The 114549-nt window shown below is 64.7% G+C and carries 104 protein-coding genes and 4 pseudogenes (2 of these 108 only partly in view); 72 read left to right on the top strand and 36 right to left on the bottom strand.

Annotated features, from left to right (window positions below):
• Positions 1 to 443, bottom strand: the 5' portion of a protein-coding gene (locus FJ979_RS17985; RefSeq protein ID WP_140582543.1) for an acyltransferase family protein. Its footprint begins 1519 nt before the window's first position; 443 of the gene's 1962 nt are visible here — the first part of the coding sequence; the start codon lies at positions 441 to 443; its stop codon lies beyond the left edge, outside the window.
• Between the two features lie 251 nt (positions 444 to 694).
• Between FJ979_RS17985 and FJ979_RS17980 the strand changes: the two genes are divergently transcribed.
• From FJ979_RS17980 to ugpC, 6 genes are all read left to right on the top strand, one after another.
• The gene (locus FJ979_RS17980; protein ID WP_140582540.1) at positions 695 to 1579 is read left to right on the top strand and encodes a dihydrodipicolinate synthase family protein; all 885 of its coding nucleotides are present in this window, start codon (positions 695 to 697) and stop codon (positions 1577 to 1579) included.
• Between the two features lie 20 nt (positions 1580 to 1599).
• Positions 1600 to 2259 carry a GntR family transcriptional regulator gene (locus tag FJ979_RS17975; RefSeq protein ID WP_140499104.1) on the top strand — a complete coding sequence of 220 codons (660 nt, stop codon included), beginning with the start codon at positions 1600 to 1602 and terminating at the stop codon, positions 2257 to 2259.
• Positions 2260 to 2322: 63 nt separating this feature from the next.
• Complete coding sequence (locus FJ979_RS17970; RefSeq protein WP_140582537.1) at positions 2323 to 3660, top strand: sugar ABC transporter substrate-binding protein; 1338 nt, start codon at positions 2323 to 2325, stop codon at positions 3658 to 3660.
• On the top strand, positions 3660 to 4682 hold the full coding sequence (locus tag FJ979_RS17965) for a sugar ABC transporter permease (RefSeq protein ID WP_224684787.1): 1023 nt from the start codon (positions 3660 to 3662) through the stop codon (positions 4680 to 4682). Before FJ979_RS17970 ends, FJ979_RS17965 begins: the two co-directional genes overlap by 1 nt.
• Positions 4683 to 5504: a carbohydrate ABC transporter permease gene (locus tag FJ979_RS17960; protein ID WP_140499101.1), complete on the top strand. Its 822-nt coding sequence runs from the start codon at positions 4683 to 4685 to the stop codon at positions 5502 to 5504.
• A gap of 34 nt (positions 5505 to 5538) precedes the next feature.
• Positions 5539 to 6603: a sn-glycerol-3-phosphate ABC transporter ATP-binding protein UgpC gene (gene ugpC, locus FJ979_RS17955; protein WP_140582534.1), complete on the top strand. Its 1065-nt coding sequence runs from the start codon at positions 5539 to 5541 to the stop codon at positions 6601 to 6603.
• Positions 6604 to 6668: 65 nt separating this feature from the next.
• Here the strand turns inward: ugpC and FJ979_RS17950 are convergent, their stop codons facing one another.
• Together FJ979_RS17950 and FJ979_RS17945 are read right to left on the bottom strand one after the other, a co-directional pair.
• Positions 6669 to 6974: a hypothetical protein gene (locus tag FJ979_RS17950; RefSeq protein WP_140499097.1), complete on the bottom strand. Its 306-nt coding sequence runs from the start codon at positions 6972 to 6974 to the stop codon at positions 6669 to 6671.
• Between the two features lie 220 nt (positions 6975 to 7194).
• On the bottom strand, positions 7195 to 7764 hold the full coding sequence (locus FJ979_RS17945; RefSeq protein WP_140559838.1) for a TetR/AcrR family transcriptional regulator: 570 nt from the start codon (positions 7762 to 7764) through the stop codon (positions 7195 to 7197).
• 104 nt (positions 7765 to 7868) lie between these two features.
• Here FJ979_RS17945 and FJ979_RS17940 point away from each other — a divergent pair.
• Together FJ979_RS17940 and FJ979_RS17935 are read left to right on the top strand one after the other, a co-directional pair.
• Positions 7869 to 8683, top strand: a pseudogene (locus FJ979_RS17940) (oxidoreductase).
• 96 nt (positions 8684 to 8779) lie between these two features.
• Positions 8780 to 9781: an NADP-dependent oxidoreductase gene (locus FJ979_RS17935; protein WP_140582693.1), complete on the top strand. Its 1002-nt coding sequence runs from the start codon at positions 8780 to 8782 to the stop codon at positions 9779 to 9781.
• 57 nt (positions 9782 to 9838) lie between these two features.
• Here the strand turns inward: FJ979_RS17935 and FJ979_RS17930 are convergent, their stop codons facing one another.
• The 3 genes from FJ979_RS17930 to FJ979_RS17920 form a co-directional block, all read right to left on the bottom strand.
• Positions 9839 to 10495, bottom strand: coding sequence for a GntR family transcriptional regulator (locus FJ979_RS17930; protein WP_140499090.1), 657 nt, complete (start codon positions 10493 to 10495; stop codon positions 9839 to 9841).
• Positions 10496 to 10726: 231 nt separating this feature from the next.
• Positions 10727 to 11758, bottom strand: a complete 1032-nt coding sequence (locus tag FJ979_RS17925) for a hydroxyacid dehydrogenase (RefSeq protein WP_140582532.1) — start codon at positions 11756 to 11758, stop codon at positions 10727 to 10729.
• Positions 11759 to 12076: 318 nt separating this feature from the next.
• Complete coding sequence (locus tag FJ979_RS17920) at positions 12077 to 13582, bottom strand: formyl transferase (protein WP_140582529.1); 1506 nt, start codon at positions 13580 to 13582, stop codon at positions 12077 to 12079.
• 265 nt (positions 13583 to 13847) lie between these two features.
• On the opposite strand from FJ979_RS17920, the gene FJ979_RS17915 reads away from it, so the two are divergent.
• Positions 13848 to 15980 carry an exopolysaccharide transport family protein gene (locus FJ979_RS17915; RefSeq protein ID WP_140582527.1) on the top strand — a complete coding sequence of 711 codons (2133 nt, stop codon included), beginning with the start codon at positions 13848 to 13850 and terminating at the stop codon, positions 15978 to 15980.
• 1 nt (position 15981) lies between these two features.
• Entirely contained in the window at positions 15982 to 17352 is a 1371-nt protein-coding gene (locus FJ979_RS17910) for a VpsF family polysaccharide biosynthesis protein (RefSeq protein ID WP_210241473.1), read from the top strand.
• 111 nt (positions 17353 to 17463) lie between these two features.
• Here the strand turns inward: FJ979_RS17910 and FJ979_RS17905 are convergent, their stop codons facing one another.
• A complete protein-coding gene (locus FJ979_RS17905; RefSeq protein ID WP_140521434.1) occupies positions 17464 to 18354 on the bottom strand; it encodes a LysR family transcriptional regulator in 891 nt (296 codons plus the stop codon).
• A 103-nt stretch (positions 18355 to 18457) separates the two neighbouring features.
• Between FJ979_RS17905 and FJ979_RS17900 the strand changes: the two genes are divergently transcribed.
• The gene (locus tag FJ979_RS17900; RefSeq protein WP_140556369.1) at positions 18458 to 19327 is read left to right on the top strand and encodes an NmrA/HSCARG family protein; all 870 of its coding nucleotides are present in this window, start codon (positions 18458 to 18460) and stop codon (positions 19325 to 19327) included.
• A 33-nt stretch (positions 19328 to 19360) separates the two neighbouring features.
• Here the strand turns inward: FJ979_RS17900 and FJ979_RS17895 are convergent, their stop codons facing one another.
• Positions 19361 to 20620, bottom strand: coding sequence for a cellulase family glycosylhydrolase (locus tag FJ979_RS17895; RefSeq protein ID WP_140582524.1), 1260 nt, complete (start codon positions 20618 to 20620; stop codon positions 19361 to 19363).
• Positions 20617 to 21777: a DUF1972 domain-containing protein gene (locus FJ979_RS17890; protein WP_140556373.1), complete on the bottom strand. Its 1161-nt coding sequence runs from the start codon at positions 21775 to 21777 to the stop codon at positions 20617 to 20619. The genes FJ979_RS17895 and FJ979_RS17890 overlap by 4 nt, the downstream gene beginning before the upstream one ends.
• A gap of 294 nt (positions 21778 to 22071) precedes the next feature.
• Between FJ979_RS17890 and FJ979_RS17885 the strand changes: the two genes are divergently transcribed.
• From FJ979_RS17885 to FJ979_RS17870, 4 genes are all read left to right on the top strand, one after another.
• On the top strand, positions 22072 to 23241 hold the full coding sequence (locus tag FJ979_RS17885) for a glycosyltransferase (protein WP_140516153.1): 1170 nt from the start codon (positions 22072 to 22074) through the stop codon (positions 23239 to 23241).
• Positions 23238 to 24539: a hypothetical protein gene (locus FJ979_RS17880; RefSeq protein WP_181181786.1), complete on the top strand. Its 1302-nt coding sequence runs from the start codon at positions 23238 to 23240 to the stop codon at positions 24537 to 24539. Before FJ979_RS17885 ends, FJ979_RS17880 begins: the two co-directional genes overlap by 4 nt.
• A gap of 480 nt (positions 24540 to 25019) precedes the next feature.
• Positions 25020 to 26231 (top strand): GNAT family N-acetyltransferase, encoded by a 1212-nt coding sequence (locus tag FJ979_RS17875; RefSeq protein ID WP_140582521.1) that lies wholly within the window; start codon positions 25020 to 25022, stop codon positions 26229 to 26231.
• 22 nt (positions 26232 to 26253) lie between these two features.
• Positions 26254 to 27072, top strand: coding sequence for a class I SAM-dependent methyltransferase (locus FJ979_RS17870; RefSeq protein WP_140559831.1), 819 nt, complete (start codon positions 26254 to 26256; stop codon positions 27070 to 27072).
• Between the two features lie 12 nt (positions 27073 to 27084).
• Here the strand turns inward: FJ979_RS17870 and FJ979_RS17865 are convergent, their stop codons facing one another.
• On the bottom strand, positions 27085 to 28272 hold the full coding sequence (locus FJ979_RS17865) for an ATP-grasp domain-containing protein (RefSeq protein WP_140582519.1): 1188 nt from the start codon (positions 28270 to 28272) through the stop codon (positions 27085 to 27087).
• Between the two features lie 107 nt (positions 28273 to 28379).
• Positions 28380 to 29645, bottom strand: a complete 1266-nt coding sequence (locus tag FJ979_RS17860; protein ID WP_140582516.1) for an NAD(P)/FAD-dependent oxidoreductase — start codon at positions 29643 to 29645, stop codon at positions 28380 to 28382.
• A 342-nt stretch (positions 29646 to 29987) separates the two neighbouring features.
• On the opposite strand from FJ979_RS17860, the gene FJ979_RS17855 reads away from it, so the two are divergent.
• From FJ979_RS17855 to FJ979_RS17830, 6 genes are all read left to right on the top strand, one after another.
• Positions 29988 to 30212 (top strand): hypothetical protein, encoded by a 225-nt coding sequence (locus tag FJ979_RS17855; RefSeq protein ID WP_140499061.1) that lies wholly within the window; start codon positions 29988 to 29990, stop codon positions 30210 to 30212.
• A 120-nt stretch (positions 30213 to 30332) separates the two neighbouring features.
• Positions 30333 to 32819, top strand: coding sequence for a DNA ligase D (ligD, locus tag FJ979_RS17850; RefSeq protein WP_140499059.1), 2487 nt, complete (start codon positions 30333 to 30335; stop codon positions 32817 to 32819).
• A gap of 225 nt (positions 32820 to 33044) precedes the next feature.
• A complete protein-coding gene (locus FJ979_RS17845; RefSeq protein WP_140521443.1) occupies positions 33045 to 33953 on the top strand; it encodes a Ku protein in 909 nt (302 codons plus the stop codon).
• Positions 33950 to 35071: a tetratricopeptide repeat protein gene (locus FJ979_RS17840; RefSeq protein ID WP_140582514.1), complete on the top strand. Its 1122-nt coding sequence runs from the start codon at positions 33950 to 33952 to the stop codon at positions 35069 to 35071. Before FJ979_RS17845 ends, FJ979_RS17840 begins: the two co-directional genes overlap by 4 nt.
• A gap of 214 nt (positions 35072 to 35285) precedes the next feature.
• Entirely contained in the window at positions 35286 to 35930 is a 645-nt protein-coding gene (locus FJ979_RS17835; protein WP_140521445.1) for an alpha/beta family hydrolase, read from the top strand.
• 7 nt (positions 35931 to 35937) lie between these two features.
• A complete protein-coding gene (locus FJ979_RS17830) occupies positions 35938 to 36708 on the top strand; it encodes an exodeoxyribonuclease III (protein WP_140499052.1) in 771 nt (256 codons plus the stop codon).
• Positions 36709 to 37122: 414 nt separating this feature from the next.
• On the opposite strand, the gene FJ979_RS17825 is transcribed toward FJ979_RS17830, so the two are convergent.
• A complete protein-coding gene (locus FJ979_RS17825) occupies positions 37123 to 37620 on the bottom strand; it encodes a hypothetical protein (RefSeq protein WP_140582511.1) in 498 nt (165 codons plus the stop codon).
• On the opposite strand from FJ979_RS17825, the gene FJ979_RS17820 reads away from it, so the two are divergent.
• The 4 genes from FJ979_RS17820 to FJ979_RS17805 are packed head-to-tail and all read left to right on the top strand — an operon-like array spanning position 37603 to position 41215.
• On the top strand, positions 37603 to 38373 hold the full coding sequence (locus FJ979_RS17820; protein WP_140582508.1) for a hypothetical protein: 771 nt from the start codon (positions 37603 to 37605) through the stop codon (positions 38371 to 38373). The genes FJ979_RS17825 and FJ979_RS17820 overlap by 18 nt on opposite strands.
• Complete coding sequence (locus FJ979_RS17815) at positions 38370 to 39191, top strand: hypothetical protein (RefSeq protein ID WP_140582505.1); 822 nt, start codon at positions 38370 to 38372, stop codon at positions 39189 to 39191. The genes FJ979_RS17820 and FJ979_RS17815 overlap by 4 nt, the downstream gene beginning before the upstream one ends.
• Positions 39188 to 40219: a hypothetical protein gene (locus tag FJ979_RS17810; RefSeq protein ID WP_140499046.1), complete on the top strand. Its 1032-nt coding sequence runs from the start codon at positions 39188 to 39190 to the stop codon at positions 40217 to 40219. Before FJ979_RS17815 ends, FJ979_RS17810 begins: the two co-directional genes overlap by 4 nt.
• Before the next feature lie 33 nt (positions 40220 to 40252).
• Complete coding sequence (locus tag FJ979_RS17805; protein ID WP_181168577.1) at positions 40253 to 41215, top strand: hypothetical protein; 963 nt, start codon at positions 40253 to 40255, stop codon at positions 41213 to 41215.
• Between the two features lie 154 nt (positions 41216 to 41369).
• On the opposite strand, the gene FJ979_RS17800 is transcribed toward FJ979_RS17805, so the two are convergent.
• Positions 41370 to 42110, bottom strand: a complete 741-nt coding sequence (locus tag FJ979_RS17800) for a sulfotransferase family protein (protein WP_140582500.1) — start codon at positions 42108 to 42110, stop codon at positions 41370 to 41372.
• A gap of 355 nt (positions 42111 to 42465) precedes the next feature.
• On the bottom strand, positions 42466 to 43332 hold the full coding sequence (yghU, locus tag FJ979_RS17795; RefSeq protein ID WP_140499040.1) for a glutathione-dependent disulfide-bond oxidoreductase: 867 nt from the start codon (positions 43330 to 43332) through the stop codon (positions 42466 to 42468).
• Between the two features lie 235 nt (positions 43333 to 43567).
• On the opposite strand from yghU, the gene FJ979_RS17790 reads away from it, so the two are divergent.
• Positions 43568 to 44473: a S1C family serine protease gene (locus FJ979_RS17790; protein ID WP_140582497.1), complete on the top strand. Its 906-nt coding sequence runs from the start codon at positions 43568 to 43570 to the stop codon at positions 44471 to 44473.
• A gap of 5 nt (positions 44474 to 44478) precedes the next feature.
• On the opposite strand, the gene FJ979_RS17785 is transcribed toward FJ979_RS17790, so the two are convergent.
• Complete coding sequence (locus tag FJ979_RS17785) at positions 44479 to 44760, bottom strand: hypothetical protein (protein ID WP_140582494.1); 282 nt, start codon at positions 44758 to 44760, stop codon at positions 44479 to 44481.
• Positions 44761 to 45048: 288 nt separating this feature from the next.
• On the opposite strand from FJ979_RS17785, the gene FJ979_RS17780 reads away from it, so the two are divergent.
• Entirely contained in the window at positions 45049 to 46671 is a 1623-nt protein-coding gene (locus FJ979_RS17780) for an ABC-F family ATP-binding cassette domain-containing protein (RefSeq protein ID WP_140565326.1), read from the top strand.
• A gap of 36 nt (positions 46672 to 46707) precedes the next feature.
• On the opposite strand, the gene gcvA is transcribed toward FJ979_RS17780, so the two are convergent.
• Positions 46708 to 47592 carry a transcriptional regulator GcvA gene (gene gcvA / locus FJ979_RS17775; RefSeq protein WP_140499030.1) on the bottom strand — a complete coding sequence of 295 codons (885 nt, stop codon included), beginning with the start codon at positions 47590 to 47592 and terminating at the stop codon, positions 46708 to 46710.
• Positions 47593 to 47703: 111 nt separating this feature from the next.
• Here gcvA and FJ979_RS17770 point away from each other — a divergent pair, with 111 nt between their 5' ends.
• Both FJ979_RS17770 and FJ979_RS17765 read left to right on the top strand, forming a co-directional pair.
• Positions 47704 to 48189 (top strand): VOC family protein, encoded by a 486-nt coding sequence (locus FJ979_RS17770; RefSeq protein ID WP_140582491.1) that lies wholly within the window; start codon positions 47704 to 47706, stop codon positions 48187 to 48189.
• Positions 48190 to 48221: 32 nt separating this feature from the next.
• A complete protein-coding gene (locus FJ979_RS17765) occupies positions 48222 to 48953 on the top strand; it encodes an SDR family oxidoreductase (protein ID WP_140582489.1) in 732 nt (243 codons plus the stop codon).
• A gap of 24 nt (positions 48954 to 48977) precedes the next feature.
• On the opposite strand, the gene FJ979_RS17760 is transcribed toward FJ979_RS17765, so the two are convergent.
• Together FJ979_RS17760 and FJ979_RS17755 are read right to left on the bottom strand one after the other, a co-directional pair.
• Positions 48978 to 49523 carry a DUF1629 domain-containing protein gene (locus FJ979_RS17760; RefSeq protein ID WP_246679327.1) on the bottom strand — a complete coding sequence of 182 codons (546 nt, stop codon included), beginning with the start codon at positions 49521 to 49523 and terminating at the stop codon, positions 48978 to 48980.
• A gap of 72 nt (positions 49524 to 49595) precedes the next feature.
• Positions 49596 to 49949 carry a hypothetical protein gene (locus tag FJ979_RS17755; RefSeq protein WP_140556406.1) on the bottom strand — a complete coding sequence of 118 codons (354 nt, stop codon included), beginning with the start codon at positions 49947 to 49949 and terminating at the stop codon, positions 49596 to 49598.
• 122 nt (positions 49950 to 50071) lie between these two features.
• On the opposite strand from FJ979_RS17755, the gene FJ979_RS17750 reads away from it, so the two are divergent.
• The 16 genes and pseudogenes from FJ979_RS17750 to FJ979_RS17680 all read left to right on the top strand — a co-directional run bounded on the left by FJ979_RS17750 (position 50072) and on the right by FJ979_RS17680 (position 61272).
• A complete protein-coding gene (locus FJ979_RS17750; RefSeq protein WP_140582486.1) occupies positions 50072 to 51199 on the top strand; it encodes a KamA family radical SAM protein in 1128 nt (375 codons plus the stop codon).
• A gap of 94 nt (positions 51200 to 51293) precedes the next feature.
• Positions 51294 to 52361 (top strand): helix-turn-helix domain-containing protein, encoded by a 1068-nt coding sequence (locus FJ979_RS17745; protein ID WP_140559819.1) that lies wholly within the window; start codon positions 51294 to 51296, stop codon positions 52359 to 52361.
• Between the two features lie 327 nt (positions 52362 to 52688).
• Complete coding sequence (locus FJ979_RS17740; RefSeq protein ID WP_140516119.1) at positions 52689 to 53651, top strand: AraC family transcriptional regulator; 963 nt, start codon at positions 52689 to 52691, stop codon at positions 53649 to 53651.
• Positions 53652 to 53850: 199 nt separating this feature from the next.
• Positions 53851 to 54156, top strand: a complete 306-nt coding sequence (locus FJ979_RS17735; protein WP_140499015.1) for a hypothetical protein — start codon at positions 53851 to 53853, stop codon at positions 54154 to 54156.
• Positions 54157 to 54442: 286 nt separating this feature from the next.
• The gene (locus FJ979_RS17730; RefSeq protein WP_140582483.1) at positions 54443 to 54688 is read left to right on the top strand and encodes a DUF680 domain-containing protein; all 246 of its coding nucleotides are present in this window, start codon (positions 54443 to 54445) and stop codon (positions 54686 to 54688) included.
• Positions 54689 to 54795: 107 nt separating this feature from the next.
• Positions 54796 to 55767 (top strand): MBL fold metallo-hydrolase, encoded by a 972-nt coding sequence (locus FJ979_RS17725; protein ID WP_140499010.1) that lies wholly within the window; start codon positions 54796 to 54798, stop codon positions 55765 to 55767.
• Positions 55768 to 55798: 31 nt separating this feature from the next.
• A complete protein-coding gene (locus FJ979_RS17720; RefSeq protein ID WP_140582480.1) occupies positions 55799 to 56296 on the top strand; it encodes a tetratricopeptide repeat protein in 498 nt (165 codons plus the stop codon).
• Positions 56297 to 56494: 198 nt separating this feature from the next.
• On the top strand, positions 56495 to 57016 hold the full coding sequence (locus FJ979_RS17715) for a DoxX family protein (RefSeq protein ID WP_140582477.1): 522 nt from the start codon (positions 56495 to 56497) through the stop codon (positions 57014 to 57016).
• 111 nt (positions 57017 to 57127) lie between these two features.
• Positions 57128 to 57724 (top strand): BA14K family protein, encoded by a 597-nt coding sequence (locus FJ979_RS17710; RefSeq protein WP_140582474.1) that lies wholly within the window; start codon positions 57128 to 57130, stop codon positions 57722 to 57724.
• A gap of 277 nt (positions 57725 to 58001) precedes the next feature.
• On the top strand, positions 58002 to 58253 hold the full coding sequence (locus tag FJ979_RS17705) for a hypothetical protein (protein ID WP_140516109.1): 252 nt from the start codon (positions 58002 to 58004) through the stop codon (positions 58251 to 58253).
• Positions 58254 to 58452: 199 nt separating this feature from the next.
• Complete coding sequence (locus tag FJ979_RS17700) at positions 58453 to 58785, top strand: DUF2934 domain-containing protein (protein WP_140498999.1); 333 nt, start codon at positions 58453 to 58455, stop codon at positions 58783 to 58785.
• Entirely contained in the window at positions 58782 to 58931 is a 150-nt protein-coding gene (locus FJ979_RS17695; protein ID WP_127204769.1) for a hypothetical protein, read from the top strand. Before FJ979_RS17700 ends, FJ979_RS17695 begins: the two co-directional genes overlap by 4 nt.
• Positions 58932 to 59297: 366 nt before the next feature.
• Positions 59298 to 59624: pseudogene (locus FJ979_RS33360) on the top strand (sulfite oxidase); the annotation flags it as partial.
• A gap of 38 nt (positions 59625 to 59662) precedes the next feature.
• Positions 59663 to 60454, top strand: coding sequence for a molybdopterin-dependent oxidoreductase (locus tag FJ979_RS33355; protein WP_281406003.1), 792 nt, complete (start codon positions 59663 to 59665; stop codon positions 60452 to 60454).
• Positions 60455 to 60664: 210 nt separating this feature from the next.
• Positions 60665 to 60768 (top strand): annotated as a pseudogene (locus FJ979_RS33110) (PRC-barrel domain containing protein); the annotation flags it as partial.
• A gap of 156 nt (positions 60769 to 60924) precedes the next feature.
• Entirely contained in the window at positions 60925 to 61272 is a 348-nt protein-coding gene (locus FJ979_RS17680; RefSeq protein WP_140500147.1) for a hypothetical protein, read from the top strand.
• A gap of 189 nt (positions 61273 to 61461) precedes the next feature.
• Here the strand turns inward: FJ979_RS17680 and FJ979_RS17675 are convergent, their stop codons facing one another.
• Both FJ979_RS17675 and FJ979_RS17670 read right to left on the bottom strand, forming a co-directional pair.
• Positions 61462 to 63516: a TRAP transporter permease gene (locus FJ979_RS17675; protein ID WP_140582472.1), complete on the bottom strand. Its 2055-nt coding sequence runs from the start codon at positions 63514 to 63516 to the stop codon at positions 61462 to 61464.
• A gap of 85 nt (positions 63517 to 63601) precedes the next feature.
• Positions 63602 to 64591: a TAXI family TRAP transporter solute-binding subunit gene (locus FJ979_RS17670; protein WP_140500143.1), complete on the bottom strand. Its 990-nt coding sequence runs from the start codon at positions 64589 to 64591 to the stop codon at positions 63602 to 63604.
• Between the two features lie 337 nt (positions 64592 to 64928).
• On the opposite strand from FJ979_RS17670, the gene minC reads away from it, so the two are divergent.
• From minC to FJ979_RS17650, 4 genes are all read left to right on the top strand, one after another.
• On the top strand, positions 64929 to 65774 hold the full coding sequence (gene minC / locus FJ979_RS17665) for a septum site-determining protein MinC (protein ID WP_140582469.1): 846 nt from the start codon (positions 64929 to 64931) through the stop codon (positions 65772 to 65774).
• 173 nt (positions 65775 to 65947) lie between these two features.
• The gene (gene minD, locus FJ979_RS17660) at positions 65948 to 66763 is read left to right on the top strand and encodes a septum site-determining protein MinD (protein WP_140500139.1); all 816 of its coding nucleotides are present in this window, start codon (positions 65948 to 65950) and stop codon (positions 66761 to 66763) included.
• On the top strand, positions 66760 to 67032 hold the full coding sequence (gene minE / locus FJ979_RS17655; RefSeq protein ID WP_140500137.1) for a cell division topological specificity factor MinE: 273 nt from the start codon (positions 66760 to 66762) through the stop codon (positions 67030 to 67032). The genes minD and minE overlap by 4 nt, the downstream gene beginning before the upstream one ends.
• Positions 67033 to 67372: 340 nt before the next feature.
• On the top strand, positions 67373 to 68839 hold the full coding sequence (locus FJ979_RS17650; RefSeq protein ID WP_140582467.1) for a hypothetical protein: 1467 nt from the start codon (positions 67373 to 67375) through the stop codon (positions 68837 to 68839).
• A 167-nt stretch (positions 68840 to 69006) separates the two neighbouring features.
• Here FJ979_RS17650 and FJ979_RS17645 read toward each other — a convergent pair whose 3' ends face one another.
• Positions 69007 to 69543 carry a DUF6428 family protein gene (locus tag FJ979_RS17645; RefSeq protein ID WP_140582464.1) on the bottom strand — a complete coding sequence of 179 codons (537 nt, stop codon included), beginning with the start codon at positions 69541 to 69543 and terminating at the stop codon, positions 69007 to 69009.
• A 42-nt stretch (positions 69544 to 69585) separates the two neighbouring features.
• On the opposite strand from FJ979_RS17645, the gene FJ979_RS17640 reads away from it, so the two are divergent.
• The 4 genes from FJ979_RS17640 to FJ979_RS17625 all read left to right on the top strand — a co-directional run bounded on the left by FJ979_RS17640 (position 69586) and on the right by FJ979_RS17625 (position 72668).
• The gene (locus FJ979_RS17640) at positions 69586 to 69939 is read left to right on the top strand and encodes a metalloregulator ArsR/SmtB family transcription factor (protein WP_140500133.1); all 354 of its coding nucleotides are present in this window, start codon (positions 69586 to 69588) and stop codon (positions 69937 to 69939) included.
• Positions 69940 to 70024: 85 nt separating this feature from the next.
• Complete coding sequence (gene arsC / locus FJ979_RS17635) at positions 70025 to 70438, top strand: arsenate reductase (glutaredoxin) (RefSeq protein ID WP_140500131.1); 414 nt, start codon at positions 70025 to 70027, stop codon at positions 70436 to 70438.
• Positions 70419 to 71657, top strand: coding sequence for an arsenite efflux MFS transporter ArsK (gene arsK / locus FJ979_RS17630; RefSeq protein ID WP_140582461.1), 1239 nt, complete (start codon positions 70419 to 70421; stop codon positions 71655 to 71657). The genes arsC and arsK overlap by 20 nt, the downstream gene beginning before the upstream one ends.
• A 129-nt stretch (positions 71658 to 71786) precedes the next feature.
• Entirely contained in the window at positions 71787 to 72668 is an 882-nt protein-coding gene (locus tag FJ979_RS17625) for a DMT family transporter (RefSeq protein WP_140582458.1), read from the top strand.
• Between the two features lie 51 nt (positions 72669 to 72719).
• On the opposite strand, the gene FJ979_RS17620 is transcribed toward FJ979_RS17625, so the two are convergent.
• Together FJ979_RS17620 and FJ979_RS17615 are read right to left on the bottom strand one after the other, a co-directional pair.
• Complete coding sequence (locus FJ979_RS17620; RefSeq protein WP_181181785.1) at positions 72720 to 77729, bottom strand: autotransporter domain-containing protein; 5010 nt, start codon at positions 77727 to 77729, stop codon at positions 72720 to 72722.
• Positions 77730 to 77954: 225 nt separating this feature from the next.
• Positions 77955 to 78914, bottom strand: a complete 960-nt coding sequence (locus FJ979_RS17615) for an AraC family transcriptional regulator (RefSeq protein ID WP_140582452.1) — start codon at positions 78912 to 78914, stop codon at positions 77955 to 77957.
• Positions 78915 to 79200: 286 nt separating this feature from the next.
• Here FJ979_RS17615 and FJ979_RS17610 point away from each other — a divergent pair, with 286 nt between their 5' ends.
• The gene (locus FJ979_RS17610; RefSeq protein WP_224620083.1) at positions 79201 to 80250 is read left to right on the top strand and encodes a helix-turn-helix transcriptional regulator; all 1050 of its coding nucleotides are present in this window, start codon (positions 79201 to 79203) and stop codon (positions 80248 to 80250) included.
• Positions 80251 to 80403: 153 nt separating this feature from the next.
• Here the strand turns inward: FJ979_RS17610 and FJ979_RS17605 are convergent, their stop codons facing one another.
• From FJ979_RS17605 to FJ979_RS17595, 3 genes are read right to left on the bottom strand one after another with little or no spacing between them, the layout of a single operon-like run.
• The gene (locus FJ979_RS17605) at positions 80404 to 82701 is read right to left on the bottom strand and encodes a xanthine dehydrogenase family protein molybdopterin-binding subunit (RefSeq protein ID WP_140582446.1); all 2298 of its coding nucleotides are present in this window, start codon (positions 82699 to 82701) and stop codon (positions 80404 to 80406) included.
• On the bottom strand, positions 82698 to 83681 hold the full coding sequence (locus FJ979_RS17600; RefSeq protein WP_140582443.1) for a xanthine dehydrogenase family protein subunit M: 984 nt from the start codon (positions 83679 to 83681) through the stop codon (positions 82698 to 82700). Before FJ979_RS17600 ends, FJ979_RS17605 begins: the two co-directional genes overlap by 4 nt.
• Positions 83678 to 84157: a (2Fe-2S)-binding protein gene (locus tag FJ979_RS17595; RefSeq protein WP_140582440.1), complete on the bottom strand. Its 480-nt coding sequence runs from the start codon at positions 84155 to 84157 to the stop codon at positions 83678 to 83680. Before FJ979_RS17595 ends, FJ979_RS17600 begins: the two co-directional genes overlap by 4 nt.
• A 302-nt stretch (positions 84158 to 84459) precedes the next feature.
• On the opposite strand from FJ979_RS17595, the gene FJ979_RS17590 reads away from it, so the two are divergent.
• Both FJ979_RS17590 and FJ979_RS17585 read left to right on the top strand, forming a co-directional pair.
• The gene (locus tag FJ979_RS17590; protein WP_140500115.1) at positions 84460 to 85074 is read left to right on the top strand and encodes a TetR/AcrR family transcriptional regulator; all 615 of its coding nucleotides are present in this window, start codon (positions 84460 to 84462) and stop codon (positions 85072 to 85074) included.
• 57 nt (positions 85075 to 85131) lie between these two features.
• Positions 85132 to 86130 carry a bestrophin family ion channel gene (locus tag FJ979_RS17585; RefSeq protein WP_140556442.1) on the top strand — a complete coding sequence of 333 codons (999 nt, stop codon included), beginning with the start codon at positions 85132 to 85134 and terminating at the stop codon, positions 86128 to 86130.
• Between the two features lie 84 nt (positions 86131 to 86214).
• Here the strand turns inward: FJ979_RS17585 and FJ979_RS33350 are convergent, their stop codons facing one another.
• The 3 genes from FJ979_RS33350 to FJ979_RS17575 form a co-directional block, all read right to left on the bottom strand.
• Entirely contained in the window at positions 86215 to 86343 is a 129-nt protein-coding gene (locus FJ979_RS33350; protein WP_263486928.1) for a hypothetical protein, read from the bottom strand.
• A 32-nt stretch (positions 86344 to 86375) separates the two neighbouring features.
• Positions 86376 to 86696 (bottom strand): hypothetical protein, encoded by a 321-nt coding sequence (locus tag FJ979_RS17580; protein ID WP_140561118.1) that lies wholly within the window; start codon positions 86694 to 86696, stop codon positions 86376 to 86378.
• A gap of 120 nt (positions 86697 to 86816) precedes the next feature.
• Positions 86817 to 87569: a DUF899 domain-containing protein gene (locus FJ979_RS17575; RefSeq protein WP_140582437.1), complete on the bottom strand. Its 753-nt coding sequence runs from the start codon at positions 87567 to 87569 to the stop codon at positions 86817 to 86819.
• A gap of 107 nt (positions 87570 to 87676) precedes the next feature.
• On the opposite strand from FJ979_RS17575, the gene FJ979_RS17570 reads away from it, so the two are divergent.
• The 3 genes from FJ979_RS17570 (at position 87677) to FJ979_RS17560 (ending at position 90556) form a co-directional block, all read left to right on the top strand.
• Positions 87677 to 88897, top strand: a complete 1221-nt coding sequence (locus FJ979_RS17570; protein ID WP_140521470.1) for a helix-turn-helix domain-containing protein — start codon at positions 87677 to 87679, stop codon at positions 88895 to 88897.
• 35 nt (positions 88898 to 88932) lie between these two features.
• Positions 88933 to 89565: a glutamine cyclotransferase gene (locus FJ979_RS17565; RefSeq protein ID WP_140521471.1), complete on the top strand. Its 633-nt coding sequence runs from the start codon at positions 88933 to 88935 to the stop codon at positions 89563 to 89565.
• A 160-nt stretch (positions 89566 to 89725) separates the two neighbouring features.
• Positions 89726 to 90556, top strand: coding sequence for an aldo/keto reductase (locus tag FJ979_RS17560; protein ID WP_140582434.1), 831 nt, complete (start codon positions 89726 to 89728; stop codon positions 90554 to 90556).
• A 200-nt stretch (positions 90557 to 90756) separates the two neighbouring features.
• Here FJ979_RS17560 and FJ979_RS17550 read toward each other — a convergent pair.
• Together FJ979_RS17550 and FJ979_RS17545 are read right to left on the bottom strand one after the other, a co-directional pair.
• Positions 90757 to 91127 (bottom strand): annotated as a pseudogene (locus FJ979_RS17550) (endonuclease domain-containing protein).
• A gap of 249 nt (positions 91128 to 91376) precedes the next feature.
• On the bottom strand, positions 91377 to 91682 hold the full coding sequence (locus tag FJ979_RS17545) for a hypothetical protein (protein ID WP_140500102.1): 306 nt from the start codon (positions 91680 to 91682) through the stop codon (positions 91377 to 91379).
• A 221-nt stretch (positions 91683 to 91903) separates the two neighbouring features.
• Between FJ979_RS17545 and FJ979_RS17540 the strand changes: the two genes are divergently transcribed.
• From FJ979_RS17540 to FJ979_RS17485, 12 genes are all read left to right on the top strand, one after another.
• Positions 91904 to 92545 (top strand): glutathione S-transferase family protein, encoded by a 642-nt coding sequence (locus FJ979_RS17540; RefSeq protein WP_140582685.1) that lies wholly within the window; start codon positions 91904 to 91906, stop codon positions 92543 to 92545.
• Positions 92546 to 92799: 254 nt separating this feature from the next.
• Positions 92800 to 94344 carry an ATP-binding protein gene (locus tag FJ979_RS17535; protein ID WP_224619410.1) on the top strand — a complete coding sequence of 515 codons (1545 nt, stop codon included), beginning with the start codon at positions 92800 to 92802 and terminating at the stop codon, positions 94342 to 94344.
• A gap of 131 nt (positions 94345 to 94475) precedes the next feature.
• On the top strand, positions 94476 to 96248 hold the full coding sequence (locus tag FJ979_RS17530; RefSeq protein WP_246679326.1) for an N-6 DNA methylase: 1773 nt from the start codon (positions 94476 to 94478) through the stop codon (positions 96246 to 96248).
• Positions 96245 to 97336 (top strand): BsuBI/PstI family type II restriction endonuclease, encoded by a 1092-nt coding sequence (locus FJ979_RS17525; protein WP_140500097.1) that lies wholly within the window; start codon positions 96245 to 96247, stop codon positions 97334 to 97336. Before FJ979_RS17530 ends, FJ979_RS17525 begins: the two co-directional genes overlap by 4 nt.
• Positions 97337 to 97523: 187 nt before the next feature.
• Complete coding sequence (locus FJ979_RS17520) at positions 97524 to 97724, top strand: hypothetical protein (RefSeq protein ID WP_140500096.1); 201 nt, start codon at positions 97524 to 97526, stop codon at positions 97722 to 97724.
• 107 nt (positions 97725 to 97831) lie between these two features.
• Positions 97832 to 99022, top strand: coding sequence for an AraC family transcriptional regulator (locus FJ979_RS17515; protein WP_246679324.1), 1191 nt, complete (start codon positions 97832 to 97834; stop codon positions 99020 to 99022).
• A gap of 273 nt (positions 99023 to 99295) precedes the next feature.
• On the top strand, positions 99296 to 99715 hold the full coding sequence (locus FJ979_RS17510; protein WP_224519119.1) for an AraC family transcriptional regulator: 420 nt from the start codon (positions 99296 to 99298) through the stop codon (positions 99713 to 99715).
• Positions 99716 to 99911: 196 nt separating this feature from the next.
• Entirely contained in the window at positions 99912 to 104315 is a 4404-nt protein-coding gene (locus tag FJ979_RS17505) for a YadA-like family protein (RefSeq protein WP_140582430.1), read from the top strand.
• Between the two features lie 7 nt (positions 104316 to 104322).
• On the top strand, positions 104323 to 104910 hold the full coding sequence (locus tag FJ979_RS17500; RefSeq protein ID WP_140582427.1) for an invasion associated locus B family protein: 588 nt from the start codon (positions 104323 to 104325) through the stop codon (positions 104908 to 104910).
• 13 nt (positions 104911 to 104923) lie between these two features.
• Complete coding sequence (locus FJ979_RS17495; protein WP_140582424.1) at positions 104924 to 105610, top strand: hypothetical protein; 687 nt, start codon at positions 104924 to 104926, stop codon at positions 105608 to 105610.
• Positions 105611 to 105659: 49 nt separating this feature from the next.
• Positions 105660 to 106127, top strand: a complete 468-nt coding sequence (locus tag FJ979_RS17490) for a DUF4189 domain-containing protein (RefSeq protein ID WP_140558900.1) — start codon at positions 105660 to 105662, stop codon at positions 106125 to 106127.
• Positions 106128 to 106316: 189 nt separating this feature from the next.
• Positions 106317 to 106808 (top strand): invasion associated locus B family protein, encoded by a 492-nt coding sequence (locus tag FJ979_RS17485; RefSeq protein WP_224684818.1) that lies wholly within the window; start codon positions 106317 to 106319, stop codon positions 106806 to 106808.
• Positions 106809 to 106826: 18 nt separating this feature from the next.
• On the opposite strand, the gene FJ979_RS17480 is transcribed toward FJ979_RS17485, so the two are convergent.
• On the bottom strand, positions 106827 to 108812 hold the full coding sequence (locus tag FJ979_RS17480) for an ABC transporter ATP-binding protein/permease (RefSeq protein ID WP_140582421.1): 1986 nt from the start codon (positions 108810 to 108812) through the stop codon (positions 106827 to 106829).
• Between the two features lie 296 nt (positions 108813 to 109108).
• On the opposite strand from FJ979_RS17480, the gene FJ979_RS17475 reads away from it, so the two are divergent.
• Complete coding sequence (locus tag FJ979_RS17475; RefSeq protein WP_140582680.1) at positions 109109 to 109549, top strand: hypothetical protein; 441 nt, start codon at positions 109109 to 109111, stop codon at positions 109547 to 109549.
• Positions 109550 to 109597: 48 nt separating this feature from the next.
• Here the strand turns inward: FJ979_RS17475 and FJ979_RS17470 are convergent, their stop codons facing one another.
• From FJ979_RS17470 to FJ979_RS17455, 4 genes are all read right to left on the bottom strand, one after another.
• Positions 109598 to 110584: an ABC transporter permease gene (locus tag FJ979_RS17470; protein WP_140500083.1), complete on the bottom strand. Its 987-nt coding sequence runs from the start codon at positions 110582 to 110584 to the stop codon at positions 109598 to 109600.
• Between the two features lie 229 nt (positions 110585 to 110813).
• Positions 110814 to 111785: an ABC transporter permease gene (locus FJ979_RS17465; protein ID WP_140521484.1), complete on the bottom strand. Its 972-nt coding sequence runs from the start codon at positions 111783 to 111785 to the stop codon at positions 110814 to 110816.
• Positions 111782 to 113332: a sugar ABC transporter ATP-binding protein gene (locus FJ979_RS17460; RefSeq protein WP_140521485.1), complete on the bottom strand. Its 1551-nt coding sequence runs from the start codon at positions 113330 to 113332 to the stop codon at positions 111782 to 111784. Before FJ979_RS17460 ends, FJ979_RS17465 begins: the two co-directional genes overlap by 4 nt.
• A 278-nt stretch (positions 113333 to 113610) precedes the next feature.
• Positions 113611 to 114549 carry the 3' portion of an ABC transporter substrate-binding protein gene (locus tag FJ979_RS17455; protein WP_140582418.1) on the bottom strand. Its footprint extends 96 nt past the window's final position, so the window shows 939 of its 1035 coding nt (coding positions 97-1035); its start codon lies beyond the right edge, outside the window — the gene reads right to left on this strand; the stop codon is at positions 113611 to 113613.

Below are 114549 nucleotides of genomic sequence, written 5' to 3'. Positions count from 1 at the left end.
TAGAACTGCTCCTCCACCGATAGCGACCAGAAATGGATGAACGGGTTGTTGGCGGCGTCTGAAGCGAAATAGTCGAACGACCAGCGGATCAGCCACAGGTTGATCATATAGGCCGAGGCAAACATCGCCCCCTTCGAATAGAGCGCCTGTTCCTCCGGCGACAGGATGAAGGCGCCGGCCAGCAGCGTGGCCAGGATGACGAACAGCGAGGCCGGCAGCAACCGCCGGGCGCGGCGGGCATAGAAGCGCCACAGGTTCAGCCGGCCGCTCTCGCCGATCTCCTGCAAAAGGTGTCTTGTGATCAGATAACCGGAGATGACGAAGAAGATGTCGACGCCGGCAAAGCCGCCGGGCAGGGCTGTGAGGCCGAAATGATAGGCGACGACACCGGCTACCGCCAGTGCGCGCATTCCCTCGATATCGGGTCGGAACGATGCTGCCACGACAAATCCTTCGTGCAAGCCCAACCCGCGGCCATTGTCGGCCGGGGCGGATCGTATCGCAATGCAACAAATCTTTCGCAACGCAACATGGCAGGAAAAAGGAAAAACGGCACAAACGGGCCTGGGCATGGATAGCGCCTGCACCGGAACCATCACAACTTGCGTTTCCGTAAATTTGCATCCGCCCTATTTACGACTAACATGTTAGCGTGATAGCACTACCTGCGCACTGCTCTTTGGGAGACTCGCTGGTGACATCGCGTTTTGGTCTTTCGGTTGCCCTGGCCACGCCTTTCGATGCGTCGGGGCAAATCCTCATTCCACCCATGGTGACGTTGGCCCGGAGCTGCCTGGCACAGGGCTGCACCAGCGTGACGCTTTTCGGCACCACCGGGGAGGGCGCTTCGGTCGGCACCGGGGAGCGGCGGGCCGTCACCGAGGCGATGCTGGCGGCCGGCATCGCGCCGCATCAGCTTGTCGCAGGCGTGCTGGTCGATGCGGCCGAGGATGCAGCCGAGCAGGCTCGCCATGCCATGCAGCGCGGCGCCCGCAACATCCTCCTTGCCCCTCCCAGCTATTTCAAGAATATCGGCGACGATGGCCTTTTCGGCTGGTTTTCCGCTGTCTTTGCCGCTCTCGGTCCGCTGGCCCGCGGCGTGCTGCTCTACAACATCCCCTCGGTCACCACGGTGCAGCTTTCGCTGGGGCTGATCGGCCGGCTGCGCCAGGCGTTTCCGGACGTGGTCGCCGGCGTCAAGGATTCCGGCGGCGACTGGGCCTATAGCGAGGCGCTGCTCGGCGCCCATGGCGATCTGGTGATCCTGATCGGTGACGAGCGGCATCTGGCGCGGGCGGTCAGGATCGGTGGCCAGGGCGCCATTTCGGGCATGGCCAATTTCGCCGCCGGCGAGGTCCTCGCCATGGCGCAGACGGGGCATGACGATGCGCGGGTCGAGCGTTTCGTGCTCGAGTTGCTCAAGCACCCGGGCATTCCGGCGGTCAAGGTGATGGTGGCGCGCAAAACCGGCGACGAGCGCTGGCTGGCGGTGCGGCCGCCGCTCGAGCCGATCGCGGCGCCGGGGCGCCAGCAGCTTGGCGCTGCCTACGACACTCTTTTCGCGGCCGCGGCGGCCTGACGGGGAAGGGAAGCGCTGAAATGGCCAATGGCGGCGACCAGACAAATCTGCGGGAGCAGGCCTATGCCAGCTTCACGCGGCATTTGCTGGCACGCGACCTCAAGCCGGGCCAGTTCGTGTCGCAGCGCGAACTCGTCGCCTTCACCGGCCTGCCGCTTGGCGCCATCCGCGAGATCGTGCCGCGCCTGGAAGCCGAGGGGCTGCTGACGACGATCCCGCAGCGCGGCATGCAGATTGCGCACATCGACATCAGCCTGATCCGCGAGGCCTTCCAGTTCCGCCTGTTCATGGAGCGCGAGGCGGTGGCGCTGTTCACCGTCAGCGCCTCCGACGACGAACTCGCGCGCTTGCGCCGCGAGCATGAGGACATGCTGGCGCAGGCGCTGGCGCAGACCCCGACGCCGGAGATGGAGGCCAGGGCTCAGACCATCGACTGGGCCATGCACGATACTTTCATCGATGCGCTCGGCAACGAGATCATTGCCAAGGCCTATCTGGTCAATTCGGTGAAGATCCGCCTGATCCACCAGGAACGGTTCCGCATCGACGGGCGCGTGGTGCCGGTGATGCGCGAGCATCTGAGCGTGATCGAAGCCCTCGAAAGCCGCAATCCACAAAAGGCGGTCGAGGCGATCAGCCAGCATATCGACAATGCGCGCCGGCTGGCGCTCCATATCTGAGGAAGCAGGCCGCGCCGTGCCTGTCGCGGCGCAATCGACAACGACAGCAACCGGGAGGAAGAAATGCCGTCCAATCCATTCAACCCAACCAGAAGGCAGCTCCTTGCGGGCGCCGCCATGCTCGCCGGCGCCGGCTTTGCCGGTATCCGCCCGAGCCTTGCCGCCGGCGTCGACTGGAAGCGCTTCGCGGGCACGACGCTCGACGTCAATCTGGTGAAAAGCCCGCGCAGCGACACGCTGATCAAATATCTCGCCGAGTTCGAAGATCTGACGGGCATCAAGGTCAATGCCGAGGCGACGCCCGAGCAGCAGCAGCGCCAGAAGACGGTGATCGAGCTCAGCTCCGGCAAACCCAGCTTCGACGTCGTGCATCTGAGCTACCATGTGCAGAAGCGGCAGTTCGAGAAGGGCGGCTGGCTTGCCGACATATCGGGCTACCTTGCCGACCCGACGCTGACCGATCCGAGCCTGGTCGAAAAGGACTTTGCCGATGCCGGCATGCTGTTCGCCAAGGATGGCCAGGGCGTGCTGCGCTCGCTGCCGTTCTCGGTCGACTACTGGATAATCTACTGGAACAAGGAGCTGTTCGAGGCCAAGGGCCTCAAATACCCCGAAACCTTCGATCAGCTCGTTGCAGCCGCGGAGGCTCTGACCGACCCGTCCACCAACACCTACGGTTTCGTCGCGCGCGGCCTCAAGAACGCCAACACGCCGGTCTGGACCTCGCTGATGCTCGGCTACGACATGACGCCGCTCGACGACAAGGGCAAGCTGCGCACCACCGCGCCCGAGGCGGTAGAGGCCGCCGCCCTCTACCAGCGGCTGATGACCAAATCCGCGCCGCCCGGCGTCACCGGCTTCAACTGGGCCGAAGCGCAATCCGCCTTCCTGCAAGGCAAGATAGGCATGTGGTTCGACGGCGTCGGTTTCGCGCCGCCGATGGAAAATCCGGAGAAGTCGAGGGTGGTCGGCAAGGTCGGCTACGGCGTCATGCCCAAGGGCCCCAAGGCGCATGCCTCGGGTACGTTCGGCGACGGGCTCGGCGTGACAACGGCCAGCGAGAAGAAGGAAGCCGCCTACCTCTTCTGCCAATGGGCGGTGTCGGCCGGCATGGGCGCGCGGCTGCTGCAGGCGGGTGCCGGTGTGCCGTTCCGCAAATCGGTGCTGGAAGACCCAAAGGTGCGCGAGGGCGTGACCATGCCGGCGAGCTGGCTCGACGCCGTGGTCGGCTCCGGCAATGTCAGCCGGCTGGCGCTGCCGGTCATCATCCCGGTCACCGAGTTCCGCGATATCTATGGCGTGGCGCTCAGCAACCTGCTCGCCGGGGCCGACCCGGCGGAGGAACTGAAGAAGGCGACGGAACAGTTCCAGCCGGTCCTCGACAGGAGCGAGCAAGGCTGATGTCCGCAACTGCCCCAGAGCGCGCCGGGGCGACGACGAGTGGCGCCGGGGCGACGACGAGTGGCGCCGGGGCGACGACGGATCGCGCCGGGGCGACGACCGATCGTACCGGGGTGACGAAACAGGCAAGCGAAGGGGGCCGGCCCGTCAAGCTGGCTCCCAGCTACTGGCCCTTCGTCGTCCCCGCGCTGGTCGTCGTCGGCGCCGTCATCGTCTTTCCCTGGGCCTTCACGCTGTGGATGAGCGTCAACCGCTGGACGCTTGGCCAGTCGCGAAGCTTCGCGGGGATGGAGAACTATCTGCGACTGGTCGGCGATGGGCGGTTCTGGGAATCGCTCGCGCACACTTTGTCCTACACTTTCCTTTCGGTGGCCGCGCCGATGCTGCTCGGCACGGTCGCGGCGCTGATCTTCGATGCCCGGTTCCCGCTGCGCGGCGTGCTGCGCGGTATTTTCGTGATGCCGATGATGGCCACGCCCGTCGCCGTGGCGCTGGTCTGGACGATGATGTTCCATCCGCAACTCGGCGTGCTCAACTACCTTCTGTCGCTGGTCGGCATTCCGGCGCAGGAATGGATATTCAACGCCAGGACGGTCATCCCCTCGCTGGTCGCTGTCGAGACCTGGCAGTGGACGCCGCTGGTGATGCTGATCGTGCTGGGCGGGCTGGCCTCGGTGCCGCGCGAACCCTTCGAGAGCGCCGAGATCGACGGCGCCAATGCTTGGCAGCAGTTCCGGTACCTGACCTTGCCGATGATCGCGCCGTTCCTGATGATCGCGGTGATCATCCGCACGATCGACGCGCTGAAGAGCTTCGACATCATCTATGCGATGACCCAGGGTGGACCGGGCACGGCCTCCGAGACCATCAACATCTATCTCTACAACATCGCCTTCTCCTATTACGACGTCGGCTACGGCTCCGCCATGGCGGTGGTGTTCTTCGTTCTTATCGTAGCGCTGTCCTTCGTCCTGCTGATGCTGCGCCAGCGCAGCCGCTGGACCGACGCGGAGGGCAAATAGATGCGTTCGCGACTGCTCAACCGGATCGGCCTGTTCTTCGCCGCCCTGGTCTTCGTCTCGCCGGCGATCCTGTTCTTCCTCTGGATGATCTCGCTGTCCCTGAAATTCGAGATCGACAACGGCGCCTCGCCGCCGGTCTTCATCCCCGAGCACGTGGCCTGGTCGAACTATGCCAAGGTGTTCGAGGAGAACAATTTCCTGCTCTACTTCTGGAACTCGGTGCTGGTGACCGGCACGGCGACGCTCTTGGCGCTGCTGATCGGCGTGCCTGCCGGCTACGGCATAGCGCGGCTCAAGGCCGAACGGTCGGCGGTCGTCATCATGATCGCGCGCATGACGCCGGGGCTGTCCTATCTCATCCCGCTGTTCCTGCTGTTCCAGTGGGCGGGCATATTGGGCACGCTGTGGCCGCAGATCATCATCCATCTCGTGGTCACGGTGCCGATCGTGGTCTGGGTGATGATCGGCTATTTCGAAACCACGCCGATGGAGCTGGAGGAGGCCGCCAGCATGGACGGCGCCTCCTCATGGCAGGTGTTCCGGCTGGTCGCGTTGCCCATCGCCCGGCCAGGCATCGTGGTGGCCTTCATCCTGTCCATCATCTTCTCCTGGAACAATTTCGTCTTTGGCGTGGTGCTGGCCAGCCGCGAGACGCGGACCTTGCCGGTCGCGGTCTACAACATGCTCTCCTACGAGCAGGTGAGCTGGGGGCCGTTGGCCGCCGCCGCACTGGTGGTGACGCTGCCGGTGCTGGTGCTGACCATGTTCGCGCAAAGGCAGATCGTCGCCGGGCTGACCGCCGGCGCGGTCAAGGGCGGCTGAAGCCGACGACACTCTTTCCAGGTGAGGACATGAAATGGCAGCGGTGACCATCAACAATGTGCAGAAGGCATTCGGAGCGACCAGGATCATTCACGACGTCAGCGTCGACATCGCCGATGGCGAGTTCGTGATCCTGGTCGGACCTTCGGGCTGCGGAAAGTCGACGCTGCTGCGCATGATCGCGGGGCTGGAGACGATCTCGGCCGGCAGGATCGCCATCGGCGAGCGGGTCGTCAACGATCTCAGGGCGCGAGACCGCAACATCGCCATGGTGTTCCAGAACTACGCGCTCTACCCGCATATGACGGTAGCCGACAATATGGGTTTCGCGCTCAAGATCAAGAAAGCCGATCCGGCCGATACCGCCGGCCGCGTCAACAGGGCGGCGAGTATCCTCGGCCTGGAAAAGCTGCTCGACCGCTTCCCGCGCCAGCTTTCGGGCGGCCAGCGCCAGCGTGTCGCCATGGGGCGCGCCATCGTGCGCGACCCGCAAGTCTTCCTGTTCGACGAACCGCTCTCCAACTTGGACGCCAAGCTGCGCGTGCAGATGCGAGGCGAGATCAAGGCGCTGCACCAGCGGCTGGGCACCACCACCATCTATGTCACGCATGACCAGATCGAGGCCATGACCATGGCCGACAAGATCGTGGTGCTGCATGACGGCCTGGTCGAGCAGGTCGGCGCGCCGCTCGACCTCTACGACCAGCCGGCCAATCTCTTCGTCGCCGGCTTCATCGGTTCGCCCGCCATGAATTTCATTCGCGGCCGCATCGAGGAAGGCGTCTTCCGCAGCGCAGGCGGGCTGACCTTGCCGCTGCCGGCGCCGCTTGATCCGGCACAGGTCCCGGGCGGGGAGCTGGTCTACGGCATCCGCCCCGAACACATCCGCGCCAGCAGCCAAGGCATACCCGGCAGCGTCACGCTGCTGGAAGCCACCGGCTCGGAGATCTTCGCCAAGGTGGATTGCGGCGGCGAGGAGATAGACTGCCTTTTCCGCGAGCGGCTGGCGCTCAAGCAGGGCCAGCTGGTGCGCATCGAGGTCGACCGCGCCTGCGCGCATCTGTTCGACGCCGAAACCGGCCGGCGCGTCGGCGCATGACAACAGCCCCGCGGGACGGGGCTGTCTTCAGGGTGCGGGCTACAAAAGCCTGCTTCTAGGCCGGTCTATTTGCTGCCGCCATTCGCCTTGACGCTGCTGCAGAATTCTGGATGGCTGTTGGCGGCGTTGGCGTCCTTGGCCTCGTCGTCGCAGGCCGTCATCATCATCTTCTGGTCTTCCGGAGTGAGCGCTTTCCATGCCTTCGTGAACTCGTCGCTGCTGCGCATCTTCTTCATGCTGGAGTCGGTGTAGAAGGGCTGCATCTTGGCCGGGTCGTCGAGTGCCGACGTGCCCTTGTTAGCGGCGGCGAGGGCCGAGCCCGCGAGCATCGAAAGCGTCATCGCGCCGACGCAGATCATCTTGATGTTCATGATAGGATCCTTCCCTGTTGCTCTTCGACCGTCGAAGCAACGATCTTCAAAGAAACGGAAGGTTTGGAGGAAAGTTCCGGTTCGCCATGCCAGCTGAGGCCCGGTCTGAACAAATATATTGTTCAACGGCGGCGAAACTTTCCGCTTTTTTCTTCGTTTGGCTGCATCGTTAGATTTGCAGCGGGGGCACATCGCACGGGATAGCGCCTTCCTCTTCACCCTAGCGCGGCTGGACCAGAGTCCGCGCCGCCTCCGCTCCCGCCGTCAGCATGCGATCGGACAATTCGGTTCCCTCCACCGCGCGGGACAGTTGAAGGGCGCCGATGAGCGCCGCGAAAACGCCCAATGCAACGCCCTCCGGATCAGGGATTCCAGGCGGCAACTGCGCCGATAGCTGGCGCACCAGAGTCATTAATCGTTCGGTGTAGAGCGCGCGGGTCTCGGATGGCTGACGCGCGATTTCGGGCAACAGCGCCGCCGAAGCACAGCCGGTCTCCGGATGATCCCGGTGCTCGGGCGACAAATACATGGCGAGGGCCAGATCCAGCCCTCCCGAGGCCAACGCCTCCTGCAATTGCTGCGACTGAGCCTCCAGTGCCGCGACCATGCTCTCGCGGACGAGTTCGGCCTTGGATTGAAAGTGTGGATAGAAGGCGCCGTTCGTCATGCCGGCGTCGCTCATGATGCTTGCCAGTCCGGACGCGGCGATGCCGTCACCGCGAAACCGTTCGGCGGCGACCTCCATGATCCGGCTGCGTGATGCGTCCTTCCGGCCTTTTTCGTAGCGCATGGCGCTCCTTCCGCTTCCCTATTGCATTACACCCGTAATGTGATATTACGATCATAATTCAATCATCGCCGAGAGGCAAGACCTCTCGAGTTCGGAGTCACCAGATGAACCGGAATTCAGGAAAGACGGCGATCGTGACCGGCGCCTCCTCCGGCATCGGCCGCGCCAGCGCGGAGGCTTTGGCGCGGGCGGGTTTCACCGTCTTCGGCACCAGCCGCAAAATATCAGGCCAGGGCTCGGACGGGATATCGATGCTGGTTTGTGACGTGACCGATGACGCGTCGGTCGCAGCTCTGGTTTCAGATGTCCTCGCCAGGACCGGCCGGATAGACCTTCTGGTCAACAATGCCGGCGTCGGGCTGCTGGGGGCGCGGAGGAATCCTCGGTTTCCCAGTCCAAGGCCCTGTTCGATGTCAATCTGTTCGGCGTCATGCGGATGATCAACGCGGTGCTGCCGTCGATGCGGCGGCGCGGCGAGGGGCGCATCGTCAATATCGGCTCGATCCTGGGATTGGTCCCCGCGCCGTACTCGGCCCACTATTCCGCCGTCAAGCACGCGCTCGAAGGCTATTCGGAATCGCTCGACCACGAGGTTCGCGCTTTCAACATCCGGGTTTCGGTCATCGAACCTGCCTTCGTGCGCACCGTGTTCGACCAGAACGGGCTCGAGCCCGATTCCGTCATGAAGGAATACGATCAGGCCCGCGCCGGTATCGACGCATTGCTTCGCGACGTGATGCCGAAAGCAGACCCTCCGGAAGCGGTGGCGAATGTGGTACTCAGGGCCGCCACCGAGAAGCGTCAGCGCCGACGCTACACCGCCGGCAAGACAGCCCGCCTGGTCAGCACGCTGCGGCGGTTCGCGCCCGCCGCGACGTTCGACAAGACCTTGCGCAAGCAGTTCCGCCTGCCTGCCTGAACGGAACGTGCCAAGTCGGTGCCCGCACAAGCAGTTTCGCTGCCCCGAAAGCCCGGCCTGTCCGATATCGGGATTCATTTCAAGAAAGCGAATATGATGAAAGCCTTTGTCGTCGACAAATATCAGAAGAAGGGCGCCCTGCGGCTTGCAGAGATGCCTGAGCCGGAACCGCGCGACAACGACGTCTTGATCGAGGTCCACGCCGCTGGCGTAAACCTTCTCGATTCCAAACTCCGGGACGGCGAGTTCAAACTCATATTGCCTTACCGCCCGCCCTTCATCCTTGGCCACGACGTGGCCGGCATCGTCGTTAGCGTCGGGTCGAAAGTACGCAAATTCAAGACCGGCGACGAAGTCTATGCGCGGGCGCGCGACGGCCGGATCGGGACTTTCGCCGAGTTCATCGCCGTCGAAGAAGCCGACGTGGCCGTGAAGCCCGACAGTCTCAGCATGGAGGAGGCGGCCTCCATTCCGCTGGTCGGCCTGACGGCCTGGCAAGTGCTCGTCGACAGGGCAGGGCTGAAGAAAGGGCAGAGGGTGTTCATCCAGGCCGGCTCGGGCGGTGTGGGGACATTCGCCATCCAACTGGCAAAACATCTCGGCGCCACCGTGGCGACGACGGCCAGTGCCGCGAGCGCCGATCTGGTGAGACGTCTCGGAGCCGATGTCGTCATCGACTACAAGAAGGAGGACTTCGAGAAGGTCCTGCACGGCTACGACGTCGTCCTGAACAGCCAGGACGCCAAGACGCTCGAGAAATCCCTGCATGTGCTGAAGCCGGGTGGAAAGCTCATCTCCATCTCCGGTCCACCGGATCCCGAATTCGCTAGGGACAAAGGCCTCAACATTGTCCTGAAACTGGTCCTGCGCCTGCTGAGCCGCGGCATACGCGGCAGGGCCAGACGCGCCGGGGTCGGATATTCGTTCCTGTTCATGTGGGCGCAGGGCGATCAGCTGAACAGGATCACGTCACTTATCCAATCCGGCGTCATACACCCTGTCATGGATCAGGTATTCCCATTCGAAAAGACCAACGAGGCGCTGGCCTATGTCGAGACGGGGCGCGCCAAGGGCAAGGTGGTCGTGAGGGTGAGATAGAAGGCGCCGGCGCCGCTCGGCCTGTTATCAGTCTTGCGCCTTTTAGCCAGGGCGGTCTCAGCCGCTCTCGATCTCCTGGAGATAGAACGCCTTGCTAGGCTGCAAATGGTCGACGCAGAGCTGCGCCAGCACCCAATTGTCCCGGCGCTTCAGCGCCTCGATCATCATCGCGTGGTGCTGGCGCGAGATGTCGAGCTTTTCCCTGTCGGCCAGCGAGTTGGCCCGCACCGGCAGGCTGAGGCGCATGTAATGCTCGATCGAGGCCACCAGATAGGCATTGCCGCAGGCCGAGAACATGGTGAGATGGAAACGATCATTGGCCTCGTGGATGCCGCGCAGGTAGCCGCTCTCGACATGGTCGTTATAGATGCGGAGGATCTGCGTCAGCTCTTCGATCAGCGCATCGCTCGCCGGCAGGCGGATCATCAGCGCCGCCTGGCGCTGCAGCATCTCGCGCACCTCGTAGATCTGCCGTACCTCGTCGGGCGACAGCCGCCGCACCATGGCGCCCTTGTTGCGCTCGCGCGTGACGACGCCTAGCCTTTCGAGCTGATAGAGCGCCTGTCGAATGGTATGGCGCGACACCGGGAAGCGGGCGAGCAGCACGTCCTCGACCAGGCGCGCGCCGGGCGCCAGCCTGCCGAAGATGATGTCTTCCTCCAGCGCGTGGACGATATCGGCTTCCTTGCCGCCATAATCGATCGTGTTGAGCATCGCGCTCCGTCGCGTTTTCGACAGCCTCATGGCGAGGGCCGCTCTTGCCGCCTTGCCATGGCGAAAAAAGAGAACCGGACCGCTTGGCCGGCCGGACCGATTGGCCTTGAGCCCGCCAGCTGCGCCATTACCGCCGACGGTCCCTGCCGCTTGCCGAGCCCCAGATGGGCCGGGCGAGGGTCGTCGCTGGCCATGCTTTTGTCAAGCGACGCGAGGGACGTCGCCGCCCTGTCAGTTCCTGTCCACCGGCTTTGAGCGCATGCGCGAGACCGTTTCGCGCTCGGCGCGCTTGGAGCGCAGCGGCGGCAGGCCGCGGTCGATCAGGTCCATGTCCTCCAGCACCATGTCGCCCATGCGCTTGAAGGCGATGTCGAGCGCGCCGGCGCGGTGGGCCGAGCGCAGGAAGCCAGGCAAGGCGCGCACCGGGTGGTCCCGCGCCAGCGGCTCCTCGGGGAAGACGTCGCTGGCGGCGAGGATGTGGCCGCCCTTCACCGCCGCCATCAAAGCGGGGAAGTCGACCACGCCGGCGCGACTGAGCAGGATGAAGGCCGCGCCTTTGCGCATCCTGGCAAAGGCGTCGGCGCCGAGGAAGCCCTGGTTCTCGCTGGTCACCGAGGCGACGACGAAGACGAAGTCGCTGGCGGACAGCACCTCGTCCATCGAGGCCGGCTCGACGCCATTGTCGATCAGGATCGACGGCGGCAGCCAGGGATCGAAGACTTTTGTCCTGGTGCGGAAACCCGACAGCAGCCGGTTCAGCGCGCGGCCGAGATCGCCGAAGCCGATGATGCCGACATCGGCGCCTGACAACAGCCGCGCCGTCCGGTTGCCGTCGCCGCCCCACAATTCCTCGCCCTTGCGGAAGGCAAGGTCGGCATCGACGATGCCGCGGGCGAGGTTGAGCGCCATAGCAAGGCCGAGCTCGGCCACCGGCTCGGCGAAGACCAGGCCCGTTGTGACGACATGGATGCCGCGCGCGAACAGCGTTTCATAGGGCATGTTGTCGATGAGGTTGCTCTCGACATTGAAAATGCAGCGCAGCGCCTTCATCTTCTCCAGCGTCTCGGCCGCGATCGGCGGCTGGCCGACGATGTAGCGGGCCTCGGCCAGCACATCGGCCGGCAGTTTCGCCACGCCGTCCGGCGTCGTCTCGACGATGCGATATTTCGCCTTGAAGCGCGCCAGCTGCGGCGGCGTGAAGATGAGATCGAGCGTGCGCGGTTCGGGCGCGCTGATGACCAGCGGCAGGGCGCTGTCGGACATGGCGAATTCCTCCCGGCGCGATCGTCTGGCGCCCTTCTGGATGCAATCTATCCCGGATTAAACGACTTACAACATGCATACGGAGGAGGAAAATTTCGCGACAAGAAAGGCGGGATTGCGGCTGGGGCGAGGGGCCGTTCTTGCACAAGGCCCAAAAAAGGGAAAGGGAATGCGCTTCTGGCGCCGCAACCAACCACCGCTCCATACGTTGATCCATGCCGGACCGATTCCGGCTTACTCCAGAGCCTCACCCCGCCGGCCATGACTGGCGGGGGCTTTTTGCCGGAGGGCCGTATCGACCTTATGCGCAGGCCGTCGTCAGCGCCCGCCGCTCGTTTGCTTCCAGCGCGGCGCGATCGCGGAACCGTCGATGAATTCAAGGCCGCCCGCCTCGTTGAGCGTGTGCAGCTTGCGCCCGCTCCATAACGCGCCAGGCGTCAAGATGGTCTCGACAACCTGGCTCATGCCGTCCAAGTCCAGGTGAACAATGCGTGCGATGCCGAGCGCCGCGCCATAGCTCCTGCGGCAGTCCTGCACGGGGCGCAGCAATTGGCCCTCCCGTTCTACCATGCGGCCCGCCGGTCGCGCCGAGGCGATGTCGATCAGGACGGGGTTTTTGGGGTGCGGCGTCCACGGTCCGCGAAAGTCCGGCGCCGACCACAGATGCAGCGCGTCGGAAAAGGCGCCGCCGCCGTCCCTGACGGTGGCGAACAGCCACCATCGTCCGCCATGCTCGACCAGGGTGGCGTCGCTGGCGACGATGTCTGACAGCAGCGTCGCTTCCTTGACCCAGCCGCCAGGGAAGGCGGTGGCGCGGTAGAGGTCGACCGTGCGGTTGGCGCAGCTCTCCGGCACCATCCAGACTTCGCCGTCGCGCTCGAAGACGAACGGATAGGACAGGTGATAGGGCAGGTCGAGCACCGGTTCCGGGCGGCCGATCGGCCCCGACGGGCCGAACGGCACGGCGGAGATGATGGCCCGGCCCAAACGGTGGATATAGTCCTCGACGAACAGGGTCACCTTGCCCTGATGCAGGATCGGGAACGGGTCGGCGTAGAAGCGGCTGCCGTCGTCGGGAAGCACCTGCCAGCCCGTTGCCGGATGCGCCCGCAGGTCGAGCAGGTCCTGCCCCTGCGTTTGCCGCCAGCCGACCTTCCAGTGCGGGGCGTTGTAGCAGAGATGGTAGATCTTCTGGACGACGCGCCGCGCCAGCGCCTTGCCGGCCCTGACGCCAAGCTTGGCGGAGGACGGCAGGGCGGGCGCGGCATTGCCGTGCGCCGGCTCCGGCAGGACGGAGAGGGCGTGCCGCGCGGCGCCGGTCATCGCCGCCAGGATCAGGCTCGCGGTGCGCGCCAGCATATCCTGGAACGAGGCAAGCGCGATGCCGCCATATTCGGTGCCCAAGCGGCCTTCGGCGAGGTACGTACCGTTTTCCTCTATACGGGCGATCGGCGTTCGCCCATCGAGGATCAGCGCCAGCAGGGCTGCTTCGCCCGCCGCGCCGTCATAGGTCACGCGCCAGACGCGCGTTCCTTCGCGCTGCACGTCGCCGCAGAGGTCGATCACCAGATCGGGCGCTGCCGGCGGCCGCGCTTGATAGGGCGCCAGCGCCGAAAGCGGCAGGCGTTTCGCCAGCCCGTTCGCGGACAGGCCATGGATGGCCGTTTCCAGCTGAAACAGCGCCGCGGCGCTGGGTGGTATGCCGCCCTCGGCCGGCCTGAGATCGACAGAGACCTCGACATGCGCCAGCGCCGCCAGGCGCTCCAGCAGCGTCAGGTGAAAGGCACGCGGGCATTCGCTGTCCAGGCGCAGGCTCACCTGCATGTCGCATCCTCATCGTTGTGATGTTCGGTATTGGGCCGGTGTTTGGACGCGGGAAACGGCCGGACGGATGAAGCGTTGCCCCATTCCATGTCGTCTCCCCGTTGCCCGCGCCGTTCCAACACCCGTGCCTTTTCTAGGCAAACTCCGTGCCAGAAATCACAAGAGCTCTCAATATAATTAACAGTGTTTTAACAGTTGGAAGCATAGCTAAGACAAAGCCGCAATTTTATCTTTGCAGGCGCATGGAGTGTTGTCGGAGCGACCCTTGCAATCATCCCTGCTCTCGTTGCCGCGACAATACGCTCCGGAGGCGATGCACTACGCGCCGGAAGCGGTGCCGTCGGCGCCGTCCTACCCGGCCTCGACCGTCGAGCTGGGCGACGTGAAGCGCATATTGGTGCGCCGCCGTTCCCTTATCTTTGCCATCACCGCGCTGCTGACCCTCGGCGCCCTGCTCTATGGGCTTTTGACGCCGGCGCTCTACAGCTCGGCGGCGGAAATCATCATCGATCCGCAAGACCTGCAGGTGGTCAGCAACGACGTCAATCCGAGCCAGGTGCCGCCCGACGGCGGCATAACCCGTGTGGAAAGCCAGGTCAGCGTCGTCCAGTCGACGGGGGTGCTGCTCAGGGCCATCAAGGCGACCAACCTGACCGAGGATCCTGAATTCAACGGGCAGGGCATGCTGGGACGCTTACTCGGCGGATTGCTGGGTTCGGGGTCGGGCGAAGCCGACAAGACGGCCAAGACGCTCGATGCGTTGCGCGCACGCCTGGCGGTGCGGCGAGCGGACAAGGTGCTGGTCATCGAGGTGATCATCACCACCAGGAACGCCGAGAAGTCGGCGATGCTGGCCAATGCGATCGCGCAGGCCTATCTGGCGGATCAGGCGAGCTCACGCGCGCGGATGGCCAAGGACGCTTCGGACGCCATCGCCGCGCGGCTGGATGAGCAACGCAAGCGCGTCCAGCAGGCCGAGAATGCCGTCGAGGCCTACAGGTCCGCCAACAACATGGTAATGGCGGCGGGCAATCTGGTCAGCGACCAGGAACTGACCGAGCTGAATACGCAGCTTTCGGCGGCGCAAAGCCGCACCGCGGCGCTGAAGGCGCAGGTCGACCAGTTGCGCAGGTCGGGCGGGGCGCCGGACGCGACCTCGGAAGCGATGCGCTCCTCGGTGATTTCGAGCCTCAGGGCGCAGGAGGCGACGCTTGTCGACAAGGTATCGCAGTTCGGCACGGAACTTGGGCCACGCCATCCCTCGATGATTGCGGCGCAGCAGCAGCTGCGCGACACGCGTGCGCTGATCGGGCGCGAGCTCGGCCGCATCGGGGCGGCTGCCGAGACCGACTACGAGCGAGCGCTGGCCAACCAGCAGGCGCTGGAGGCCAAGGTCGCCGGCATGAAGACCAAGTCGCTCGATACGGACCAGGCTTCGGTCAAGCTGCGCGAGTTGCAGCGCGATCTCGAGGCCGTCCGCTCCGTCTATGCCAACTATCTGCAGCGTGTGCAGGAGACGCGCGAGCAGATCAACGTCGACAGCACCAATGCGCGGATCATCTCCAGCGCCATGCCGGCCCTGAAGAAGAGCTGGCCGCCGCTGTCGCTGCTTGTCCTGGGCGCGCTCTTCGGGGGCCTGGGGCTCGGCACCGGCCTGGCGCTGATCGCGGAATATTCCTCGCCCACGGTGCTTTCCAGCGCGCAGATGCAATCGGCCATCGACGCGCCGGTGCTTGGCGTGGTGCCGGCAAAATCGGGCAACACCCGTCGCTGGTGGCCTTTCGGCGCCGCGGCCGCCGCGGCCAGCCAGAAGACGGACGCGGTCGTCGGGCTGGCGCTGAGGCGCATGTTCTCGTCGGGCCGGCGTCCGCCGGACTGGCCGCTGGTGCCGTCCATACTAGTGACGTCGCCGCCCGAGGACGCCGCGCATCGCGGCAGGGTGGCGCGCTTGCTGGCCAATGCCGCGGCCGCCCGGGGCGGCCGTATCCTGTTCATCGATACCAATGCCGGCGGCGGCCAGAAAGATCAGCAGCCGGGCGTGCTCGACGTGCTTCGCGGTGAGTACGGCATCGAGGCGTTGAGCCAGTATACGCCCGGCAGCAATGTCGCGCTTTTGGGGAGGGGCCGGTCAAAGGCCGTCTTCCAGGAAGCGCAGGGCGTCTATTTTGCCCAGCAGATGTTGGTCCAGGCGGGCCGCCACTTCGAACTCGTCGTCATCGATGGCGGTGCGCTGGCCGACAATCTCAATGCCTCGCCGCTGGTAGCGATGGCCGACGAAATCCTGCTCGTCGCCACGCTGAACTCGACGCCGATGCGCGATGTCACGGCGGCCTCGCAGGCCATTTCCGTCATGGGGCGGTTGCCGACCGGCGCGTTGCTGGTCGACGAGGCGGCCTGACATGGCCGCCGTCCGGCCCGCCAGCCCGGCAGCCGGCTGGGCCGCGCCGGGTCAAGCCGCCGCCGCATCCCGCACCGGCAGTTCCATGGACTGGGTGACCCGCTTCGGCCTGGTCGTCACGGTGGCGGTGCTGTTCGCCGTTTCCGGCGGCATGCTATGGCTGGTGGGCTACAATTACGACGGCCTGCTCGGCAGTCCGGCCACCAAGATCCATCCGTCGACCTATCTCCTGGTGCTGGTGTTTGCCTGGCGTTCATGCACGTTCGGCAATCCGGTCGGCTATATGGCTGCCGTTGCCGACCGGCGGCCGGCCAGCGCGCTGATGTCGGTCATCTCGGTCGTGCTCCTGGTGGTGGTCGTCGTCAGGCATCGCCCGGGCATGGCGGGCATGGTCGATACGTTCGTGACGGCGGCGCTGCTGGTGCTGATGCTGGCCGAGGACGACGAACGGACCTTCGCGCGGCTGCAGACGGTCGTTCACGCGGTGATGTCGGCGAATGCGCTGCTGGCGCTGTTCGAGTTCGCGACCAAGACGCTGGTGTTTCCTTATCGGCTCGACGGCGAGGTGTTCACCGACCTGCGCTCGACCGCGCTTCAGGGCCATCCGCTGGCCAATGCCACGATCACCGCGGTCTATGTGCTGGCGCTGCTCTCCGGCTCACGGTCGCTGTCGATGCCGCTGCGGCTTTCGCTGATCGGCCTGCAAACCGCGGCGCTGGTCGCGTTCGGCGGACGTTCGGCGATGGTGATCACGCTCGCGCTCGGCGGCATCTATCTGCTTTTCAGGGGCGTGGCCTATCTGCGGCATGGACGCGTCAGCCTGCTGGGCGCGGCCCTTGCGGTCCTGCTCGCCACGCTGCTGCCGGTGGCGGTCGCCCTTCTCTTTTCCTACGGCTTCTTCGACGCGCTGCTGGAGCGCTTCGTTTCCGACAGCGGCAGCGCCAATGCCCGCGTCGAAATGTTCGACCTCTTCAAGAATCTGGGGCTGGGCGACCTGATCGTGGGGCCTGATATCGATCTGATCGAAAGCATGCGCCGCATCAACGGCCTGGAACAAGGCATCGAGAACCCGATCATACGCATGGTGCTCTATCAGGGCGCCTTCTTTACCCTGCTGATGCTGTTCGGCTTCGTGCTGTTCATGCATGAGGTGGCACGCCGCTGCCATCCCGGCATCTGGCTGCCCATGCTGGGCTGGCTGATCCTGCTCAACACCTCCGAGACCCTCGCCTCCAAGACGACGCTGTTGACCAAATTCGTGGTGCTGGCGCTGGTGCTGTACCGGCCGGCGCGGGCCGTGGCGCGGCAAGAGGCGCAAGCAGTGCGCGCAATTGGAGACGACCGGCGAAGAGCGCAGCCTCTCCGCCGTTAGCGGCTGATCCCCTGTGTTTCGCAAAGACGGATCGCATGTGACATGGGGCTCAGCCATGACGCCGGGAAAGCGCTTCTTAGGACTTTCCACGCCCGAAAGCGGGCACGGTCGTCACCTGCCAATATAGGCAGCCAGTTCGTCGGGCGTCCCGTTTGGGAAGGCCTGTTTTAGAAAGTCCATGAACGCCGACACTCGCGCGCTGAGCAGCCGTCGAGAGGGGTAGAGCGTCCATAGAGCGATCTCGGGGCCGTCGATCTCCCCCCAACTTACCAGTGTGCCGTCAGCCAGGTCGTGGCTCACCAACGAAATGGGAAGACGTGCCGCACCGACGCCGGCCCGCACCGCGTCCCGGACCATGATGAGCGTCGACAAGGCGACGACCGGCTCGATCCTGATCGTTGACCGGCCGCCTTGTGTCTTCACGTGCAATGTCTGCAGATCGCCTGCCCCGCGCGCAACGCCAGGAGCGGCGAGTCCACCGGTCGGGCGAGGAAGGTCGGGGCGAGCCACCACGACCAGGCGATCGCGCAGAAACGCCCGTCCGACCAGGCTTTCGTCGGGATCCGGATTGACCCGGATCACCAGGTCATAGCCTTCCTCGATCATGTCCACGGCCCGGTCCTCGGTCGTGACCTCCAGCCTCACCTCCGGATATTTGAGGGCAAACCCCGCGGCGATCCTTCCCATTGCGGTCTGAGAAAAATGCAAAGGCGCGCTGATCCGCAGCCTCCCCTTGGGTCTCTGACCGCCCGAGGCAATCGCCGAAGCGGTCTCGTCGAGTTCGGCGAGCAACGCTCCCGTCCGCTCGAAGAGCGCCCGTCCTTCTTCGGTGAGCTTGAGGTTACGCGCACCCCGTTCAAACAGGCGCAGATCAAGACTGCTTTCCAGTTCGCCAACGCGCCGGGACAGGGTTGCCTTGGGCCGGCCGGTGGCCCTTGCCGCTTTGCCGAAGCCGCCATGACGGGCAACGAGATTGAAATCGGCGAGGGCAAGGAGGTCCATGTGTGTTCCACCAGTGAGACGACGTGTCTAAAATTTCCGCCTGTTGGGCTGTTAGTGAGCCACACATATTGGAGCTGTCAAGCAATCCAACAGGAGAAATTTCATGACCATTCTCGTTACCGGCGCCACGGGCAACATTGGCCGCCAAGTCGTCGAACATCTCGTCAAGCGCGACGCAGATGTGCGTGCTCTCGTCCGCGATCCGTCGAAAGCCAACTTCCCGGCAGGCGTCTCCGTCGTGCAAGGCGACTTTCTCGATGTCGATTCGCTGCGGAAAGCCATGTCCGGAGTCTCTACTCTGTTCCTCTTGAACGCCGTGGTACCGGACGAATTCACCCAAGCTTTGGTCGCGCTCAACGTCGCCCGATCTGCCGGCATCGAGCGGATCGTCTATCTGTCGGTGGTCCACGCTGACGTCTATGTGAACGTACCCCATTTCGCGGGCAAGTTCGGCGTCGAGCGCATGATCGAGGAGATGGACTTCAAGGCTACGATCTTGCGCCCGGCCTACTTCATCCAGAACGATCTGATGATCGAAGACGTCATCACCGGCCACGGCACCTACCCAATGCCGATCGGCGCCAAGGGGCTCGCCATGATCGACGTGCGTGATATCGCCGAGATCGCCGCCCTCGAGTTGCTGCGCCGCGAACAGTCTTCCGAGCCGCTTGCGCTCGACCGAATCAACCTCGTCGGCCCGGAGACACTGACCGGGACGGATATCGCCGCAATCTGGTCAGAGGTGCTTGGCCGCCCGATCAACTACGGCGGCGACAATACCGAAGGCTTCGAGCAAAATCTCAAGCAGCTCTTGCCCGCCTGGATGGCCTACGACATGCGCCTGATGGGCGAGCGGTTCTTGACCAACGGGATGCTGCCTGAGGCCGGCGACGTCGAGCGCCTGACCGCCTTGCTCGGACGCCCACTGCGCCCATATCGCGACTTCGCCTCGGCGATCGCTGCCTCCGCTTGACGGAAGCAAGGACAAGCAACGGGGATAGGCCGTCTAGCCCGGCATCTCCAGCCCAAGCGCCTCGATCATCGCCGGGTCCAGGGCGCGCGTGGTGTCGTCCATCATGCCCATGCCGTCGAAGAGGGCCCAGAAGGCCCAGGCAAAGCCGAACGACTCTGCGCTTTGCCTGACGTCGGCGATGTAGCGGGCGCGGTCGGGATCGGGCGCGGCGACGTAGCGGGCGTCGGTGCGCAGCGCGCCGAACTCGCCCATGATGATGCGTTCGGGCGCGATGTCATGGCTATCCGCCCAATCGCGCGCCTGGCTAAGGTATCTGTCGATGAACCAGCGGCCGGGCTGGGCGTCAAAATAGACCTTCAGCACGCGCTCGGTTTCCGCGTAGGCGGCTTTCTTGTCCGCTTCGGAGGTTTCGGCGTCCTCGGCCATGCGCGCCCGCACCGAAGCTAGCGTCGCCTCGAGCGAACCGGCCGAGGCGGGCCACGGCACGTTGTTGAGCGAACGGTAGACGGGTTCGCTCATCCACGGCGCGCCCTGGTGGCTGAACAGGTAGGGCTCATAGAAGTGGAAGGTGAACAGGATCGGTTCGAAGCGCGAGAGCGGCGCCGGATCGAGCGCGGTCAGCCCGCTCACCATGGAGCCGCAGCCACCGGTCACGACCAGCGGCAGGGTAACGGACGATGCCCTGGCTTCGGTCAGGAGCGCGAACTGGACCTGCGACCAGACGTTGGACTCGCAGGATTGCTGCGGCTCGTTGACCGGCTCCAGCGCGACCTTGCCCGATGGAAACCGCGCCAGCCGGCCGGCAAGCTCGCCGATCAGCGTCCGATAGAGATCGAAGGCGGGCGCGGCAGTGCTGGAGACCATGCGGTGCGGATTCCAATAGTGGGTCGCGCTATTGGCCTGCACGTTGACGATGATGCCGAGGTCGGCGTCGAGGGCGGCGGTGACGGCCCGATCGAGCATCGCCAGCAAACGGCCGCGCGTGCCGGCATCGCCGGCCAGGAACGGGCCGGGATCGACCGGCAGGCGGATGAAATCGAGACCCGTCGCGCGCAGCCTGCGCAGATCGGCCGCCGTCGGGACCGGCCGCTGCTGGAATGGAGGCCAGTCGTAGTCGGTACGGGGTGCGGGGAATTCGCGCGTCAGCGAAAACCAGGGGAAGGCGTTGACGCCGCGCCGGAAGCGCCATTCGCCGGTGGCGGCCAGGCTGGACGACACGGGAGAAAGCGGCGCGAACAACGCCGCCGTGGACAGCGCCGCTCCGAGAACCCGCCGGCGCGACCACGTCGTCATGCGTGCGAGGGATGGTCGACCGGAACGGCCTCGCCGGCGACGACGCCGAGCAGCCGGAAGGCTTCATTCTCATAGGCCAGCAGCACGTCTTCCCAGCGGAAGGCTTCGCGGGCGCGCGCCCTGGCGGCCTCACCGCAACTCTCGACCAGGGCGTCGTCTTCGATGGCCCGATCGATCCGGCCGGCGCAAGTGCCGGTATCGGTGAAATAGAGGGCGGCGGCGCCCGCGGTCCACCTGTTGTAGGGATTGTCGTGGGCGATCACCATGTTGCCGGCCGCCAGCGCCTCGACCAATGACGGGTTGGTGCCGCCGACCGTGTGGCCATGCATATAGGCGCGCGCGTGGTACCGCAGCGCCTTCACGGTCGCCTGGTCATAGATGGCCCCGGGCAGGACCACCGAGCCGTTCGCGGCCTTGCGGATGGCGGCGTGATAGGGGATTTCATCCGAGAGCGTTCCAAGCACCACCAGCTTCATGTCGCGCTTTTTGCTGCAAAAGGCCTCGACGATCGGCAGGATGTTGTTGTCGGGCTCGATGCGTGCGATCGAGATCAGGTACTTTCCAGGTTCGAGCCCGAGCGCCCTGACCGGTGCCTCCGGCGCCGTCGTCACCGGATCGCCGCCATAGGGGATGGTGACGATCGCGCTGCGCGGCCGGCGTGTCGCCAAATGATCGGCGATGACAGGATGATCGGCGACGAGGCGATGCGAGGTCCAGGCGCCGATCCATTCGTTGAGCCAGAACCAGCTTCGCGCCGACAGGCCCCATTTGGGGCGGCGCCATTCGATGCCGTCCATGTTGGTCATGATCTTGCGCCGCATCAGCCTGAGCCAGGTCAGGAAAAGCGCGCCATTGTAACCCAGCACGAGGCACACGCCGGGCCGCCGCACGGCATCGCGCACGCATTGCCAGTCGAATTCCAGCGTCGCGCGCGGACCTTTCGAGGCGACCTGGATGTGGATGAGTTCGATGCCGCGCCAAGTTTCGCTGCGCACCCTGTGCTCGACACGCTCGACTTCGTCCTGGCAGTAAACGCCGACCCTCCAGCCGCGTCCGGCGAGGAAAAGCGCCAGCTTCTCGGCGAAGGTTTCAAAACCGCCGTGGGCCGCGGGTATGCCGCGCGTTCCCAGGATCAGGATGGAGGGCTTTGATGTCATGGCCGACGGGACTTTCCGGAATGTTCATTGCACCAGAACCCACCCTGCGACTTCCAGCCGGGCAAGAGTGGGAGCAACTGTCGCAGAACGTCGTAAAAAATTCTTACCAAACGCCGGAGTTGTTTCATTATCGGTCAACTTTCCGGGCGTATCTGTATCGAAACGAGGCGTTGCTGGGGTTCCTCGGCCTAACCGCCTGGGAAAGCGGACCGGGCATGATTCTTGCCCCTGGACTTCGGCAGCCATCCGCCTCGCGCGATGCTGGATGGGGTATGAACCTGGCGGGATATTAAGATGCGGATTGCCTGCGTTCATCAGGGCTACGAACTCTATGGCTCCGACCGAAGCTTCGCGGAAAGCGTCGCAGCCCTGCGCGCCGCGTTTCCGTCCGCCGACATCGAAGTCGTGCTGCCGCGCAGCGGGCCGATCGTGCAGATCCTCGAACCGCATGCCAGCCGGATCGTCTTCGAGCCGCTCTGGGTGTTGCGGCGCCAAGCCATCCTGCGCCTCGCGACCGTCGAGATGGCGCGCCTGCCGCTGGCCTTATGGCGGGCATGGCGACGTTTGAGGCAATGCGATCTGGTCTATGTCAACACCTCGATCGTGGCCGACTATGCGCTGGCCGCCCGCCTGCTGCCTCACAAGGCTGTCCTGCATATCCACGAGATCCCCGAAGGTTTCATGCGCACGATCCTGGTCGCCTTGATGCGCTGGAGCCATGCCGACCTGATCTTCAATTCACGCGCCACGCGCGCCGCTTTCGGCATTGCCGGACGTTCACGCACGCATGTGGTCTATAATGGCGTTGCCGGCCCGCCTGCGGTCGAGCCGATGCACTATGACGGCAGCCGGCCGTTGCGGGTGCTGCTGCTCGGCCGCATCAACAGGATCAAGGGCCAGGAGGTGCTGCTCGAGGCGGTCGCCTCGATGCCGCCGGAATTGCGCTCGCGCATAGAAGTGCGGCTGGTGGGCGGCGCTTTCGAAAGCACCGAGCGCGAACTGGCCTTGGCCGAGCTGGTGAACACCATGGGATTGGCCGATCGCGTCAGCGTGCTGCCGTTCATATCGGACCCCTCGCAACACTACCGCTGGGCCGACATCGTCACCGTTCCGTCGCGGCGCCCGGAATCGCTGGGCCGCGTCGCCATCGAGGCGATGGCCTATGGTCGGCCGCCACTGGTATCGGCGATCGGCGGGCTGGTCGAGGTGGTCAGCGACGGGGAGACCGGCTGGCATGTTCCGCCGAACAACGCCGCCGCCCTTGCCGCGAAATTGCAGGCGATCATCCTGCGGCCCGAGGCCTGGCGCGGTTTTATTGCCGCCGGCCGTGCGCGCTACGAGACAGTCTTCAGCGAACCGGTCGCAGCGGCCGCGATCGCGGCGATCGCCGCCGACAAGCTGAAAGTGACGATGGCGAGGCCGGGCAGGCCGGCAACCGCCCGCCAGGCGGAGACCCGGCCGTGAAATTCCCGGTCCATCTGCTGCGACGCCTCGTGCTGATGGTCGGCGGCGAGGCGATGCAGAGCGGCTTTCACTTTGCCCTCAACATCGCGCTGCTGCACATACTGTCGGCGCAAGGTTACGGTCTCTTCGCCATCGGCATGGTGCTGGGCGGCGTCGGCCTGTCGTACATCCGCTCGCTCACTGCCGTCCCCGCCTCGATATGGATGGGCAAGAGCACCAACAGTGCCGGCGTCGATGCCCATGACGTGGCCTTCGGAACAGCGGCTTTGGTAGTGTCGCTGCTGATGGCGGTCGGCACGGCGATCCTGATGCATCTGCTGGGCGATCCGAGCGGCATCGCCGCGGGCTGCTTCGTCGGCGCATGGTCGCTGCGCAGCCACATGCGCACGGCATTGTTCGCTCGGCGCCAGCAGGTGATCGTCTCCATCAGCGACGCCGCTTTCACGATCACCGGCATCATCCTGACCGGACTGACCATGTGGTTGGCGAAGGACGCGCTGCAAACCGTGTTCTATGCGCTTGCGGCCGCAAATCTACTCGGCATCGTCGTCCTGGTTCGGCTGGCGCGCCGCACACCTCGCATCAGCTTCCGCATGCCGACGCGCCGCCGCTATACAAGGCTCTGGCCGCAGCTGCGCTGGTCGGCGTTCAGCGCGACCACCACGAACATCCAGGGTCAATGCCTGGCCCTGCTGGTCGCGGGCATTGCCGGACCCGCCGCTTACGCACCGCTGGCGGCGGTCCTCGTGCTGTTTGCCCCACTACGCATCATCAGCCTTGCTCTCTTCAACATGACGCAGCCGGAGCTGGCGAAGCTGATGCGTAACAACGAAACAAGCCGTGTCTGGGCGCAAGCGAAGATCTGGTCGCTGGTCATGGGGATCGGTGGCCTCGTCTATGGATGTGCCATCCTATTCGTCCTGCCGATGATAAAATCCCAGGCCCTCCAGGATGCCTCGGTCGGATTCATCGGACTTTTCGTGATCGCGAATTTCATCCCGGTCATGCTTTATGTCATGCCTCGCATCATCCTTGAGGTCCTCGGTGATTTCCGGACCGTCGCGTTCATCACGACCGGTGGCGCAATAATCGGGCTGACGCTGATCGCAATCCTGCTGGCAATCGCGCCTCCGCCGTGGTCGCTGTTGGGTTCCGCGGTCTCCGAAATCTTCGTCCTTGCGGCGTCATGGTATTTCGCACGTCACCGCATATGGAACATCGAGCACCCGGACCAGCAGCGCGACAGCTGGTTGGGCGGGTGGCGGCGGTCGGTCCCGTTCGCCCCGGTAAAACGGTAGCAGAGACCGGTGGCAGGCGAGGCAGTGAGGGTGTAACGGACGCACGCGGCGGGAAGGCCCCGTTTGTCGTCGGCGTGGTCTCACGAATGGCCCCGACGTGGCACGACCGATCGGTGCAATTTCTGAGTGTCCATCAACGCACCGTTCATGCTTTGATGCTAGCGATCGACCTGAGCGCAAGTGCCCAACGTCTCACCGGGCCTCATGGCAGGTCGACGAGCTGGGCACGCGGGCAAAGGTTCGACTAGTTCGGCCATCGGCCGGTAGGCGAAAGCAACGAACATAATGGCGCCAAAGGTCTGGTCCTGACCGAACTTTGCCGTGGTTTACGATGCGGGGGTATCGCAAGCGCTGCCATTGGTCCGCAACCATGGCTTTCGTGCGCTCCAACGCACGGCTGCCCGGAGCGGTCCTGAGTTGGCGGGGTTTACACTGCTTGCGTGGACGATGTTTATGGCCGGCCGGGAGGACAGGAGAAGCATGTGGCAAGCCACGGGAACGGCTCCCAAGACGGATCTATCCGATGGGTTATTGTCCCCGACTGCCGCCAGCGCCGGTACAGCCGCGCGCTTCAAAGCCCGGCTGCACACCAGCCTCGACACTGTAAAGCCGCTCTGGCTGCGATTTCAGGCCGATGGCGTGTGCACCGCGCATCAGCATTATGCGTGGGTCGAGGGGATCGCCAAACGGCTGATGCCCAAAGGCGCGGAACTGCTTGTCGTCGAGGTCAACGACGCCGCCACGGGCGCGCCGGTCATGCTTTTGCCGCTGATGCGGCGCCGGGCGCTGGGCCACTCCGTGATCGAATGGTTGAGCTGCGGCGTCTGCGATTATTCGGCACCGCTGCTGGCGGATGATAGGGCTTGGACCAGGCAAGGCGCCGACGCCGCATGGGCGGCAGTCCGCGCCGTGCTGCCACCGGCGGATCGCATCCATATCTTGGGAATCCCGCAACAGATCCAACGAGTCGCCAATCCTCTGGCGCTGCTTTCGGCGGCGCACGATTCCCTCCAGATCACCTCCGGCCTAATCCTGCACGGCGAACCGGAAACGCTTATCAAGCGCATCTGCAGGCCCTCCTTCGCCAAGAGCTTTCACAAGCATTGCCGCCGCCTCGAAAAGCGCGGCGGCCTGAGCCTGGTCGAGGCCGACACGCCGGCGCTGACGGAAACGCTCTTTGACACGCTCCTTGAACTGCGACTGAAGCGGTTTCGCGAGCTCGGCCGTTTCGACCTTTTGACGCAGGAGCCCGTCGTCGACTTCTACCGAGATGCCGCGCTGCATGGCCTTTCCGACGGCTCGGTGCGCATCTTCGGATTGCGCGGAGGGGAAGCCTGGCTCGCCGTCATCTATGTACTGGTCAGGAAAGGCACGCTCCATACCCTGTTGCTTGGGATCGACCAGAATGCCATTGCCCCGCCGGGACTGACGACATTTGGCAAGCTGATGATGTGGGGGCGCGGGCACGGGTTCGACTATTTCGACCTTTCGGTCGGCAGCCAGGGCTATAAGGAGCACATCGGCGCCGCCAGTTCGGTGCTGGCGGAACTGTGCCAGTCGATGACACTGCGGGGATGGGGCGCCACCGCCTACATTTCGCTGCGCTGCCGGATCGAGCTTTTCATTCGCTCCAAACCGCGGCTGCTCAAGGCCGGCCAAGGCCTGGTGCGCGGCCTGCGCCGCTTGCGCTGACAGGCAACCGAGCTGATCCGCAATGAACCGTAAAACGTACAGCATCGATTTGCAGGACCGGTCGAGAGGACGCATCGCGAGGGCGCTGCGGTTCGTCCGGCAGCAAGGAATCCTCGAACCGTTCCGGCTCGTGCGACGGCATGGCCTTGGTGACAGCGGCCGCTTCGTCGCACGCAACATCCGCCATCTCGTTGCCGACCGGCTGGCGCGCCAGTGGGATCGCGACAATGGCGTCGACACGGCGGGTTCGATCCGGCTCGACGCGCTCGATGTCGTCGGACCGCACCGGGACCAGGGCAATGAATGCGTCTGCACGTCGCCCAGATCCTTCGCCTTCATCATGGACAGGCTGACGGACGATCTTGCAGACTACACCTTCATCGATATCGGTTCGGGCAAGTCGCGCACGCTCCTGCTGGCCTCGCACTACCCGTTCGCCGCGATTGTCGGTGTGGAGTTCGCGCGGGAGCTCGTCGCAATCGCCCGGCGCAACATCGAGCGATACAAGAGCCCGGCCCAGAAATGCCGCCAGATTGCAGTTATCGAAGCGGATGCCGCGACGTATGAGTTCCCGCCGACGCCGCTGCTGGTCTATTTCTACAATCCCTTTTCCAGGGACGTGTTCGAAATCGTGCTGGGCAATCTCATGTCGTCGCTGGAACGGCACCCGCGGCCCTGCCTCGTCGTTTACGGCAGTTCGAGCCACAGGGCCATCGAATGGGCGAAGCCCGCCATCCACGATGCCGGGTCTTTCCACCAACGCGTGACGCCGCCCATGCCGCGTTTCCTCGACGCGGTGCGGACCATCGATTACGCGATCTTCGACTACCGGCCATCATAAAGGGCGATTTTGTCAGGGCCGGCGGCCGGCCGGGTTCAGCAGCCGTTTCGTCAGCACCCGCCATGCCGTCAGCGGCAGTTCGATCAGCCCCGGCAGCAGATCGTTTGAGGCGAACGCCGCCCAGGATCGAACCGTCGCGAAGGAGTTGACATAGGCCGCGATGCCAAGCCTGCCGCCCAGCATCAGCGTCACGGATGAAACAGCGTCGCGGGCCAGATACATCCATGCCGTTCCCGGGCGAGCGGTAGCGGCTGCGGTGGCCCGGCCGTTCACTGTCTCCCACAGCATCGCGCCCAGGTCGACGCCGGCAGGCGCGCAAAGTCCGAACCACGACCAGGGGCGCGGATTGACGTCGAGAAGCTTGAGCGTGCCGTCGCGACAATCGTGCTTGAATTCGACCTCGACCAGGCCGCTATGGCCGATCGACGACAGCAATGTGCGCGCGGCAGCGACGGCGCGGGGCTCGTCGACGATCTCGACGAAGGTGCTGGTATAGCCGAAGTCGACCGGATACTGCCGCGAGCGGCGCGCGGTGAACTCCGCGATCGGCTTGCCCTCGTTCCAGAGCGCGGCGTAAGAGAATTGGCTTTCTCCCCCGCCCGGCACGCGCTCCTGCACGACGACGTTTTGGCCGCCGACCTGTTCGGCCGCGTCGCGATAGGCGGCAAGAAACGAGGCCCTGTCGTCGGCCTGGACGACCTTGGCCCTGGCGATGCGGGTGTTGCCGCCGCCCATGTGAGGCTTGAGAACGACCGGAAAAACCATGTCCAGGGATGAGGCCTGCGCCATGGATGCGATGTCATAGGTCCTTGGAATGGACAGCCGCAACTCGGTTGCCCGCCTGTAGAGGAGAGGCTTGTCGCAGACCCACTGCAACGCATCCCAGGAAGGCAGCAAGATCTTATAGATCGCCGACAGGGCGGCGAGGTTTTCCGAGACCAGGCGAACCTCTGGATCGGCGGCCGGGATCAGGAGGCATCCCTCCAGCCGGTGTTTAGGCGCCGCTTCCAGCAGAAACGGCAGTGCCCGCTCATCGTTTGGGCCGGGCCAGCGGATGGTGGCTCCGACAAATCGCGACCAGCCCGGCAGCGGCGAATCATTGGTGATGTAGGTGAGGGGCACTTTTTGCGCGCCGAGGCTGCGCGCCAGGGCAAGCGTGCCGTGCGCGCCCCCAAGAAACACTGCGCCTGACGTCGCCAAGCCTACATCCTCACATGCTGTCCGGCACGGCCGGTTGCCCAGCTCTTCCGCTTTGACAGGCGAGAGCCCCGCCTGATCGCGCTGATACATGGCGGGGCCCGCGATGCTCAACGCGGCTTCGGGCCGGCGGGAACCGAGGCTTCGCCCAGTCTCACGGTGGAGCGCCGTGCGTTCTGCCCCTTGCTTCTGGCAGTGCGTATGAAACGGGTGACGGCCTGCGCCGCATACGGGGTGGCGGCGGTGAAACGCATCAACGGGCCAAAACTCGCGACCGCGCTGGCGCCGACAAAATGCAGGCCGGGAATGTTCGATTCCAGTCCCGTGGAAAGGACAGGCGATCCGTCGCGGCAGGCGATCGCATCGAGGAAATCGGGGGCGAAGAGCCCGAGCTTGCCGATGTCTATGCGATAGCCGGTCGCGAGCAGGACGTGATCGTAAGCGGTCGAGCCGTTCTCGAACCGCAAGTCTAGTCCGGAGTTGCTGGCGGAGGCGCCGACGATCACGCGGCCGGCCTTGACCTTGATGCCGCCGAAGTCCGGCCGCAGCCAGCCTGACGCGCCGGCCCTGAGGCCACGCGCATTGACCCAGCGTCGCGCCGCCGCCGGCAAACCATGCACGAGACCCGGCGCCTCGATCAGCCAGGACAGCGGGAACGGGCCGACGCGCGAGGGCGACGCCAGGAGTTCCTCGGCGGCGCCGAGCACATTGCGGCCCCGGCTGCTGGACGGCGCGCCCAGCCAATGGATGTCGCCCCGGCAGACGAGTTCGACGTCGGCTCCCGCCTTTCTCAGCAGGACGGCGGATTCGCAGGCGCTCTGTCCGCGTCCGACAACGGCGACATGCTTGCCGGCAAAGGCTTCGAATCCAATGTGCGCGCTGGTGTGGCTGACCAGTTCGGAGGGCAGGCCGGTGAAGGCGGCGGGCACCAGTTCCTGGTTCTTCAGGCCCATGGCGACGACGACGCGGCCGGCGCGAACCGCATCGCCGTCGGCAAGGATCAGCCGGAATCCCGCATTGGTCCGTTCGACACGGCTCACCATGCGCGTGTCGAGATCCGGAACCGCCTGAGCCTGAACCCACATTCCATAGTCGACGAAATCTTGCCGCAGTAATGGCTCGCGCAATTGGACGCGCTGGCCGCTGGCGTAGGAATCGAGGGAGAGCGGGCCGTTCGGGTTGCCGATAAAGGTTGCGCGCCAGGGCGAGCGAAGCCGCATGCCCCGAGGCATGTTCTCGCGCCAAAAGCCCATCGGGCTGCCAAAGGCAAGCACGTCTACATCAGCTGCCCTGAGCGCCGTGGCGACGCCAAGTCCGAAAGGTCCGGCGCCGACAACAGCCACTTCACAGTCATTGCTTCGCACGGAAGCGGTCATGAACCTTGTTCTCCTGGATGGCCGCGCCATCCCCGCGCCGCTCTGACGCATTGGCGCCGCGGCCGGAGCCCGCCCTATTCCTAGGCGCGCCGAGGTTAACAATGCGGAAAGCAGAAGCGCCGAGCCGCCTCGGCGCATATGCCAAACAAGATGTCATATTGTTCCAGCCCACAGGTTCGCGGACATAATCGAGCCGATGCCGTCGGCTATGCTTGCGTCTTGCAGGGAAGCCGCCGCGGCGAGGAAATTGACACCCGCGCCGCTCTCCGCCATCCTTGGGGCCAGTCGCCGGACCGCGAAGAGCGGTCGAGTTCCGTGTCAGGGCGACCGAGGGCGAAGCGCATGTCCAGTGCCGTGAACAGCCAGAACTCCAAGCGTGCCGCGGTGCGCAAGGCGCTCGACCGCCACAAGGTCTACATCACCGCGCAGAGTTTTTCAGGCGGCACCTATAGGGCGCGCGTGCTGGTCGATGGCGAGGCCTACTGGGTCGACGAATTCCGCTTGAGCCAGCTGCGGCAGGGCCTGTCGCCCGCTGAGCTCGAACTGACGCCGGCGGCCGACGATTGAGCGTGGTGACTGGTTGGCAGCGACGTTTCGGCTAGTCACCCTGATACATGCCGCATCGGACCGTTCGAGCAGGCATGGCGCTCTGTTGTTGCAATTGGCTGGCTTGCGACGGTCGATGCCATGACGACGCCCTCCAAGCTCAAACCTTACCGCGCCAAGCGCGAATTCTCGAAGACGCCGGAACCGGCGGGTGGGTTGATCGCCGAGGAGGGCAACCGCTTCGTCGTCCACAAGCACCATGCCACGGCGGATCACTACGACCTGCGCCTTGAGGTCGGCGGCGTGCTGAAGAGCTGGGCGGTGCCGCGCGGACCTTCGCTCAATCCGGCCGACAAAAGGCTGGCGGTCGAGACCGAGGACCATCCGCTCGAATATATCGACTTCGAGGGCGTCATTCCCGAAGGCGAGTATGGCGGCGGGCCGATGATCGTCTGGGACACGGGCAGCTGGGCGCCGATGGAGGATGTCGAGAAGAGCTTGCGCACCGGCGCCTTCAAGTTCCGGCTGGCCGGGAAAAAGCTCAATGGCGGCTGGATGTTGACCAGGCTGAAGCCGAAGCCCGGCGAAGAGGAGGGCAAGAAGAATTGGCTTCTGTTTAAGGAGCGCGATCTCGCTTCCAATCCCACGCTCGACATCCTCGAAGAGCGGCCGGAGAGCGTGAAATCCGGCCGCCGTATCGAGGAGCTGGTGGCGCCGCCGCCGGCCAAGGCTGCGCCAAGGCCCGGCACGCTGAAGCCCGGCGCCTTGCCCGGCGCGGTCAAGGCCTCTCCCGCCGCCCGCATAGAGCCGCAGCTGGCGACACAGGTGCCGAAACCGCCGGGCGGTGACGATCCTGGCGACCGCACCGGCGAGTCCTGGCTGCATGAGATCAAGTTCGACGGCTACCGCACCATGGCGCATCTGACAGGTGGCGAGGTCAGGCTGATCACCCGCGGCGGCATCGACTGGACCAAGCGTTATGGCGATCTGCCGCATGCCTTCGCCAAGCTGCCGTGCCGGGAGGCCATCATCGACGGCGAGATCGTCGTGCTCGACGGCAAGGGCATTTCCCGCTTCGCGCTTCTGCAGGACGCGCTGGCGGAGGGCGCCGGCAGCAAGCTGCATTTCTACGCCTTCGATCTCCTGCATCTCGACGGCTGGGATTTGCGCAAGGCGCCGCTGGAAAGGCGCAAGGCGCTGCTGGCCGAACTGCTCGCCGGCCTGCGCGCCAACTCCGCGATCCAGTACAGCGATCACGTGGGCGGCGACGGGCAGGGGCTTTACGACCAGGCCTCGGAGCTTGGCCTGGAAGGCGTCGTCTCCAAGCGCGCAACCGCGACCTACCAGAGCGGCCGCACGAAGAGCTGGACCAAGACGAAGGCGCTGCAAACCGGCGATTTTGTCATCGCCGGCTACACCGTTTCGGATGCAGCCGAGGGGCTGGCGGCGCTTGGCCTTGCCGAATTCGAGGACGGCGAGCTTCACTATCGCGGCAAGGTCGGCACCGGCTTCGACGCCGAGACCGCGGCCGATCTTCTGGCCCGGCTGGAGCCGCTCACATCAGGCGCCATGGCGCCCGAAGGCGCGCCGCGCGAAATCATGCGCGAGATGCATTGGGTGAAGCCGCTGTTTTCAGCCCATATCCATTACGCCAACCGCACGGCGGACAATGCTCTGCGCCATGCGGTGTTTCGCGGCCTCAGGGATGTCGGCCTCTCGACGCCGGTTTCGGCCAAGCGCAAGCGGCTGATCGCGGAGGCTGACCTCGCCACGATCTGGGTAACCAACCCGACCAGGCGCCTGTTCGGCAAGACCGGGCCGACCAAACTCGACATCGCCGTCTACTACGCGCTGGTCGGAGATTTCATGCTGCCGCATATTCTAGGGCGTCCAGTGTCGCTGGTGCGCTGCCCGACCGGCCTGCCGAAGGACTGCTTCTTCCAGCGCCATGCCTTCACCGGCATGCCGCCTTCGGTTGCCACCTTCGAGGCGACCAATTCCGAGGGTGAGACCAAATCCTACCTCTCGGTCGAGGGCGCAAAGGGCTATCTGGCGCTGGCGCAGTTCGGCGTGGTCGAGTTCCACACCTGGGGTACGCATCGCACCAGCCTCGACAGGCCCGACCAGATCGTCTTCGATCTCGATCCGGGCGAAGGGATCTCCTGGCGCGAAGTGGTGGAGGCCGCGGTGCACATCAAGGGCGAACTGGAGAGGCTGGGGCTGGTCCCCTTCGCCAAAACCTCGGGCGGCAAGGGCATCCATATCACCGTGCCGGTGACCGCCAGGCAGAACTGGAAGACGCTGCACCAGGCGACCAGCGCTATTTCCACGCATCTGGCGGCAAGCGCGCCTGACACCTTCACCACCACAATGGGCAAGGACAACCGCAAGAAGCGCATCTTCATCGACTATCACCGCAACGCGCGCGGCCACACCTCCGCCGCACCCTATTCGCTGCGCGCCCGCACCAACCTGCCGGCCTCGACGCCGGTGAGCTGGGCGGATCTGGAGACGATCGACGCGCCGCAGGACCTGAACTATGCGTCGCTGCCGGGACTCTTGGAAACGTCGGGCGATCCGTGGGCTGAGATCGACGAGTTTGCTCGGGATTTGCCCACGTTCAAATAAATTGGTTTCCTCTCCCCCGCTTCGCGGGGGCGAGGAAACCCAAGTCCATCGACGCTTTTGACAATTTGAATTATTCTCTACTCGCGGCCCTTCCGGCGTCCTAAAACATTTCGTCAGGATTTGCCGGTAAGGTGCGGGGTCGGTGTAGGATTTGCGCAGCCTTGTTCGTCCTTCGGACGAAAGCGCTGCGAAAAGTTTCAGTGCATGGCCGCGTAGGAGTTCATCATGGCGCCCAGGGCAAGTTGGAAAGGTTACCTCAAGCTCAGTCTGGTGAGCTGTCCGGTGCGGCTATACCCCGCCACCAGCGCCAGCGAGCGCATCTCGTTCAACCAGTTGCACAAGAAGACTCACAACCGCATCAACATGAAGCCGGTCGATCCGGAACTCGGACTGGTCGAGCGTTCGGACCTGGTCAAGGGCTACGAGTACGAGGACAAGCAGTACATCATCATCGACGATAGCGACCTCGACGCGGTGCGCATCGAATCCAACCACACGATGAACATCGAGGCCTTCGTCGACGAGGACGAGGTCGACGTCATCTACCAGGACGCGCCCTATTACATGGCGCCGGACGGCGCGATGGCGGAGGAGACTTTCGCCGTGCTGCGCGAAGCCATGCGCAAATCCGGCAAGCTGGCGATCGCGCGGCTAGTCCTGTCCAGCCGCGAGCGCGTGGTGACGATCGGCGCGCGCGAAAACGGCATGTTCGTGTGCACGTTGAGGAACCCGAACGAAGTGCGCGGCACGGCTGAATATTTCGGCAATATCCCTGCCGGCAACCCGGATCCTGAAATGCTGCAACTCGCCGAAGCGCTGATCAAGCAGAAGGAAACCACCTTCGATCCGAAGAACTACGAGGATCGCTACGAGATCGCGCTGATGGCGATGATCCGCGAGAAGCTGAAGGGCCACAAGCCTATCATCGCGGCGGCACCCGAGCGCGGCAACGTCATCAATTTGATGGATGCGCTGAAGGCGAGCCTGTCGCAGTCGCAGTCGAAGCCGCCGGCCAAGTCGAAGAGCAAGGCCGACGAGAAGCCCGCCGCCAAGGCCAAGACGGCCGCGGGCGGCGCTGCTGAAAATCCGCTGAAAGCCAACCTGCTGAAGGCGGTCGGCAAGAGCAAGAAGTGACGGCACCAGCCGGCGCTATATTCGGCACGATCGGCGCGCTGGCGGCGTTTCCGCTCAGGCTGGCGGCGCGCGAGGTCGCGCGCCAGCATGGCGAACTCAGGCGCGGTGTCATCCGGCGCACCACGCATGTCGTGTTCGGTCGCGGTCTGCTGCTCAAGGCCGGGCTGGTCAAAGCCGGGCTCACGAAGACCGGCGATGTCGAGGTCGAACGCCGCGTCGCCGCCGAGCGCGGCGCCGGGCGCACATTGCTCAGCGAGAACGGTTTTCTGCGCCTGCTCGGACTGATGAAGGCGCCTGAGGCCTCCTCGCTGTCGCGGCAATCGCTGATCGATCAGTCGCAGCTATCCGGCGCCGACCTCGATCTCTTGTCGCTGTTCGATGCCTTCGAACATGACTCGGAACCCTATTCCTTCCGCGACCTGATCCTGGCGCGCAAATATGCCGGGCTGGTCGCCGGCGGCGCGACATGGGGCGCGATCGCGCGCTCGGTGCATCGTTCCGGCCCGGTGGCTTCGCTCACCGCCAAGTCGCTCGCGGTCGGCTCGGCATCCGGGCGGCCCGATGCGATCTATCTGGATGGCGGCGAGAGCGAGCTCGACGGGCAATTGCTGTTCGATCTCGGCGCCTCCGACGACGATCCGCTGGAAGAGCTGTTCGCCGAGGCCGAAGCGGCGGAGGAGGGCGGCGACCATGATGGTGCCGCCGCGCTCTACCGGCGCTGCCTTGCAATCGATCCAGGCGACGCGATCGCCGCCTTCAACCGCGCCAACTGCCTGCGCGCCGGCGGCCACCCGGCGGAAGCGGCCCATGACTATGCGCGCGCGATCAAGCTCGATCCGGCTTTCGTCGAGGCCTGGTTCAATCTCGCCGGGCTGATGAGCGAGGAGGGCAAGACGGCGTCGGCGCGAAGGCACTTGTGGAAGGCGATCGCGCTCGACGGCAATTACGCCGATCCGGTTTTCAATCTCGCCCGGCTCGAATTCGACGCCGGCAATTTGCTGGAAGCGCGGCGGCTGTGGGCGCGGTATCTGGAGCTCGACGCGGAGTCGGAGTGGGCTGGAGTTGCGGCCAAGGGCGTGCAGTTCGTGGACATGCAGCTGGCGAAATCGGCGGGGTAAAGCTCTCCCGTTTTGGGAGAAGGTGGATCGGCGCGCAGCGCCGAGACGGTTGAGGGGTGCGTGTCGGAATGAGGCGTTTGCGTTTCCTGGAACACCCGTGATCCGGCCGAGCTTCGCGAGACCACCCCCGGGGCGAGCCAACGGTCTCGCCCGCCCTTCGGGTCCCACAAGGGGAGAAGGGGTCACCAACGCCGAGCCACGGGAGCCCTATTCCATGACCACCTTCCTCTTCGACGGCGACGACACAGCTCCCGTCACCATCCTGCTCGCGCATGGCGCTGGCGCGTCGATGGATTCTCCTTCGATGACCGCCACCGCCAAGGCGCTGGCGGCAGTAGGCTTTCAGGTCGCGCGGTTCGAGTTCCACTATATGGCGTCCCGCCGCTATGGCCACCGCAAGCCGCCGCCGCGCGCCGAGACAGTGAACCCGGAATACATCAAGGCGATCGCCGACCTCAGGGCGAGGGGCGTGACCGGGACGTTGATCATCGGCGGCAAATCGATGGGCGGTCGCGTCGCCTCGATGGTGGCGGACGAGATGTTTGCCAGGGGCGAAATCTCGGGCCTGCTTTGCCTCGGCTATCCCTTCCACCCGCCCGGCAAGCCCGAGCAGTTGCGGACCAAGCATCTGGCCGGGTTGACGATACCGACGCTGATCTTCCAGGGCACGCGCGACGAGTTCGGCACGCCCGACGAGATTGCCGGCTATGGGCTCTCCGACAGCATCGAGGTCGTATGGTTGGAGGATGGCGATCACGATCTGAAGCCGCGCAAGAGCATCTCGGGGTTTTCGACCGCCGATCATCTGAAGACGCTGGCCGAAACGGTGAAGGCTTGGACGGGCAAGCTCGTCTCTTGACCCGCCGATGAAAATCGCCTCCTTCAACATCAATAACGTCAACAGCCGACTGAAGAATCTGCTGACCTGGCTGGCGGCGGCAAGACCCGATGTCGTCTGCCTGCAGGAGTTGAAGGCGCGCGATATGCAGTTTCCGCGCACTGCCCTAGCCGATGCCGGCTACGGCGCGGTGTGGAAGGGGGAGCCGACCTGGAACGGCGTCGCCATACTGGCGCGGGGCGCCGAGCCGGTGCTGACGCGCGATGTGCTGCCCGGCGACGATGCCGACAGGCAGAGCCGCTACATCGAGGCGGCGGTGAACGGAATCGTCATCGGCTGCCTGTACGCGCCGAACGGCAACCCGCAGCCGGGGCCGAAATTTCAGTACAAACTCGCCTGGCACGCACGGTTGGCGGCGCATGCCGAACAGTTGCTCGACACCGGTCTGCCGGTGGTGCTGGCGGGCGACTACAACATCGTGCCCGAGCCGCGCGATATCTATGCCACGCGCTCCTACGACGATAACGCGCTGGTACAGCCGGAAAGCCGGGCAGCCTTTGCGGCGCTCATCGAGCAAGGCTGGACGGACGCACTGCGCAAGGTGTACCCCAAAGAGACGCTCTACACCTTCTGGGATTACCGGCGGAACCGCTGGCCGCGCGATGCGGGCTTGCGGCTCGACCATATCCTCCTGTCGAAGAAGCTCGCCCGCAAGCTCAAGGCTGCCGGCATCGACCGCGACGTGCGCGGTGAGGACGGCGCCAGCGACCACGCGCCGGTGTGGGTGGAGTTGCGGTGAGGGGCGGCGTTTGGCGAAGCAGAATGCCCGCTCTCTTTTTCTCCGCCCTTCGGCGACAGCGACCATACAGTATACGGCGCAGAGTAAAATACGGCTCCCTAGCAGTAGACAGTCATTCTGATGGAATTGCCGTGCTTTTGCGTCCGCAAAAGCTCCACTTTCGATTGGGCGAAACTCGTTGAAGAATCCGAAGCTTACCGCTAGCCTCGGTACGGGTGGTCGGAAGAGTGTACGTGGGGTGGAATGTTCGGGTCACTGGAAAAGCTCAAGCAACGGCTATTGCGGCCGCCGCATGCCTATAGGCCGACGACAGAGTCATTCCCCGACATCGACGTCCAGCGCATTGCAACGGATATGCGGCTTGCGGAGAAAGGCGAGAAGCGGGGCAGCGAGAACCTGCCTCAAAGCGACGACCTACCTTACGATGCCGTTGAAAACGATGTCATCGAATTGGTCGGAGCCGCCCAGAAACAATCCCACGATCATCTGGAGAACCAACTTGCGGGGTTCAGGCAGCGTCTCATCGACCTCGACTTTGAATCGCGCTTTGCCAATATAAAAGCGGCATCCACGGCTGGTCTCTCCGACTTGAAAGCCGAATTGCAGATGGGGATCGATGATCTGCATGGGCTGCGGCGCGATCTGAAGGAGGCAGAGTCCTGGCATCGTGATTTCAAGGATCAGAACGGGCTTCGCCGGCCCTGCAAGAAGACCACGGCCATCGGTACCACGTTGAAATGGCTCTTTGTGGTGGCGCTGGTGATGGCAGAGCTCGTCATCAATGGCGAACTGCTTGCAAAGCGAAACGAGCTCGGGCTGGTCGGCGGCATCGTCGAGGCGCTGATCTTCGCGATTCTCAATGTCGGCGTCGCGCTGATGTTCGCCCTCTATGGCGTGCGCGAGATCGCGCATCGCTCGATTTTCCGTAAGTTTGTCGGCATTCTCGCCATCGCGGCCTATATCGGCGCAGCGATTGCCATCAATCTTGGTCTGGCGCATTACCGCGAGGTTGCCGGAACGATCGCGACCAATGGCGACGAGGTGATGCGACGCTTGCTAAGCGCGCCATTCGCGCTGAACGAATTTCGCTCCTGGATACTCTTCTTCCTCGGTGTGATGTTTTCACTCTTTGCCCTGATCGATGGGCTCAGCATGCGTGACACTTATCCAGGCTACGCCACGGTTGATCACCGGCTTGACGAGGCGCGGGCAAATTATCGAAACAAGCGGCAAGGCCTGATCGGCGAGCTTTCCGATGTTCGCAGTGGTTATGAGGACGAACTCGCCGATGCGCGCGCCGACCTCAGCAAGCAGCGGACAGAACACGATGCGATCGTGGCCCATCGCTCTCGGTTGGTTGGGCTGTTCGACGCCCACCAAGCTCAGCTTGAACGTGCGGCAAACAGCCTGTTCCGAATCTACAGGGACGCCAATATCGCTGTACGCACGACACCCGCGCCGGAGCGCTTTTCGCGGCCATACCAACTCGGCCGCATCGGCGTCCAGTATTTCCGCGACGGGGAATGGAACAGCGACGAATTGCAAGCTTCCATCAAGGATGCGCAAGGCGACCTCGACAAGATGCTGGTCGCCTTGGGTGAACAGTTCGAGGCTGCGTTGAAGCAGTATCGCGAACTGGATGTGCTGGTGCCTGAAGCCCAATGAGCGGTCGACGGTCCCGGCGCTCGCCTTCCCACCTTGTCAACTGGGGCTGGATTATTCTATTCGCGCTCGGCCTCATTGCCGCCGCGATAGGCTTTACCTACGTCTATGTCTCGGCGCGCTCGCAACTCGTCGAACTTGACGATCGGCTTTGCCCGGTCGTCGGAGCTGCGTCGCAAACCATCATCCTGATCGATACCACGGATGCAATCGCTGACGTCACCAAACTGAACATCCAGACCCTGCTGCGCGATACCGCCTCCGGCATCCAGCGCGGTGGCTTGCTCGAGATCAGGGCCCTTACATCAGCGGTACCCTATACGAAAGAACTCTTCTCGCTGTGCAACCCCGGCAATGGCGGCGACCTCAGTGCTTTCACCGGCAATGCGGCGCTGGCGCGAGAGCGTTGGCAAGCGGGATTCGGCCAGCCGCTGCTGGTTGCGCTTGAAAAAGCGGTCGAGGCAAACAAGGCCGACAGCTCGCCGATCATGGCCGGCATTCAGTCGATAGCCGTCAGCCATCTGGTCGCCCAGAAAACGCGTGCGGTCCCCTCGCGGCTGATTGTCGTTTCGGACATGTTCGAGAATACCGAATTCTTCTCTCACTACCGCGGCGCCACAGATTTCGATGCCTTCAAAAAGTCGCCCGCGGCAAACCGCTTCGCTACGGATCTCGCTGGCAGCGATGTGTCGATCTGGCTCATACGCCGGGCGAAGTCGCCCGTCGACAGCGTCGCGTCGATTGCATTCTGGCAGCAGTGGATTGATTACAATCACGGCGTTTTCAGCTCTGCCAAGTCGTTGCAAGGAGTTGAAGGGTGAGGCGGCCGCGCGTGGCCAGCCGGCAGTTGGACGCTGCGGCGCCACTGGTCTTTATCGTTTTTACCGGCCTGGGCGCCGCCTACATAGTCGTGGCCAAATCGCTTTCCGTGTCGGCATTCGTCGTTACCTTCGTGCCGATCGCGCTGATGATGGGCTACGCGGCGATGATCATGATCGCGCGCGGGCTCCGGCTGCGCGACGACCAAACCGGGGACAACTTCTACTATATGGGCTTCATCTTCACGCTCACCAGCCTCGCCGTTTCGCTTTACCAGTATGGAGGCGGTGGCGCAGTCGACGAGATCGTGCGCAATTTCGGCATCGCGGTTGCCTCCACCATCGCCGGCATTGCATTTCGCATCGTCTTCAATCAGCTCCGACGCGACCCCATGGAAGTGGAACGCGTGTCACGTCTCGAGCTCGCAGAAGCATCCCGCAAGGTGCGCCGGGAACTCGATGGCATCCTGAGCGAGATGAACCATTTCCAACGCTCCAACCAGCAGATGCTGCAAGAGGGCTATCACGAGATACGAACGCAAGTGGAAACCTCGGCGAAATCCCTGGTCCAGTCTCTGGACCTGCTCGCCAAGGAAGCTTCCGAGCACATCAGGGCATCCTCGCTGGCGATGCAGAGCGGAATAGACACCAAGGAGCTGCGGGGCGGCATCGACCAGACAGCCAAGGCAGTTCACGATATCAACGCCATCCTGACCAGCGCCAGCACGCAGATTGCGACCGCGACACAGATGATGGCCGACAAGCTCGCTGGCATGTCGACACCCGACAAGGTCATCGAGGTTCGGCTGGAGCCGGTCGTGGCCGGTTTGCAGCGGGCGATCGAAACCGCCATGAGCGATTTCTCTTCCCGTCTTGGCGATGTGGCGGAGCTTCGGCGCGGGCTGGAACAGTCCACGGCGGAAGCGCTTCGGGCCAGCGATGTGCTCGACAAACTTGCGGCGACATTTGAGGGTTATGATCGAGCGCCGACGCGGCAGGGTCTATTCAGACGGCTCTGGCGTGGCGGCTAAAGCGCGTTGCATGGTCAGTGTGGGACGATGCCGATGAAGATGCCTTCCTCGCTTATCGCCGAAGGGGAACGCGGCCATCGCCGAGGCGTGGTGCTTGGGCTCACAATGGCCGAGCTTCTCCTCCTTCTGCTTTTCTGCCTCCTTCTGGTCTCGGCCAGCATCGCACAGCGAAAGGATGAGAGGATCGCCGAGCTGCAGGCCTCCGCGAACCTGGACATCACGGTGAGCCAGCTTGCCGACATGCGTGCCGAACTGGCGCGCCTGCAGGCGCTGTTTCCAAAAGCGGCGCTTCCGTTGCCGCCAGCCAACTGGACCGAGCTCGTGGCGGCCAAAGCGGTGATCGACGGGCTTACGGAAAAGGGCATCGATGCCGCGCCGACGTCAGATCCGACGCTGCGGAAATTGCTGCTCGAAATCAGCGAAGCCAAAGCCGCCGACCCCCGTCTGCTGGACCGACTTGAAAAGACGCTCTCGGCCTCCAACGACAGGAGCGCGGACGCTGAATCGTCGATGCAGTGGCCGCCGATGATAACGTTGAGCGACGACGGCTATACATTTGAACGTGGCAGCGCTGCTCTCACCGACGCGTTCCGGGCTCGTTTGCAGACCAAGGTCACGGACGACGTTCTGTCTTTGCTGACACGCTACAAAGTCGATGTCGTCGAGATCGTCGGTCACACGGATGAGCAGAAAATCAATCCGGCCAAGCCGTCCAACCTCGATGCGGTTGCGATCTCGGCGATGAACGGAGCCAGCGCTATCAGCGATTTGACCCCGGCCGACAATGCGGGGCTGGGGCTCTCGCGCGCTATCGCGGTAGCGAACGCGCTGATCCAGACGGGACGGCTGGGCAGTGTGAAGATCATTCCGTTGTCAGCGGCACAGCTCGTAATGCCGGGAGACATTATCGCCGACGGCAGCCACGTTGGCGATGTTCGGGAACGCCGGCGTATCGAGATTCGGGTACGACGGTCCTCGGACGGCGGCACCAATTAACGCGGTGATCGCGCGATTCAGCCTGCTTGGCGGTATCGACAACGACGCCCTTGTTTTTGACCGCAGCGCTTTTTCGCAATCGCGTGGCCTGGGTCGCAAAGCCTTCGCGTCGCTTCGCTCCCGCTGCACCGAGGGATCGACGAACGGCGCCCAACTACCCCAGCCACCACCATAGCGCCGCGATCACCGCGATAACGGCCGCCACGCTTAGCGCCAGCATCATGTAGGAGCCCTTGATGATGTCGGCGATGATCTTCTTGATGGCCTCGCGGTCGTTGAGATTGGGGAAGGGCTCGTTCGGTTGCGCCACGTCGAGGAAGTGGCAGAGCGGGGCCCAGCCTTCGCTGACCTTGAACACCAGCAGCTTTTCCGGCGGCACCGCCGCCTTCACTTCCTCGACATAGGCGTTGTAGCGCTCCACGGCCTTGGCGCGGTTGCCCATGACGCCGGCTAGCGTGCGGCCCCAGATCAGCCTGCGTGACATGTCGCCGAATTTCCGGCCGAACGGCGTCAGCCATTCCAGGATCTTGAACTGCCAGACATTCTCGGTGAAGTAGATCGTGTCGATGGTGCTCTCGTACCAGGCTTCCGCGCCGCGCGGGTGCAAGGTGAGCAGCACCTTGGCGTCGGGATAGGCGGCCATCAGTTCGCGCCACACGCAGCAGCCTGGATTGTCGACCGTCGCCTTGTAATTGCCGAACACCCGGCTCCAGTCCTGCTGCGTGCCGGGCGGGCTGTTGGCCACCTTGCGCCAGAAATCGAGATGGCCCTTGTTGGCCTTGTTCAGGATCACTTCCTGCATGTGGTAGCAGGGCAGGCCGAGCCTGTTCAGCGCGACGAAGGTCGACCATGTACCGGTGCGCCCGAAGCCGGCCCCGATCAGCGTGAGCGTCATTTGTTCCCCCGACCAAACCAAGGCCGCGTGCTCGCGCCCAAAAAGGACGCCGCGGCAACCCTAGGCATGCCCTGCGCGACAAGGACGCCGCGCTGCAGGATCGATTTGCTCGCTTGCATCGATCTGCTGGCAACACGTTGCGCCCCGGCCGGCATTTGCGCAACAGATTTCTATGGGGCCTGTGTGAGAGGACCGCTGTTGACGTCGGACGATGATAGAAGAAGACGCATTGCCGTCTTGGACGGCGCGGAGCGGATCGGCGCGATATCCACGCCTCCAGGTGAGACGTTGCCGTCATCGACGCTTTCGCAAAATCAAACGGAGGGCGGGCAGCGCCGCTGCCCGCCCTCGCAGCTCACTCAGCCGCGAGCTTGTCCTGCGTGTTCGTATCGAAGTCGCTGGCGTCGTGACGTTCGTGCAGCTGCATCGCGGGTTCGCCGAATGCGCGGTTGACCATGCGGCCACGCTTGACCGCGGGGCGCTCGTCGATCGCCTTCGCCCACCGCTGCACGTTCTTGTAATCCTGCACCGAAAGGAACTCGCCGGAATCATTGTACATGCGGCCGAGCGCCAGTCCGCCATACCAGGGCCAGACCGCCATGTCGGCGATCGAGTAGCCGGCGCCGGAAAGATATTCGGTTTCGGCCAGGCGGCGGTCGAGCACGTCGAGCTGGCGCTTGGTTTCCATGGCAAAGCGGTCGATGGCGTATTCGATCTTGGTCGGCGCGTACGCATAGAAATGACCGAAGCCGCCGCCGAGATAAGGGGCAGAGCCCATCTGCCAGAACAGCCAGGACAGGGTCTCGGCGCGCGCCGGCTGGTCGGTCGGCAGGAACTCGCCGAACTTTTCGGCGAGATAGGTGAGGATCGAACCGGACTCGAAGACGCGGATGGGCGTGGCGCCGCTGCGGTCCATCAGTGCGGGGATCTTGGAGTTCGGATTGACCTCGACGAAGCCGCTGCCGAACTGGTCGCCATCGTTGATCCTGATCAGCCAGGCGTCGTATTCGGCGCCCTTGTGGCCAAGCGCCAGCAGTTCCTCCAGCATGATCGTCACCTTGACGCCGTTCGGCGTCGCCAGCGAATAGAGCTGCAACGGGTGCTTGCCCACCGGCAGCACCTTGTCATGCGTCGGGCCGGCGATCGGGCGGTTGATGCTGGCGAAGGCGCCGCCGCTCGGCTTGTTCCAGGTCCATACTTTCGGCGGAGTGTATTCGGTCATCGCGGGGCCTCGTATTGTGGGGAGAGACAGGTTGGAAGCGGGACTGGCAGTTGCACCTACAGCTAGGGCTGCAAACGGGAAAGTTCAACTTGCGTTGAACTATTGTCAATGACCATGCCTCTCATCTTCCCTTTGGGCTTCGAAAGGATGGAGGGATGCCCCCCAACCCCTTGCGCCTTGGTTCGCGTGCCATACCTATAGGAACGTGACCCCCAAGCCCGTCCAGGACAAGAGCATGCCCATCAATCCCAACAGACGCTCCGTCGTTGCGGTGCGCGCCACCATTCCAGACGATGCCTTCACTGCCGGGGCATTGGGCACGCTGCGCGAAGGCAGCGGCGTCGTTATCCGCGAGAATGGGTTGGTGCTGACCATCGGCTATCTCATTACCGAGGCGGAAGAGGTGTGGCTTACGACCCATGACGGCCGCGTCGTGCCGGCGCATGCGCTGGCCTACGACCAGGAATCGGGCTTTGGCCTGGTTCAGGCGCTGGCGCCGCTTGGCCTGCCGGCGGTGGCGCTGGGCGACGCCGGCAGGGCCAGGATCGGGGATAGCGTGGTGCTCGCCGACGGCATCGGCCAGTCGGTTCAGGCCAGGATCGTCACCAAGCAGGAATTCGCCGGCTATTGGGAATATCTGCTCGAGGAAGCGATCTTCATCGCGCCGGCGCATCCTTCCTGGGGCGGCGCGGCGCTGTTCGATGCAAAGGGCGCGCTGCTCGGCGTCGGGTCGCTGCGCCTGCAGATGAGCCGCAACGGCGAGGTCGCCGATATCAACATGGTGGTGCCGATCGACCTGTTGCCGCCGATCCTCGACGATCTCCTGACGCGCGGCCAGGTGGCGCGGCCGCCACGGCCATGGCTCGGCGCCCTCTCGGCCGAAAGCGACGGCCGGGTGGTGGTGATGAGCGTGACCGAAGGCGGTCCGGCCGCCAAGGCGGGCCTGCGCGAGGGCGACGTCATCTCCGACATACGAGACGGCGCGGTCGACGGGCTGGCCGATTTCTATCGCAAGCTATGGGACAGCGGTTCGGCCGGCGCCGAGATCCCGATGCGGGTCCTGCGCGACGGCCGTGAAACCTGGCTGCGCGTCAAATCCGCCGATCGCGACAGTTTCCTGAAGAAGCCGCAGTTGCAGTGAGCGCGTTACCTTCTCGACAGCAGAGAAGGAAAGCCTTCAGCCCAGTCCAAAGAAAAGCCGCCGTCGCTTGCGCGAGGGCGGCTTTTTCCTGGGAGGACGTCAAGAAGAAGACGATCAAGAGATTCAAGATACCGTTCTATCTCCTTGTTCGGGCTTGAGAAGATCAAGCCGCGGCCTTGTGCTTCCTGACGTGGGTGTGCTTGCGTACAGGCTTCTTCACATGCCGGCTGGCGTGCTTGCGATGCGACCGCATTGATGGCAAACGAAATGCCAAGCAGGGCACTCATCCATCCGGTCGGACGTCGTTGCATTTTCAGGACCATCCCTTTGCGTTGCGCCGCGAGCGGTTCCGGCCGCCGCGGGGGTGGTTATCGCAGCACCGCTTTTCTCCAGTTTTTCCCGGACGTTGAATCTTGTTCTAAAGTGTGTCTGGAGGGCGCTTCTCCCTCCTCCGCTGTGGGAAGACGTAAGAGCGCTGCGCCCGCTGCGGCGCTTCTGCCTCTTTCCCCGCCGCTGTCATTCGCGTATGGGCCGGGGCAACTCCCGCACCCTCACATCAGCCTCCCGGACCACTCATGATCAGACTTGAAAACATCGGCAAGCAGAACGGCCGTCAGCTTGTCTTCATCGAGGCGTCAGCCGCCTTGCAGAAAGGCGAAAAGGTCGGGCTCGTCGGCCCCAACGGCGCCGGCAAGACAACACTGTTTCGCATGATCACCGGGCAGGAACAGCCCGACGAGGGCCAGGTGCAGGTCGATCGCGGCGTCACGATCGGCTATTTCAGCCAGGATGTCGGCGATATGGACGGCCGTAGCGCGGTGGCCGAAGTGATGAACGGCGCCGGGCCGGTGAGCGAAGTGGCGGCCGAGATGGCGGCGCTGGAGGCGGGTATGGCTGATCCCGACCAGGCGGACCGGATGGACGAGATCATCGAACGCTATGGCGAGGCGCAGCACCGCTTCGAGGAACTCGACGGCTATGCGCTCGACGGCCGGGCGCGGGAAGTGCTCGACGGTCTCGGTTTCTCGCAGGAGATGATGGACGGTGACGTGGGAAAACTCTCCGGCGGCTGGAAGATGCGCGTGGCGCTGGCGCGCATTCTGCTGATGCGGCCCGACGCCATGCTGCTCGACGAGCCGAGCAACCATCTCGACCTGGAAAGCCTGATCTGGCTCGAGCAGTTCCTGAAGAATTATGACGGCGCGCTCCTGATGACCTCGCATGACCGCGAGTTCATGAACCGTATCGTCAACAAGGTGGTGGAGATCGATGGCGGTTCGCTCACCGCCTATTCCGGCAATTACGAATTCTACCAGCAGCAGCGCGCGATCGCGGACAAGCAGCAGCAGGCGCAGTTCGAGCGCCAGCAGGCGATGCTGGCCAAGGAGATCGCCTTTATCGAACGGTTCAAGGCGCGCGCGTCGCATGCGGCCCAGGTGCAGAGCCGGGTGAAGAAGCTCGACAAGATCGATCGCGTCGAGCCGCCGAAGCGCCGCCAAACGGTGAATTTCGAGTTCCAGCCGGCGCCGCGCTGCGGCGAGGACGTCGTGACATTGAAGAACGTCCACAAGGCCTATGGCAGCCGTTCGATCTACGAAGGGCTCGACTTCCAGGTCCGCCGCCGCGAGCGCTGGTGCATCATGGGCGTCAATGGCGCGGGCAAATCGACGTTGTTGAAGTTGGTGGCCGGAGCCTCAGATCCCGACCAGGGTTCGGTGGCGCGCGGGCCTAGCGTGAAAATGGGCTATTTCGCCCAGCATGCCATGGAACTGCTCGACGGCGAGCGCACCGTGTTCCAGACGCTGGAGGACAATTTTCCGCAGGCCGGCCAGGCGCCGCTTCGGGCGCTTGCCGGCTGCTTCGGTTTTTCCGGCGACGAGATCGAGAAGAAGTGCCGGGTGCTTTCGGGCGGCGAAAAGGCGCGGCTGGTGATGGCGCTGATGCTGTTCGACCCGCCCAACCTCCTGGTGCTGGACGAGCCGACCAACCATCTCGACATCGTCACCAAGCAGATGCTGATCGAGGCGCTGTCGCAGTATGAGGGCACCATGTTGTTCGTCTCGCACGACCGCCATTTCCTCGCGGCGCTGTCCAATCGCGTGCTGGAACTGACGCCGGATGGCATCCACACCTATGGCGGCGGCTACACCGAATATGTCGAGCGCACCGGGCAGGAGGCACCGGGGCTGAGGGGATAAGCACAGAGGCTACTCTCCGGAAGCGGCCGTGGAACGCTACGCCGTCATTTCCGAAAAGAGCCAATCGCGAAAAGCCTTCACCTTGCGCCGGCGGACCGCGTCCGGAGGGTAGACCAGGTAGAAGCTGGAAACCGATTTCAGCGCGTGGCCGAAAGGGCGGACAAGCCTTCCGGTGGCGAGGTCGGCCGCCACGAGCATGGTCCGGCCAAGTACCACGCCTTCACCTTGCACGGCCGATTCGACGGCGAAAGTGGCGGAATCGAAGGTAATCCCGCTCCGCGGATCCACGCCTTCCACTCCCGCGCTGGACAGCCAGGCCGCCCAGCCGATCGGGAAACCATCATGGATCAGCGTGTGGTGCCTGAGATCGTCGGGCTTCTCCAGCGGCCAGGCGCCCTGCATGAGCCTCGGGCTACACACTGGAAACACCTCCTCGCCAGTGAGGAATTCCGATGTGAGACCCGGATAGTTTCCGGCGCCATAGCGGATGGCGACGTCGATGCCGTCGCCAAGGAAATTGGTCAACCTGCCCGTCGTCGAAATCCTGACGTCGATGTCGCCATGCGCGCGATGAAAGCGATAGAGCCGCGGCACCAGCCATTTTCCCGCGAAGCCGTCGGAGGTGGAGACGTTCAATGTCGAGCCCGAATGGGCGGCCGTCGCCGATTGGGTGGCGGCCGCGAGCTGGTCGAGCATCTCGTGGACCGCCCTCGCATAGGGCTCGCCCACGGCGGTGAGGCGCACCGAGCGCGTCGCGCGCTCGAACAAAAGCACGCCGAGCTGTTCCTCAAGGTGCTTGATCGCCCGGCTGACGGCGCCGTGCGTGACGTTGAGCTCGTCGGCTGCCCTGGAGAAATTCAAATGCCGCGCGGCGGCCTCGAAGGCCGGCAGCGCGTTGAGTGGGGGAAGTCTGCGGATCATGGCCAATCTGTGAGATTTGATCACAAATCCTTGCCAAAGTTTGGATTGTCTGTCCAGCGCATGCTGGACAGAATGCTCGCAGGATTTGTGATCAAACGTCACGAGAGCAGCATGGCTACCGTTCACCCCTTCCTCTGGTTCAATCTCAACGCCGAAGAGGCGCGCGACTTCTATCTGTCTGTGTTCAAGAATGGCCGGGCGCTTGAGGCGATCGAATTCACCGATTTCGTCGGCGGCACGAATAAAACGGTGCCGCACGCGATCTTCGACTTCGAGCTCGAGGGCCAGCGCTTCACCGCGCTCAATGCCGGCTCGATGCCGCCGTTCAATGAGCGGATCTCGCTCTACATCGAGACCAAGGACCAGGCCGAGACAGATTATTACTGGAACGCGCTGACGGCGGGCGGCGGCGCTGAAAAGCCTTGCGGCTGGCTGAGGGACAAATTCGGCGTCTACTGGCAGGTGATCCCCGAAGCGGCGCTGCGCCTGATGAACGACCCGGACCGCGACAAGGCGGGGCGGGCGCGGCAGGCGACGTACAAGATGAGCAAGATCATTGTCGCCGACATTGAGGCGGCCCACGCCGGCAAGGCGTAATCCAGCAGTCCATCCTGAAGACGGAGGTTCCCATGGCATCGCTCAAAGGCAAGAGAATTATTGTCGTCGGAGGCAGTTCCGGCATAGGGCTCGGCGTAGCGGCAGCCGCGCTGGAGCGCGGCGCGGAGCTGGTGATCGTCGGCCGCTCGGGCGAAAAGCTCAAGGCCGCGGAACGGGCGCTCGGCCCAGGCGGTCGCGTGCGAAGCCTTTCGGCTGATATGACGAAGGAAGCGGACATTGCCCGGATGTTCGACGAAACCGGTGCCTTCGACCACCTCGTCTCGACGGCCGGCACGCCGCCGCCCAACGACCCGATCGGCCAGACCGACATGGACTACGTGCGGCGCTTCGTCGACAACAAGCTGATCGGCGCCGTGATGCTCGCCAAACATGGCGTGCGCACGCTGAAAGCCGGAGGGTCGATGACCTTTACATCAGGCATCAACAAGGACCGCCCGCCGGTTCCCGGAGGCTCGGTTGTTTCCGCGATCGCCGGTTCATTCAGCTATTTCGCCCGGGCGCTGGCGCTGGAGCTGGCCCCGACGCGCGTCAATATCGTGTCGCCGGGATGGGTCGACACGCCGATGTGGGACGAACTCGTCGGTGAGGCCAAATCCGGTTTTTTCGCCGGCATAGCCGCCCGCCTGCCCGCGAGAAAGGTCGCTACGCCCGCCGACGTCGCCCCTGCCTATCTCTACCTCATGGAAAGCGAATTCACGACCGGCGAGACGATCCGCATCGATGGCGGACAGAACCTGATCTAGTTGGCATCGCAGGGTCGTCAAACGTCACGCTTCGATGCGACGCCACCTGGGTTTGAACGATACCGTCCGCAGTCCGGCGTCGCGCACGCGATTGACTAATGCGTCGTTGACGAACACCGGGGACGCGCGCATCGGCAGCTTGAAAATTTCGGCGGTGCCGATCTTGTCCGCATCGAATTCGTATCGCTCGATCGCGAGAATGGCGCCGTCATCAAAATAGACGATTCCAGACCGCTCCTCGTCCAGCGCATCGATCACGGTGGTCACGTTGAAAAGCCAGACCTCTTCCCCGCGCAACGGGATCAGCTGGCCATAGGGCAGCAGATATGCCTTCAGCGCGTCGACGGCAGGCTTGCGCAAAAGCGGCGCATGCTCGCCAAGCCAAGGGAAGTCCGAATAGAGGGGGTCGCCCTCCGACACGCGGCGCATGACCGGTGGATCCCAGTTCTCGAGGGGTGTTCCGTCAAGGGAGGAGAAGACCTCGTAGTAGGCCTCGTCGACCGGAAGCACCCATTCCTGGCCCTCGACAACCGCGAATTCGTAAATGGTCGTCATCGCCGGCGTTCCCAAGTTCAGGCCTGCTTCCGCTTCTGCGATCCCATCAAACGCTGGCCTGCCTTCAGAAGCATCAAAGCATATCATCTATGGATATTTTGTCGTGGCCGGGGGGCTCGGCTCGCCCGCGAGTTCGTTCGGCAGCGGCAAACTCGAGCACTGCAAATGTATCCTGCGGGCGAATATCTTGCGCTCCTTTTGCTCGTGCTCCTTGATGGCTGCCGCGAGACCCAATCCGTAAGGGCCAAGGAAGACACCGGTCCCCCAACCGGGATGCTCTTTTTCACGCGCATCATAGTTCGAGGCCTCGACCCGGGCCTGTTGGCATTCCGGCGATATCCATTTCGGGTCTTGCGTCGAAAGCGAGGCCCCATAATCCACCGGAGAGCTCACACATCCAGTTGCCACCGTGGCTAGCACCACCAACACCACAAGTCTCATCCCGGGTCTTCTCCGCGGCATTTTCGAGAGCACAGACCGTGCTACACGGGGAAGGCCGGCGCAAGGCGGTTGACCCGGCAGGCCATCCGGCCGATAGGTCCGCTAAAAACCTCGAGAACCCCATGACCACACAGCTCCACGATGCGACGACGGCCGCAGCTGAGCCCGTTTCCGATGCCGACGCCGCCTGGCAGGACGACATCCGCGCCGGCGTGCGCCATGTGCGCGATCTGGCCGTGCAGCCGCTGTCGCCAGGCGAACGCGCGGCGGCCCAGGAAGCAGCCTCCGGTCACAAGGTGCGCATCCCCAAATCCTATCTCGACCTGATCGACTGGGAAGACCCCGCCGATCCTATCCGGGCGCAGGTCATCCCGTCTCCCGACGAGCTGGTGACCGGCGAAGGCGAGCTCGACGACCCGATCGGCGACCACGCCTTCAGTCCGGTGCCCAGGCTGACGCATCGCCATGCCGACCGGGTGCTGCTGTTTCCCACCTATCAATGCGCGGTCTATTGCCGCTTCTGCTTCCGCAAGGAGTCCCTGACCTCGATCGGACGTGGCTATACGCGCGAAGCCCTGGAGCCGGCGCTCGCCTATATCGCTTCCCACCCCGAGATCCGCGAGGTGATCCTGACTGGCGGCGACCCGCTCTCGCTGCCCGACAAGGCGCTCAGCGAAATCCGCGCCCGCATCGAGGCGATCGCGCATGTGCGGCTGATGCGCATCCACACCCGCGTGCCGGTCGCGCTGCCTTCGCGCATCACGCCAGGGCTGATCACTGCCTTGCAAGGCCGGCTGATGATCACGGTCGTCACCCATTTCAACCATCCGCGCGAGATCACCGATGCGACCGAGGCGGCCTGCCGCGGCTTGCGGCAGGCGGGTTTCGTGCTGCTCAACCAGAGCGTCCTGCTCAAGGGCGTCAACGACACTGTCGAGGTGCAGGAAGAACTCTGCCGCGAGCTGATGTACCGCCTGGGGGTAAAGCCCTACTACCTCCACCATGGCGACCTCGCGCGCGGCATGGCGCACCGCCGCACCACGATCGCCGAAGGCCAGGCGCTGGTGGCCGCGCTGCGCGCGCGCCTGTCCGGCATCTGCAATCCCATCTACGTGCTCGACCTGCCCGACGGTGGCGGCAAGGTGCCGATCGGGCCGGGTTACGTGGAAGACCGCGACGGCGGCAACTGGCGCATTCGTGGGCAGGATGGAAAGGTGAGGGAATATACAGAAGTGGTGAGCCAGCTCTGAGTCCACATTCCCGGCGGCGTCCGTGCGATCAGGCGTTGTCGCGCCCCGGCATAAATGCATATTGTGAGCGGTTCGCGGTTGCGGAGCATGGGCGGTGGCAGCGGCAGGCAGCAGTCAAGGCGTTGTGTCCCAACGGCAATTCGTCGACACCGGGGTTCAGCACTGCGTGCTGGACACGGCAGGCCTGGCGCCTCGGCAAGCCCTTGCGTTGTGGCAGGAGAATATCGGCCTGCTCTACGACGTTCGCCTGCGCAACGCCGGCGATGACCGGTTTCATTTCCACGCCGATGCCTTTCACTTCGGCGAGATCGTTCTCACCTCGTATGGGTGCATCGCGCAAAGCTTCGACCGCTCGCGCGCCCGGATCAGCCGCGACGGCCTCGATCACATCACTGTGCAGGTCTGCCTGCGCGGAAGCCATGGACGGCGCGATGGCGCATCGGATGAAAAGGCCTCGTCGGGGGACCTGATCGTGGCCGACCTGGCACAGGCCCAGTCGACGGGTACGTCCGATTTCGACAGCCTCAACCTGACCATGCCGCGCCGCCTGCTGGCGCCATTCCTAAAGGCGCCGGACGAGCACAATATGCGCGTCATTTCCGGCAACGCGCCGTTGGCGGCGCTGTTGCGTGGGCATCTTGTGGGCCTCTACGGGGCCGCGCCCGCAATGAGCCGTCAGGACGCCGAGGCGGTGATCGGGCCGACGCTGGAACTCGCCGCCGCAGCCGTGAATTCGGCCGTGGCGGAGGAAAACGCCGCCTCGGTCCACCTGGCGCTGACCAGCGAGATCCGTCGCCACATCGACGCGCATATCCGCAGCCGGCACCTCACCGCCGAGGCCATCGCCGCCATGTTCGGCATTTCCATGCGCAAGCTCTATTACCTCTTCGAACCTCATGGCGGTCTTTCCAGATATATCCAGGAGGAGAGGCTGCGCCGCTGCCGCGCCGAACTCGCCGATCCCGGCCGCCGGCACGAAAGCATTGCCGAGATCGCCGATCGCTATGGTTTCGGTCACCGCAAGAGCTTCGTGCGCGCCTTCCGCCGCTCTTTCGACATGACCCCGCGGGAGATGCGGGCACATGCCGCCCATGGGCGCAGCCAGTCCCTCGGCCATGGCGAGAACCGCACCATGTGGCACTGGATCCGCGAACTGCGATAGAGGCGGCGTGCCAGCCGAAAGGCAAATGAATCAATGGACAAGCGGTGTCCGATCAGCAGGCATGTGAAGAGCCTTCCCGTGCTTTCCGAGGCGATTTCCCCGATCGGTTGCACCAGCGGCCACATTCCCTGCGCCTCATGCCACATTTGCGCGGAGCCCTCACATAGGTCTTGAAATTCTGCCGCAGCCCGCGCGAAAAGCGGCCGAAGGCTCACACCACGTCGAGGGCACTGGAGGGGTTCATGGCACTGTCTAGAGCGGAGAGGCAGCAAACGGCGCCCGCCATCGGCGGCACCCCGTGAGGTTCTGAGCGGGGATCGAACGCAGGTGGCCGACCAGGACACCATCATAGTTCTGTCCACGGACGCGATCGCGGCCCGAGAGCGCGAAGCTGCCGTGCGCGAGTTCTATGGCCGCATCTGCATGCGGCTGGACCTTGCGCCGCTTGAACGCGGCGAGTTGCGGCTAAGCGCCTCCACCACCATCCTGCCAGGGGTGAGCGTGGCCCACGGGCAGGTCGCGCCCATGGCTTGGGAACGCACGCCCGCGCTCCAGCAGGACGCCAATGACGACCTGGTGGTGTCCTGGATCGCGGGCGGGTGGCGTTTCGATACGGCACGGCACGAGGCGGTTGAGACCTCGCCCGGTGCGCCCTGCATCATGCCGATGGACCGGAGCTGGCGAGCGAGGGCGCAGAACGGCGATTGGACGATCTGCGCGCGATTTGCCCGATCGACGCTCACTCCTCTCCTTCGCCATGTCGGCGATCTCAGGCCGGATGCCATCAATCCCGGCACGCCTGAAGCGCGGCTTCTGCTGGCCTATGTCGAGGCGGTGGCGGGTGGGGCGATCGGCCCCGGTCTGGCGCCGCTGGCCGCCCAGCACATTGCCGATCTGTTCGCCGCGGCGGTCGGCGCCAACCGCGAGGTTGACCAGGTGGTCGCCGGCCGCGGCGTTCGTACCGCCCGCATGCATGCCATCAAGCGTTATATCGAGGAGAACCTGCACCGAGCGCGCCTCTCGGCAGAGACGGCGGGCCGGGGGCTGGGGCTCAGCCCGCGCTACATCAGGCGCCTTTTCGCCGAAGAGGGGCAGGGGTTTTCCGACTATGTCATGCAAAGACGGCTGGAGCGGGTCCACCGGCAGCTCGCCAGCCCGCTTTTTTCAGCAAGGCCGATCGCCGACCTCGCTTTCGAGGCGGGGCTGGTCGAACCCTCGACCTTCTACCGGCAGTTCCGGTCCCGCTATGGCATGACCCCATCGGAGGTGCGCGCCGGCCGCGCGCCGTGAGACGCATGCGGCCGCTCACGCATGGCAAACCCGGTCACCTGTTCCGTCAGTGCCACTTGCCTGTGCCGCCAGTGCGATACGCCTTTATCCCCGGTGCGGGCATGGTCGCGCCGGCGGACGCGGGTGCAACGGCATGCGCGGGAGCGGGGGCGAGCGGCCAGGCCTCCGTGACATCGGAAAGCTGGCCCTGGAGATAAAAATGCGTGCGGCGAGAAGCTTGATACTGGGCATTACGGTTTTCTGCGCAATTCTTCCGACCGAGGTCTTCGCGGCCTACAAATGCATGAATCCGGCAATCTGCAGGGCGGTCTGCGGCAGCGAAACATGCGGCAAGATCGCCGCGCGCGATCCCGACATGAAGGCGCTGGACCTGTCCAAAGGCGCGTCCGGGCAGATCGCCGCTTCCAGCAGCGGGTCTTCGTCCGGGACCAGCTCGAGAAAAACCTACACCTGTTCGAACCCGGCGATCTGCATCGCGGTCTGCGGCAAGAAGACCTGTCCGTAACCAGAACGGACTCGGCGTATCATCAGAGGCGTCGGCGCGCTGCGCCGGCGCCTTTCGTGCGTGCACGCGGTCGGCGTGCCGGAACGCGGCGGCATTCCCTGCCTGGTTCCTCTCGCTAATATTCGTGGGCGAGGACTTCAGTCCTGTCGCCGCCGAGCCCCTGATTATTCTCCCTCAAAAGAATCTCATCGCGCCCGGGAATAAAGCGCGGGGCTGCAGGGTCTTCACTGTAGCGGGGCCAATCTGAAGGCCCGCGCCGAGGAAACGAAACAAGGACCTAGCCAAAATGACCAAGCTCGCTCTCAGCGTGGCTGCCATGATGCTTGCCTCGAGCGCTGCCTTCGCCGGCAGCGATCATGGCGCCAACAACGCCAACCAGCCGGTCGCTCCGGTCGACACCAATGCCACCGGCTCGATCGCCTACACCGCACGCCCCAATGGCGCCGACACCAAGATAAAGACGGGGCCGAGCCAGGGGTCGGTGCAGGACATCATCAGCAGGCACAACAACGACAGCCTCTGGGGTCGCTGAATTCATGGGCCGGGCCGGCTCCCGACGGGTACCGGCCTCTCTTCGTCACTCCTTCCAGGACTTTGGCCATTCGCGACTTTAGCCACCACCTCGAACAGGAGATCACCATGTTCACCATGACACGCCGCACAGTGCTTGGCACCGCCGCCGCTGCTGCCGCCTTCGGCCTTGCCGGCAAGCTTGAATTCATCCGTCCGGCCTTCGCGCAAGCTCCGGTCGAGCCTACCGTCGGCTTCTACGGATACAAGGTCGGCGATATCGAGATCACCGCCATCTATGACGGCATCTGGCGCAAGCCGCACGACCCGGCCTTCATCAAGGATGTCTCGGTCGAGGACACCAAGGCAGCACTCGCCAAAGCGGGGCTGACCACCGACTTCATGCCCATCCCGCTCACTGTCGTCGTGCTCAAGATGGGCGGCAAGCTGATCATGATGGATGCCGGCTCGGGCGTCGGCCAGTGGCAGGCCAATGCCACGCATCTGCCGGCCAACATGGCCGCGGCCGGCATCGACTACAACGCGATCGACACCGTCATGATCTCGCATTTCCACCCCGATCATGTCTGGGGCCTGATGGAAAAGGGCACCAACGCGCCGGTGTTCCCCAATGCCGAGCTCATCGTCAACGCCACCGAATACAAGTGGTGGACCGACCCAAGCCGGCTGGCCAAGCTGCCCGAGGGCCGCAAGCCGGCGGGCAAGCGCATCGCCGAGAACTTTCCGAAATGGAAGAACTGGAAGCTGGTCGAGGACGGCGCCGAGGTCACGCCCGGCATCCAGATCATCGCCGCGCCCGGCCACACACCAGGCCATTCTGTCTACCTGGCCAACTCCGGCAAGGAGCAGATCATGATCTCGGCCGACACTATGTATGTGCCGGCGCTGCTGGCGCCGCATCCGGAGTGGCAGGGCGCTTACGACCAGGACGGACCGACGGCAATCGCCACGCGCCACAAGATCATCGACCGGGTGATATCGGACAATATCCGCATTTCCGGGTCGCACTTCCCGTTCCCGGGCACCGGCACCTTCGTCAAGGACGGCAAGGCATACGGATTTACCCCGGTCCAGATCTGAGCACGAGCTTCCAACGCAAGCGAGAAAGACAATGAAACGATCCCTCTTGAGCAGAAACGCCCTGTCGGGCAGACATGCGCTGTTCGGCCTGCTCGGCGCCATTGCCGTGCTCACGGTGCTTCCGGTCGCGACAATCATGCCGGCCTATGCGGTCGACGACATAGAAGGCGCCGACGCGCCGGATCTCACCGCCATCAAGGCCAAGATCGATGCCAAGGACTATTCCGGCGCATTGGCTGAGCTGCGCGATCTGGCGCAGGACACGCAGCAGGCGGACGTCTACAACCTGCTCGGCTTCACGCTGCGCAAGACCGGCGACTTCAAGACCGCGCTCACCTACTACACCAAGGCGCTGGAGCTGAAGCCCGACCACAAGGCCGCCCGCGAATATCTGGGCGAGCTCTATGTCGAGACCGGCGATATGGACAAGGCCAAGGAGCAGCTGGCCTCCCTGGAGAAGCTGTGCCCGGCCGGGTGCGACGAGCTTTCCGACCTGCGGCAGGCCATCGACACCAGGGTGACGAAGTAAGACCTTTCCTCCCCCTCCACGGCGAAGCCGAGACGGAAGGGGGCGTTGGCCCCGAGCTCGCCCCTTCGTCCACCACGGCTGGGCGCTCGTGGCTGGCGCGCTTTGCCGGAGCCGGCATCCTCTCCCTCGCGCCGGCTCCGGCCTTTTCAACATCAGGGGCTTGGCGCCTGCCCGTGCCAAAAAGATCGGAGGCTGACCATGACATTGACCGAACGCTCCGCGAAGCTGCAGGGTCTTGCCGCTAAATACCACCTCGGGGACGTGGGCCTGCTTGCCGGCCGCCTGCTTCTGTCTCTCATCTTTTTGCATGAGGGCGCCACGCTGGCCGCCCATTTCAATGCCGCCGCCAGGGCCATGGCAGCGCTTGGTGTCAACCTGCCGCTGTTTGTCGCCACCGTCGCGTTGCAACTGGGCGCAGGGCTCTCCCTCGCGTCAGGCCTGCTGACGCGGCTTGGCGCCATCGCGCTCGGCCTGTTCTGTTTGGCAACGGCCATGCTGTTCCACACCAATTTCGGCAGCCAGAACGAACTGCTGCATTTCGAAAAGGACCTGGCGATATCGGGCGGCATGTTCGTGCTGGCCGTTGCGGGCGCCGGCAGGGTCTCGCTGGACCGGCTGTTGGCGCTCCATCTGCGGCAGCGCCAGCGCGGCGAGGACATGCCGGCCGCGTTGCCCACAGCGGAGAACCAATTGCCAGTGGACGTGAAGCAGCTGGTTTGAACGGCGCCGCCTTCGCATTCGCCCAGCGGAGCGCCGCGCCTATTTCCCGCGCTTTGCTGGAACCAGCCTTGACCCCCCGCATTGCTTTAGCAGGGGCTCAAGGAGCGCGGCGTGAAAGCATTGTTGGGACTGGTCTGCGGTTTCGTTTTGACCCTTGCGGTGTTCGGTAGCGGTCTAGCCTTCGCCGTCTGGCTAATCACCGCGAACCCACCGCGCCAGGCACCGGCCACCGTCAGTATGGCGGAGCTTTGGACCAAAACGGCGCAGCCGGTGGACAGAACGGCGCAGAATCTCGATCGCCTGCCGGCCGAGCAGCCCGCGCCCGCCAATATCGAGCCCAAGCGCCAGGCCGGGGATACCGACCCCACCGCCACCGGCGCCATCGCGCCCGCCACGGCCGAACTGCCGCAGCCGCATGTCGCCTGGTGCGCGAGCCGCTACCGCTCCTACCGGCCGCAGGACAACAGCTACATGTCCTATAGCGGGCAGCAGCGCCCCTGCATCTCGCCCTATCTCGACGCCGACCGTGCCGCGCCACCCGCCGCCGAGGCCAGCTACGTCGAGGACAACGGCACTGGGCCGGGCGCCTATGCCGCCGCTGGCGATGATGACCATGTCGCCTCCTGCTTCAGCCGCTACCGCTCCTACCGCCCGGAAGACAACAGCTACCAGCCCTATTCCGGCGGGCCGAGGCGGCAATGCCAATAGCGGGCGCTGCGCTTTCCGGCTGCATTCCACGCAAAATTCCACTCCGGCAAGGGTTTTTACCACGCCGCCTACCACGCCCGCACAAACACCACGCCCCTATCAAGCCGCCAACAGCGCAACAACGGACCGAGACGGTCGTGCGCTGAACGACCTGTCGCTGCAAGATCCAGTGGGATCGCGGTTGGCCGGTTTCGCCTGAAACAACAAACACGGTCCCATGAACGCGGGCGGGCGGCGCGTCGGGGCTAAATGTCAACTTCAAAAGATGGAAACCGAAATGAAGAAGATCGTATTGACCGTTGCCTCGTTGTTGTTCGCCTCCGGCATGGCTTTTGCCGGCAGCGACCACTTTGGCTCCGACTTCATCCCTGCCGCAAGCAGCTATCCAACCGCCCATGCCATGATGTCGGGCGGCGCCAAGGCGGTTGTCCCGAGCGTCACAAACAGCATCACTGACAGCGCAATGGGGGCAAACTCGAACTCCGACATGCCTGCACAGGGCTATGGTCAGGGCATCTGGGGACGCTGACAACAAAGCCGGCCGCCATGGCCGGCATCCAGGCGGCGGGGGGACCCGCCGCCTGGATCATTTCGCGCCATGACCGGCTCTGCCCGGCGCGCCTTGCGTCATCCCAATCTCCAACGACCCGGCCCGGCGATCACGCAAATTCTTTGGATCGTTCGGAGGCGGGCGGCGTTCAGATGCTACCCAATGGAGGATTTGAGAAATGGGCGACGACCAACGGCATGGGAAAATCCAGGAGCGCGCCTATCGGATCTGGGAGCGCGAAGGCGGCGGCGACCCCGAGCAGCACTGGCACCGGGCCGAGGCAGAGATCGACAGGGAGCTGTCGATGGCGGCAGGCAACGCGCCGCCGCGCGAGATCGCCAGCACCGACGTGCTTACGGTCGAGGAATTGGCCATGCGCACCGGCATATCAGGCAAGCAGGCACAGGACCTGATCGACAGGCTGGGCAATGACCGCGCCGCGATCGAACAGGCAGCACTCGGGCTGAAGGGCAAGCGGCGGCGAAATCCCGGTCAGGAAGAGGCCAAATGATCCGCAAACTCAAGGACGGAAAATACCGGCTCTATTCGCGCAAGAAGGATGAGAAGACGGGCAAGCGACGGAACCTGGGGACTTTTGATAGCCGCGAGGCGGCGGAGAAGCATGAGCGCGAGGTGCAGTATTTCAAGCGCCATTGAGGAAATCGACTCGTTGGTCCTTTATTCTCGGCGTTGTCCCTGCCGCTCACAAAATCCGACCCACCAATTGTAGGCTGCATTGGATTTTGGAACACGAGGCAGATGCCAATCGTGACGCGAAGATGCGGCCCTTGCCCTCGCCACGAGGACAGATAGGGCATATAGTTGAAGATCGCCGGCTCGGACCTGACAAGCTGGCGGTTGAGAGCGGAGACGTCGCTTTAACTACGGCGCGCTTCTAACTCGGGTTGTTTCACACGCTCTCATAATTGCCCGCCGCGGCCGGCCTCTGCTTTGAGCGATCCCGGTCGCTATTGCATCTATCACTGAAGGAGAACTGAGCTTTTCACTGGAGGAGAAGTCGTCATGCATTACCTTCCCAGACGTGAATTCATCGTTCAAGGCGGGGCAGCCCTCGCAGCGTTGGCGTCCCTTCAATCGCGGATTGCCTCTGCCTTTCCAAGCCGGGCGGGCGAGGAAGTCATCAAATGGTTGGATCAGCTGCCGCCGAACCCGGTTCCGGAAGTAATCAAAAATCAGCTGGTGTGGGAGGATCTCGATTCCTGGGTGACGCCCAACGACAAGTTCTTTTCAATCGCGCATTTCGACCGGCCGGTGATCGACGAAAGCACCTGGAAACTCGAAATCGGCGGCTCCGTTAAAAAGCCGACAACCCTGACGCTCGCCGACATCAAGGCTCGACCGCGCCAGGAAGTCACCTTCACGGTCGAATGTTCGGGCAATACCGGTCTGCCGTTTTCAATGGCGGCATTGGCAATGCGCGCTGGGCGGGCACGCCGCTCGCGCCGATCCTCAAGGAGGCCGGAGTCCTCGACACTGGTATCGAGGTCGTCTTCTGGGGCACCGATAAAGGGGAAATCAAGCGGGCCGACGACGTCAAGTTCACGCAGAATTTTGCGCGCAGCATGTCACTTGCCGACGCCATGGATCCCAAAAACATCCTTTGCTACGAGATGAATGGGTCCCCCTTGCCTTCTGACAACGGCTTCCCGCTGCGGCTGATTGCGCCGGGATGGTACGGGATCGCGAACGTCAAATGGATCAGGCGCATAGACGTGAACGATCAGCGCTTCGAGAACCGGTTCATGGGACGCGATTATGTCACGCTGCGCGAGGAAGACCACAACGGCGAGACAGTATGGGTGGAAACTTCGGTCGGGCGGGCGAGGCTGAAATCGGCACCGGCCCGGGTCACTCATATCGGCGATGACTACCGGATCGTCGGGGCCGCCTGGGGCGCACCGGTCGACCGGGTCGAGGTGAAGATCGATGACGGGCCATGGATGCCGGCGGCCATCGACGAAACCGACAAGGCGGACTTTGCCTGGAAACTATGGTCCGTCGACTGGCCCAAGCCTTCCGCCGGAGAGCACGCCGTCACCTCGCGCGCGGTTGGTACGGGAGGGCAGGTCCAACCCGCAATGGACGATCCCATCATTGCCAAGAAGCATACCTATTGGGAAAGCAACGGTCAGGTGACGCGACGTATCAACATTCACTGACTGGCGGGCAGTCGTATCAAAGTGTCTGAGAGCGATGTGCCCCCATGTCTTTGGCATGGGGTCACCCACATCCGACCAGGCGCCGGCCTGAAGCTGGCCAGAGACGATGCGATGACGACTCCATCGCAGCGCCAAGAGCGGTGTTTAGTGACCTGCGCGGACGCGGAGAAAACTTGAACGGCTGGCGTTCCTCGCCCTTCGCCGAGCCCGGTGGCCGTCACCGAGCTCGACTTCATGCGCGACGAGGACGGCGCCACGCCGTGACCCAATGGACCAAGGACCAGCTGAAAGGAGTGCCGGAGCACCGCGACTGAAGGGCCCGACCGTGGCCCTTTTCGAAAGGAGAGTGAGATGATCCGAAAGTGCCCGGACAAGGGCAATTCGCCGTGCCTGAGGGTGGTAGTGCTTAGTGACTTCGGCCAACCGAGAGTCTAGGCTGGCATCGGTTCTGTCAGCGCGAAGACCGTCACATGCCCCGCTTTCTTGCCGTCTACACCATGAAGCCTGAAGACCTTGCCCGCTTTCGCAGCCTGCCCAAGCCCGAGCAAGATGCGATTGATAGCGTCGGCCTACAGCAGTGGACGGACTGGGAGGAGAGAAATGCCGCATCTTTCCCCGATCGCGGCGGCATGGTCGGGAGGACGACGCGCGTTACCAAGGATGGGGTCGCAGACGCCGTGAACCCTTTCTGCGGCTACATTGTCGTCGAGGCCGATACAATCGATGCCGCCGCCCGCCTGTTCGAAAGCCATCCGCATTTCACCGTCTTCCCGGGAGACGGCGTGGACATCATGCCTTTCGTCACTGACCCTCAATGACTTGAAACTCCGGCTGTCGCTTTCTGATGTCGAAGGCTGTCTGTCAGCTCTCGGGGAACTTTTCCCCCGCGGAACCGATCCTGGCGGTTCGCGTCAGATTCAGGTTGAGAGCACGCTGACTTCCTGAAGTCCCCAAAACGTTTCCTGCCCCTTTGAGTTCTCGGGGAGGGATCGTTGGGGCGGCTCTGATCAAGCCGGTCGCGCCTCTTCGACGTTGCGCGCGCTCCAATGGCGCCAGATGACGGGAATGGTCAGAACCAGGCCGAGTAGGGACGAATAGAGTTCGGGCGCCACCAGAAGCAGGGCGGCCAAGACCAGCAACACGTTTTCCCATGGCCGGGTGCGCACGAGCAGGTAGCGCGAGAGGGCGGCCCCCAGGCAGGTGATGCCGAGCACGCAGCCAAAGAAAGCCAGGAAGAAGTTCGGCCAGGTGAAATCTTTCGTCACCAGCAGAAGCGACGGCGAGAAGACAAAGACAAAAGGCACCAGCGCCTTGCCGAGCCCGAGCCGAAAGGCAGTGTTGCCGGTCTTGAATGGATCAGCTCCCGCCATGCCGGCGGCAGCGTAGGCAGCCAGCGCAACCGGCGGCGTGATGTCGGCCAGCAGGCCATAATAGAAAACGAAGAAGTGGGCGACGATCGGCTCGGTGCCGAGCATCACCAGTGCCGGCGCGGCAATCGTCACCATGATGATGTAGTTCGCTGTCGTCGGGATGCCGCAACCCATCAGGATGCAGACCACGCCGGTCATGATCAGCGTGAACAAAAGGGTCAGCCCGTGCGTTGAGAAGATCGCTTCGGGGATAAAGGTGCCGAACAGCAGCGACAGATGGCCTGCCGTCGAAGTGACGATGTAGGACAGCTTGAAGCCGACGCCGGTCAGGGTGACAACGCCGACGACGATGCCGACCGTGGCGGCGGCAGCGCCGACGGCGAGCGCATACTTGGCGCCGTCGCGCAGGCACACCACGATGTCGGCGACAGACATGCGCCGGCGCGGGTTAAACAGGCCGACCAGGATGCACAGGGTAATGCCCCAGAAGGCAGCCATGTAGGGCGTATAACCCGCAAGAAGCACGCCGATCAGGACGACGAGTGGGATGATGGTCGGCCAGTCCCGTTTCAATGCCTCGACCACGTCGGGCATCTCGTCCGGCCGCAGGCCGCGCAAGCCGGTGCGCTTGGCCTCGAAATGCACCTGCATGAACACGCCGAAGAAGTGCATGAAGGCCGGCACTATCGCTGCCAGGATGATGGTCGTGTAGGGCAGTTCGAGGAACTCGATCATCAGGAAGGCGGCGGCTCCCATGATCGGCGGCGTCACCTGCCCGCCGGTGGAGGAAGCCGCCTCCACCGCGGCGGCGAAATGCTTCTTGTAGCCGAGCCGGATCATCGCCGGGATGGTAAGCGAGCCGACGGTGACGGTGTTGGCGACCGACGAGCCAGAGATCATGCCAAACAGGGCCGAGCCGAAGATCGATACCTTGGCCGGACCGCCGGCGTAGCGGCCGGCGACCCATGCCGCGCAGTCGAGAAAGAGCTGGCCGAGACCGATGCGGGTAGCGAAGACGCCAAACAGGACGAAGTGGAAAACGTAGGTGGCGACGACACCGAGCGCGATGCCATAAATGCCTTGCGTCGTGAGGTAGAGGTGGTCGACGAGCTGGGAGACGGACGCGCCGGGATGCACCAGGATGCTCGGCATATAGGGGCCGAACAGCGCATAAGCCATGAAGAGGATGGCGATGATGGGCAGCGGGATGCCGACGGACCGGCGCGTCGCTTCCAGCAGGAGCAAAATGAGGGTCAGCCCGAGCACCACGTCGGTCGTCGTGGGGTTGCCGACGCGGAAGGCAAGATCGTCGAGCGGGATCATCGGCACGTGCAGGACCGCTACCACCGCGGCAAGCGCCAGCAGCCAGTCGAAAACCGGTATGCCGAGCGGCCGCAGAAGGCTGGATTGGGCGGGCTGGTCGTAGCCCTTCTTCACCAGAGGGAAGACGAGGAAGATCAGCGACAGCACCATCGACAGGTGGATGCCCCGGTGCAGCATCTCCTGCAGCAAGCCGAATCCAGCCGTGTAATAGTGAAACAGCGACAACGCCACCAGAAGGAAGCCGACCAGCCAGCCGGCGGCCCGGGTCAGCGGCCGGAACCGGATCTCGGAATCGAATTTCTCCTCCAGTTCGCGAGCCTTTTCCTCGTCGAACTCCATGCCGGAAAGCCTGATCTTGTCGTCGCTCATAGTCGGTTCCGTATCCTGAATCCCCAGACAAACGAGGCGGAAAGCACGCCTTCCGCCTCGTTGTCGCCAGTCTGTTGATGGCCTCTTATTTCAGGGCGCCGACTTCCTTGTAGAATTTCTCCGCGCCCGGATGGAACGGAATGCCGGCGCTGGTGACCGCGTTCTGGAGCGTGATCAGCTTGCCCTTGGCATGACCAGCCTGCAGCGCCTTCTGGGTCTCGTCGCTGTAGAGCGACTTGACGATCTTGTAGATGAGGTCATCGGTCTGCTTGGCGCTGGTCACCCATTGCGCGGCGACCGAAATGGTCTTGGTCTCGCCGACATTCTTGTAGGTGCCCGCGGGCACGATGTCGGTCGAGAAGAACTTCTGTTCGGACAGGAGCTTGTCGGCCTCGGGGCCGGTGATCGGCACCAGCGTGATGTTGTTGGTGCTGGCAAGCTCGACGATGGCACCGGTCGGATAGCCGCCAACGAAGAAATAGGCGTCCATGGCGCCGTCTTGCAGGCGCTCGCCGGCCGGGCCGGGCTTGAGATATTCGGGCTTTACGTCCTTCTCCGTTAGACCGTAGGCGCCGAGCACCAGGCGCGCATCAACGATGGTCCCGGAACCCGGCTCGTCGAGGGAGACGCGCTTGCCCTTCAGATCCGCCACCGTCTTGATGCCGGCGTCGGCGCGCGCGACCAGATGGATGGTTTCAGGATAGAGCGTCGCAATGAGGCGCAGATCCTCTACCTTGGGCTTGCCCTCGTAGAGGCCGGTGCCCGAATGCGCCCAGTAGGCGACATCGGATTGCGTGAAGCCCGATTCGGAAGCGCCCGACTGGATGGCGCTGATGTTGGCCACCGAACCGTTGGAGGACGTGGCGCTGGCAACCAGGCCCTCGACGCCGGCCGGCCCCGTCGCCGAGATCGCGTTGGCGATCAGCCCGCCCACCGGATAGTAGGTGCCGGACGTGCCGCCGGTGCCGATACGGAAAAAAGCCTGCTGCGCGCGCGCCGGCGAAAACCCTGCCGCGGCCAGCGCCAAAGTGCCCGCGCCGACGGAAAAGACGCGACGGTTGATCGAAACAGTCATATTACCTCCCGGTCAAAGATCGGCAGGATGTTGCATCAACCCAAGGATTGTCAACCTGCGCGCGCCTTTCGGAGGGGATCGGTCGTCGCTGGCGGTGGCTCCCCCGCTGTTGCCGTCATGGCGCATTTTGAGATCTAGCTTGTCGATTGAACGGCGGTAATCCGCTTGCTGACGCGGCGCTATCAACACATTCCGCGTGTTGTCAGCCGGCATCCGCAACTGGCGGTTAGCCGACCCTCCAATTTCTGGCGGCCTCCAAGGTGCCAGCCGTCTTTATTAACCATTTGTTAACCATTCGGCCGGCACCCTTTAACCATTGAGTAAGGATTCGCCAGCCGTGACCTTTGCCGCTCCCCTGGAGACCAAATCCATTCGCTTTCGCGCCCGTTCGTTCGTCGCTTTCACGCTGACGCCGGAGGCGCCGATCGGTGCTTGGTTGGAGGGGCTGGATCATTGGATCGGCAATTCGCCGGGCTATTTCTCAGGGCGGCCGGTGGTGCTCGATCTCAATGCGCTGAAGCCTGCGGCCGACGAGATCGCGGCGCTGGTCGCTTCGCTCGGCACGCGTGGCATCCGGGTCTATGCCATCGAACTCGAAGGGGCCTCGCTCGGGCCCGAGCTGCCACCGCTGCTGGCCGGCGCCAAGGAGGCCACTTCAGATGGCCTGCTGGCGCAGCCCGGCCGCAACGGCAAGGCAGGCCTGGCGGAAGAGGCCGGCAAGACGGAAGCGGTGTCTTCGGAACGCGGCAAGGAAACGGGCAAGCCCGACGAGGGCAGGGCCGAGGCTGGAAGGGTCAAGGCGGCCAAGGCGGCCAAGACAGAACAGCAAGCCGGCGCGGCGGAGCCGGTGCCGGCCGGAACGCTGATGGTCAAGTCGCCCCTGCGCTCGGGTCAGTCGATCTTTCATCCGCATGGCGATGTCATCGTGCTTGGATCGGTCGCTTCCGGTTCCGAGATCATCGCGGCGGGCTCGATCCATGTCTATGGCACGCTGCGCGGCCGCGCCATTGCGGGCTCGGAAGGCAATATTTCGGCGCGCATCTTCTGCCGCAGGAACGAGGCCGAGCTGCTCGCCATCGACGGCTGGTACACCACGGCGGAGGACATGGAAGGCGCCTCGCGCGGCAAGCCGGTGCAGGCCTTCCTCGAAGACGGCGTGCTACGCGTCGTGCCGCTGAACTAGGGCGCCGGGATGAAAACGCCGAACCAGTTCTTGTCTTGCGCGACCGCGAACAGGACGCTCAGGTCCGCAAGGTTGGGACCGGTTTCGCGTGGGATGATGGCAGGTTCCAACAATAGCCGTGCGACGCACGGAGCGATAACAAACGACAACATCAGGCGACGGAGGCTTTTTTTATGGGCAAGGTAGTGGTGGTCACCTCAGGCAAGGGAGGTGTCGGCAAGACGACCTCGACGGCCGCATTGGGGGCCGCGGTCGCCAGGACCGGCAAGAAAGTGGCGCTGGTCGATTTCGACGTCGGCCTGCGCAATCTCGACCTGATCATGGGCGCCGAACGGCGCGTGGTGTTCGACCTCGTCAATGTCATCCAGGGCACGGCCAAGCTGTCGCAGGCGCTGATCCGCGACAAGCGCGTCGACACGCTGTTCCTGCTGCCGGCCTCGCAGACGCGCGACAAGGACGCGCTGACCGAAGAAGGCGTCGGCGAGGTGATCGAGAAGCTGCGCTCGGTGTTCGACTATGTGTTCTGCGACAGCCCGGCCGGCATCGAACGCGGCGCGCAGCTCGCCATGCGCTTCGCCGACGAGGCGGTCATCGTCACCAATCCGGAAGTGTCGTCGGTGCGCGATTCCGACCGCATCATCGGCCTGCTCGACGCCCGCACCATGCGCGCCGAACAGGGCGAGCAGATCGCCAAGCACGTGCTGGTGACGCGTTACGATGCCGGCCGCGCGGCTCGCGGCGAGATGCTGTCCATCGACGACGTGCTGGAAATCCTGTCGGTGCCGCTGCTCGGCATCATACCGGAGAGCCAGGATGTGCTCAGGGCCTCCAATCTCGGTTCGCCGGTGACGCTGAGCGATCCGCTGAACGCCGCCGCCAAGGCCTATATCGAAGCGGCGCGGCGGCTGGAAGGCGAAGACCTGCCGGTCGTGGTTCCCTTCGAGCGCAAGGGCTTCCTCGACAGGCTGCTCGGAAGGAGGGCGGCATGAACATTCTCGACCTCTTCAAGCGGCGCTCCAGCGCGCCCGTGGCGCGTGAGCGACTGCAGGTGCTGCTCGCCTACGAACGCCGCAGCCGTGGCCAGCCCGATCTCGTCTCCGTGCTGCGCGAGGAGATCATGGCCGTCATCGCCAAGCACGTGCAGATCGACCAGGACTATCTGCAAATCTCGATGGACCGCGGCGAGACCATGTCGACGCTGGAAATCGACATCCAGATCCCCAACAAAAGCGCCGTGCCGCTGGCCATGGCGGGCTGACTTTTACCCTCCCCTTGTGGGGAGGGTCGCTGCAAGCAGCGGGCGGAGTTGGCGCGGCGCTACAGGAAGAGCATCCTTCAGCGCCAGCGCCTCAGTCCTACCTTCCACGAGGGGAAGGTAGGAGCCAGGATTTTCCGCATTCAGATTCCACCCAGAAATCGGGTGCGTCAATCCTGCAAAAAGACGGCCGCGGCACTGGTCGCCCGCCGCATCCCAACCCCAAATGTCCAACTTTACGCTCCCCCTAATGGGGGGCTTCCCCTGCGCAATCAGTGGATGTAAGCATACATATTAGCCAATTATTAAATACTGAATGGGGTATGCGTAAAGGGCATTCGTTATGAATTTCAAGGGTCTGATCAAGCGCGCCGAAGACGTAGATGATGCACTCCAGGAGCTGCAGGCCGATCTGGCGGACGCTCTGGATGCCAGCCTCGATACCGAATACGACGCGCCGCCAGACAGCGGCTATATCCCAGATTCCGCGCCAGGAGCCGAGGCCTCGGCACCCGAGGCCAATGCGGCAGATGCGGATGGTGCGGATAATCCGGACGGCGCGGGCAACGCCGACGCCACCGAAACCGCGCCACGACTGACGCCCCATACCCAGACCCGGATGGCGGCATTGAGTGCCTTCGAAGGGATGTTCCACGACGCCAGGAACTATATGGACGAGATCAACGGCAAATTGTCGGAGATCGCTACCTCACACCATTTGACGCGCGAGTTCCTCAACATCCTCCACACCGACATTCTTCGCGCCAACGAGCTGGAGCTCGCAAATGGCGACCTGATCGCGGAACAAAGAACGCTGTCGGAAAAGCTGCACGACACGGCAAGAAAGCTGCGCGAGCGTGAAAGCGCCTGCGAATTGCTGCAACAGCGCGAGACAAGCCTGGTCCAGGACAGGGAGGCGCTTCGCGCAGCGCTCGCAGCGGCCAGGCTGGAACTTGCCGAGACGGCCAATGCGAGCGCAAAACGCGACGCGGAGTTCGGCGACATCGCCAAGCGGCTGACGGCCAGGGCGGTCGAGGCCAACAGGCGCCTGCGCGAGAGCAAGATGCTACGGGAAAAACATGTCAGCCTGTCGATCGAGCTCGACAAGGCGCTGAAGCGGGAAACCCAGACGCGCCACAGGCTCGACGAGCTCTCGACGATCCATGCCAGCGAAGCAGCGCGGCTTGCCGAACTGCTGACCGCGCTCGGCAAGAGCGAGAAGGAGGAGATGCGGCTCCAGAAGTCACTCGAGACCGCGCAGGCGAAGCTGTCGGAAATGACCGAAGCGGCCAGCATGATGGAAGGCGACAGGCAAGCTGAACTCGCCCGCAGCCAGACGGAAATGCGCGGATTGCGTTCCGAGATCCAGGACCTGCAATCACGGCTGGAGCGGGCCTCGCACGAGAACAGCGAGGCCACAGCCGAGATCGCCAGGCTCAAGACCGACTTGAACGACACGCTGGCCGAAAAGAAAATCGCCGATCAAAGGTTGTCCTCGCTCACCGACGAGAACGAAAACGACAAGACGAGCCTTTCGAAAGCGAACGCCAATCTTTCGCAGCTTGCGCTGCAACAAGCATCGGAACAGATACAGCTGGATGTCCAGAGGCAGGAATGCGAGGACCTCAAAGCTGAAATCGCGTCGCTCAACGCGCGGATCAAGGAATTGCTGCCTTACGAGCGGCTTCACAAGGCCACCAACGGCAGATCGCGCGAGGCCGACGTGGTCGACATCGCCGCCGTTGTGGCGGAGAAAGCCCGTGGAACGGGCAGGCGGCGCATCCGCAGGAACCTCCGCGCCACGCCGTAGCTCATTTCGCCGGCATGGCCGCAGGTCCCGCTGCGGGGCAGCGTTCCGCGCCCGCTGCCTCAACGCGATCGCACGCCGCCGCCGCGGCGCATATCGCTGAACTGAGCGAGCGGAAGGCTGTCTTGGCCGTCAAGACGGCGCCAAGCCATCTGCTCGGCTGCGAAGCGTTAGCCGCAGCAAGGTTGGGGTCCGGCCGAAGGTCCGCAGCAGGCCTTGGCTTTCCTTTCCTCCTCCAGCCAGCGGTCGCGCGGCTTGCAGCTTGCCGGCCGCGGCGAAAGCTCGACATGCACCGCATCACCCGCGAGCCGGGGGAGCGCGGCGCGGTAGAGCTGCATCGGGCGCACGCCGTCGCTGACTTCGAAAGTGAGCTTGGCGGAATGGTCGAGCCCGACATGCTCCGTCACCTTGCGGATGATCGCCGAGAATTTCCCGGCCGGCATATGCGTGCGGTCCTCCTCGACGTCCCAGAGCTGCACGAAGATCTCGGCCCAGGATTCCGGGTTTGCACCGCAGTCCAGCGCAGCGAACTGGCCGGCCTTCACTTCGGTGACGTGGTAGCCAGGTCGCACCGGCCGGCCGTCATAGAAGAACACCAGCGGCCGGTCCTTGTAGCCCGCCAGAAACTCCAGCAGGCCAGCGATGGTGATGTCGTCGGGATCAACGACGTCAGCGGGTTCAAATTCCCGATTGTCAGAAACGAGCATGTGCGGTAATCCTTGTTTCAACGTTTTTAGGATTGTTGAAATATGGATGAACGTCAAGCCCTTTCCGCCTTTGCGGCCCTTTCGCAAGAAACTCGCCTGCGCATCCTGCGGCATCTGGTGATTGCCGGTCCGGACGGGATTGCCGCGGGCGCCATCGCCGAAAAAGTCGAGGTCTCGGCCTCGAATGTGAGCTTCCACCTGAAGGAGCTCGAGCGGGCAGGGCTGATCAGCGTGCGGCGCGCTTCGCGCTCCATGGTCTACAGCGCCGAATATGACACGTTGAGCGGCCTCATCCGTTTCCTGATGGAGGATTGCTGCTCCGGCCGGCTGGAGATCCGCGCTTCGGCGTTGGCTCCAGACTGCTGCGCCGCCGATGTGAAGGGACCGGTTCAGTGATCGTCGCGCCGACAGCCCGGGCGATCGTCCCGACCGCGCCGCATCAGCAATCCGAAATCCAACCTCTTGCCGTCGAGGCCAAGCCATGACCGCTACGATCTACCACAATCCCGACTGCGGCACCTCGCGCAACACGCTTGCCATGATCCAGGCGAGCGGCGAGAAGCCTGACATCATCGAGTATCTGAAACATCCGCCCAGCCGGGACCGCTTGCGCCAGCTTGTCGCCGCCATGGGAATTCCGGCGCGCGCTCTGCTGCGCGAAAAGGGTACGCCCTATGCCGAACTCGGCCTGGGTGACGCCAAATGGACCGATGAACAGCTGATCGACGCCATGCTGAGGCATCCGATCCTGATCAACCGGCCGATCGTCGAGACGCCCAAGGGGACGCGGCTGTGCCGTCCGTCCGAGCTCGTGCTCGATCTGCTCGACCATCCGGTGGTCCGCTTCACCAAGGAAGATGGCGAGGTAGTGAACCATGACCGTGGCATCAAGTGATCGAAGCCTTTCCGATCTCGAAGTCCCGGAGCGCTCGCCGCTGGCCGCCATTGCCGCCCTCGGCGTCACCCAGATCATCGGCTACGGCACGCTGTACTACAGTTTCAGCATTCTCGCCGCCGATATGGCCAGCGATCTGGGCTGGCCGACCGAATGGATTTTCGGCGCGCTCTCGGCGGCTCTGCTGGTTGGCGGGCTGACGGCGCCCTGGCTCGGAAACTGGATCGACCGCTTCGGCGCCGGCAAGATCATGACCGTCGGCTCGATCCTTGCCGCGGCTGCGCTCGCCGCCTGTGCCTACGCGCCGGCGGCCGGGGCCTTCGTGGCGGCGCTGATCGTGCTGGAAGTGGCATCGAACCTGGTCCAGTACGGCGCCGCTTTCGCGCTCCTTGTGCAGATAAGGCCGCGTGCAGCGCAACGCAGCATCACCTATCTCACCCTCATCGCCGGCTTCGCATCGACCGTGTTCTGGCCGATCACCTCGGCCCTGCACGCGCAGATGTCATGGCGAACCGTCTATCTCGTCTTCGCGGGGCTGAACCTGCTCGTCTGCCTGCCGCTGCACGCCTGGCTCTCGCACGGGCTGGCCAAGAGCAGGCGCTCGGCGACCGAGCCGCCACGGCATGTCCAGGGATCGCTTCCGGCCTCGGCGCGGCCGCTCGGCTTCGCGTTGATGGTCATCGCCTTCTCGCTGCAGAACCTGCTTGGCGCCGCTGTCCTGGTGCATATGGTGCCGCTGCTTTCCGGACTTGGCCTCGGGGCGACCGCTGCCGTCGTCGGAACGCTGTTCGGGCCGTCACAAGTGTTGAGCCGCTTCATCAACATGATCTTCGGTATCAACCTGCCGCCATTGACGCTGGCCATCATCTCGGCCGGCCTGATGACGAGCGGGGTCGTCGTGCTGAACTGCACGGCGCCTTCCGTCGCAGGCGCGATGGTTTTCGCCGTCGTCTTCGGCATGGGCAACGGGCTTTTCAGCATCGTCATCGGCGCCCTGCCGCTGACATTGTTCGGCAGTGTGGACTATGGCCGGCTGCAGGGGCGCGTCACATCGGCCCGGCTGCTCGTTTCCGCCGTTGCACCCTTTGCGCTGGCCTTCGCCATCGTCCATGTCGGCATTGCCTTGTCGCTGGCGGCGATGGCATTTCTGGGCGGTGCCGCGCTGCTGGTCCTGACGTCGATCATGAGACTGCCGAACGCGCGCAACGGCCGCGTCTGAGGGCGGCCGGCTCGTCCGGCCCTTTCTTGCCCCATCGAGATGCCGGTCCTGCCTCACGACGGACGGGCCGGTTCGCCCTATCTCCCATGACGCAGCGTTTGCCTGATGGCGCACGGAGGACGGGATCAAGTGACATCGACGCCGGTTGTCGGTCGTGAAGCGGCGCCTTTGCCCGTGATGGCGCTGTTGGGGGCCATGGTGTCGATCCAGATCGGCGCTACTTTCGCCAAGAGCCTGTTTCCGGTGATCGGCGCGCAGGGCACGACGACGCTGAGGCTGGTCGTCGGCGCGCTGATGCTGATCGCCGTGCTGCGGCCCTGGCAGATGCGGCCTTCGCGCGCCACCATGCCGTGGCTGGTCGCTTATGGGGTAACGCTGTGCGCGCTCAACCTCCTGTTCTACGCCGCGCTCGCCACGATTCCGCTCGGCGTCGCGGTGGCGCTGGAATTTTCAGGACCGCTGCTGGTGGCGACGCTGACCTCGCGGCGGGCGGGCGACTTTGCCTGGATCGCATTGGCGGTCGCCGGCATCGTGCTGTTGTCACCCTTCATCCGTTCGCTCCAGCCGCTCGATCCGACCGGGGTGATGCTGGCGCTGGCGGCCGGCGGTTTCTGGGCCCTCTACATCGTGCTGGCGCAGAAGGCGGGCGCCGAACTCGGCACCCGCACCACCGCCTATGGCATGGCGATCGCCGCCGTGCTGGTGCTTCCTTTCGGCGTGGCGCAGGCGGGAGCGGGCCTGCTCGCGCCGTCGATCCTGGTCAGTGCCTTGCTCGTCGGCCTGTTCTCGAGCGCGCTGCCGTTCTTTCTGGAGATGGTGGCGCTGACCCGGATGCCGGCCCGCATCTACGGCACGCTGACCTGCCTGGAGCCAGGATTGGGCGCGCTGGCCGGCTTCCTGTTCCTGCATGAGAGCCTGACCGCGCCGCAACTGGCCGGCATCGCCGCCGTCATCGTCGCGGCCGCCGGGACCGCGCTGACCTCGAAGCCGCCGGTGCCGTCGCCGGAGTAGGGCCGATCAACGTGCAGGTTCGTGCTGCAAACCCGGTTTCGCCACCGTCGTTCAGAACTTCACGCCCAGATCGACCTTCGCGCCCTGGTCGGCCGTGCCACTGCCGAACTGGCCGGTATAGGACAAGCCGAGCGTCGCATTGGCCGACATGTTGAGATCGAGGCCGGCCTCGATCACCGCGGCATCCCTGGCGATCGGCACGCCGGCGATGGTGAATTGATCGCCGCCGGCGAAGGCGAAGGCGGAGGTCGGCGTGACATCGCCGAAGGCGTGACGCCAGCCGAGCATGCCGCGAGCGGTGGCATCGATGCCGCCAAGCGCGAAGTCGGTCGCGCCGCGAAGGCCGAGCGTGGTGAAGGTGGCGTCGGTTCTTGTGCTGGCGCTGGTCAACGCCGCGGCACCACCCGTTTCGGTGAAGCCGTCGGTGTGCACGCTGACATAGGCGAGGTTGGCGAAGGGTTCGAAATGGAAGCCACTGGCATCAGCCTTGTAAGCGAGTTCGCCGAACGCTTGCGCGGTGCCGGCGTCGTAGTCCGCCGACAGTTGATCGGCAAAGCCGTTGAAAGTAGCCGAGCGCCTGGTCGAGATGCTGCTCCAGCTATAGGCTGCACCGCTGCGGAAGGCGATGGCGCCCCAGTTCGTGCCGCCATAGAGACCGAGATGGTAGCTGTCGCTCTTGCCTGACGAATCGCGGTCGTCGGCATCGAAGGAGGAATGGCCGTAGCCGCCGAGCACGCCGACACGCCAGCCGCCGACCAAAGTGTCGGCGCCGGCCAGCAGGCCGCCGGTCGAGCGATCGAAGGCGGCGGCATTGCCGTCGCTGTCGGTGTTGCTCCACGAACCGAACACCTGGCCCCAGACGGCGAAGCGGTCGGTATCGGCCGCCACCATTTCCGGCCCACCCTCGCCATAGGCCATGACCGGCAGCGCCGCCGCGCCGCCATCGCCAAAGGCAGCAGCAATGCGATTGCTGGCGGCGTCGCGGACGAAGCGGCTGTCTTCAAGCAGCATGCCCTTGGCCGAGGCATGGATTTCCCCGGAAAGCTGGTCGAAGGCGTCCTGGGCGGCTGCTTCGCTCGGCAAAGCAAATATGGCATCGAACAGCGGATTGCCGCTGCCAAGACTTTCGGCACCACCGCCGGTGGCGATCTGGTTTGGCGTCAGGCCGACATCGGCGAAGGACTTTGCCTGCACTGCGTCGATGTAGACATGCGTCGGATCGTAATTGGCGTAAAGGCCGGTGAAAAGGCCCAGTCCGCTGATTGTGTAGGTGCCGATGACGCCCGCGTCGGCCTGCAGAACCGTGTAATGCGTGCCCGGCACGTAAGGCGCTGCGTCCGTCTTGAGCATTTGGAGGATCGCGCCGGAGGCGATGGTCGCCGTGCCCGTCGCGTGGATGAGATCGGACTGGCCGGTCGAGGTCAGCTCGACCTGGTAGATCGAGCCGGCCGCCTGGTCGAGATTGCCGGCGACGTGGAGCGTACCGATCGAATTGCCGGGGGCGATGATGCCGCCCGACCGCGCCATGACGCCGCCCACCGTGCCGTTGCCGCCCAATATGCCGCCGAAGATCGTCACCAGCGAGTTGGCCAGCGAACCGTTCACGGCCAGCCGCCCGCCATCCACATTGGTGGCACCGGTGAAGCCGCTCGAATCGGCGGTGAGGTTCGTCGCGCCGGCGATCTGGTTGATCGTGCCTGCGCCACCGATCGCCGACGCGAAGGCGTGGTTCGTGTCGGTGTGGTTGAAGTTGATCGCACCCGCGCCCGGCCCGAACTGGACGCTAGTCGCATTGAGCGTGCCCGCGGCCGCCGCTGGCGATCCGCTCGCCGCACCGATGTTGAGCGTGCCGACGGAGCCCGCCATGGCGGCGATGTTGACCACGCCGCCGCTCGACACCGCGCCGCCATTGGCAATCGTCAGCGTGCCTGTTCCACTAACGCCGACATCGAGATCTCCGCTGCTGGCCCATGTCGAGCCGGCGCCGCTGACGTTGGCCATGCCGATGGACCCGGCATAAAAGCCCAGATAGCCATCGGTGTTGGCGACCTTGCCACCGTTCGAGACGGTCAATGATCCCGTGCCACCCTGACCGACCTGAAGGAGGTTGCTGCTGGTCCAGCTTGAGCCTGCGCCGCTGACGATTGCCGTGCCCAGGGCCCCGGCGTCAAAGCCCAGATAGCCAGCAGCGCTGGTGACGATACCTCCGTTTGAGATCGCCAGCGTGCCGGTGCCGTCTTCGCCGAGATAAAGGGAAGCATTGTTGGCCCAAACCGAGCCGACGCCGTCGACTGTCACCGAGCCGATGGCGCCCGCGGCGGAGCCCACGGTGCTCACCAGGTTGACGACGCTGCCGCCGTTCGAGATCGTCAACTTGCCCGTGCCGGAATCGCCGATGCGCAGGTCCGAGAAATTGATCCAGTGCGAACCCGACCCATCAACGGTGGCGATGCCTGTGGAACCCCCAGCCTTGCCCAAATAGCCGGTCTGGTTGCTGGCGGTGCCGCCATTGGTGATCGCCAGCGTGCCCGTACCTTGGTCGCCGACGCTCAGGTTCGAACTGTTTGCCCAAATCGAGCCGGCACCGTCGACCGCTACCGTGCCGAGCGAACCCGCGGCGTAGCCAATCAAGCCCAAGCCATTGCTGACCATGCCGCCGTTCGAAACCGTCACCGTGCCCGTGCCAAAGCCTCCGACATAGAGGTCCCCGCTGTTCGTCCACTTCGATCCCGCGCCGTCAACCGCCGCCATGCCGGTCGAACCGGCAATGTAGCCGACATAGCCCCAGCCATTGCTGACCGTGCCGCTGTTCGAGATCGTCAGAGTACCCGTGCCGAAACCGCCTACGAACAGGTCCGAGCTGTTGTTCCAGGCCGCCCCCCCACCGTCGACCGTTACCGTGCCGGTCGAGCCCGACAATGTGCCCACATAGCCTGTGGTATCGCTGACCTTGCCGCCGTTCGAGATATTCAGCGTGCCGGTACCCTGATCGCCGACGAACAGGTTGGAACTGTTTGTCCAGGTCGATCCCGTGCCGTCGACCGTCACCGTGCCGGCGGAACCCGAATCGAAACCAACGAAGCCCAGGCCACTGCTGACCGCGCCGCCGTTGAGGATGTTCAGTTCGCCGGTGCCGGCGGAACCGACAACAAGAGCTACGCTGGCCCAGGTCGAGCCTATACCGTCGACCGTTGCCGTGCCGGTGGAGCCGGCAACGTTGGCTAAAATGCCGTTCTGATTGCTGACCGCGCCCTTGTTCGAGACCGCCAGCGTACCCGTGCCCTGATCGCCAACGATCAGGTCCGAGCTGTTGGTCCAGGTCGAGCCGGCGTTTTCGACGAACACAGTGCCGGTCGAATCTGCTTTCGCGCCAATGACCGCCGAGCTGTTCTTGACGACCCCGCCGTGGGAGATCGCCAGTGTTCCGGTACCGAAATCGCCCACAGCCAGGTTGGAGCTGTTGGTCCAGGTCGAGCCGGCGCCGTCGACGAACACGAAACCGGTCGAACCTGCTTTCGCGCCGATATTCCCCGAGGCGTTGCTGACCACGCCGCCGCTCCCAACCAAGAGCGTGCCGCTGCCGCTATCGCCGACGAATAGATCCGAGCTGTTGGTCCAGGTCGAGCCGGAACCGGTGACCGTCGCGAAGCCGATAGAGTCCGTCAGCGCGCCGATCGTGCCGATGGCGCTGCTGACCGCGCCGCCGCCCAAGATTGTGAGCGCACCCTGGCCTTGGTCGCCGATGAACAGGTTGGAAGTGTTTGTCCAGGACGATCCGTTACCGTCGACCGCCACCGTGCCAGTGGAGCCCGCGGCATAGCCCGCATATCCCACCGAACTGGTGACTTTGCCGCCATTTGTTATCGTCAGCGTGCCGAAACCCCCGTTGCCGACCGCGAGCGCGGCGTTGGCCCAGGTGGATCCAACGCCATCGACGGTTGCCGTGCCACTGGAACCCGCCAGGTTACCCAAAATGCCGCTCAGGTTGCTGACTTTGCCGCCGTTCGAAACCGTCAGCGTACCGGTGCCCTGATCGCCGATGAACAGGTGGGAAGCGTTGGTCCAGGTCGAGCCCGTGCCGTCGACGATGACCGTACCCGTGGAGTTTGAATTCTTGGCAATTGTGCCTACGCTGTCGGTCACCTTGCCGCCGGCGGAAACGATCATCGCGCCCGTGCCAGTCTGTCCAACCGTCAGGTTCCCGCTGTTTGTCCATGTCGACCCCGTGCCGGAGACATTGACCGTGCCGTGAGAGCCGGCATTCGCGGCGACAACGCCGGTCACATCCGTCGCCGTTGCTCCGCTGAAGATGTCCAGAAATCCGGTGCCCTGATCGCCGACAGTTACCTGGGAAGCATTCGTCCAGGCCGAGCCTAGCCCCGTCACCAAAACGGTGCCGGAGGCCGAGAAACTCCCGCCAATATTGGCAAGATCATCCGACAACAGGCCGCCATTTGAAACCGTCACCGATCCGGTGCCGCCGAAACCGACATAGAGATTGCCCGCGCTGTTCCATTGCGACCCGGTGCCGTCGACCGTGGCCGTTCCAACGGAGCCGGAATTATAACCGACAAAACTACTGCCATCATTCATAACACCGCCGCTGGCAACGTTCAGCGTGCCGGTGCCGCCATATCCAAGGGCGAAACTAGCGAAAGTACTCCACGAGGAGCCGACGCCGGTGATCGTTGCCGATGCATTGGCGGTTGCCGAATATGCCAATGTACCGTCTTGGCTGGTCAGAGTGCCGGCATTCGAAATGGTCAGATCACCGGTCGAGGAAGAGCCATTTGCTATGGTGACACCGGCGGCAAAAGCATTTGCGCCGTTGATGACAGTCGGGTTGACGGCGCTTGTGTTGATAGTGACATTATCGGCCGCTGTCGGCACCGACGCTGGGGTCCAGTTTCCGGCCGTGAACCAGTTCGTGGAGGCAGCACCGGTCCAGATCTCGGCTGCCGCCGCGGTGAGCGGCTGACCAAGACCGACCAGCGCGGTCGAAGCCAGCAACAGATACTTCATCCCCGTCGCCTTGCGGCCTGCAAATGTGTTCTGCGGCATCCAAACCCCTGACATGACAGTCGTTTCACCCTGAGGCTGACATGTCATTGGAGCCCGGGCTTGTCTTGGGCAGGGCCGCACTGGAATTGGACTGGAGCGAAAAGCCGTGCCTTTTGCGCGCACTGTGGCAGTTCTGCGCCACGAGCGCGCAGGCGCCGCTCCACCGGCCTCTCAAAGAGAGAATCGGACCCCGCGCCAGGGCCGGCCACAGAAAATGCCGCAATCCTATCTGGCGCTGGTCGGCGTGTAGCCGAAACGGCGACGAAAGCAGCGATTGAAATACGATACATCGCTGAACCCGCTCGTCATCGCGATATCGCTGACCCGCATGTCGCTGTGTCTCTGAGAAAGCATCCTGTGGGCGCTCTGCAACCGCAGCTCGAGAACGCGCTCGGAGAAGCTCACTCCCGTTTCCTGAAGGAGATCATGGACGTAGCGCGCCGACAGGGCGAGTTGTTGCGCGACACCTTGGGCGGAGATGCCAGGATCGGCGAAGTCCTCGGCAATCGTTGCCAGGATCGCCTCCAGCCTGGCGGCGCGCAGGCCGCGAAGACCGACCAATTCGGCAGCCCGGCCTTTCGCCCCGGTCACAAGGCCGATCAGGTCCACGATCGTGTCCGTCGCATGGGTTATGAGATCGGCCGAGGCGAGCGGGCTGCCGCTTTCAAGAAGCTCGCAATAGCGCTTGAGAAGATCGAGGGCTTCGTTGTCGGCGCCGATCTTCAACCCCAGCCGGTCGTCGATCTGCGGGAAGGCGCGCATGAGGACCGCGCGTGGGACCACCACATTGGTCCAGATATTGCTGTCGGCACCGGTCATTTTCAGCGCCTCCGAGGCCGTGACGAGGACCGCTTCTCCCCGACCGACGGCATATTCGCGGCCGACCTGCACGCCCGACAAGAGGGTGTCGGCCTTGTTGATCAACAGCAAATAGCCGTCATTGTCGTCCTCGGCGATGTTGCTCGCCTTCCTTGTCGCCTGCTTGATCGTTCCGGACATCTGGCCGAGAACCAGTGAACCGACAGCCGTGGCTTCGATCGAGGCCTCGAAGGGCAGGTTTTCCGATATGCCGTATTCCACCGACCATATTTCCGCGACGTGGATGTCCTGCCACAGGGAAAATCGCTCGCGTTCGCCAAGATGCGGCGGCAACTGAGCCGATGAAAACACCGTCTTTCGCGACAATGGAAAACCTCGATAAAGTATCCGCGCTTAAAAAATACCGATCGCCATACTTTCAATCGGCAGAATAACCGGCAACAGTGGCGGCTGGCGTCAAGCAATCGAGTTGAATCCTAATCGAGATCGGCCAGGAGTGGCGTCATCCAAAAGTATGACGCCACAAAATTATCCGAGGCGAGATCGCAGTGTGTCTGGAGGCGTGGTGGAGAGGCTGAGCAGCGAAGTTCTTGGTTCCATTATCGGCGATATTTACGATTGCGTTTTGAACCCGGAAGGCTGGGCCGGCGTCATGACCCGGATCACGACCGCCATGGACGCGGCCTATACAACCATCGCGCTCGCCAGCACCGCCGACAGTCATGGCCGCTTCGCCGCTCAATCGCCCTGGGATCCCGTGCAAATGCGCGTGCTCCAGGATTATGACTTTGACGCAATTCCCGGTTTGAAGACGGCGGTCGTCGGCGATGTCGACACGCCTGTCGCGACGCTGTCGCTGATGAGCGAAGCCGAACTCGGGCAGACGGCATTTTTTCAGAACTGGGCCAAACCTCAGGGACTGCGCGAAGCCTGCATCACCAAGTTCGTCCACACATCGGACCGGATCGGGCTCATGGGTTGCACCACATGGGCCGACAGGGGGATCATATCAGCCGAAGACCAACATTTCCTCGCGTTGCTCTCGCCGCATCTGCGCCGTGCTTCCCTGATCGGAGACCTGCTCGACCAGGCTCGCGTTACCGCCAGCCTTTACCGCCAGGCGCTCGACAATCTCGCAGTGCCTGTCGTGCTTGCCGGCGCCAACGGGGCCATCCTCCATGCCAATGGCGCTGCCGAACGGATGTTGTCGGCGCAAGGTCCGATTCTTTCCAGGAACGGCCTGCTCCAGGCGCAGAATCCGGCGGTCGCCCGCGCCCTGCTGGAAGCGATCGCCAGCGCCGCGAACGCGGATGCTTCGCTTGGCGCCCGGGGCATAGGACTGCCGGTCTCGGCCCCAGGCCGGCCGCCCGCCGTCGCCTATGTGCTGCCGCTGACCGAAGGAACCGCGCGCGCGGCTTTCCGGCCGGCATGCGCGGCTGTTTTTATATCGACCACGACGTCGGCTTCTCCTCTGCCAGAGGCCGTCCTGACCACGCTGTTCGACCTTACGCCCGCGGAGGCGCGGGTCCTGCTGCGGATCGGCAGCGGATTGTCGGCGTCGAAGAGCGCTTTGTCGCTCGGCATCGGCGAAAACACCTTGAAGACACACCTCAATCGTATCTTCGCCAAAACCGGGACGAGACGCCAAGCCGACCTCGTCAAGCTCGTCTCGGACATAGGCACGCCCCTGGCAGCGCATTGAGGCTGAAGGCGTAGTCCGCAGCGCGAGATCGGCTCACCGCCTCCAGAGCGGCTCCGGCGCGAAGCGCTCGCTCGCCGGGATCGCGCCTGGCCGCCCCCCTCTGGCCTGCCGGCCATCTCCCCCTCAAGGGGGGAGATTACTCGCTTCCACCGCTCAGATCAGCTTCTCCAGCGTGATCGGCAAGTCGCGCACCCTTTTCCCCGTCGCGTGGAACACCGCGTTGGCGATCGCCGGCGCCACGCCGACGATGGGCAGTTCGCCGACGCCCTTGCCGCCGAGCACAGAGGAGTGCGGGTCGGGGATGCCGACCGAAATCACCTCGATGTCGGGAATGTCGGCATTGGTCGGCACCAGATAGTCGGCGAGGTTGTTGTTGACGATGCGGCCGTGGCGGCGGTCGATGATGCCTTCTTCCAGCAACGCCTGGCCGATGCCCATGATGATGCCGCCCTTCCACTGGCTTTCCGCCAGCTTCGGATTGTAGAGCCGTCCCGAATCCAGCGCCGACACGACGCGCGAGACCCGCACGGTGCCGAAATCCTCGTCGACCCGGACCTCGATGAAATGCGCGCACCAGGAGTGGCGGGAATAGTCGCCTTCGGTGTGCGGCAGCGCCATGGCGATGGTGGTGTAGTTCCTGTAGCGGTCCTCGGCACTCGAATTGGCCGGCATGGTATCGCCTGTCGCCTCGATGCGATCGCGGCCGACGCTTTTGAGGAGCTCGGCGATCGACACATCGGGGCCGTCGCCACGCGGTGCGGTGATGCGGCCATTGGCGACGACCAGCGTGTTGGCCTGCAGCGCATGGAAGGGCGAGCGCGGGTCGCTGATCGCCAACCCGACCAACTGGTCGAGCGCCGAGGTCGCGGCCTTGTAGACGGCACCGGTCATGACGCCGGCCAGGCGCGAGCCGCCTGCGACGCCGGCGCGGGGAAAGCGGGAATCGCCCAGCTTCACCACGACGTCGTCGGCCGGCACGCCCACCGTCTCGGCCGCCGTCTGCGCCAGGATGGTGTAGGTGCCCTGGCCCATGTCGATCGAGGAGCTTTCGACCTCCACCGAGCCGTCGGCCAGGATGCGCACGATCGCCTCGCCATAGGCGCGCCGCACCGGATAGGTACCGGCGGCTACGCCCCAGCCGATCAGCTGGTTGCCGTCGCGCATCGAACGCGGCTCCGGTGAGCGCCTGGCCCAGCCGAAGCGCTCGGCGCCCGTGGCAAAAGCCTCGCGCAACTGCCTGGTGGACCAGGCTTTTTTCACTTCCGGGTCCTGCTCGGCATAGTTCCGCAGCCGGATCTCCAGCGGGTCGATGCCAACCTCATAGGCGAGCTCGTCGATGGCGCTTTCGATGCCGAAGGCCGAAGGGTTCTCGCCCGGCGCGCGCATGGCGCCCGGCACCACGGAATTCACCCGCACGACGTTCTGCCGGGACGAAAAGTTCGGCGTCGCGTACATGATCGAGGTAACCGAGGCCAACGGCTCCACCCACATGCCATCGATCGACGTTTCATTGACGCCGCGATGCACGATCGACTGGATTTTTCCTTCCGCATCCGCGCCGAGCGCCACCGTCTGGCGCGTCGCGGCGCGGCCGCCATAGCCGGTGAAGGTCTGCGGGCGCGTCATCACCAGGCGCACCGGCCGGCCGAGCATTTTGGCTGCACTCGCGGCAACCGCGCCGTGGCCGAGCGCCAGCGCCTTGGAGCCGAACCCGCCGCCAATATAGGGCGAGACCAGCCGCACATTCTCGAACGGCACACCGAACCATTCGGCATAGGTGCGCGCCATGCCATCGAGCCATTGGCTCGGCTCCCACACGGTGAGCCGGTCGCCCTCCCAGCGGGCGATCAGGCCGTGCGGCTCCATCGGCGCCTGGTATTCGCGCGGCGTGTTGTAGGCGGCGCAGATCCGGACCGGGGCGGACGCAAAGGCAGCCTGCGCGTCGCCCCATTCCTTGGTCATGGCCTCGATCGGAATGCCGTCGCCGGCTTTGGCATCGTTGAGGTCGACGATGGCCGGCGTCTCGTCATAGTCGACCTTGACCAGGGCCGCTGCCGCGACCGCCTGCTCGAAGGTTTCCGCGACCACGGCGGCGACATGCTGGCCCGAAAAGCTGATGTCGCGCGCCAGCGGGCAATAAGGCTTGTCGGGCGGGGGCGTGCCGAACCAGTCCGACGCGGTTTTCAGGGCCATGATGGTGTCCGGCGTCAGCACTTGCAGCACGCCGGGCGCCGCCTCAGCCTGCGCCGTATCGATGGCGCGCACCTTGCCGGAAGCGATCGTGCTGTCGACCAGCACGGCATAGGCCAGGTCTTCGAGCTGCTGTTCGACGGCGTATTTGGCCGCACCGGTGATCTTGGCCGGGCCGTCGACGCGCGACAGCCGGCCTCCGACGGCTTGTGCCAGCACGCCGTCGGAGGCGTCGCCATGTCTTGCGATGTGAACGGTCATGCCGCTTCTCCCAGTTTGAGGATCGCTCTGGCCACGACGCGCGGCGCGAGCTCGATCTTGTAGTGGTTGGCGCCATGGTCGACGGCGCCCTCGACGGCGAGCAGGCTGGCCGCGCGGACAGCCTCAGGCTCCAGCACCTTGCCTTTCAGCGCCTCTTCCACGGCGCGCGCCCGCCAGGGCTTCGTGGCAACGCCGCCGAGCGCGACGCGCAGGTCGCGGACGGTGCGCCCGTCGGCCTCGAGGTCGAGGCCGACGGCGGCACTGGCGGCGGCGAACTCATAAGACTGCCGGTCGCGGACCTTCACGTAGGTCGAGCGGCGGGCGGCGGCGGATCCGGGGACTTCGATGGCAGTGATCATCTCGCCCGGTTCGATCGCGTGTTCCTTCTGAGGCGTGGTGCCGGGCAGCAGGAAAAAGTCGTCGACCAAGACCCGGCGTTCGCCGAGATGGACCACCGCATCGAAGGCGACCAGCGCAGTGGCGAGGTCGCCGGGATAGGTGGCGACGCAGGCTTCGCTGGTGCCGAGCACCGCATGGCCCCTGGTGACGCCGCCGATCGCCGAACAGCCGCTGCCGGGCTCGCGCTTGTTGCAGGCGCCAAAATTCGAGGGATCGCGGAAATAGGGGCAGCGTGTGCGCTGCATCAGATTGCCGCCGACGGTCGCCATGTTGCGGAGTTGCGCCGAAGCCGCCTGCCACAGCGCCTCCGAGACAGCGGGAAAGCCGCCCTTGATGCCGGCATGGTCGGCGACATGGCTCATCCTGGCGAGCGCGCCGATGACGGCGCCGCGCTCGTCGATCTCGATGGTGTCCAGCCCCTTGAGATGGGTGATGTCGACCAAGCTGTCGGGCTCGGCGACGCCGCATTTGGCGAGGTCGATCAGCGTCGTGCCGCCGGCCAGCAGCATGGCGCCGGGCAGGGCGGCCGCCTGGCGTGCGGCGTCGACGGAGTTGGCGCGAAGATAGGAAAAATCCCTCATGACGCGGCCTCCGGCGCTGCTTGGCGCACGGCGGCGACGATGTGCGGATAAGCGCCGCAGCGGCAGAGATTGCCGGCCATGTATTCGCGGATCTCGTCATCGGAGCCGGCATGGCCCTCGCGGATGCAGGCGACCGCCGACATGATCTGGCCCGATGTGCAATAGCCGCACTGGAAGGCGTCCTGATCGAGGAAGGCAGCCTGCACGGGATGCAGTTCGCCCTCCCGTGCAAGCCCCTCTATGGTGGTGACGGTGCGGCCTTCGGCCTGTGCCGCCAGCGTCAGGCAAGCCAGCACGCGCTCGCCGTCGACATGCACCGTGCAGGCGCCGCACTGACCGTGGTCGCAGCCCTTCTTGGTGCCTGTCAGGCCGAGGCGGTCGCGCAAGGCGTCGAGCAGCGTGACGCGCGGTTCGAGGTCCAGCGTATGCGGCTGGCCGTTGATATCGAGATGGACGGGGATTGTGGTGTTCGTCATGGGCGTCTGGCTCCAGTTGCTTGACGCTGAGGGAAATGAAGTGGTGTCGGGGCGGGGAAGGGCAAGGCGCAATGTGGTCAGCTTGGCCGATCTCCCCCCGCAAGGGGGGAGATTACGCTCTTCGGCGCCTTCACCAGTCCCTGACGGAAATCGGCTTTGGCTTGCAAGCTTTCAGCACGTGACATACCGGTTCCACTGATTATATGATAAAGGTGCTCCACTAAAGCGGAGGCGCCTCCGTTTATTACGTGGGGGCTGACCCGATGGGGTTCAAGCCCCATATTTCGACAGTGGAGAAAAAATTGGCCGCAGAGCCGTCCGCCATCCCCGACCAGAAGACAGCAGAGGCCAAGCCGCTGCGCGCCGACGCGCAGCGCAACCGCGACCGGCTGGTCGAGGTGGCGGCCTCGGTCTTCGCCGAGCGCGGAATCGACGCCTCGCTGGAGGAGATCGCGCGCCGCGCGGGCGTCGGCATCGGCACGCTCTACCGGCATTTCCCGACGCGCGAGCACCTGGTCGAGGTGGTCTACCGCCGCGAGGTGGAAGGGCTGTGCGCGGCCGCCGGCGAACTGGCGGCAAAGCATCCGTCCGACGTGGCGCTGGAAGAATGGATGCGGCGCTTCGTCGACTATATCGCCACCAAGCGAGGGCTTGCGACCAGCCTGCGCATCCTGTTGACGGCGAATGCCAATCTCTATTCCGACACGTCGGGTCGGGTCTCGGCGGCGTTGCGGCAATTGGTCGAGGCGGCGGTGGCCGAGGGCACCATCCGTGGCGATGTCGACGCGTCCGACGTGCTGCACGCGCTGGGCGGCATCTATTCGGCGCCCGACACCCCGGATTGGCGCGATCGCTCGCGCCGGCTGGTACGGCTGCTGATGGACGGATTGCGGTTCGGCGCCGCCAAGGCTAGGTGAGGGCGACTGGAGACTGGCCTGCGGCTAGCGGGCACGTCCGCGATTTGGGGGCATCTTATGTATGTGGGCCGTTCCTACAAGGTGATGGATTTCGCGCTCTGGTCGCGGCGCAGCGTCATCTACATGGTGGTGGTGAGCGGACTGGCGGTGGCCGCCTACCGTTTTCCCGGACTTGCCGGGTTCTCGGTGCCGTGGTCTGTCGTGCTGGTGCTCGGCACCACGGTGTCACTGGTGGCCGGCTTCAAGAATTCGCAGGTGTTTACCCGCAGCGGTGAAGCGCTGCAGGCGTTTGCGCAAATCACGGCCAGCAGCCGGTTGTGGTCCAATTTCTGCAGGGACTTCACCGACGCCCCGACAGCGAAGCAACTCATCTATCGCCACATCGCCTGGATGACGGCGCTGCGTTTCGCGCTGCGGCGGCCGATGCCATGGGAATCCATGGCGCGGGCCGCCAATATCGAATACCGGCGGCGTTACCATGTCCAGGAGGATACGGGCTCGATTGCCGACGAATTGCGGCCGTTGCTGGCCGAGCAGACCGAGGGCGTCCTGAAATCGCCCCGCCCGGCGATCGCCTTGCTCGAAATGCAATCGGTGCAGGTCAACGGCTTGTTCAAGGATGCCAAGATTCCTCCGCAGATCTATGGCGAACTGACAAAACTCATCCGCGACTTCCACGACCAGCAGGCGCGCTGCGACCGCATCAAGAACAATCCCTATCCCCGCCAATACGCCATCGTCAGTTCCATGTTCGTCATGATCTTCTGCACGCTGTTGCCGTTCGGCGTCGTTCCGGTCTTCGCTGAGATGGGCAAATTCGGCGGGGCGCTGGGCTCGATCGCGATCTGGCTGACGATCCCGTTCAGCACGCTGCTGGGCTGGGCATACATGTCGCTCGACCAGGTCGGCGAGAGCAGCGCCAACCCTTTCGAGGGCAACGCCAACGATGTGCCGATTTCGCAGATCTGCCGCGACATCGAGATCGAGATGCGGACCGGGCTCGGCGAGGTCGACCTTCCCGCGCCATTGCTGCCTGTCAACGACATCGCGACGTAAAAGCCAGCGCGCTTGGCGGCGATGAGCAGGGCGAACGGCCGGCTTCATTGCGCCTGGGCGGCGCGCCGCTCCGCCGTCGAAGCGTCAGGTCTTTTCGGGCGTGCACCAGGGGCAGCCCTTGGCGGGTTGCGACGGCTCGTCGCCGCGCCGTGTCGGCTCCGCCTCGATCGGCTCCCGTGTGTCGGGACCGTGCGTATCACTCGTCCGTGTCATGGTTCTTCTCCTCGACGGGTTGCATCGGCGATTCAAACTGCTTGCGCAATGCTCTGTTTTTGCAGAGTTTTCTCCAAGCGCTTTGCTTTCTCCCGGCCCGCCTGCCTGTTGGAAATCACGCGCAGCCAAGGCGCCAGATGGAAGGCGCTCATCAGCAGGTACATGGCCGGCATGCCGGTGAGCGGCGAAGAGGTGCCCATGCACAGCATCGCCGCATCGCCGCCGAAGATGCCGGCCAGCAGCGCCATCAGGGCGAAGATCGGCGCTGCGGCGAGGCCCAGCCAGTCGGCGATGCCGAGGCGGGCCGCGTCCTGATCGGGACAGCGGCGGGCGTCTGTATGGATGTCGCTCATGTCTTTCTCCTCGGTTGCGCATTGGCGCAAGCCCGGAAAGCAGCAGCAGTCCTGGGAAAGCTGCCGCCTTGCGAAGAGCGTCCGGCCGCGCTTGCGTGGAGCCGGCGCTCTAGCCAGGCTCTACTGGGCGTCCTTGTTGCGGAACGCCGCCTCGCCGGCAGCAGACACTTCGTCCCATTTCCTGTCCGGCGCGGTGTCGGCGTCGTAATTGTCGCTCCAGTTCCACCATTTGTAGGTCGGGGTCTGCGGATAGCCTTCGGGCGAGTCCTCCCAGATCTCCTGGCGGCCGAGCGGCGTGGCATCGAGGTAGCTCCAGACGGTGCCCATCGCCTCATCGCCGCGGTTGTTGATCAGATAGGTGCGGAAGATGCGGTCCTCGTCGCGGATGAAGACGTTGTGGCCGTGCCATTCGTCGACGCCGAAGTCTTTGTCGAAGCTGTCGGTGATGGTGTACCAGGGCATTGCCCAGCCCATCCGCTTCTTCAGCCGCGCAATGTCGGCCTGCGGCGCGCGCGAGGCGTAGGCCAGCGTGGTGTCACGGGCGTTGAGATGAGCGAGGTTGGAGACCTGGTCGGCGCCCAGCGAGCAGCCGCGGCAGGCGTGAACGGGCCAACCATACACACCCGGCTCGAAGAAGGCGCGGTAGACGATCAGCTGGCGGCGGCCCTCGAACAGGTCAAGCAGGCTCGCCTTTCCGTTGGGTCCTTCGAACGTGTAGTCCTTCTCGACGGCCATCCACGGCATGCGGCGGCGCTCGGCGGCCAACGCATCCTTGGCGCGGAGCGTCGCCTTCTCCTTTACGAGCAACTGCTGGCGCGCCGCCTCCCATGCTTGCTGGGAAACGATCGGCGGTGTGTGCATTTGCTTGGTCATGGCTTTTGCCTCGCTGTTCCGGTTTGATGTGACGGGACTGACATAGCGCCGGACAGCGGGATGGTGAGAGTTACAAGTATGGCGGGATTCGCCGTGGCGGGATTTTGATGGATTCGCTGATCACGGCCGCGGGGCTGTTGCTGGCGGCGGGTGATCCGCTCGGCGCGCTCGACCGCGTGGCGTTGCGCGAGGACGCGCCGGCGCTGGCGCTGCGCGGCATCGCCATGGCGCAGCTCGGCGATCTCGACCGGGCCAGGGCTCTGCTGCGGCGGGCGGGGCGCACCTTCGGGCCGAGGGAAGCGGTGGCGCGCGCCAGATGCGTCATCGCCGAAGCCGAGATCGCGCTGGTTTCGCGCGACCTCGGCTGGCCGGCCAAGGCGCTCGACGCGGCGCGGGCGACGCTGGAAAAGCAAGGCGACCGGCTGAACGCCGCGCATGCGCGGCACCTGGAAGTGCGATTCCTGTTGCTGATCGGCCGTCTCGACGAGGCCGAGCAGGTGCTGGCCGGGCTCGATGCGACGCCGTTTCCGCCGGCTTCGCGGGCCGCGCACGAGCTGGTCGTCGCCGGCATCGCCATGCGGCGCCTCAGGACGAAGACCGCGCGCGCGGCACTCGAGCGGGCCCGCCACGCCGCATGGCGGGCCGGCATTCCCGGACTGATGGCCGAGGTCGACAGCGCGTTCCGGGTGCTGGCAACGCCGGCGGCGCGGCTGATCGCGAACGGCCAGGAGCATCCGCTGCTGCTCGAGGAAGTCGAGACCTTGCAGGCATCGGAAGCGCTGGTGGTCGACGGTCTTCGTTATGCCGTGCGCAGACAGGAGGCGCGGGCCTCTCTGGCGACGCGCCCGGTGCTGTTTGCGCTGGCGCGCGCGTTGGCCGAGGCCTGGCCCGGCGACATGCCGCGTGCGGCGCTCATCGCCAGGGCCTTCGGCGGCAGGCACGCCGATGAATCGCATCGCGCCCGGCTGCGGGTCGAGATCGGCCGGCTGCGCGCCGAGCTGCGCGGGCTGGCCGACATCCAGGCGACGAAGCGCGGTTTTTCGCTGGCGCCGAAACGGGGCGGCGAAGTGGTGGTGCTGGCGCGGCCTCTCGAGGAGCGGCATGCGGCAGTGCTCGCCTTCCTCGCCGACGGCGAAGCCTGGTCGAGCTCGGCACTGGCGCTGGCGCTCGCATCCAGCCAGCGCAGCGTGCAGCGCGCGCTGGAGCAGCTTGCCGAGACCGGCAAGGTGCAATGGTTCGGCCACGGCCGGGCGCGCCGCTGGATGACGCCGCCGGTGGCGGGTTTCACGACCACCTTGTTACTCCCGGCGCCGTTGCCGAACGGCTAGGAATGGATCACACGATCAAGGGTGAGGATGAAGACATGAAACATGCGGCGGCCGAAATCCTGCGTGAATACGGCCCCTTTGCGGGCGTGGACAGCGTGCATGGGGTGAGCTTCGATGGGCAGAACGTCTGGTTTGCCTCGGGCAAGGGGCTCACCGCCTTCGACCCGGAGAGCGGGCAGGCGGTGCGCTCGATCGATGTCGCCGCGCATGCCGGGACGGCCTATGATGGCCAGTACCTCTACCAGCTCGCCAAGGACCGGATCCAGAAGATCGATCCCGGCACCGGCGCGGTGCTGTCCACCATTCCGGCGCCCGGCGGCGGCGGCGATTCCGGCCTCACCTGGGCCGAGGGCACGTTGTGGGTGGGGCAGAACCGCCAGCGCAAGATCCACCAGATCGACCCTGAGACCGGGGCGATCCTGCGCGTCATCGAATCCAACCGCTTCGTCACCGGCGTGACCTGGGTCGATGGCGAGCTGTGGCACGGCACCTGGGAAGGCGACCAGAGCGATGTGCGGCGCGTCGACCCGGAGAACGGAGACGTGCTGGAACGGCTCGACATGCCGCCCGGCAAGGGCGTGTCGGGGCTCGAATCCGACGGCGGCGACCGCTTCTTCTGCGGCGGCGGCCCGGGCGGCGTGGTGAGGACCGTGCGCCGACCGAAATGAGGGCTGATCTTTGCGGTGAGCTCACGTGCCGACGCCTGCGGACAAGCGACAGGAGCATCGTCTGTGTCGATCACAGATTCGGCAATTTGTCCGCCGCCGGCTGGCCGTTGCCCGATGCCGGGCCTAGATAGGCTGGACCATCTTCGCAGAGGACCAGACCATGCCTGAACAGATTTCGTTGAACGACGGCTCGACCATTCCCCGGCTCGGCCTTGGCGTGTGGCAAGTCGATCCCGCTATCACCGCCAAGGTGGTGGGTTGGGGGATCAAGGCCGGCTACAGGCTGATCGACACCGCCGAAGGCTACCAGAACGAGAAGGGCGTCGGGGAGGCGATCCGGAGCGCGGGCGTGCCGAGAGGCGAGCTGTTCATCACCTCGAAGCTGCGCAACGGCGCGCACCAGCGCGATGCCGCATTGCGCGCCTTCGAGGATACGATGGACAAGCTCGGCATCGAACAGATCGACCTGTTCCTCATCCACTGGCCGGTGCCCAGCCAGGACAAATATGTCGAGGCCTGGCAGACATTGGTCGAGCTGCAGAAAGCCGGCCGGATCAAATCGGTCGGCGTGTCGAATTTCAACCGGGATCACCTGGAGCGCATCATCGGCGAAACCGGCGTCACGCCAGCCGTCAACCAGATCGAGCTGCATCCGCGTTTCCAGCAGCGCGAGATCAGGGAGTTCCATGCCCGGCACAACATCCACACCGAAAGCTGGAGCCCGCTCGGCAGCGGCAGGCTGCTCAGCGACGCGACCATAGCAGGCATCGCCGCAAAGCACGGCAAGTCCGCGGCGCAGACGATGATCCGCTGGCATCTCCAGGAAGGGCTGATCGTCATCCCGAAATCGGTCCACCAGGACCGCATATCGGCCAATTTCGACGTCTTCGATTTCGAACTGGACGCGCAGGACCTGAAGGCCATCCGCGGCATGGATTCAGCCGACGGCCGCGTCGGGCCGAACCCTGCGACGGCGGCGTTCTTGTTTTGAGGCCACCAACGTTTTTACTCTACGGCGCCCCCCTCTGTCCTGCCGGACATCTCCCCCACGAGGGGGGAGATCGGCTGTCGTGAATGCTTTCGCCAATTTTCAACTTTGAAAAATGTGGCGCTGGAGCCAAAGCTGCCAATCTCCCCCCTTGTGGGGGAGATGCCCGGCAGGGCAGAGGGGGGCGCTGTCCCGCCAGCCTGTCAGGGCGCGTCTGCCAAACCAGCCGCGATAACGATATGCTGGCAGACATTGTATATGTCGCGGATGACATCGTCATTCCAGAAGCGCAAGACGATCCAGCCATCCTGTTCCAAGCGTTTGGTTCTGGCCTCGTCAGCATTGGCAAGACCCGGGTCGCCATGTTGTGAACCGTCGACCTCTGCAATCAGCTTTTTCTCCGGGCAGGCGAAGTCTACGATGTAGCCGGCGATGGGGAATTGCCTGCGAAAGCCAGGCCCATCAGCCTATGCGCACGCAGCTCGTTCCAGAGCTTTAGTTCGGCATCGGTCATGATCCTGCGCATCGATTTCGCGTTAGCGCGGTGTCTTGGGGGCAAGGGTGTGTGTGGCATGGTGTGAGAGGCTTGATGCTGAAGTTGGTCACCAACGTTTTTACTCTACGGCGCCCCCCTCTGTCCTGCCGGACATCTCCCCCACAAGGGGGGAGATTGGCAGCTTTGGCTCCGGCGCTACATTCTTCAACGTTGAAGATTGGCGAAAGCATTCGCGACAGCCGATCTCCCCCCTTGTGGGGGAGATGCCCGGCAGGGCAGAGGGGGGCTGTCCCGCCGGCGTCTCAGGAGATCAGCAGCTTCAGTGCCTCAAATCCCCGAGCCGTCCAGCTGCTGGGCGTCGTCGCCTTCCCAGGGCGAGGGCATGGAGGCGCGGGCGAGGTTGGCCGAGGGCATCGGCATCCAGCATTTCAGCTCCGGCTCGGCATATTCGACGATGCGGCCGGGCGAGGAGTCCGACGCGCGCCAGCCTTCTTCGCCGAACTGGTCGCCATCCGACCAATAGGCGAGGTCGACTTCCGCCGGCCCCTGCTCGGACGGCCGGACCGTGACGAGGATCCGGCTGCCGTCCTTGGGCGCGCTTGACATGTGGCGCCAGCGGTCGGGCTCATCCATCGCTCATCCTCCTCGAGATCCATTGCCATGCTTCGAGAGGGATAGTCGCCTCGCGTCCGGAAGCGGTCAACCCGGACTTTTCGCAAAACCGGTCCTTGCGGTCGCGACCGCATTGTCGGATTCGATCGGCGCTATCCGTCCTTGGCGTGCATGCCGCAACAAGGAGCGAGGCGATGGCGAGTGACAAGGTCGGGCCGAAACCGCACGGGGCGGACGCGGAGATGAAACTGTTCTTCAGCCGCAACCCCAATCCGCGCCTGGGAGTCGCGGTGGCTCGTCACCTCGGGGCGAAAGTCGCGTTCGAATTCGCTTCGCCCATGGCGCCGGGGCAGGCGGAGCGGTTCCGTCCGCTCAATCCCAATCTTTCCCTGCCCTTGCTGGCCTGGCCTGGAGGGAGCCTCTGGGAAGCGGACGCCATAGCCTGCCGGCTTTCGCGCGACCTGGGTTCGGATTTCTGGCGCGCGGGCGACGACGAACCCGAGATGATCCGTTGGCTGAGCTGGGGCAAGGAGGAGTTCGTCAGGGCCTGCGACATCGTGCATTTCGAGCGCGGCACCAAGCAGCGCTATGGCATCGGGCCGATCGACGCGGAAAAGGTCGCGGAGGGACTGGAACAGTTCCACAGGACGGCGCCGATCCTCGAGGCGGCACTTGGCCGGCGGCCATGGCTGGCCGGGACTTCGGTCTCCTATGCCGATTTCCGCATGGCGACGTTCCTACCCTTCAACGACGCCGCCCGCTTGCCGCTCGGCGACTATCCCCAAATCGAGCGCTGGTATCGCCGGCTCGAAGAGATCGAGGCCTGGCGCGATCCGTTCCAGGGGCTGGACGCGCCCGCATTGGCGCCGGTCCCCGGACGGTGATGCCCGCGTGAGACGACGCGGGAGCGGCCGACCAGGCTTCAGGATTTGATTCGCGCTTCCGCTTCAACTGCTTGTTTTCACGTGCATCCGAAACGATTGCGCGCTTGTCATGCGATCGTTCAGCCCGCCGGATGTTCGCATCAGGCAGGCAGTATTCGCACAACTGTGCGCAACGCCCAACTGGCGGCCATCGGCGCTCGACGCTTTGCAATCGGGTTGATAAGTCCCTTTGCGAAGGAGCGGCTGAGTCTGACATGACCGTTGCGATCGAGATGGGACAGACGACCGCCGGCGCGCCGGCGGCGCTGGACCTTGAGGAACTGCTGGCGACGCGGCTTTTGGTGCAGGGCAATTCGGGCTCCGGCAAATCCCATTTGTTGCGCCGGCTGCTGGAGCAGAGCGCGCCCTGGGTGCAGCAGACCATCATCGACCCCGAAGGCGACTTCGTGTCGCTGGGCGAACGCTTCGGCCATCTGGTGATCGATGCCGAGGAACATACCGAGCGCGGGTTGCAGAGCGCCGGCGAGCGGGCGCGCATCCACCGCGTCTCCACGGTGCTCAATCTCGAAGGGCTCGACGCCGAGAACCAGATGCGGCGCGCCGCCGCCTTTCTCGGCGGGCTGTTCGAGGTGGCGCGCGACCATTGGTATCCCATGCTGGTGGTGGTGGACGAGGCGCAGCTTTTCGCGCCGGCGGTGGCAGGCGAGGTTTCCGACGAAGCGAGAAAGCTTTCGCTCGGCGCCATGACCAATCTGATGTGCCGCGGCCGCAAGCGCGGGCTTGCCGGCATCATCGCCACGCAGCGACTGGCCAAGCTTGCCAAGAACGTCGCGGCCGAGGCGTCCAATTTCCTGATGGGCCGCACCTTCCTCGACATCGACATGGCGCGCGCGGCCGATCTGCTTGGCATGGAGCGGCGGCAGGCGGAGGCTTTTCGCGACCTGGAGCGCGGGCATTTCATGGCGCTGGGCCCGGCGCTGTCGCGCCGCCCGCTCGGCCTGCGCATCGGGCCGACGGATACGAGCCCGCGCAACGGCACGCCGCGGCTGATGCCGTTGCCGGAAGCGGCGTTAGAGGATGCCCGCGCGATCATCCTGGCGGCACCGCCGCCGGAGGCCGTGCGGCCGCAGCGGCGGGTGACGTCGCCGGACTTGCTCGACCAGCTGATGGCGGCGAAGTCGGCGGCGCTGGAGATCCGCCCCGAACCGGCCGAGCCGGCGCCCAGCGCCGAGGACCTGGCGGAGCGGCGCGAGCGGATGGACCGCATCCTGCGCGCCATATTGGCGGAGCCCGACGCGGGCTTCCGCGTCATCGGCGTGCTCTACCAGGAGTTCGTGGTGCGCTGCCGCATCGAGGGGCTGGCGTCGGTCGTGCCCGATCTGCAGGAGTTCCGCCGCATGCTGACGCGAGCCCGCGCCGGCGTGGGTTCCGATATGGCCGAGGACGATGCGTGGCGCGACGTCTCCGTGCGCGCTTCGCTGCTGCCCGAGGACATGCAGGGCGTGTTCATGATGATCGCCCGCGCGGCCAAGGAAGGCTGGCCCTGCCCGAGCGACGCCGCGATCGCCCGCGCCTATGGTTCGCACTCCATGCGCCGCGCCCGGCGCCTGCTCACCTACATCGAGGAGCAGGGCCTGATCGTGTGCCAGCTCGACGGTACCGGCCGGCGCACCGTCACACTGGTGGAACTCGCCTGGGCGACGGCGCCGGGCGACCCAAATGCGGCGCCGGGCGACCGCAACGCGGCGCCGGGCGATCCCAATACCGAGGAGACGGAGCAGGGTAGCCTGGCGCTGTGATGGCGTGGGCGGGACGGTTGCGGTTGTCCACTGGAACATAACGAGAACATGTGATACTCTATCGCATCGGTGAGTCTTGCGCGGTACGGTCGAGGGCGATGGGAAAAATTTCACAGATTCGTGGGTCGAAATTGCCTGCCGTCTTGCGCTCGGTGGCTGATGCATTGCGAGCGGCGCGCGCGGAGCTGTCGAAGGCTCGCCTTCTGGCACGCGCATGGTGCGAGACGATCGACGAATGCGACCGCGAAACCTATGCGGTTTCGCTGACCCGGCGCGCGCTGGAGGCCTTGTCGGCGGCCCTCGGCATTTCTCCGGCGATCTGCCCCTCGCTCGCCTTCGAAACGGAAGCGCTGGACGAGCCGGCCTCCGCGCTTGCGCACAGCATCGGAGAGACCGCCGCGCGGCTGCCGATCCTCGAAGCGCTGCATCTCGTCACCAGCCTCTATCCGGTCCTGCTGCCGACCAGGGAGCGCGGTGAGCGCGGTGCCTTCTACACGCCGCCGGCGCTGGTCAACCGCCTGCTCGACCAGGCCGAGGAAGAGGGCCTGGACTGGCGCAGCGCGCGGGTTCTCGATCCCGCCGCCGGAGGTGGGACGTTTCTGTTTCATGCCGCGCACCGAATGATCGCCGCGCTCGGCGATTGCGAGCCCGCCTTCGCGCTCAGCCATGTCGGCACCAGGCTTGCCGGTTTCGAGCTCGATCCTCTCGCGGCGCGGCTGGCGCAAGGCGCCCTGGAGATCGCGCTCGCCGATATTGCGACCAGGGCCGGGCGCGCCGCCCCGGCCATGGTGACGGCCTGCGACACGCTTGAAGCCGATCCGGAACCCGTCTTCGATCTCGTCGTCGGCAATCCGCCCTATGGGCGGGTCTCGCTGCCGTCGCAATTGCGCGAGCGCTATGCGCGCGGCCTCTACGGGCACGCCAATCTCTACGGCGTTTTCACCGATGCCGCGTTGCGCTGGACCAAGCCTGGCGGCCTTATCGCCTTCCTGACGCCGACAAGCTTTCTCGGCGGCCAATACTACTCGGCGCTGCGCAGCCTTCTGGCCAAGGAGGCGCCGCCCGTCGCGATCGACTTCGTGCATGCGCGGCGCGGCGTTTTCGAGGATGTGTTGCAAGAGACGCTGCTTGCCGTCTACGTCAACGGCGCCGAGCCGCGGCGCGCGCAGATCCACTACCTGACCGTCGCCTCCGAGACCGAGGCCGGGATTGCCCGCAACGGCACGATTGGCTTGCCATCCGACCGCGCCATGCCCTGGCTTGCGCCGCGCACGCCGGAGCACAGCCGGCTCATCGCCCAGGCCGAGACGATGACGCATCGCCTTGCCGACTGGGGCTATGGGGTCTCGACCGGCCCGCTGGTCTGGAACCGCTTCAAGGGTCAATTGCGCGATCGCGCCGGCGGCAAGGGGGTGCATCCGTTGATCTGGGCCGAAGCCGTGACCGCCGACGGCCAGTTCGCCTATCGCGCGCGCAAGAAGAACCACGCTCCCTACTTCAAGCTGGAGGCCGGCGACGGCTGGCTGCTTGTCGAGGCGCCCTGCATCCTCGTCCAGCGCACCACCGCCAAGGAACAGGCCCGGCGCCTGATTGCCGCCGAACTTCGCCAGGAATTCATCGATGCGCATGGCGGCGTCGTCGTCGAAAACCATCTCAACATGGTCCGCGCGACCGGCAGCACGAAGGTGCCGGCGGCGGTCGTGGCGGCGCTTTTGAACAGCCGTGTCGTCGACGATCTTTTCCGCTGCATCAGCGGCAGCGTCGCCGTTTCCGCCTTCGAGCTCGAAGCGCTGCCACTGCCGTCGCCCAGGAGCATCCAGGCATTGGAAAGGCTGGTCATGGCCGGTGCACCGCGCGACAGGATCGAGGCGGAATGCAGCCGCCTCTACGGTGAGCCTGCATGACGGCACGGCCGCCCTATGCGACGCGCGATCTTGTCGCCGGGCGCCTGCCGCTGATCTTTCCGGAGGGCACGCCGAACCGCATCTATTGCATCCGCGAACTTGCCGCCAGCACCGTGTTCGCCGCTCTCTACATCGGCGCCGTCGAGGGTTCGGGGCGATTCCTGGGCCCTGTCCATGTTTATCGCATGACCCGCGAGCAGGCGGCGCTGGCGGACGATGCAGATCGGGATGCCTACGCCGCAACTGTCCTGCGCAAGAACGGCGCCGTCGCGGGATCACGCTGGTACGCGGACAATACGCGCGAGCCCATCCGCGACGAGACGCTGCGGGACGGGCTGGTGGCGATCGGCGCGGTGCTGCGTCGCGAGGATCTGCCGACGACTTCAGGCCAGCCCCGCTATGCGCTGAGGGCGGCATTTGCAGCCCTGTTCGACCCGGCGCTGGAAGGCGAGGCGCTGGAAACCGCCATCGCGGACTTCCAGGAAACGCATCTCAGCAAGGGCGCGCTGGCCCGCGTGACCATCATGCGCGCCGGCGCTGTCGCCAACACCGCCGGCATCCGCGTCACGTTTCCGAACGGCGACACCAGGCTTTTGGCGCCGGGACCGAGTTCGGTCATCGCGCAAGCCGTCATCGAGGTGTTCGCCAAACGGTTTCTCGCCGCCCCTGCCATGTTGTGGCTGAGCGAGAGCGGCAACAAGGTGGTCCTGCGCGACGACGCCATCGCCAGTGCGATCGGCCTCAAGATCGAGGCCGACAGGAACTTGCCCGACATCATCCTCGCCGATCTCGGCCGCAAGGAGCCGTTGATCCTGTTCGTGGAAGTGGTGGCGACCGATGGCGCGATCACGGATCGCCGGCGCGATGCCCTCCATGCTGTCACGGACGCGGCCGGTTTCGACCGAAAACAGATCGCGTTCCTGACCGCCTACCAGGATCGCCAGTCCGCCGGCTTCAAGAAGACCGTCGCGCAGCTTGCCTGGGGCTCGTTCGCCTGGTTCGTCTCCGAACCCGGCCAACTCCTCGTGCTTCATGACGGCGCGGCCGACGGGCGTCCATTCGGCAGCTTGCCTTGGACAGTGATGTAATAACGCTTCCCCAGCGTCACTAGGACAGCCGGTCGATACACGGATTATCCGGTGTTGCGCTCCGTTGGCGGCCTAGCCTGCTATGTTTAATGTTGGAGCTATTGTATAGGAATAAGGTCTGGCGAATAGCACTTCGTTTGTTGGGAACGAGTAGCATTTCGTTTGATGGCGAGGGGAGCGCCAAACGATGAAGTTCAACTTCGATGGACCTCCGGTGGATGAATCCGAGGCTGACATCCCGCTCGCCTGCCAGCGCCAATTGTTGCCTCTCGTGGGCGAAATCGTCGAGGCGGCTGTCGCGGCCGGCTGGGACAAGGATGATGTGCTTCTGGCTTTTGTGGAACTCGCGTGGGATCTTTACGAAAAAGGTCGCGGGGACCCGCAATAGACGGCCGTGAACGACTGGCTCCGCGCCGCGCCGTTGCGTGCCACTGATGCCGAACAACGCTGTCGAACCACAGGGCCGACACAGCCTCGCATGTGAACTCTTTCTTCGTGACCGATGCGTTGCCGGCTTACGCCCGGGCCGACGAATCCGGAAGCGAAGATCCGTCAAGGCTCTTCGCTATTGACAGAAATGCTGCTGAACTTCCTTCGACGGTCAGTTCTTCTTTCTTATCTCGAATAAAGAATTTTCTTTGCGCGTGGAAGTTCTTTTCAATTCGAGGCGTGTGCGTTACGTTGATTCCGGGTCAGGGGAAGGGGATACCAAGCGGCGGTAAGCCGGCTGAGGCAACACGTATGAAACATGCGGGCGGGGCTCGGGAAAGCGGCGATTCCCAGGGCGTCGATCAAGAGCGGACAGCTCGATACGTCCTGGATATCATTCCGGAAAGTGCTGGTCCCAGAAGAGCCACCGCCCGCGGAAGCGTCATCTATTCCGTCCGCAGTCCGGGATCGCAGAAATTCCTGGCCAGGGAGCATTCCACGGGGATTGTGCTGAGGCCGGCACGCAAGCTGAGAGCCTCGCTCGGCAGTGACAGGATCACGCAGTACGATGCGCCGGTCGGCTGTCTCGTCGTCAATCCGGCGGGCGTCGACAGCACGCTGGCCTGGTCGCAGACCAGGGAGAACGCCGTCGTTTCGATCTCTCCCGAAGCGCTGTCCGAGCTGGCGGCCCATGAGTTCGACCTCCCGGACGTCAAGCTCGAGCCGCCCGCGTTCGGCACGGTTGACCTGAGGGCGCTCAACATAGCCCGGATGATCGTTGCCGAAGTGACCGACAGGCTGCCGCCGAACGAGCTCTATCTGGACTCGCTGCTGACGGTGTTCGGGGTGCATCTGCTGCGCGGTTATACGGGTCGCAAGAGGCAGGCCGCGTCGCCCAAAGGCGGGCTCTCCGCCGTTGGCGCCCGACGCGTGCGAGAGTATCTCGACCAGAACTTCGTGCGGAAAGTCATGGTCGCCGAGCTCGCGTCGGTCGCGGGGGTGTCACCAAATCATTTCATCGCAAGGTTCGCCGGGACATTCGGCATGCCGCCGCATCGGTATCTGATCAACTTGCGTCTCGACCTCGCGGAAAAGCTGCTGGCCGGCGGAGAGTTGCCGATTGCCGAAGTCGCCTACCTTGCCGGATTTTCGGATCAGAGCCACCTGGCCGCGACCATGAAGAGATACAGGGGAAGAACGCCAGGCAGACTGGTGACGCTTTCCGCAGGAATTGAAAGCCCGACCATGGCAAAGTAGCAACAGCTGCCGGCCAGCGAGCCAAGACCGGAATTTCCTACAAGGCTTCCGGAGTTTTTCAAAATACGTCCGTCACCACCTGTGCCCCAAGCTTTGCTGGAGTCATTTGGAATGCCATTCGGTTCGCGCATTGCTTGCCATCCGGCCGGATCGATCACATGAGCGGGGCTGGCGATGCGGGCCCGCTTCGATCAATCACGAATTGTTTTTCGGGGGAACGGGGAGGGAGGCCTCGGGTTGAAGTTCATCTTGGAAATATCGGGAGGCCGAAAAATGCCGGGCGCTGATGGTCCCCCCGGATCGGTTTCCGGAGCCAATTCGGCCCGGCAGCCGCTGCTCAACGTGAAGGGCGGGCTTTCCGCCCGCAGTGCGCGCAAGGTGCAGGAGTTCCTGAACGAGAACTTCTCGCGCAAGCTGGCGCTTGCCGAAATGGCCGCCGTCTGCGGATTTTCATCGTACCACTTCGTGCGCGCCTTCTCCAGGACGTTCGGCATGCCGCCGCATCAATATGTTCTCGATCTCAGGCTGGACTTCGCGGAAAGACTTCTTGCCGACAGCCGCATGACCATCGCCGACATCGCCCATCTCAGCGGGTTTTCGAGCCAGAGCCACTTCACCACCATGATGAAGAAATATCGGCAGATGACGCCGATGCAGGCGCGGGCGGCCAAGTTTAACGCAAAGATTAGATGAAGCCGCGCTCTCGTCATTATTTGATTACTTGATTTTAAAGCAGTTGCTAAGGTAACGAGCCGTTAACCTCCGCGTATATGCTCGTATCTTTTCTCACGAGACAGCAATTTCGTGAAATACCGCGAAGGGGAATCATGTCTTCCTGCTGTGGAGTGGAAGTGTCAGACATTTCGTGCCGGCCAGCGGAGAGGGAACCATGACCGACAATCATATTTCGGGCGGCCATATTTCGGGCGGCTCGCTCCTTGTTCAGCGCCGTGCGGCGCATTTCGCCAGTCACTGGATCGCGAATGGCGATCCTCGGTCCCGTTCGGCCCGGCGCCGCTTGATGGCGGTCCTGCGCATGGCGCATCGTGCGCTGGGCATGGGGCGCAAGCGCTTGGGGCTGGGAACGCTGGGCGTCGGCGGGGCGCTCGGGACAGCCGTGACGCTGGGCGCCTTCGCGATCGGCATGGCCGCGACGCCGGCTCAGGCGCAATATCAGGCCGGCGGCGGTTCGGCGACCGCTCCCGAGGCCATCGCGGTCGGAAACGGCTCAAACGCCAGCCTTAACTGGGCCATAGCGCTCGGCTTCCAGGCCCAATCGACGGCGCAATACGGCGTCGCCATTGGTCGCACCGCGTCGGCCACGGGCACCGGCGGCGCAGTGGCGATCGGCTCCGGTACGATTTCAAACAATATCAACACGGTAGCGATCGGCGTCGCCGCGGGTGCCACTGGGGCCGGGGCCAGCGCGCTGGGCACCAACGCCCAAGCTTCGGGAGGGAACTCCACCGCAGTCGGTGTCAGCGCCACGGCCAGCAACAACTATGCGTTCGCCGCTGGCTACGGATCCGTAGCCAGCGGGCTGCGCAGCACTGCGATTGGGCAGTTCGCAGGGGCGTCCGGGCTGGATGCTGTTGCACAAGGCACCAGCACCGTTGCGAACAGCCAAAATGCCGTCGCCGTCGGCTTCCAGTCGACCGCAACCGCGATAAACGCCGTCTATCTCGGCTCGCGCACCGCTGCCGGGACGGGAGCCTTGGCCCAGAGCGCCATTGCTATCGGTACGGACGTGACGGCGTCTCAGGTCGACACCACCGCAATCGGACGCCAAAGCAAGGCAACGGGAACGGGCGCCACGGCGATGGGTAAGAACGCCAGCGCCTGGGGCAACCAGTCCATTGCATTCGGTGTGGGCGCGCAGGCAGGCGTGCAGGCCGACACGGCCGTGCCCAACAGCATCGCCATCGGCACCAGCGCGCTTGCGAATAAGAACAACGCGATGGCGCTCGGCACGCTGGCCAATGCCACGGAGGACGGTGCCATCGCCATGGGCTCCTCTACCAACGCGACAGCCACGCAGGCCGTGGCGCTTGGCGTTTCCGTCAACGCCACTGGCGCCGGCGCCACCGTGGTGGGCAGCGCAGGCTCCACTGCGTCCGGCGCCTACTCCATTGTGGTAGGCGCCACCAGTACCGCGAGCGGAGCCAATTCCATCGCCATCGGCCCCTCGACCAACGCGACGGCGGCTAACACCATCGCCTTGGGCGCCAGCGCCAAGGCGGATTCCGCCGAAGCGGTCGCCATGGGCACCAATGCGGTAGCGACCGGCGGCAAGGCCGTCTCCATCGGCTCCGGCAACACCGCCTTTGGCGACGGCGCGGTCTCGATCGGCGACCCGAGCTATGCCAGCGGCACCGGCGCCTTCACCGGCGGCGCCAACAACATCGCCAACAGCGACGGCACGGCGACCGCCACCGCGGCCAACATGGCCAACGGCGCCGTCGCGATCGGCAACAGCAACAAGGCGATCGGGCAAGGTTCCGTGGCGCTGGGCAACGGCTCGACGGCGGGCGCCGCCGGTCTTGCGGGCAATGTCGCGATTGGCGATGGCGCGACGGCGGCGGCAAGCTCCGGCGACGTGGCGCTCGGTTCGGGCTCGGTGACCACCACGGCGGTCGGCACGGCCAGCGGGGTGGTCAACGGCACCACCTACGCCTTCCAGGGCACCAACCCGACCTCGACGGTCAGCATCGGCGCGGCCGGCGCGGAACGCACCATCACCAACCTGGCGGCTGGGCGGATCAGCGCGCTCTCGACCGACGCCATCAACGGCTCGCAGCTCTTCGCCACCAACCAGGCGGTCGATGCCATCGGCGCCGTCGTCAACAACATCAATGTCGGCGGCGGCATCAAGTATTTCCATGCCAACTCGACGCTGGCGGATTCGCAGGCGCTGGGAGCCGATTCCGTCGCTGTCGGCCCGAATGCGGTCGCCAACAATGCCGGCGATGTCGCGATCGGCCTGAATTCGACGTCGGGCGCCACGACCAATGTCGGCGGCACGACGATCGGCGGCGTCAACTATACCTTCGCCGGCGGCACGCCGGCGGGCGCCTTCTCGGTCGGCTCGGCCGGCGCCGAGCGCCAGATCCAGAACGTCGCGGCCGGACAGTTGAACGGCGGTTCGACCGATGCCGTCAACGGCTCGCAGCTCTTCGCCACCAACCAGCAGGTGACCCAGAACACGACCGACATTGCCAATATCGGCGCTGGCGTGACCAATCTCGGCAACACGATCAACAACATCACCGGCGACACGTCGACCGTCTTCACCGACGCCAATGGCGAAGGCATCCGCTATGCCCGCACCAACGAGTTCGGGCTGGCGCAGACCGATTCCTTCGCCCAAGGCGTCGGTTCCACGGCGGTCGGCTACAATGCGACCGCGACCGGCGTCAGCGCGCTGGCGCTCGGCCGCGACAGCAATGCCAGCATCGACGGCGGCGTGGCCCTCGGCTCGGGTTCGCTCTCCGATCGCCCGATCGCTCCGGCTACCGGGCAACTGCCCGCCGGCCCATCCAACTTCATCCAGTACAACACCACCGACAAGGCGCTGCTCGGCGCCGTTTCGGTCGGCAACGCCACCTCCTACCGGCAGATCACCAATGTCGCCGACGGCACGCAGGACCAGGACGCGGTGACGGTGCGCCAGCTCGCGGGCGCCATCGCCGCCGTGTCGGCCACCTCGACCAAGTATTTCCATGCCAATTCGGTGGCGGCCGACTCGCTGGCGGTCGGCGCGGAATCGGTCGCGGTCGGTCCGACCACGGTCGTCAACGGCGATAACGGCATCGGCATCGGCAACGGCGCCATCGTCGACCAGACGGCGCCCGGCGGAACCGCGATCGGCCAGAACGCCCATGTGATGCTGGCGGACGGCCTGGCCTTCGGCACCAATTCGCTCGCCTCCGGCATCCAGTCGGTGGCGCTCGGCGCCGGCGCGCAAAGCACCTTCATCAACAGCGTGGCGCTGGGCGCGCAGTCCATCACCTCGGTCGGCGCGCAGGCCGGCTACGCGGCCTTTGCCCTGACCGCTCCGCAGACCTCGGTGGGCGAGGTGTCGATCGGCGACGCCGGAGCTGAACGCAAGCTCACCAATGTCGCGGCGGGCTCGGCCGACACCGACGGCGTCAACGTCTCGCAGCTGCGCGGCGTGTCGCAAAACGTAACCAACCTGTTCGGCGGCAACACCACGCTCAACCCCGACGGTTCGATCACCGGGCCGACCTACACCGTCCAGGGCAACACCTACACGACCGTCTATGACGGGCTCACGGCGGTCGACAATGCCTTGACCACCATCAGCAATGGCGGCGGCATCAAGTACTTCCACGCCAATTCGTCGCTGGCCGACAGTATCGCCGGCGGCACCGACGCCGTGGCGATCGGGCCCGAAAGCGTGGCGAGCGGCAACGACAGCCTGGCCGCCGGCCATGGCTCTACGGCTACCGGGGCGGGCGCCGTCGCGCTCGGCCAGGGCGCGCAGGCCAACAACGCCAACGATGTGGCGCTCGGCTCCGGCTCGGTGACGCAGACCGCCGTCGGCACCTCCAGCACCGTCATCAACGGCAAGACCTATGCCTTTGCCGGCACGACGCCGACCGGGACAGTCAGCGTCGGCGATGCCGGCGCGGAGAGGACGATCACCAATGTCGCTGCCGGACGGATCGCCGCCGACAGCACCGACGCGATCAACGGTTCGCAACTCTTCGCCTCCAACCAGGCGATCGAGGCCCTGCAAACCGGCGTCGGAAATCTCAACCAGAATGCGGTGACGTATGACACGCAGGGCGGCGCCAAGACGAACACCATCACGCTGCAAGGCGGCGACGTCAACGCGCCGGTCGTCATCTCCAATGTCGGACCCGGCGTCGCCGGCACCGACGCGGTCAATGTCAACCAGCTGACCAAGGGCCTGGACACCGCCATCAGCACATCCAACAGCTATACCGACAAGGTGGCGGCCACGACCCTGCAACAGGCCAACGACTATACCGACCAGAAACTCGGCCAGCTGAATTCGGACATCAGCGGCATCCGCGACGAAGCCCGGCAAGCGGCGGCAATCGGCCTTGCCGCAGCCTCGCTGCGCTACGACGACCGTCCCGGAAAGCTGAGCGTCGCGGCGGGCGGCGGCTTCTGGCGGGACGCCAGCGCCTTTGCCTTCGGCGCGGGCTACACCAGCGAGGACGGCCGCATCCGCGGCAACGTCTCGGGCACGGCGGCGGGCGGAAATGTCGGTGTCGGCGCCGGCCTGAGCTTCACGTTGAACTGAGGCGGGAATGAACGGGGCAACCAGCCGTCATGCCCGGCTTTTCCTCCTGACCTGCCTGGCGCTTGCCGGCGGCCTGTCCTTGGCCGCCGCGCCAGCCGCCGCGCAAGCGACCGCGCCCTACAGGATCAAGCCATCCGACGTGGCGGTGCCGCCGGATGTGAAGCTGGGCCAATACCAGCGCACCATCCGGCCCTTCGAGAACTGGACGCTGATCTGCGACGAGAACCTCAAGGCGCGCAAGAAGGTCTGCAATGTCTCGCAGGTGATCGAGGACGGGGCCGGCAAGATGGCCTTCAGCTGGTCGCTCGCGGCCACGCAGGACGGCAAGCCCTACATGATCCTGCGCACCGCGCCGAACGCGAAAAGCGACGGCCTGGTGTCGCTGAAGTTCGACGGGCGCGACCCGATCGACATCCACTTGAACGGCTGCAACGAAGTGGTCTGCGTCGGCATGCTGCCGGTGGGGCCCATCATGCGCCAGCAGATCGTGCAGAAAGCGACGCCGGCGATCTCCTACAAGACCGTCGACGGCCAGACGATTACCGTGACCGCAACGCTCAAGGGGCTGTCCGAGGCCCTTGCGCCAATCAAATAACCGAGGCAGCACCGTGAGCCAGCAAGACCCGTTCATCTCCCCAGCGCGCGGCCCGAGTGTGGAGCCGGACCGCAAGAGGATCGTCGAGCCCGATCGCAAGAGGGGCGCCGAGCCGCAGCGGCGGTGGCCGCGCGTCCTGGGCTTCTCGCTGCTGGGGCTGGCCATGATCGGCATCGGCTTCGCTGCCGCCAACTATGCCGCGATCGCCGGTCTCGTCGGCACCCCGACGGCCGCACAGGCCGGGACGGCGCCGCCCGCATTGCCGGACTCGCCCTTCCTCGAACATGTCAAACAGGCCGGGGTGCAGGCCTGCTCGACGATCTTTCCTGTGCTCGGACAGGTGCTGACGACGGGTTCTAAATACAGCGTCAAATCCTTGTGGAACGACCAGGCCGCCGACAAGCACGCCGTGCAGGCCCTCGTCGGCATGGATTATGCGACGGAAAAATACAGCGGACCGGCCGCCGGCGTGGTTTTCGCATCGCCCACCGCTTCCGGCTGCGAAGGCGCGATGGTGCGGGTGGCACCGTTCGCCAGCCCGTGTTCGGAGATCCCGTCCGTTCTTCCGCAAGGCAGCAAGATCACCGACCATCTCGGCCAGGTCGAAGTGTATGAGCTGGGCGGCAATTCGGGCGAAGCGCTTCTGCTGCCGACCGGCAATAGCTGCGTGGTGATTTCCATAGCGTCGGCGTCGAAGTGAGACACGGGATAGGCGAATGGGCGAGGGCTCCTGGAAAGGATTGCAGACCATGATATCGCGACGTCTGGCAGTTTTGTGCATGGCCCTGCTGTGGAGCGGGCAGGTTGTCTCGGCCGACCTTGTGGCGCCGCCGGAGCCGGAGCCGAAGGAGGAAAAGGGCATCTGGGGGGCGATCGCCTATTCCAGCATCGATACCAAGCACGGCTTCTTCTGGGGCGCCGACAAGCGCCAGGAGGCGAAGGACGCCGCGATGAAATACTGCGAGAACGCCGGCGGCAAGGGCTGCACTGTTGTCACCGTGTTCCGCAATCACCGCCATTGGACAGACGACGACGAGACGGGCTTTCCCTACAAGCACTGCGGCGCCCTGGCCGTGGCTAAGGAGAAGCAGAGCGACCGGCTGACGCCCTGGGGCGCGAACTCCGCCGAGACCCGCAAGGACGCGGAAGATCTCGCTCTGCATGCCTGCGAGGCGGCGGGAACCGAATGCAAGATCCGCGAGTGGGTCTGTACCTGAAGCGCACCGCGCTCACGCGACGTGCTTTGGAATTGCTTTTGCACCCTGCGTGAGGCAGATGACCATGCCCACGGCCCCGAAAATCCCATCCGGTTTTCGGGGCCATGCGCGTGAACCCCCAAGAGAAAGTCGCCATCGTTGTTTGACAGATTTGTTCTTCTGAAGGCGGCCGCAGTCTGCGCGGCGGCACTGGCCGCATCGGGTGCCTGTGCGCAACAACAGCACGCGGCCACGCTTCCAAACGGCGCGTCGTCGCTCCAGGAGACCTATCAGGACTGGAGCCTGGCCTGCACCATCCAGGACAATGCACGCGCCTGCTCGGTTTCGCAGGACCAGACGCAGAAGAACGGCCAGAGGCTGCTGGCGGTGGAGTTGCGGGCGGGGCCGAAGGGTGGATTGACCGGAACCCTGCTTCTGCCGTTCGGCATCCTGTTCGACCCAGGCGTGACGATCCAGATCGACGACCAGCCGCCCCTCGGCCAGTTGCGGTTCCGCACCTGCCTGCCGAACGGATGCGTGGCGCAGTTTCCGATCGATCGGGCGCTGGCGCAGAAGCTGAAGGCGGGCGGCGTATTGACGCTCAACGTCATCACCGACGCCGAGACCAAGCTCAACTTCCCCGTCTCCCTGAAAGGCCTCGCCGCCGCCCTCGACCGCGTCGCGGCGCTGAGCGGGCGCTGAGGAGGGACGAAGTCGGTTTTACTCCAGCTCGCGCGGCCTTTGGGCCGCAGCGCCGGAGCCCCACAAGGCGCGCCTGAGCAGGTTCCGTCCGCCCTTGCGCGGCACAAGATTAATATCGCTGACAAGCTTTGCGCCGCCCTCGCGCCGCTCCAATGTGATCTTGCGGCTGTGGAAGGCTTCCAGCTCGGCGCGATGCGCGACGCTTATGATGGTCACCTTCGGTAATTCATGGATGACCGTCTCCATCATCTTGTCCTGGCTCTTCTCATCGAGCGCAGACGTCGCTTCGTCCAGAACGACGATATCGGGATGATGCAGCAGGAGGCGCGCGAAGGCGAGCCGCTGCTTTTCGCCACCCGACAGGGTCTGGTCCCAGGGCGCGTCTTCCTCGATCCGGTCCTTGAGATAATCGAGCCCCACCTTGTCGAGGGCGGCGTTGATCTTCTCCAGCGTCCAGTTGTCGGCGGCGGCCGGATAGGCGACCGCGCGGCGCAGCGTCCCGGAGGGGATGTAGGGACGTTGCGGCAACATGAACAGCCGCCTGCCGGGGTGGAAGTCGACGCTGCCGCCACCCCACGGCCAAAGGCCTGCGACGGCGCGCACCAGCGTGCTCTTGCCCGAACCGGATTCGCCGGCCACCAGCACCCGCTCGCCAGGCTCGATCTCTACCTCGGTTTCCTTGACCACGCCGGTGCCGTCGTCGAGCGACACCGAGAGATTGTCCAGGCTGAGCATCGCACCGTCTTCGGTTTCGCCGTGCCTGATGCGGCCCAGCGCGTCGCTGCGTTCGGCGCGCTCCAGCCCGTCAAGCGACATCATCAGCGAGGCAATACGCCGTGCCGAGGCGTTCCAGTCGGCGAGGCGGGGATAGTTGTCGACCAGCCATCCGAACGCGGCCTGCACGATGGCGAAGGCTGAGGCAGCCTGCATGATCTGTCCAAGGGTCATGCTGCCTTCGAGAAATTTTGGCGCGCAAAGCAAGATCGGCACGACCGGCGCAAACAGGCTCGACCCCTGCGACACCAGCGCTGTGCGCATGTGCTGGCCTGTCAGCAGCGCCCATTGCCGGAGCACCGTGCCGAACGTCTTGTCGATGCCGCTGCGCTCCTCCTCCTCGCCGCCGAGCAAGGCGATGCTCTCGCCGTTTTCGCGCACGCGCGTCAGCGTGTAGCGGAAATCGGCTTCCGCTTGGTTCTTCTGCTCGGAGAGCCGCACGAAATGGCGGCCGATGACCACCATCGAAGTGGAGGTGATGGCGGCGTAGATCACCGCGGTCACGACCAGGAAGCCGGGAATGGTGACGCTCCAGCTTCCGATCGGCAAAGTCAGCGCCCCGCCGATCGTCCACAGCACCACGATGAAAGTGGAGGCCGACAAAAACGCGTTGATCACGCCGGAGATGAAATCGACGGGCGATTCCGTGGCGATCCGCAAATCCTCCGCGATGCGTGCCTCGGGGTTCGTGTGGTCGCCGCCCACGAGGTTCAGCTGATAGTAGCGGCCGCTTGCGAGCCAGCGCGCGATGATGGCGGTGGTCGACCAGGAACGCCAGCGGCGCTGGATCGTCATGCGAAGGTAGACTTGCGCGACGACAAGGCTTGCGCTTCCAACCACGAGCGGCGGGAACACGGCGCTGAGCACATAGACGGTGTGGGCGTTGCGCTGCTCGATGGCGTCGAAGATCGAGCGGTTCCAGATGTTGATCCCATACTGGAAGCCGACATTGATGCATATCAGCATCAACAGCCCGATCGTGAACGGCCAGGCCAGCTTGTCGCCGCGCGTGCTCCAGTAGCCGCGCGCGCTGATCCAGAAGCGCCTCAGCAGGTATCGCTTGCGCGCCTGCTCGGCCTCCTGCGGCGTCAGCTCCGGACCGGGTTCGATGGCCCCGGGCGGCGGCGCAGCCTCGCCCACGACCTCGGACGCAACTTCGACTGTCGAGGCCTTCTCCTGGTGCGACTTCTCTGCCTTGCGCCGCCTGGCGCCGTCGACCGTTTTCGGCATGAGTTCAGCCTCGGATGTAACGGCGACAACGGCCTAAAAATCAAAAAGTTTCACCAGGCCCGCTCCAGACGGCGCCATGGGTCTCCCCGTGCTCCCCTGCTCGACCCGCGATGCCGCCAGCCGCCGCTGGACAATTCGCCAGCCGGCGGGCCCGTTTAGCGACGGTCTCCTCGCAGCCGGAACGAGACCGTGTGCTTGGAACCAATGATGGGCGAGACTGTTTAGCCATGAACTTCGATGCGACGCCGACGTCCCGGCCCGGTCGGGTGAGCAGCGACCTTGAGGAGCCCCTTGTCATGAAGATTTCGTCCAGATTTCGTTCAGTCGCCATCGCCGTCATCACTGCCGCGGGCGTTGGCTTTGCCAGTGTCGCGCACGCCGACACCGGAACGATCCGCTTCTCCATCTACAAGGCGGCCTTCTTCATCGGCGGCGCCGGAGGCGAGGGCACGCTGACCTTCCATGGCCGCCGGTATCCGATCTCGGTCGGCGGCATTTCGGGCGGCCTCGCCTTCGGTGCCTCCAAGACCTATTTCCGGGGCACCGTGCGCCATATCAAGCGCGCCCGGGACGTGACGGGCGTGTACGGCGCGGCGGGCGGCGGCGGCGCGCTCGGCAAGGGCGCCCAGGTGATCGTCATGACCAACGACAAGGGCGCCCAGCTCGAGCTCACGGGCAGGCAGGTAGGGCTGCAAGTCAACGCCGATCTCAGCGGCGTGAGCATCACGGTGAAGTGAGGGCGATCACTGCGTCGGTGTTTCCAGGGATGAGCCGGCGGCCCCTCCCTACCGCTCCTCCACGATCCGCAGATAGGCCGCCGTCACGAACAGCACGATCAGGCCGAACAGGATCCTTCTTGCCCCCTCCGGCATCTGCAAAATCGTCAGCAGCGTCGTCAGCACGGTCAGGATCAAGGCGCCGATGATGGTGCCGGTATAGCCGCCGCGGCCGCCGAAGATGGAGGTGCCGCCGATGACGGCGGCGGCCACGGAGGGCAGCACCAGCGGTTCGGCGAGGGACAGGGAAGGGGCCTTGATCAAGCCGATATAGAGCAGGCCGGTGATGCCGGCGAGCAGGCTGGAGAGGACGTAGAGCGCGGTGATGACCTGCCAGTAGCGCACGCCGGAAAGGCGGGTCGCGCGCTCATTGTCACCGACGGCGTAGAGCAGGCGGCCGAAACCGGTGCGGTTGAGGCCGAAGACGATCAGCACCGCGACGGGGACGAACAGAAGCAGCGCGTTGGGAAACCCTGCGGTCACGCCGGTGCCGAGCCAGGCGAGGAAATCGGGGATCTTGGCGCCCGAGGCGATCACCGTGCGTTGATAGACCTGCAGGAAGCCGGTGCCGATCAGGCTGGTGCCCAGCGTCATGATCAGCGGATGGACGCGGAAGACGCCGACGCCGATGCCGTTGACGAGGCCGATCAGCACCGCCGGCATCATCGCCAGGAGGAAGGCCACGGCTGGCTCCTGGTTGACGGCTTGCGTAGCCATGATGAAGGCGCTCATCGTCGCCACCGTGCCGACAGAGAGATCGATGCCGCCGGTCAGCATGGTCATGGTCTGGCAGCCGGCAAGGATCGCCAAGGGAATGGCGAATTTGATGGTGTTGGCGATCCAGCGCTCGTTGACGATGCCGGGGCGCAGGATCTGCAAAATCACAACCAGGATGACCAGCAGGATGACCAGCGGAATCAGCGGCCGGTCGGCCATGAAGCGTTTGACACGGCGGCCGAAGGGGACGGGTTGGGGCGTGATTGCTGACGTGCTCATGGGGTGGCTCTTGTCTGCAAATGTAGCGCCCTACGGCGGCCCCCTCTGTCCTGCCGGACATCTCCCCCTCCAGGGGGGAGATCGGATGGGGTGACGGCTTTCGCAAATTGTCGGCGTTGCAAGAATGAGCGAGCCGCCGAAGCTCCCAATCTCCCCCCTTGAGGGGGAGATGTCCGGCAGGACAGAGGGGGGCGCCGTAGAGCGCTATGCGCCAATTCATTCTCCCTCATCATTGCCGACCCCGCATCGTAATGAAAGCCCCGAACATCACCACGGCGACCATGATCAGGCCCTCGATGATGGCGGTGACGTTGGGATCAATGGCGAGCAGGGTGAGATCGGTGCGCACCAGGCGCAGCACGAAGACGGCGACGATGGGGCCGAGCAGGCCGCCCTTGCCGCCGCCCAGCGCCACGCCGCCCAGCACCACGGCCGCGACGCTGGCGAGCAGATAGGGGCCGGGAATAGGAGCGCCGATGCCGGTGCTCATGGTCAGCGCCAGGCCGCCCATGGCCGCGAACAGGCCCGACAGCGCATAGGCGATGATGCGGGTGCGCTTGACCGGCACGCCGCTGCGGAACGCCGCCAGCTCGCTCGAGCCGATGGCGTAGATGGACAGGCCGAGGCGCGAGCGCCGCAGCGGTATCCAGACGATGCAGAGGCAGATGATCAGCACCAGCAGAGCCTTCGGCAGCCAGGCGTCGATGTTCTGCGGCAGGCCGGGTATCGGGACCGTGCCTGAAATCATCGCCTTCAGCCATTCGGCGGCGGCGCCGCCCGGCGCGCCGAGCACCAGAAGAGCCGCCCCTTGCAACACGAACAGCATGGCGAGCGTCACCACGATGTCGGGGACACGGGTGGCGACAATGAGCAGGCCGTTGAGCGCGCCGAGCACAAACCCCATGGCCAGTACGAAAGGCACCACGAACAGCGCGTATTCTTCCGAGGCGCCGGCCATCATCGAGGCGGCGGTGACGCTGGTCAGCGCCATCATGGCGGCGACCGACAGATCGATGCCGCCGGCGATGACGACGACGGTCTGCGCGGCCACGGCAAAGGCGTAGGGCAAGACGGCCCGCGCCAGCGAGCCGAAATCGCCGCTGCCGTAGCCGGGCTGGATCAGCTTGGTGACGACGAACAGCACGATGAGGAGGGCGAACAGGCCGGCGACCCAGCCCTGGCGGCGCAGGAGATGGCTCATGGCGTCGCCTCCGGCGCATCCGGGGCATTTGCTGTCGGGTCCGCCAAAATGCCGATATCGGCCTTGACGCCGCGCGGCAGGCCGTAGGCGGCGCGCATCAGTGCCGGCTCGTCCGCTTCCTCGACCGGGAAGATATCGACGACGCGGCCGCCGAAGATGACGATGACGCGATCGCAGACGCGCTGCACCTCTTCGAGTTCCGAGGTGTAGAACAGCACCGACTTGCCGTGGCCGGCGAGCTCGCGCAGCAATTTATAGATCTCCTGCTTGGTGCCGACATCGATGCCGCGCGTCGGGTCGAAGCACAGGATGGTGCGGGCATCCGCCGCGATCCAGCGGGCGATGGTCACCTTCTGCTGGTTGCCGCCGGACAGGCGCTGCACCTCGCCTTGCGCGCGGGTGTCGATCTGGAGGCGCGCGATGGCGCTCGCCACCGTGGCGCGCTCCTTGCGCATGGCGATCGGCCCCCAGTTGCGCAAGGCGGCGCTGAAGGGCAGCGCGATGTTCTCGCGCACCGAGCGCTGCATGGCGAGGGCTTCGGAACGGTCGCCCGGCACATAGGCGATGCCGGCGCGGATGGCGTCGATCGGATGGGTGAATTTCGCCGGCTGGGCGTCGACCTCGATCGTGCCGCCGGACGGTTTGATCGAGCCGGCAAGGGCGGCGAACAATTCATCCTGGCCCTGGCCTTCGAGCGCGACGACGCCGGCGACCTCGCCGTCGGCGAGCTCGAAGGAGACGTCGTTGAGCTTGGTGCCGACGCGCAGATTGCGCACGGCGAGACGCGGGCGGGCAGGGGCCGATGTGGCGGCCTGGCCGGCGGCGCGGGCGGTCACCTTGGTCTTCTCGATGCGGGCGCCGAGCATCAGCTCGACGATCTTTTCCTCCACGCCGGGCTCGATGTCGAGAACGCCGACGGTCGCGCCGTCGCGCAGCACGGTGGCGCGGTCGCAGAGCGCCGAGATCTCGACGAAGCGGTGCGAGATGAAGATCACGGCGCGGCCGCTGTCGCCCTGGCGACGCACGACTTCCAGCACCTTTTCGGCAAGATTTGCGGGGAGCGCCGCGGTCATCTCGTCGAGCAGCAGCACGTCGGGCTCGACGGCGAGCGCCCGCGCCAGGTCGAGCACGCGCAGCACCGCCAGCGGAATGTCGCGCGCGGTGTCGCGCAGGTCGAGGTCGGGAATGCCAAGTTCGCGCACCCAGGCGCGGAACGGCTCGACGGGCGTGCCGGTCAGCCGCAGATTGGACAGTATGTCGAGATCGGGGATCAGCGACGGTTCCTGGTAGACGGGCAGAAGGCCAGCGCGGCGCGCGGCGGCGGGCGAGCGTATGTCACGCGCCTCGCCACGGATCAGCACGCGCCCGGCCGAGGCAGGAACCGCGCCGGTCAGGATCTTCACCAGCGTCGACTTGCCGGCGCCATTGGCGCCCATCAGGGCATGCACCTCACCCGGCAGGACAGACAGCGACGCGTCGCGCAGCGCGGCAACCGCACCGTAATTCTTGGCGACGCCGGAGGCGTCGAGGAGGGGTTTGGTGGTCAAATTGCTGTCCGTACCAGAAACTCAATTGCTGGCGCTCTACGGCGCCCCCCTCTGTCCTGCCGGACATCTCCCCCACAAGGGGGGAGATCGGCCGCAACTTCGGCTTTCGCCAATTTTCAACGTGGCAAGACGAGAGCCGGCGCCGAAACTGCCAATCTCCCCCCAAGTGGGGGAGATGTCCGGCAGGACAGAGGGGGGCGCCGTAGAGCGCTAACCTATCAAACCTTTGGTTGGCGAGGACGGCAAACGCCATCCTCGCTAGCCAATCAAAATAGCCCTTATTCCCCCGGCCCCTTGCACGCGACGATCTGGTCCTTGGTGTACGTCGTCCAGTCCGGGATCGAGATCGAGACCGGCCATTCCGGGCTGAGCGACGGATCGGCGGCGGCTTTCAGCTTGGCCTTGCCTTCCTCGGTGGCGTTCTCCCAGAGCTGCGGCTCGACCAGAACGGTCTGCTGCGCCGGCTTCTTGCCGTCGAGGATCTGGAGCGCGAGCGTCACGCCGGCGCCGCCGATCGAGCCGGGATTGGTCACGGCCGCCCCGACCAGGTCCTTGACCGAATTCAGCTGGCCGACGAAACCGGCATTGTCGGCGCCGACCACGGGCACCATCGGCGCCTGCGATTCCACCAGCGCGTCGACGATGACGTTGTCGATGCCCGAGGTCCATACGCCGTTGAACGGCGTGCCGGTGGCGAGGAAGGACAGCATCTGCTGCTTGGCCTGGTCCTGCTGCCAGCCGGTGAACACTTCCTGCGCGACCTTCACGTCGGGGAATTCGGCCAGCGCCTTCTTGAAGCCCTTGTCGCGATCCGAGTCGGCGGAGGCGCCGGCGGCCCCGCGCATATAGAACACCTCACCCTTGCCGCCCATCTGCTGGAACAGCCATTTGGCGCCGAGATAGGCATATTGTTCCTGGTTGTTGGAGATGATGTAGGCCGAGGGTTCGGTGACCGCCTGGTCGACGGCGACGACAACGATGCCGGCCTTGGTGGCTTCCTCCAGCCCGGCCTTGATGCCGGCGGGATCAGCCGGATTGACGACGATGGCGTCGACCTTGGCGCTGATCAGGTTGCGGATGTCCTCGAGCTGCCCGGCGGCGTCGGTGTTGCGGTGGGCGATGTTGAGCTTGGTCACTTCGCCGGAGGCCAGCGCCTGCGCCTTCATGGCGCAGACCATCTCCTCGCGCCAGCCATTGCCCTGCACGGTGTTGGAGAT

Origin of the sequence: Mesorhizobium sp. B1-1-6 (assembly GCF_006443035.1) — a bacterium.
Taxonomy (GTDB): domain Bacteria; phylum Pseudomonadota; class Alphaproteobacteria; order Rhizobiales; family Rhizobiaceae; genus Mesorhizobium.
This window is presented reverse-complemented; position numbering and strand designations above follow the sequence as displayed.

Excerpts from the sequence above, each read along its gene's own strand:
- FJ979_RS17965 (WP_224684787.1), top strand. The coding sequence starts at position 3,660 with ATGTCCGCAACTGCCCCAGAGCGCGCCGGGGCGACGACGAGTGGCGCC.
- FJ979_RS17765 (WP_140582489.1), top strand. The coding sequence starts at position 48,222 with ATGGCATCGCTCAAAGGCAAGAGAATTATTGTCGTCGGAGGCAGTTCC.
- FJ979_RS17605 (WP_140582446.1), bottom strand. The coding sequence starts at position 82,701 with ATGACCGTTCACATCGCAAGACATGGCGACGCCTCCGACGGCGTGCTG.
- FJ979_RS17855 (WP_140499061.1), top strand. The coding sequence starts at position 29,988 with ATGTCCAGTGCCGTGAACAGCCAGAACTCCAAGCGTGCCGCGGTGCGC.
- FJ979_RS17540 (WP_140582685.1), top strand. The coding sequence starts at position 91,904 with ATGAAACTGTTCTTCAGCCGCAACCCCAATCCGCGCCTGGGAGTCGCG.
- FJ979_RS17750 (WP_140582486.1), top strand. The coding sequence starts at position 50,072 with ATGACCACACAGCTCCACGATGCGACGACGGCCGCAGCTGAGCCCGTT.
- FJ979_RS17580 (WP_140561118.1), bottom strand. The coding sequence starts at position 86,696 with ATGAGCGACATCCATACAGACGCCCGCCGCTGTCCCGATCAGGACGCG.
- FJ979_RS17925 (WP_140582532.1), bottom strand. The coding sequence starts at position 11,758 with ATGTCCGACAGCGCCCTGCCGCTGGTCATCAGCGCGCCCGAACCGCGC.
- FJ979_RS17975 (WP_140499104.1), top strand. The coding sequence starts at position 1,600 with ATGGCCAATGGCGGCGACCAGACAAATCTGCGGGAGCAGGCCTATGCC.
- FJ979_RS17930 (WP_140499090.1), bottom strand. The coding sequence starts at position 10,495 with ATGCTCAACACGATCGATTATGGCGGCAAGGAAGCCGATATCGTCCAC.
- FJ979_RS17790 (WP_140582497.1), top strand. The coding sequence starts at position 43,568 with ATGCCCATCAATCCCAACAGACGCTCCGTCGTTGCGGTGCGCGCCACC.
- FJ979_RS17910 (WP_210241473.1), top strand. The coding sequence starts at position 15,982 with ATGGCCGCCGTCCGGCCCGCCAGCCCGGCAGCCGGCTGGGCCGCGCCG.
- FJ979_RS17800 (WP_140582500.1), bottom strand. The coding sequence starts at position 42,110 with ATGACGCTCACGCTGATCGGGGCCGGCTTCGGGCGCACCGGTACATGG.
- FJ979_RS17600 (WP_140582443.1), bottom strand. The coding sequence starts at position 83,681 with ATGAGGGATTTTTCCTATCTTCGCGCCAACTCCGTCGACGCCGCACGC.
- FJ979_RS17720 (WP_140582480.1), top strand. The coding sequence starts at position 55,799 with ATGAAACGATCCCTCTTGAGCAGAAACGCCCTGTCGGGCAGACATGCG.
- FJ979_RS17950 (WP_140499097.1), bottom strand. The coding sequence starts at position 6,974 with ATGAACATCAAGATGATCTGCGTCGGCGCGATGACGCTTTCGATGCTC.
- FJ979_RS17680 (WP_140500147.1), top strand. The coding sequence starts at position 60,925 with ATGCCCCGCTTTCTTGCCGTCTACACCATGAAGCCTGAAGACCTTGCC.
- FJ979_RS17715 (WP_140582477.1), top strand. The coding sequence starts at position 56,495 with ATGACATTGACCGAACGCTCCGCGAAGCTGCAGGGTCTTGCCGCTAAA.
- FJ979_RS17815 (WP_140582505.1), top strand. The coding sequence starts at position 38,370 with ATGAGCGGTCGACGGTCCCGGCGCTCGCCTTCCCACCTTGTCAACTGG.
- arsK (WP_140582461.1), top strand. The coding sequence starts at position 70,419 with ATGACCGTGGCATCAAGTGATCGAAGCCTTTCCGATCTCGAAGTCCCG.
- FJ979_RS17560 (WP_140582434.1), top strand. The coding sequence starts at position 89,726 with ATGCCTGAACAGATTTCGTTGAACGACGGCTCGACCATTCCCCGGCTC.
- FJ979_RS17650 (WP_140582467.1), top strand. The coding sequence starts at position 67,373 with ATGAATTTCAAGGGTCTGATCAAGCGCGCCGAAGACGTAGATGATGCA.
- FJ979_RS17470 (WP_140500083.1), bottom strand. The coding sequence starts at position 110,584 with ATGAGCACGTCAGCAATCACGCCCCAACCCGTCCCCTTCGGCCGCCGT.
- FJ979_RS17525 (WP_140500097.1), top strand. The coding sequence starts at position 96,245 with ATGACGGCACGGCCGCCCTATGCGACGCGCGATCTTGTCGCCGGGCGC.
- FJ979_RS17875 (WP_140582521.1), top strand. The coding sequence starts at position 25,020 with ATGTGGCAAGCCACGGGAACGGCTCCCAAGACGGATCTATCCGATGGG.
- ugpC (WP_140582534.1), top strand. The coding sequence starts at position 5,539 with ATGGCAGCGGTGACCATCAACAATGTGCAGAAGGCATTCGGAGCGACC.
- minE (WP_140500137.1), top strand. The coding sequence starts at position 66,760 with ATGAACATTCTCGACCTCTTCAAGCGGCGCTCCAGCGCGCCCGTGGCG.
- FJ979_RS17505 (WP_140582430.1), top strand. The coding sequence starts at position 99,912 with ATGACCGACAATCATATTTCGGGCGGCCATATTTCGGGCGGCTCGCTC.
- FJ979_RS17595 (WP_140582440.1), bottom strand. The coding sequence starts at position 84,157 with ATGACGAACACCACAATCCCCGTCCATCTCGATATCAACGGCCAGCCG.
- FJ979_RS17670 (WP_140500143.1), bottom strand. The coding sequence starts at position 64,591 with ATGACTGTTTCGATCAACCGTCGCGTCTTTTCCGTCGGCGCGGGCACT.
- FJ979_RS17675 (WP_140582472.1), bottom strand. The coding sequence starts at position 63,516 with ATGAGCGACGACAAGATCAGGCTTTCCGGCATGGAGTTCGACGAGGAA.
- ligD (WP_140499059.1), top strand. The coding sequence starts at position 30,333 with ATGACGACGCCCTCCAAGCTCAAACCTTACCGCGCCAAGCGCGAATTC.
- FJ979_RS17860 (WP_140582516.1), bottom strand. The coding sequence starts at position 29,645 with ATGACCGCTTCCGTGCGAAGCAATGACTGTGAAGTGGCTGTTGTCGGC.
- FJ979_RS17695 (WP_127204769.1), top strand. The coding sequence starts at position 58,782 with ATGATCCGCAAACTCAAGGACGGAAAATACCGGCTCTATTCGCGCAAG.
- FJ979_RS17935 (WP_140582693.1), top strand. The coding sequence starts at position 8,780 with ATGAAAGCCTTTGTCGTCGACAAATATCAGAAGAAGGGCGCCCTGCGG.
- FJ979_RS17490 (WP_140558900.1), top strand. The coding sequence starts at position 105,660 with ATGATATCGCGACGTCTGGCAGTTTTGTGCATGGCCCTGCTGTGGAGC.
- FJ979_RS17830 (WP_140499052.1), top strand. The coding sequence starts at position 35,938 with ATGAAAATCGCCTCCTTCAACATCAATAACGTCAACAGCCGACTGAAG.
- gcvA (WP_140499030.1), bottom strand. The coding sequence starts at position 47,592 with ATGATCCGCAGACTTCCCCCACTCAACGCGCTGCCGGCCTTCGAGGCC.
- FJ979_RS17500 (WP_140582427.1), top strand. The coding sequence starts at position 104,323 with ATGAACGGGGCAACCAGCCGTCATGCCCGGCTTTTCCTCCTGACCTGC.
- FJ979_RS17620 (WP_181181785.1), bottom strand. The coding sequence starts at position 77,729 with ATGCCGCAGAACACATTTGCAGGCCGCAAGGCGACGGGGATGAAGTAT.
- FJ979_RS17545 (WP_140500102.1), bottom strand. The coding sequence starts at position 91,682 with ATGGATGAGCCCGACCGCTGGCGCCACATGTCAAGCGCGCCCAAGGAC.
- FJ979_RS17890 (WP_140556373.1), bottom strand. The coding sequence starts at position 21,777 with ATGACATCAAAGCCCTCCATCCTGATCCTGGGAACGCGCGGCATACCC.
- FJ979_RS17835 (WP_140521445.1), top strand. The coding sequence starts at position 35,286 with ATGACCACCTTCCTCTTCGACGGCGACGACACAGCTCCCGTCACCATC.
- FJ979_RS17960 (WP_140499101.1), top strand. The coding sequence starts at position 4,683 with ATGCGTTCGCGACTGCTCAACCGGATCGGCCTGTTCTTCGCCGCCCTG.
- FJ979_RS17920 (WP_140582529.1), bottom strand. The coding sequence starts at position 13,582 with ATGCAGGTGAGCCTGCGCCTGGACAGCGAATGCCCGCGTGCCTTTCAC.
- FJ979_RS17755 (WP_140556406.1), bottom strand. The coding sequence starts at position 49,949 with ATGAGACTTGTGGTGTTGGTGGTGCTAGCCACGGTGGCAACTGGATGT.
- FJ979_RS17780 (WP_140565326.1), top strand. The coding sequence starts at position 45,049 with ATGATCAGACTTGAAAACATCGGCAAGCAGAACGGCCGTCAGCTTGTC.
- FJ979_RS17700 (WP_140498999.1), top strand. The coding sequence starts at position 58,453 with ATGGGCGACGACCAACGGCATGGGAAAATCCAGGAGCGCGCCTATCGG.
- yghU (WP_140499040.1), bottom strand. The coding sequence starts at position 43,332 with ATGACCGAATACACTCCGCCGAAAGTATGGACCTGGAACAAGCCGAGC.
- FJ979_RS17705 (WP_140516109.1), top strand. The coding sequence starts at position 58,002 with ATGAAGAAGATCGTATTGACCGTTGCCTCGTTGTTGTTCGCCTCCGGC.
- FJ979_RS17465 (WP_140521484.1), bottom strand. The coding sequence starts at position 111,785 with ATGAGCCATCTCCTGCGCCGCCAGGGCTGGGTCGCCGGCCTGTTCGCC.
- FJ979_RS17825 (WP_140582511.1), bottom strand. The coding sequence starts at position 37,620 with ATGCGCGATCTCGCGCACGCCATAGAGGGCGAACATCAGCGCGACGCC.
- FJ979_RS17725 (WP_140499010.1), top strand. The coding sequence starts at position 54,796 with ATGTTCACCATGACACGCCGCACAGTGCTTGGCACCGCCGCCGCTGCT.
- FJ979_RS17535 (WP_224619410.1), top strand. The coding sequence starts at position 92,800 with ATGACCGTTGCGATCGAGATGGGACAGACGACCGCCGGCGCGCCGGCG.
- FJ979_RS17570 (WP_140521470.1), top strand. The coding sequence starts at position 87,677 with ATGGATTCGCTGATCACGGCCGCGGGGCTGTTGCTGGCGGCGGGTGAT.
- FJ979_RS33355 (WP_281406003.1), top strand. The coding sequence starts at position 59,663 with ATGTTCGGGCAATACCGGTCTGCCGTTTTCAATGGCGGCATTGGCAAT.
- FJ979_RS17575 (WP_140582437.1), bottom strand. The coding sequence starts at position 87,569 with ATGACCAAGCAAATGCACACACCGCCGATCGTTTCCCAGCAAGCATGG.
- FJ979_RS17885 (WP_140516153.1), top strand. The coding sequence starts at position 22,072 with ATGCGGATTGCCTGCGTTCATCAGGGCTACGAACTCTATGGCTCCGAC.
- FJ979_RS17805 (WP_181168577.1), top strand. The coding sequence starts at position 40,253 with ATGAAGATGCCTTCCTCGCTTATCGCCGAAGGGGAACGCGGCCATCGC.
- FJ979_RS17640 (WP_140500133.1), top strand. The coding sequence starts at position 69,586 with ATGGATGAACGTCAAGCCCTTTCCGCCTTTGCGGCCCTTTCGCAAGAA.
- FJ979_RS17905 (WP_140521434.1), bottom strand. The coding sequence starts at position 18,354 with ATGGACCTCCTTGCCCTCGCCGATTTCAATCTCGTTGCCCGTCATGGC.
- FJ979_RS33350 (WP_263486928.1), bottom strand. The coding sequence starts at position 86,343 with ATGACACGGACGAGTGATACGCACGGTCCCGACACACGGGAGCCGATC.
- FJ979_RS17480 (WP_140582421.1), bottom strand. The coding sequence starts at position 108,812 with ATGCCGAAAACGGTCGACGGCGCCAGGCGGCGCAAGGCAGAGAAGTCG.
- FJ979_RS17610 (WP_224620083.1), top strand. The coding sequence starts at position 79,201 with ATGACCCGGATCACGACCGCCATGGACGCGGCCTATACAACCATCGCG.
- FJ979_RS17730 (WP_140582483.1), top strand. The coding sequence starts at position 54,443 with ATGACCAAGCTCGCTCTCAGCGTGGCTGCCATGATGCTTGCCTCGAGC.
- FJ979_RS17510 (WP_224519119.1), top strand. The coding sequence starts at position 99,296 with ATGCCGGGCGCTGATGGTCCCCCCGGATCGGTTTCCGGAGCCAATTCG.
- FJ979_RS17900 (WP_140556369.1), top strand. The coding sequence starts at position 18,458 with ATGACCATTCTCGTTACCGGCGCCACGGGCAACATTGGCCGCCAAGTC.
- FJ979_RS17770 (WP_140582491.1), top strand. The coding sequence starts at position 47,704 with ATGGCTACCGTTCACCCCTTCCTCTGGTTCAATCTCAACGCCGAAGAG.
- FJ979_RS17870 (WP_140559831.1), top strand. The coding sequence starts at position 26,254 with ATGAACCGTAAAACGTACAGCATCGATTTGCAGGACCGGTCGAGAGGA.
- FJ979_RS17520 (WP_140500096.1), top strand. The coding sequence starts at position 97,524 with ATGAAGTTCAACTTCGATGGACCTCCGGTGGATGAATCCGAGGCTGAC.
- FJ979_RS17735 (WP_140499015.1), top strand. The coding sequence starts at position 53,851 with ATGCGTGCGGCGAGAAGCTTGATACTGGGCATTACGGTTTTCTGCGCA.
- FJ979_RS17565 (WP_140521471.1), top strand. The coding sequence starts at position 88,933 with ATGAAACATGCGGCGGCCGAAATCCTGCGTGAATACGGCCCCTTTGCG.
- FJ979_RS17785 (WP_140582494.1), bottom strand. The coding sequence starts at position 44,760 with ATGAGTGCCCTGCTTGGCATTTCGTTTGCCATCAATGCGGTCGCATCG.
- minD (WP_140500139.1), top strand. The coding sequence starts at position 65,948 with ATGGGCAAGGTAGTGGTGGTCACCTCAGGCAAGGGAGGTGTCGGCAAG.
- FJ979_RS17895 (WP_140582524.1), bottom strand. The coding sequence starts at position 20,620 with ATGACGACGTGGTCGCGCCGGCGGGTTCTCGGAGCGGCGCTGTCCACG.
- FJ979_RS17945 (WP_140559838.1), bottom strand. The coding sequence starts at position 7,764 with ATGCGCTACGAAAAAGGCCGGAAGGACGCATCACGCAGCCGGATCATG.
- FJ979_RS17645 (WP_140582464.1), bottom strand. The coding sequence starts at position 69,543 with ATGCTCGTTTCTGACAATCGGGAATTTGAACCCGCTGACGTCGTTGAT.
- FJ979_RS17475 (WP_140582680.1), top strand. The coding sequence starts at position 109,109 with ATGAAGATTTCGTCCAGATTTCGTTCAGTCGCCATCGCCGTCATCACT.
- arsC (WP_140500131.1), top strand. The coding sequence starts at position 70,025 with ATGACCGCTACGATCTACCACAATCCCGACTGCGGCACCTCGCGCAAC.
- FJ979_RS17585 (WP_140556442.1), top strand. The coding sequence starts at position 85,132 with ATGTATGTGGGCCGTTCCTACAAGGTGATGGATTTCGCGCTCTGGTCG.
- FJ979_RS17970 (WP_140582537.1), top strand. The coding sequence starts at position 2,323 with ATGCCGTCCAATCCATTCAACCCAACCAGAAGGCAGCTCCTTGCGGGC.
- FJ979_RS17845 (WP_140521443.1), top strand. The coding sequence starts at position 33,045 with ATGGCGCCCAGGGCAAGTTGGAAAGGTTACCTCAAGCTCAGTCTGGTG.